Here is a 100,102-nt window from a genome sequence, read left to right as displayed (position 1 = left end):
CGCGCGCAATCGCCGCACGCACCTGGTTCGGCGCGGTCCCGCCCACGTGATCGCGCGCCGCCACCGAGCCTTCCAGGGTCAGCACCGCGAACACGTCCTGCTCGATCAGCGCCGAGAACTCGCGCAGCTTCTCCAGCGGCATGTCGGACAGGTCGCACTTCAAGTCGTCGCAGGCGCGCACAGCATGCGCCACGGCTTCGTGCGCATCGCGGAAGGGCAGGCCTTTCTTGACCAGGTAGTCGGCCAGGTCGGTCGCGGTGGCGTAGCCCTGCAGCGCCGCGGCGCGCATGTTCTCGGGCTTGACCGTGATGCCGCCCGCCATGTCGGCGAAGATGCGAAGGGTGTCGGTCACGGTGTCGATGGTGTCGAACAGCGGTTCCTTGTCTTCCTGGTTGTCCTTGTTGTAGGCCAGCGGCTGGCCTTTCATCAGGGTCAGCAGGCCGTTCAGGTGGCCATACACGCGGCCGGTCTTGCCGCGCGCCAGTTCCGGCACGTCCGGGTTTTTCTTTTGCGGCATGATCGAGGAGCCGGTGCAGAAGCGGTCGGCGATGTCGATGAAGCCGATGCGCGGGCTCATCCACATAACCAGTTCTTCCGAAAAGCGCGAGACATGCATCATGATCAGCGAGGCCGCGGCGGTGAACTCGATCGCGAAGTCGCGGTCTGACACGGCGTCGAGCGAGTTATGGCAGACGTCCTCGAAGCCCAGCGTCCTGGCCACGCGCAGGCGGTCGATCGGGAAGGTGGTGCCGGCCAGGGCGGCGGCGCCCAGCGGCAGGCGGTTCACGCGGCGGCGCGCGTCCTGCAGGCGCTCGGCGTCGCGGCCGAACATCTCGACATAGGCCAGCATGTGGTGGCCGAAGGTGATCGGCTGCGCCACTTGCAGGTGGGTGAAGCCCGGCATGATGGTGTCGGCATGGCGCTCGGCCAGCTCGAGCAGCGCGCGGCGCAGGCTGGCGAGCAGGCCCAGGATGTCGTCGATGGCGGCGCGCACGTACAGGCGGATGTCGGTCGCCACCTGGTCGTTGCGCGAGCGTCCGGTATGCAAACGCTTGCCGGCGTCGCCCACCAGTTCGGTCAGGCGCTTTTCGATGTTCAGGTGTACGTCTTCCAGGTCCAGCAGCCACTCGAAGCTGCCCGCCTCGATCTCGGAACGGATCTGGGCCATGCCGCGTTCGATCTCTGCGCGGTCCTGCGCGCTGATGATGCCTTGAAAGGCCAGCATCTCGGCATGGGCCAGCGAGCCCTCGATGTCGAAGGGGGCGAGGCGCTTGTCGAAGAACACCGAGGCGGTGTAGCGCTTGACGAGATCGGACACCGGTTCGCTGAAGCGGGCCGACCAGGCTTCGGCTTTTTTGGAGAATTGTGCGGTCATGGTGGAATTCCTGTTAGGTATCCAAGGATTATAAACCGGCCGGCCCGAAGCCTCCCGGCGCCCCCCGGACGGTGACAAGCGACCCGAAATGGGTGATGATGACGCCACAAGTTTCATCAAAATAAATAACAGGGGGACATATGCATCGATTGGGCCGGGCAGGGATGGCGGGGGTGTTGGCAGGGGTGTTGGCGGCAGCGCTGGCGCCGGGGGCGGGGATGGCGCAAACGGCGCCGGTTGCGCCCGTCGCACCAGTCGCCCCGGCAGCGGCGGCGCCCGCTGCGACCGCCCCGGCTGCCATGCCGGCCGCGCGCCCGGCCGACGTCGCCTCGATCGATGCCATCGTCAAGTCCCTGTACGAGGTGATTTCCGGCGCCGCCGGCGCGCCGCGCGACTGGGACCGCATGCGTTCCCTGTTCGCGCCCGAAGGCCGCATGATGGCCGTCGGCCAGCGCCCGGACGGCAGCATCGGCATGCGCGCGATGAGGCCCGACGACTACATCGCACGCAATACCAAGAACTTCGCGACCATGGGTTTCTACGAGACCGAACTGGCGCGCACCACCGACAGCTTCGGCCAGGTCGCCCACGTGTTCAGCACCTACGAGGCGCGCCACGCGCCGGGCGATGCGAAGCCTTTCATGCGCGGGATCAACAGCATCCAGCTGGTCAACGACGGCAAGCGCTGGTATGTGCTGAGCCTGGTCTGGCGTGCCGAAGACCCGAAACTTCCCTTGCCGGAACGCTACTTGCAAAGCCGCTGACGGGCCCGGCTGCCGGGACGTCTCAATCGGACTTATGCAAGTAGCAAACGGCGCTAGAATGACTTTTTTGCCTAAGCCATGGGTTCCATGATTACCAACGATTCCAGCTTCCAGGTCAGCACCGACCAGAGCAAGCTCGACATCCCGATGATCTACCGCTTCCTGAGCGAGCAGAGCACCTGGGCGGTCGGGATTTCGCGTCCGGTGGTCGAGCGCTCGATCGAAAACTCGCTGTGCTTCGGCGGCTACCTGGATGGCCGCCAGATCGCCTTCGCACGCGTGATCACCGACTACGCCACGTTCGCCAACCTGGTGGACGTGTTCGTCGTGCCCGAATACCGCGGGCATGGCTACGGCAAGCAGCTGATCGGGGTGGTGCTGCGCCATCCCAGCCTGCAAAAGCTGCGCCGCTTCATGCTCGCCACGACCGATGCGCATAGCCTGTACGAGCGCTTCGGCTTCACGCCGCCGCAACGTCCGGAGACCCTGATGGAGCGATACTTTCCCAACATCTATTTGTCCTGAGCAGACTCAACACGGCGACAGGGAACTGGAATCAGGCTTACGCTGGTGCTAACCAGAGGGAAGCCGTATGGTTCAGTTCGTTGTCCGTGCCTTGCTCGCCCTGGCATTGTTGGCGAGTAACTGGTGCTTTGCCGCAGAACGCCCCGCTGCCGAACGACCGGCTGCTGAAGTGCAACCCAAAGGTTCGCTCGTCATCATCGGCGGGGCGCTGCGTGCGGACAATGCGGCGGTCTGGGAGCGCATCGTCCAGCTGGCGGGCGGCAAGGGCGCGCGCATCGCCGTGTTCGCCTCGGCCTCGGCCAATCCCGAACGGGCCGGCAAATTCCTGGTGGACCGCTTCAGCCATTACGGCGCCAAGGCCTTCTTCGTGCCGGTCGCGGTGCGCCTGAGCGGCACCGACTACGCGGCGGCGGCCGAAGACCCGGCGCTGGCCGGCGCCGTGCGCGCCGCCGGCGGCGCCTACTTCGCGGGTGGCGACCAGGGCCGCATCACACGCGCGCTGCGCCGTCCGGACGGCAGCAACACCCGCATCCTCGACGCCCTGTGGGACATGTACCGGCGCGGGGGCGTGATCGCCGGCTCCAGCGCCGGCGCCGCCATCATGAGCAGCACCATGTTCGGCTATCCCAAGCCGGTACTGGCCACGCTCAAGCTCGGCCTGGCCGACGACACCGAGATCGCACCGGGTCTGGGCTTCATCGGCGAGGACGTCTTCGTCGACCAGCACCTGCTGGTGCGCGGACGCTTCGCGCGCATGCTGCCGGCCATGCTCAAGAAGGGCTACAAGATCGGGCTCGGGATCGACGAGAACACCGCCATGGTGGTGGCCCCCACGCGCGAAGTGGAAGTGGTCGGCTACCGCGGGGCGCTGCTGGTCGACCTGAGCCAGGCCCAGTTCAAGGACGGGCTGTTCAACGTCAGCAATGCGCGCCTGAGCTACCTGGACAACGGCGACCGCTTCAACCTGGTCACGGGCGCCTTCACCCCAAGCAGGGACAAGGCCGACGGCCGCGTCGATCCCGGCCATCCCTATTACCGCGAACCGCTGTTCTCGGCCGACATCCTGGGCAACAGCACCGTGGTCGACCTGATGGCCAAGCTGATCGACAGCGACCAGCCCGAAGCCATCGGCCTGTCGCTCGACAGCCCCAATGGCGTGCAGCCGGACCTGGGCTTCGAGTTCAGGCTCTCGCGCACGGCGGACAGCGTGGGCTACCTGTCCGCGCTCAGCGAAGCCTATTCCGTCTACAACGTGCGGCTCGATATCCGGCCGATCGTGGTGCAGCGGCCGCTGTACCAGTACAAATAACCCCGCCCACTGTACGGCAGCGTCACGGTCGTCACATGCACCTTGGCCGCACCCGCTCCGCCAGCACGCGCGCCTGCGCGTCGATCAGCGGCCCGTTCGGATCGTGTCCGGCGCGCGGCACCTCGACATAGGCCTTGTCCGGCGCCGAGATCGCCGCGAAGTAGCGGCGCGTGACCTTCGGTTCCGTCAGCAGATCCTCCGCCCCCTGCACCAGGTAGACCGGCAGTTCGAAGCGCGTGCCGAGCCGGTACAGGTCGACCTTCGACATCATGCCGTCGCCCTTCCAGCCGACGAACTTCAGGAAGGAATAATCCTCGCCCGCGTCGTAGTCGGCCTGGGCCTGCGGCGTGGCATAGGCGGGCAGCACCTTCCACCATGCCGCCACCGTCGGTTCCGTTGCCTGCAGCTCGTACTTGCGGATGGCGCGGCGCAGGATGCCGAAGTTGCGCGGATTGGTCCAGGGCGGCGGCCCGAGCGCTTCCAGCTGCGCCACCGTCGCCTTGTCGTCCGCCTTGCGGGCGCGTTCCAGCAGCGTGCCCCAGTTGCTCCTGTTCTCGCGTTCGCCCACCACCTGGGCCACGCCGACCCAGGCGCAGAACTGTCCGGGATCCTGCCTGGCCATGTAGGCGCCGACGATCGAGCCCCAGGAACTGCCCATCAGGATCAGCTTGTCCTTGCCGAAGCGCTGGCGCAGGTGGCGCGCGAGTTCCAGTCCGTCGTCGCGGATCTGCTCCACCGTCAGCGGCGTGTCTTCGGACGGACGGTTGCGGCCGTAGGTCATGCCGGCGCCGCGCTGGTCCCAGTGCACGACCGTATAGTCCTTGCGCCAGGAGGCGTAGGGACCGCCGCCGAACACCGTGTAGGTATTCGCCGGGCCGCCATGGACGACCATCAGCACCGGGTTGGCGCAGTTGTCGCCCTGGATCGTGACCCATTGCTCGATGCCGCCGATCTTCATGAAGCCGCTCTCGTCGACGCTCTGGCCGGATGGGCAGGCCGGGGCGGCGAAGGAGAGGGAGGGAAGCAGGGACAGCAGCGCGAAACGAAGGCGGGGACGGGACACGGACAATCCTCTGCGAATGATGACCCCGCCGATTCTGGTGGCGAAACCGGAGGGCGTCAATCGCGGATGCCTGTTGCCTGATAGTTCTGTCAGGAACGACGTTTTTGGCTGCGCGTATCGGTTAGCTAGTGCACGGTGCAGGCAAGGCATGGCCGTTATGGTGAGGCCATGACGAAGGGTTTTTCACCAAGGAAGCTGTATGCCATGCAGCGCATGTCGGTCGCACTCAAGCGGGCTTCGGCCGCCAGGCCGTTCGGCCCGGACACCGACCGCGCGTTGCGCTGGGCCGCCGCCTGGGGTATGTCGGCCGGTATCCGCACGCCGTACACCCGCCTGCGCCTGCGGCGCGGCACACTGATCGGCGTCAGCGCCTAGCCGGCATCTTCTCGAATTTCCGCCACAGGCCAGCCCCGGCGCGGGTGTGATGTGGCAAGATGGCAGCTCCATGAATTGCCGCGGCCGGCCTGCGCCGGCGCCACCTGGAGTGTCCATGTCCAAACGTGATCTCAAGGCCGAACTGAAGCACATGTACCGGCCCTCGGCCAAGGAAATTGTCGAGATCGAGGTGCCGCCCATGCGTTTCCTGATGATCGACGGCCAGGGCGATCCGAACACCTCGCCGTGGTATGTCGAGGCGGTCGAGGCCCTGTTCTCGGTGTCCTACAAGACCAAATTCAGCGTCAAGCGCGGCCCGCTGGCCATCGATTACGGGGTGATGCCGCTCGAGGGCCTGTGGTGGGCGGACGACTTGTCCGTCTTCAGCGGCGAGGACAGGACGCAGTGGAAGTGGACCATGATGATCATGCAGCCCGATTTCGTCGACGAGGCGCTGATCCACGCGGCGATCGAGGAGGTAAGGCGCGCCAAGGGGCTGCCGGCGATCGAGGCGCTCAGGCTGGAAAGCTTTGGCGAAGGACGGTGCGCCCAGACCCTGCACGTCGGACCGTTCAGCGAGGAGGGGCCGACCATCGGGCGCGTGCACGATTTCATCGCGGCGCGCGGCGCGCTGGCCGGCAAGCACCACGAGATCTACCTGAGCGACATCCGCCGGGGCGATCCGTCCCGGTGGAAGACCATCATCCGCCAGCCGATGTGCTGAGCCCGGCAGGCGCCGGTTCGCAGGCTTACAATGGCGCGATCACATTACCGAGGAAACGCGATGCGCCACCTTCCGTTCCGGCTGTTCGCCGCCATGCTGCTGCTCGTCGCGGCGACCGCCCACGCCGCCCAGCCGGCCACCATCCGGGTCGACTACATCCACAGCGGCAATGCGCAGTCGGATCATTACGCCCTCGAGCGTGTCGTGGTCGAGCCCCTGCCGTGGCCGGGCAAACTGGCGCGCAATCTGGACGACACGAACCGCGGCCAGAACCGGGTCGAGGTGGTCGACGCCAAGACCGGCGCCTTGCTGTACTCGCGCGGCTTCTCCACCATCTTCGGCGAGTGGCGCACGACCGAGGAAGCGGGCAAGATCAGCCGCAGCTTCCAGGAATCGGTGCGTTTCCCCAAGCCGGCGCAGCCGGTGCGCGTGCGCATCCTCAAGCGCGACGAGCGCAACCAGTTCGTGGCGGTGTGGAGCGTGGAAGTCGATACCGACGCCCAGGACGTGGTCAAGCGGCAGCCCGCCGCGCCGGCCCGGCCGATCCCGATCCAGGTCAGCGGCCCGTCGCCCGACAAGGTCGACCTGCTGATCCTGGGCGACGGCTACACCCGGGCCGAGATGAAGAAGTTCGAGTCCGACGCGCGCCGCCTGGCCAAGCATTTGTTCTCGGTCTCGCCTTTCCGCGAGCGGGCGAAGGATTTCAATGTGTGGGCGCTGGCCGTGCCGACCGAGAAGTCCGGCGTCACGCGCCCGTCCACCGGCGTGCACCATCCGTCCGCGCTGGGCACCCGCTACGACATCTTCGGCAGCGAGCGCTACGTGCTCACCCTGGACAACCGCGCACTGCGCGAGATCGCCCAGCACGCGTCCTATGAGTTCATCGAGATCCTGGTGAACAACGAGACCTACGGCGGCGGCGGCATCTTCGGCCAGTTCAGCACCGCGGCGGCCGGCAATGCCTGGGCCAACTACCTGTTCGTGCACGAATTCGGCCACCACTTCGCCGGCCTCGCGGACGAGTACTACACCTCCCCGGTGGCCTACCAGAGCGCCACCGGACGCCCCGAACCCTGGGAGCCGAACGTGACCGCGCTGGGCGATCCGGCGAACCTGAAATGGCGGCGCCACATGAAGCCCGGCACGCCCCTGCCCACGCCCTGGCCCAAGGCGCAGTACGAGGAGGACTCGCGCGCCTACCAGAAGAAGCGTGCGGCGCTGCGTGCGGCCAATCGCCCCGAGTCCGAAATGGATGCGCTGTTCCGCGACGACCTGGCGCGCACCAACGCCTTGTTCGACAAGCAGCCGCACCGCCACGCCGTCGGCGCGTTCGAAGGGGCGAACTACGAGGCCAGCGGCTACTACCGGCCAGCCATGCAGTGCCTCATGTTCGACCGCAGCGAGCGCTTCTGCCCGGTGTGCCGGGACGGCATCAGCGAGATCATCGACCTGTACGCGGGCGCTTCCGGCCGGTAATTTTTGCTTACAACTTGGCCGGGTCTAAGTTGGTTGCCTAACAGACCGGTTGTGGATGAGTGCCTATTCTGGAGGTGTTGTCTAACAAAAATTATTTCGCAAAGAACATTTTGCGGGACCCCACCGGAAAGGAAATACCATGAACAAACTGATCGCTACCCTCATCGCCGGCCTGTTCGCTACCGGTGCTTATGCCCAGACCACCGTGAACGCCACCGCGAGCGCCGACGTCGTGAAGGCGGAAGCCAAGGCCGAGAAGGAAGTCGCCAAGGCGGAAGCCAAGGAAATGAAGAAGGCCGCCAAGGTCGACGAGAAGGTGAACAAGGCCGTGGCCGACGCCACCGAGAAGAAGGCCAAGGCGCATTCGAAGCTGATGGAACAGCATTCGGAAGCCGCCGAGAAAGTGGCCAAGGCCGATCCGGAAGACCGCGCCAAGGCGGTGGCCAAGGCCGAGGAGAAGGTGGCCGATGCCAACCTGAAGGCCGAGAAGAAGATGATCAAGGCGGACGAGAAGCTGCTCAAGGCCCAGGTGGATGCGGCGGCGGACAAGGCGACGGCTGCGGCCAAGACCGAGCAGGTGCGTGCGGAAGCGGCTGCGGATGTGCATAAGGCTGCGGCGAAGCACTAAACATCGCGTGTAATGGAAAACGCCGGTTGATGCCGGCGTTTTTTTTTGCGCTAACGGTACGCGAGAAAACTTGGGCGGAACAATGCCACTGGCATTGTTCCGGCCAAGTTCGCACCGCAGCGAACACAATAAAAAAACGCCGGCTAAGCCGGCGTTCCCATTCAAGCAGCAGCCTTGCCCGCCTCGGTCTCCCGCATCCCCAAATCCAGCGCCTTGAGCCTCGCCGACAGCGGCTTGCCCTTGCGCGCCCGCTTGCCGAAGTGCGGCTCCAGGCCAGATGCGAACAGCTCCACCACGCGCTCCTTCGAGCCGGCCCAGGTGCCCATCACGTTCAGGCCCTTCTGGCTGATCGGCTGCACCGCCAGCAGGGTTTCCTTCGGATCGAGCTCGATCAGGATCACGCCGCGGCCGCCATTGGTCAGCACCTTCATTTCGTCGATGCCGAACACCAGCACGCGGCCCTTCTCGGACAGGCAGGCGATCGCGCCCGCGCTGTCGCTCACCACGCGCGGCGGCAGCGGCACGGCGCCGTCGTCGAGGGTGATGAAGGACTTGCCGCCTTTCAGGCGGCTGACCATGTCGCCCGCCTTGGCGATGAAGCCGAAGCCGTTCGACGTGGCCAGCAGCAGGCGCGTGTCCGGATTGCCGGCGAAGTAGTGCAGGATGCGTACACCACCAGACAAATCGACCAGGGTCGTGATCGGTACGCCGTCGCCGCGCGCCCCCGGCAGGGCGGCTACCGGCACCGAGTACAGCTTGCCGTTGTCGCCGATGCCCAGCAGGTGGTCCACCGTGCGGCACTCGAAGGCCTTGTACAGCGAGTCGCCGGCCTTGAAGGTGAACTGCGCCGGGTCGTGGCCGATGCCGGTGCGCGCGCGCACCCAGCCTTTTTCCGACACGATCACGGTCACCGGTTCGTCGATGACCTTCTGCTCGGCCACGGCCTTCTGCGCTTCCTCGATCAGGGTGCGGCGCTCGTCGCCGAACTGCTTGGCGTCCTGCTCGATTTCCTTGATGATCACGCGCTTCATCGTGGACGGGTTGTCCAGGATGTCCTGCAGCTTTTCCTTCTCCGAGCGCAGCTCGGCCAGCTCCTGCTGGATCTTGATCGCTTCCAGGCGCGCCAGCTGGCGCAGGCGGATCTCGAGGATGTCCTCGGCCTGGCGGTCGCTCAGACGGAATTCCTCGATCAGCGCGGCCTTCGGCTCGTCCGAGTTGCGGATGATCGCGATCACCTTGTCGATGTTCAGCAGGATGGTCTCGCGGCCTTCCAGGATGTGGATGCGGTCGTTGACCTTGCCCAGCCTGAATTCGGTGCGGCGGCGCACGGTGACGAAGCGGTAGTCGATCCACTCCTGCAGGATGGCCGACAGGCCCTTCTGGCGCGGACGGCCGTCGCCGCCGATCATCACCAGGTTCATCGGGCTGGAGTTCTCGAGCGAGGTGTGCGCGAGCAGCATCAGCATGAACTCGGCCTGGTCCTGGTTCTTCGACTTCGGCTCGAACACCAGGCGCACCGGCGCCTCGCGGCCCGATTCGTCACGCACGGTATCGAGCGCGCCCAGGATGGTCTGCTTGAGGGCCAGCTGCTCGGGCAGCAGGGCCTTCTTGCCCAGCTTGACCTTCGGGTTGGTGAGTTCCTCGATCTCTTCCAGCACGCGCTGGGCGGACGCGCCCGGCGGCAGTTCGTACACGACGGCCTGCCACTGGCCGCGCGCCAGCTCCTCGATCTTCCAGCGCGCACGCACCTTCATCGAGCCGCGGCCGGTGGAATACATGTCGGCGATCTGCGAGGCCGGGGTGATGATCTGGCCGCCGCCCGGGAAGTCCGGACCGCGCACAAGGGTCATCAGTTCGGCGTGGGTGATCTTCGGATTGCGGATCATCGCCACCGCCGCCTGGGCCACTTCGCGCAGGTTGTGCGAGGGGATCTCGGTGGCCAGGCCGACCGCGATGCCGGATGCGCCGTTGAGCAGCACCATCGGCAGGCGCGCCGGCAGGGTACGCGGTTCGTTGGTCGAGCCGTCGTAGTTGGGCTGGAAGTCCACGGTGCCCATGTCGATCTCGTCCAGCAGCAGGCGCGAGATCGGGGTCAGGCGGGCTTCGGTGTAACGCATCGCCGCGGCGCCGTCGCCGTCGCGCGAGCCGAAGTTGCCCTGGCCGTCGATCAGCGGATAGCGCAGCGAGAAGTCCTGGGCCATGCGCACCAGCGCGTCGTAGACCGACTGGTCGCCGTGCGGGTGGAGCTTACCGAGCACGTCGCCGACCACGGCCGCCGACTTGCGCGGCTTGGCGGTCGGGCCCAGGCCCAGTTCGTTCATCGCGTACAGGATGCGGCGCTGCACCGGCTTCTGGCCGTCGGACACGTCCGGCAGCGCGCGGCCTTTCACGACCGAGACCGCGTAATCCAGGTAGGCGCGTTCGGCAAAGGTGGACAGGGTGAGCGTCTCGAGGTCCGAAGGCTCGTGTTGTTGTTCGAAGAGGCTTGCTTGTTGCGTCATGGTGTTTGTTCGTTTCTGGCGGGGCTAGTGGGTGCGGTGCGAGAACTTGGGTTCCCGCCTTCGCGGGAATGACGTGTGCTTATCGTGTTAGCTCCAGATACGTCATCCCCGCGCAGGCGGGGACCCAAGTTCGCCTGAATGACCACTACCTGATCAAATATCCGCCTCGGTTTCGTTCCCGTGTTCCTCGATCCACGCCCTGCGCGCGGCCGCTTCACCCTTGCCCATCAGCATATTGAAGCGCGATGCCGATTCCGCCAGGTTGTACTCGCCGAAGGACACCGGCAGCAAACGCCGGGTATCCGGGTTCATGGTCGTTTCCCACAGCTGCTCGGCGTTCATCTCGCCCAGGCCCTTGAAGCGGGAAATGCTCCAGGTCCCTTCGCGCAGGCCTTCCTTCTTGAGCTTGTCCTCGATCGCCAGCAGTTCGCCGTCGTCCAGCGCGTACAGCTTCTGGATCGGCTTCTTGCCGCGCGCCGGCACGTCCACGCGGTACAGCGGCGGACGGGCCACGCAAATATTCCCGTTCCTGAACAGGGCGGGGAAATGCTTGAAGAACAGGGTCAACAGCAGGACCTGGATGTGCGAGCCGTCGACGTCCGCATCCGACAGGATGCAGATCTTGCCGTAGCGCAGGCTGGACAGGTCGGGATTGTCGTCCGCGCCGTGCGGATCGACGCCGATCGCCACCGCGATGTCGTGGATCTCGTTGTTCGCGAACAAGCGGTCGCGGTCGGTTTCCCAGGAGTTCAGCACCTTGCCGCGCAGCGGCAGGATGGCCTGGAATTCCTTGTCGCGGCCCATCTTGGCCGAACCGCCCGCCGAGTCGCCCTCGACCAGGAACAGTTCGTTGCGGGTGATGTCGCTCGACTCGCAATCGGTCAGCTTGCCCGGCAACACGGCCACGCCCGAGGATTTCTTCTTCTCGACCTTCTGCAGCGAACGCAGGCGCGACTGGGCCTGCTTGATGACGAGTTCGGCCAGCTTCTTGCCGTATTCGACGTGCTGGTTCAGCCACAGGTCGAGCGGCGGCCGGGTAAAGGTCGACACCAGCTTGACCGCATCGCGCGAGTTCAGGCGCTCCTTGGTCTGGCCCTGGAACTGCGGGTCGAGCACCTTGGCCGACAGCACGAAGGAAACCCGTGCGAACACGTCTTCCGGCAGCAGCTTGACGCCTTTCGGCAGCAGCGAGTGCATCTCGACGAAGCTCTTGACCGCGCCGAACAGGCCGTCGCGCAGGCCGGATTCGTGGGTGCCGCCGCTGACCGTCGGGATCAGGTTGACGTAGGATTCGCGCACCACGCCGCCTTCCTCGGTCCAGGCCACCACCCAGGCCGCGCCTTCGCCCTCGGCGAAGCCTTCGTCGCCGGCGGCAGCGTACTGGGCGCCTTCGAACAGCGGGATCACGGTCTGGCCGCCGCCCGAGGTCTGGTTCAAGGCTTCGAGCAGGTAGCCGCGCAGGCCTTCGTCGTAGCGCCAGGTCTGGACGTCGCCGGTCTTCTCGATCGTCAGGGTGACGGTCACGCCCGGCAGCAGCACGGCCTTCGAGCGCAGCAGCCGCTGCAGATCGGACATCGGGATGTTCGGGGAGTCGAAGTACTTGCCGTCCGGCCAGGCGGTGACGCGGGTGCCGTTCTTCTTGCCGCCGCGCTCAGCGGGGCTGGAAGTCAGCGGCTCGACCACGTCGCCGGCCTCGAAGGCCAGCTGGTGGACGCCGTTGCCTTGCTCGTCCTTGCGCCAGACGGTAATTTCCAGGCGCTTGGACAGCGCGTTGGTCACCGACACGCCGACGCCGTGCAGGCCGCCCGAGAAGGCATAGGCGCCGCCCGAACCCTTGTCGAACTTGCCGCCGGCATGCAGGCGCGTAAACACGATCTCGACCGTGGACACGCCTTCTTCCGGGTGCAGACCCACGGGAATGCCGCGGCCGTCGTCCTCGACCGTGATCGAGCCGTCGGCGTTGAGCGTCACCCCGATGTTCTTGCAGTGGCCGCCCAATGCCTCGTCCGAGGCGTTGTCGATCACTTCCTGGATGATGTGGAGCGGATTCTCGGTCCGGGTATACATGCCCGGACGTTGTTTCACAGGTTCGAGTCCTTTCAGGACGCGGATGGATGATTCGCTATAGTCGGATGCGGGTTTCTTAGAGGCCATGCTGTTGTTCATTTATCGAATGCTTGCGCATTCTATCTTGTCGGGCAGAAAAAAAATCGAACTTTTCATGCCGTCCGGATTCGTGCTTGTGACTTTGCACACTTGTGCTAGATTAAACAGAATTGGCAGATGCAAATGGAAGGGTCGTTCCGATGCACGTGTCCAGGTATCCATTCACCGTCCGTCTGGTCGGATTCGCGCCGGCTGAAAGCGCGCAGCTGGAGACCCTGCTCGCGCAAACGCCGGAGCTGGGGCCATCCTATTTTTGCCTGCACGACGACAGTTTGCAAGAACCCGATCTGTATATCGCCGACGGCGGCAACCCCGCCGCCCTGGCCCGCCTGTCCTGCCTGCCGCCCGGCGCACTGCAACCCATCCTCCTGATCGGCGGCGACGGCGCCAGCAGCCGGCGCACCTTGCCGCGTCCCATCGACCGCGCCCGCCTGTGCGATACGCTGGCCGAACTGCTCGATGCACGGGTACAGGCACAGGCTGCACTGGCCGCGCGCGGCGAATGCAGCCTGCCGGAGCGCCGCCGTAGACCCAGGCTGGAACCGGACAGCGACGCCCCGGAAACCTACCAGCGCATGCGCCAGGGGCCGCCCGACGGCGCCGTCCTGATCATCGACAAGGGCGGGGCCTTCCGCGACCACGTCGCCTACGTGGTCGGCGCCAAGCTCAGCGCCGTCGCCAGCCAGAACGGCCTGACCGGGGCCGGCCTGTGCGGCTGCGGCCGACCAGTCGAATGGACCGACAGCAGCCGCGCCGCCGTGCGGCTGTGCGACGAAACGCCGGTCTCGCTGGTCATGATCAACACCTGCGCGCCCGGTATCGAGCCCTATAGCCTGAGCAGCGCCATCAAGTCCCAGCAGGGCGCCGGACGTACCGCCGTGCTCTTCCTGGTGGGGCAGTCCTTCAAGTACGACAGCCTGCGCGCCCGTGATGCGGGCGTGCGCGGCCTGCTCGACAAACCGGTGGCGGACCGCCATCTCGTTGCTACCTTCCAGAAGCTCCTGGCACTGCCGGCGCCAAAACCACTGTAATTGCATACAGTATTAACCGAAATGCGAAATCCCGCAAGCTGCGATTTCGCGACGTAGCTTGCCAGGAGCGATGAAATTTTCACAACAATAAATCGTGCGCGGCCGTTGCGACGTTATATTGATGGCTATGGCGGAACACATGCACAAGCAGGACGACGACGAAGGCGGTCCACCGATCCAGAAGGATCCGGACACGCCGGTGCGCATTCCCGACCGGCGCGCCACCGAAGCGCCCGGGCGTGGCGGCCGGGCCCGCTACCAGCGCGACGGCGACACGCCGCTGGCGCTGGCGGGGCGGGTGCTGAGCTCGCGCTTCCGCGCCTTGCGCGAGCGCTTCAACCGCGACTTCATGCAGCGCACCCTGCACATCGGCGTCTCGGCCCGCATCTTCCATCCGGAACCCGGGGCGCGCGGCCTGCTCAGCAAGAACCTGCAATACCTCGAGGAATCGATTGCCCAGTGGGTGATGTCGCGCGACGTGCTCGTGTTCATGATCCCAACGGTCAATACCAACGGCTTGCTACACCCGAGCAATATCACCCTGCGCCATTACGCGCGCCACCTGGACGGGCTGGTGCTGCAGGGCGGCGCCGACGTGGCGCCGCAGACTTATTCCGAGACGCCGACGCGGCCCGAGTGGTCGGGCGACCGCGCGCGCGACGTCTACGAGCTCGAGCTGCTGCACGAATTCGTCGACGCCGGCAAGCCGGTGCTGGGCGTATGCCGCGGCTGCCAGCTGATCAACGTGGCCTTCGGCGGCACCCTTTACCAGGACGTGGCGACCAATGTGCCGGAGGCGCTGGCCCACGTGCACGACCTCTACGACGCCCACCGCCACGACATCGTCTTTCCCCAGGGGTCTTCGCTGTCGCGCATGTTCCCGAACGTGAAGAAGGCGGTGGTGAACTCGATCCACCACCAGGCCGTCAAGGAACTGGGGCGCGACATCCTGGTCGAAGCCTATTCCGAACCGGACGGCATCGTCGAAGCGATCCGCTACCGCCGCGCCGACTTCGTCATGGGTCTGCAATGGCACCCTGAATTCCACCGCGCCGGCGGCATCGAGCTGCTGGACTGCACGCCCGTGCTGGACGAATTCCTGCGCGCCGCCCGTGAAACCCGGCTGTAAATCTTCCTCCACTGCTCGAAAACGCTTGCGTTCAGTCTTTATTTGAATGAGAATCATTCTCATCAAATTGGTCGGCAATGTTTTCCCACAGAGAGGCTTGCATGAATCTTTCCTTTGCAGACGACGCCTTGTCCCCGGCGCGGACGGGGCGCAGCCAGGACGCGCTGCTGGTCGCATCCCTGTTGCACCTGATGTCGCATTACACGGCGCGCGAGGCGGGCGAGCCGCCCTGTGTCAAGCTGGCCTCGGTGATCGAGCGCCATCTGTGCGCGCTGGCGCGCCTGCCGGAAATCGATCCGGTGCTGCGCGCCACCTGCGAGCAGCTGACCGAGAAATGGGCCGCCGTGGTCGACGCCAGGCTGCCGCCGCCGGCCAAGACGCCGCTGCTGGCGCGCTTCATGAAAGGGGCGTGGCCGGGCAAGGCCGCTGTGGTTGCCGGTTAGCAGCTATCAAGGTTTCACCGTTAGCAGAAGGACCGTCGGCCCGGCGGAGGCGCACTGGCGTCTGGGATAATTTCACGTACCTGAACATCGTCCTTCCCGCGTCGGCGGGAACCCAATTTTGCGTGAGTAATCGCGACAGGCCGTAGTAGCCTGCAACGAACTTGTGTTCCGCCTGCGCGGGAAGTCGCAGGCGCCAGTGGCGCGTACGACGAGCTAAGGGCATAAGCTTGATTCTTGGGCCGCGTGCCTAGCCGAGCCAGGCGCGCAGCGCGGCTTCGCCTTCGGGACTGAAGGCCATGACCCGCGTCTGCGGCAGGCGCCGGGCCCAGCCCAGCTGCTCGCAGCGGTCCAGGATGGCGCCGCCGAGCAGGCCGGCCAGGTGGTGGCGCCGTTCGCTCCAGTCGAGGCAGGTGCGGCAGACAGGCCGTTTTCCCTTTGCCAGGGCGGCGGGCTCGATGCCGAGGGCGTTCGCCAGTTCCTGGCCTGTGTCGGTCAGCACGATGCCGTCCGCTCCGATACCGAAGGCGCCGCGCGCGGCCAGGCGCTCGTAGACCAGCACGCCCAGTTCGCCCGCCAAGTGGTCGTAGCAGACGCGCGCCTTGCGCAGGGCCGGTTCGCGCGGGCCGGGCTGGAGCGGCAGCGAGCCGACGCCGAAGGCCACGCCCATCAGCGACTCCAGCATCTGCGCCACCTCGGCATCGGCGATGCGGAAATAGCGGTGGCGGCCCTGGGCCTCGACCGCCAGCAAGCCGGCATCGACCAGCTTGGCCAGGTGGGTGCTGATGGTCTGGCGCGTGACGCCGGCCGCGTCGGCCAGTTCGGTCGCGGTGAGCGCCTTGCCCGACATGAGCAGGTTCAGGACCTGCGCGCGGGCGTGGTCGCCGATCAAGGCGGCGATGGCGGTGATGTTTGGTCCGTCCCTCATGCTTCGATCTTAGCCGAAGCATCGCGTGGGGGCAAAGGACTAGAGTGGTGCTTTCACCACGAGGAGCCGCCATGCGCATCACCTGCTTCATCCGCTACCAGATCGATCCCTTCAAGAAGGAGCAATTCCGCCGCTATGCCGAGAACTGGGGGCGCATCATTCCCCGCTGCGGCGGCGACCTGCTCGGCTACTTCCTGCCGCATGAGGGCACTAACGACGAGGCCTGGGGACTGATCGCCTTCGACAGCCTGGCCGCCTACGAGGCCTACCGCGCACGCTTGAAGACGGACGAGGAAGCGCGCGCCAACTTCGCGCTGGCGCAGGAGCAGCGCTTCATCCTGCGCGAACAGCGCACCTTCACCGAGGGCGTCGAAGGAACTTTGCGACCGGGAGGCTGGCATGATCGCGGTGATTTTTGAAGTCGAACCGGAGCCGGCGCAGCGCCAGGCCTATCTCGACATCGCGGCGCGCCTGCGGGAAGCGCTGGAACGTATCGACGGCTTCGTGTCGATCGAGCGCTTCGAGTCGCTGACGCGCCCCGGACGGATCCTGTCGCTGTCGTTCTGGCGCGACGAGGAGGCGGTCAAGCGCTGGCGGACGCTCGAGGCGCACCGTGCGGCGCAGGCGGCGGGCAGGGGTGGGATGTTCCGGGATTACCGGCTGCGCGTGGCGGCCGTCATGCGTGACTACGGCCTGCACGAAAGGGATGAGGCGCCGCAGGATTCACAGGCAGCGCATCGGTAGGGTTGGCGGCTCCGCCGCAGACGCGGCGATTACTGGCGGCGCCGATGTCGCCGGATGATCTTGCTTCCAACTACCACCGCGTCGGCGGCATAGCCGCCAACCCTACGCGGATTGCGAGCATCAAACGGTGCCGTTAGCGGAACCGCCGCTCGCCCCTGAACCGCCCGATCGCCGCATTCACCATCGCCTCCACGCTGCCATCGCGCTCGTAGTAGCGCCGCAGCCACATCGCGTCGCTGCCCTCCCTGGCCGCCGCCGCCAGGTGCGCCAGCGCATCCATGCTCCCCAGCGCCTCCGCATGCGGCACCATCTTCTCCAGTGTCGCCAGGATGTCCTCGCGCAGCGAGACGTTGTCGTAGGTCTTGGGCAGCGTGACGGTCCCGTCCAGTCCGAAGCGGCAGGCCTGGAAGCGGTTGTAGTTATAGACCAGGTAATCGTCCTCCACCGGCGCTTCTTCTTTGCGCTCCAGCAGGTGGCGGCACAGCGCCTGCAGGTAGCCGGCCAGGGCGGCGGCGCGCTCCACCGTCAGCGGCGTGTCGCACACGCGCAGCTCGATGGTGCCGTACTCGGGCTTGGGCCGCAGGTCCCAGTAGAAATCCTTCATGCTTTTAATGATCTTCGTGCGTTCCATCTTGGCGAAGAAGACCTCGTTGAACTCCTGCCAGGACAGCATGAAGGGTGCGCGCCCGCTCATGGGGAAGGCGAACACCGAGTTCAGGCGCGCCGAATCGAAGCCGCTGTCGTGGCCCTGCACGAAGGGCGAGGAGCTCGAGAGCGCGATGAAGTGGGGGATGTAGCGTCCCAGCGCATGCAGCAGGAACAGGGCGTCGTCGCCGTTGGCGCAGCCGATGTGGACGTGCTGGCCGAACACCGTGAACTGCTTGGCCAGGTAGCCGTACAGTTGCGACAGGTATTCGTAGCGCGGCTTGGCCGAGATCTTCTGCTCCGACCAGTGCTGGAAGGGATGGGTGCCGCCGCCGGCGATGCCGATGTTGAGCGTGTCGCTGGCCGCCACCAGGGTGTCGCGGATGTCGATCAGCTCGGCCAGCAGCGGCGCGTAGGCGGTCTGCACGCTCGAGTTAATCTCGATCATGCTCTCGGTGATCTCGGGCGTGACATTGCCCGGGAAGGGCTTGCGGTTCAGCAGGTGCAGCAGGTCGGGGCTGGCCGCCGTCAGGTCGAAGTCGGACAGGCTGACCAGCTGCAGCTCGAGTTCGACGCCGAAGGTCAGCGGCTGGGACGAGGCGAAGGCTTCAAGCGGCATGGCTGGGCTCCGGTGCTTCGCGCGCCCAGACCAGGGCGCGCTGGATGATGATCGGGCCGAAGACCTCGAGCAGCATGGTCACCGCCGCCATCGCGCGCAACTCTTCCACGACGGTGACGCCCGCATGGCGCGCGTGCTCGAGCAGCAGGATCACGAACACCGATAGCGGCGCCAGGCCCAGGCCGGTGAGCGCGCCCTTGCGCCAGGAGATGCCCGACAGGTGGGCGAAGGCGGTCACGCCCGCGGTCTTGGTCAGCATGCGCACCAGCACCACGACCGCCGCCAGGGTGCTGCCCTCGAGCACCGTGCGCCAGTTCAGGGTGGACGCGGCATACACGAACAGCAGCACCGTAAGCAGCTCGCCCAGCGGCCCGAAGTTGCGCTGCGCCTGGCTGAAGGCGATGCGGCGGTGGCGCGCGGCCAGGCCGAAGGCCAGCGAAGCCACCACCGGCGACAGCGCGGCCACGTCGCAGATCGCCACCAGCAGCACCACGGCCAGGGCGAAGGCGACGGTGGCGTCGTGGCGCGGGTTGCGGATGGCGCGCAGCAGGGCCGGCACCGCGATGCCCAATAGCGCGCCCAGCAGGATCGAGCCGGCCAGCATCACCGTGCTTTGCCACAGCGCTTCCGGCACCGCTTCGTAGGTGCGGAAGATCCAGTAGCCGACGATGGCGTTGAAGGCGAATACCGCCAGCACGCAGTTCTGGGCCGACAGGTGCAGCACGCGCTCGGTCATCTGGCCCGAACTGCGCTGCTCGTTGACGATGCGGACCACGGTGGCCGGCGAGGTCCCCATCGACAGCGCGGCCATCATCAGGGCCGTGATCTCGGCGCTGCCGAAGGCGATCGCGATCAGGTAGACGGCGACGAAAGTGAGCCCGGCCTCGGCCAGGCCGGCCACGCCGAGCCAGGGATTGATGCGCAGCCAGCGCAGGTTGATGCGGTAGCCGAGTTCGAACAGGATCAGGCCGAAGGCCAGGTCGGCCAGCAGCGAGATGGCGCCGCCGTCGGGCGCGGGCAGTACGCCGACCTGCGGCGCGGCCAGCGCGAAGCCGGCCAGGCCATAGAAACTGATGCGCGGCAGGCCGGTCCAGCGCTGGCCGAATTCGCCGGCCAGCCAGGCAAGCGCCATGGCGAGCGGCCACGCAAGGCTTGTCAACACGGACAGCAGGTCAGGCATGCGGTCTCCCGTAGGGTTGGCGGCTTCGCCGCCGACGCGGCGGCCGGCGCACCGGTGGTTGGTGGCAGCAAGATCATCCCGTACGCAATCGGCGCCGACACCAGTCGACGCGTCGGCGGGGAACCCGCCGACCCTACGGTTTTGCCAATTTTACAAGGAGAGCCGCGCGCACGATTGCGCGTAGGATTGGTCTTATTTGCTGAGCTATTTGCTCAGTAAGCGCATCGCCCGTTCCAGCCCTTCGAGGGTAATCGGGAACATGCGGTTGTTCATGATCTGGCGGATCACCGCGATCGATTGCCGGTACTGCCACAGGTTCTCCGGCTCGGGGTTGAGCCAGGCGAACTTGGGGAACGCGCTGGTGAAGCGCGCCAGCCAGGCGGCGCCGGCTTCGTCGTTGTTGTACTCGACCGAGCCGCCCGGCGCCAGCACCTCGTAGGGGCTCATGGTGGCGTCGCCGACGAAGATCACGCGGGTATCGGCGGGATACTTGCGCAGCACGTCCCAGGTCGGGAAGCGCTCGCTGTGGCGGCGCCGGTTGTTCTTCCACAGGTAGTCGTAGACGCAGTTGTGGAAGTAATAGAACTCCATGTTCTTGAATTCGCTCTTCGAGGCCGAGAACAAGTCCTCGACCCGCTCGATGTGGTCGTCCATCGAGCCGCCGACGTCGAGCAGCATCACCACCTTGATGCGGTTCTTGCGCTCGGGCTGCATGCGGATGTCGAGGTAGCCGGCGTTGCTGGCGGTGGCGCGGATGGTGTCGTCCAGCGCCAGCTCGTCGGCCGCCCCGCTGCGCGCGAAGCGGCGCAGGCGGCGCAGGGCCACCTTGATGTTGCGCGTGCCGAGTTCGCGCTCGTCGTCGTAGTCGCGGTAGCTGCGCTGCTCCCAGACCTTGACGGCGGAGCGGTTGCGCCCCTGGCCGCCGATGCGGATGCCCTCGGGATTGGTGCCGCCGTGGCCGAAGGGCGAGGTGCCGCCGGTGCCGATCCACTTGTTGCCGCCCTCGTGGCGCTCCTTCTGCTCCTTCAGCAGTTCTTCCAGGCGCTGCTGCAGCTTGTCGTAGCCGAGCTTTTCCAGTTGCGCCTTCTGCTCGGGCGTCAGCTCGCGCTCGAAGCGCTTGATCAGCCAGTCGAGCGGAATCTCGGCCTTCTCGTCGAACACCGCGTTCACGCCCTTGAAATAGGCGCCGAAAGCACGGTCGAACTTGTCGAAGTGGGCCTCGTCCTTCACCAGGGTCAGGCGCGCCAGGTAATAGAACTCGTCGAGCGAGGGAGCGATGACCTGTTCCTGCATGGCCTCGAGGAGGGTCAGGAACTCCTTGATCGTGACCGGCACCTTGGCGTCGCGCAGGACGTAGAAGAAATCGATCAGCATGAACCTACCCTGCGTGGCTGGCCAGGCGCGCGTGCAGCTTCGACTTGATAGCGGGCCATTCGGCGCGCAGCACGCTGTACATGACGGTGTCGCGCACCGTGCCGTCGCGCCGCATGTGGTGGTGGCGCAGCACGCCGTCCTTGTGCGCGCCCAGGCGCTCGATGGCGGCCTGCGAGGCGAAGTTCTCGCAATCGGTGCGCCAACCCACCACGCCGCAGCCGAGGGTATCGAAGGCGTGCGACATCAGCAGCAGCTTGCAGCTGGTGTTCACGTGGGTGCGCTGCGCCCGCTTGGCATACCAGGTGTAGCCGATCTCGACCCGGCCGATGTCGGCCATGATGTCGTGGTAGCTGGTGGTGCCGATCACGGCGCCGGAGGCGGCGTCGATGACGGCGAAGGCCAGGCGGTTGCGCGTGTCCTGCGCCGTGGCGATGTATTGCTCGGTGTCGTGGGGTTCCGGCACGCTGGTGACGCGCAGGGTCCACAGTTCGCCGTCGCTGGCGGCGGCGCGCAGCGCCTCAGCGTGGTACATGGCCAGCGGCTCCAGGCGCACGCCGTTGAATTCCAGCGTGACCGGTGCAACGCGTATCATCGGTTGGTCCTCGCCATGTACACCAGGCGCTCGAACAGGTGCACGTCCTGTTCGTTCTTCAGCAGGGCGCCGGCCAGGGGCGGCACCACGGTCTTGGCGTCCTGGCTGCGCAAGGCCTCGGCCGGGATGTCCTCGGCCAGCAGCAGCTTGAGCCAGTCGAGGAATTCCGAGGTCGAGGGCTTCTTCTTGATGCCGGCCACGTCGCGCAGCTGGTAGAAGGACTGCAGGGCCGCGGCCAGCAGGTCCTGCTTCAGGGTCGGGAAGTGGACCTTGACGATGTCGGCCATCGTCTCGCGGTCGGGGAATTTGATGTAATGGAAGAAGCAGCGGCGCAGGAAAGCGTCCGGCAGCTCCTTTTCGTTGTTCGAGGTGATGATCACCAGCGGGCGGTGCTTGGCCACCACCATCTCGCGCGTCTCGTAGACGTAGAACTCCATGCGGTCCAGTTCGCGCAGCAGGTCGTTCGGGAACTCGATGTCGGCCTTGTCGATCTCGTCGATCAGGAGCACCACCGGTTCCGGCGCGGTGAAGGCCTGCCACAGCACACCCTTGACGATGTAGTTGTGAATGTCGCGCACGCGCTCGTCGCCCAGCTGCGAGTCGCGCAGGCGCGACACCGCGTCGTACTCGTACAGGCCTTGCTGCGCCTTGGTGGTCGACTTCACGTGCCACTGCATGAGCGGCATGTCGAGCGCGGCCGCCACTTCTTCGGCCAGCATGGTCTTGCCGGTACCGGGTTCGCCCTTGATCAGGAGCGGGCGCCCGAGCGTGAGGGCGGCGTTGACCGCCAGTTTCAGGTCGGCGGTGGCGACATAGTTGTCGCTGCCTTCGAAGCGTTGGGAAGCTTGCATCGCGGATGGCAAATAAGAATGAAATGAAGCCGAGTATATGCCAGAACGGGGGCGGTGACGGTACACATGCTTTGTAGACTGGTGCCAACTCTTCAGATAGAATCGACAGGTTGGTGGACCATTTGCTAACTTTTTGTGCGTCTGCGGTATTCGAATTACAACTAACGAGCCACACCATGAAAAACACTGTAGCAGTATTGGTACTGGCCGCGTGCGCCAGCACCGCCGCGGCAGCGGACGTCGTCGGAGACCCGAAGTCCGCACGCAGCAAGATCGAGATGTGCATTGGCTGCCACGGCATCGCCGGCGGCTACAAGACCGCCTTCCCCGAGGTCTACCATGTTCCCAAGATCGGCGGCCAATCCGCCAAGTACATCGAGTCCGCCCTGAAGGCCTACCGCAAGGGCGACCGCAAGCATCCTTCGATGGTCGGCATCGCCTCGTCCATGAGCGACCAGGACATCGCCGACGTGGCGGCCTATTACGCCCAGCAGACCCCGGACACCGCCAAGCGATAAGGACAGCCATGAAAAAACTGATTTTCGCGCTGGTCGCCGGCGCATTCTGTGTGAGTGCCTCCGCGGCCGACGTGGCCAAGGGCGAGGCCCTGGCCAAGAAGTACAACTGCGCCGCCTGCCATGGCGCCGACTACAACAAGCCGATCGACCCGACCTATCCGAAACTGGCCGGCCAGCACGCGGACTACCTGACCCAAGCCCTGCGCGCCTACAAGCGCGGCGCCGGCGCCAACGGCCGCGTGAACCCGATCATGGCGGGCCAGGTGCAGCCGCTGTCGAACCAGGACATGGCCGATATCGGCGCCTACCTGGCCAGCCTGCCGACGCAGCTGGTGACCAGCAAATAAGCCGCCGCCGGCCGCACCGCGAACCCCTCCACTGGAGGGGTTTTTCATTTATACGGTCCATTCACCAGGCATGAAGCCATGAAGCGCTTGCGTCCCCTCCTGATCATCGTCCTGACGCTGCTTGCCGCCGGCGCCGCCGCGGTCTTCCTCGCACCGGTGCCGGTGACCGAGGCCATCTTCAGCCTCGACCGGGCACGCTCCGGGTTGGAGCGCAAGGAGCTCGTCCTGCCCGACGGGCAGCGCATGGTCTACCTGGAGGGCGGGCAGGGCGAAGCTTTGCTGCTGCTGCACGGCTTCCGCGGCAACAAGGACCATTTCACGCGCGTCGGGCGCTTCCTCACGGATCGCTACCGCGTCATCGTGCCGGACCTGCTCGGTTTCGGCGAGACGGCGCATCCGCTCGACGCCGACTACACGCCGGCTGCGCAGGCGCGCAGGCTGCACGCCTTCATGCAAGCGCTCGGCGCCGGCGGCGCGCACCTGGGCGGCAGCTCGATGGGCGGACAGATCGCGCTGCACTACGCCGCGCTGTATCCCGCTGAAACGCGCAGCCTCTGGCTGCTGGCGCCGAACGGCGTGCCGGGGGCCAGGCCGAGCGAACTGGCCAGGGCCGTGGCGGCCGGCGGCTCCAATGTGCTGATGGCCAGGGATGAGGACGAGTTCGACCAGTTGTTCCAGCTGGTGATGGCGGATCCGCCCTTCATGCCGCGCTTCGTCCGGGATGTGCTGGCGCAGGAATCGCTGCGGCGCCAGCAGGTGCACGAGCGGATCTACCTGGACGTGCATCGCGACCGGTCGCTGGGCGAAGCGGTGCGCGACGTCAAGGCGCCGGCGCTGGTCGTATGGGGAGAGCGCGACCGCGTGCTGGATGTATCCGGCGCGGCGGCGCTGGGGCGCTTGCTGCCGCGGGCGCAGGTGATCGTCCTGCCCGGGGTGGGACACCTGCCGACCCTGGAGCGCGAGGAGCGGGTGGCGCGCGATTACCTGGCCTTCCTGGGCGGGCTGGCGCCGCGCTAGGAGCTGGTAAGATACGGGCCTTTTGCTGCGGGGGCTGCGGAGCTGCATGCAAACTTGGGTCCCCGCCTGCGCGGGGATGACGGTCTTGAAGCTAACTACGAGCGCAAACGCTAACTACCAGGGTTTGATCCGTCACTCCCGCCACTGGCGGCAATGACTCCCCGCGCAGGCGGGGACCCAAGTTCGCCAGCACACCACCAGCCTCCGCACGCCCCCGAACCCTGGAGTCCCCGTGTCCCCCACCCAACTCAAAACCAACCTGCTCAGCGGCCTGACCGTCGCCCTGGCCCTGGTCCCCGAAGCCATCGCCTTCGCCCTGGTCGCCCACGTCTCGCCGCTGACCGGCCTGTACGCGGCGGTGCTGGTCGCCCTGATCACCTCCGCCTTTGGCGGCCGCCCCGGCATGATCTCGGCCGCCGCCGGTTCGCTGGCGGTGGTGATGGTGGCGCTGGTGGTCCAGCATGGTGCGCAGTACTTGTTCGCGGCGGTGGTCCTGATGGGCGTGCTGCAACTGCTGTTCGCGGCGGCCCGGCTGGGCAAGTTCATCCGCATGGTGCCGCATCCGGTGATGCTCGGCTTCGTCAACGGCCTGGCGCTGGTGATCTTCATCGCCCAGTTCGGGCACTTCAAGACGCCCGGCCCCGATGGCGCGCCGCGATGGATGGAAGGCGCCGCCCTGGCCACGATGCTGGGCGTGGCCGCCGCGACCATGGCCGTCATCTATATCACGCCGCGCCTCACCAGGGCCGTGCCCTCCACCCTGGTCGGCATCCTCGCCGCCACCGCCGGTTGCGCGCTGCTGGGCGTCGAGACCAAGACCGTGGGCGACCTGGGCTCGATCGCCGGCGGCCTGCCGTCCTTCGCGCTGCCCGCGGTTCCTTTCACCTGGCAGACCCTGGGCATCGTCTTTCCGTATGCGCTGGTGATGGCCGGTGTCGGCCTGATCGAGTCGCTGCTGACCCTGACCCTGGTCGACGAGATCACCGACACCCGCGGCCAGCCCAACCGCGAAAGCCTGGCCCTGGGCGCGGCGAACGTCGTCACCGGCCTGTTCGGCGGCATGGGCGGCTGCGCCCTGATCGGCCAGAGCATGATCAACGTGAACAGCGGCGCCACCGGGCGCCTGTCGGGCATCGCGGCCTCGCTGTTCCTGCTGTCCTTCATCCTGGTCGGCTCCAGCTGGATCGAGCAGATCCCGCTGGCGGCCCTGATCGGCGTGATGTTCGTGGTGTGCGAGAAGACCTTCGAATGGGGCACCTTCCGCTTGTTCGGCAAGGTGCCGCGCGCGGATGCCCTGGTGATCGTGCTGGTGGCCGGCATCACCCTGGCCTACGACCTGGCGGTGGCGGTGCTGGCCGGCGTGGTCGTCTCGGCCCTGGTGTTCGCCTGGCAGCATGCGAAGCAGGTGAGGGCGGGCGCCGTCGTCGACGCGCAGGGCTGGAAAATCTACGAGCTGGAAGGCACGCTGTTCTTTGCGTCGGTGACCAACTTCCAGCAGCTGTTCACGCCGAAGGACGACCCGCGGGACGTGGTGATCGAATTCCGCCGCGCGCGCGTGGCCGACCATTCGGCGATCCAGGCCATCGACGCGCTGGCCGAGCGCTACCGCCAGCTGGGCAAGCGCCTGCACCTGCGCCACCTGAGCCCGGACTGCCGGGAACTGCTGGACAAGGCCCGCGACATGGTGGAAGTGAATGTGCTGGAAGACCCGCGCTACCACGTGGCCGACGATAAACTTTCTTAAGCGAAGGCGCGTCGGCGCACGCACTCGACGTAGCTGTCGGTGTCGGGCGGAAGGCCGTTGCGCTGCGAGGTCCAGATCATCTCGCCCAGGCATTCCATGATCTCGTGGTGCGCCTCGTGCTCGCCGCGCTTGGCCACCAGGGCATCGTGCGCGGCCTTGATGCCGCGCGGCTGGTCGATCGAGACCTGCTCGACGATCGACAGGTGCATCGACAGGTGCAGGAAGGGATTCGGCTTACCGCCCTCGACCGAGTAGTCGCGCGCGATCGCTTCCTCCACGTCCTCCAGTTCGGCGTGGTATTCGGGATGCTGGGCGATCCAGTCGGCCGCGATGGCGTCCATCGGGGTCAGGATCTCGCCCTTGCGGTGCTTGTGGAGGGCGTCGCAAAAGAAACGGCGCACGTCGTGCGAAGACGGGGTGAACATGGCTGGGAGAGTGCGAAAAAGGGGGAGCCGGCATTGTAGCGCGCCTCACCCGTTCGCGTTCGCCGTCCCGCACGCCTGGCGCTGCTGTGCCCGCGCCTCCTGTTCTCCCTCTAGCTTGCCGTCGATGGCGTGGCGCCCGGCGATGTGGTCCCAGGACCGGCAGACCCGGGCGCGCGCCTGCTTGCCGTCCGCGCGCGCCTGCGCCGGCAGCTTTTCCTCGCTCAGCTTGCCAAAAAGGAAAGCGGCGATGGGCCGGGGCCAGTCGTCCTCGCCGCCTGCGAAGGCGGCCAGCAACTCCTGTTGTCGCAGTTCGGCCTGCCCGCTGCGGCTGTCGGCCACGTCCAGCCACAGGCACGTTCGACCCCGGGCGCGTCGCGCTTCAGGCCGCCGCGCGTGGCCCCGGTACGGGTGAGTACGGTTTCCCAGGCGCCGGTGTCGACCAGCAAACTGGCGGGCTTGCCTTCGATCCTGCCCTCGGTGGTAATTTCCAGCCCCGGGCCGCTGTAGCGTACCGGCAAGCTTGCGAGATTCAGGTACCGGCAGCGTTTGGGCTCGGGTTCGGCGGCGGAGGCCGGCCAGGCGGTGGAAAGGATGGTGGAAGACAGCAGGGCGCGGAGAGGAAGGCATTCACCGGCGCATTGTACCGCCGAAGATTGCCATTATTGCAATGATTTGCGCATGATCGGTCCTGCGCAGGCGCGCACAGGGAAGGGAAGGTGCAGGAGAAGCCTTGCGCTCCTCCTGCCGGATGCCGGACTAGGTCGGCCGCCTACTTGTTCGGCGCCAGCACCAGCGTTTCCGCGGCGCCCGGCGTCGCCAGCGCCGGCGCGCCAGTGGTGGTGGCCGCCTGGGCCGGCTTGCTGCCCGACTGCGAGCGCGGCTGGCGCAGGTAGCGCGCCGTGTGACGGCGCTCGCCCTGCGGGCCGTGTCCACCCTTCGGCCAGGTGATGAAGCGCGACAGTTCCTGCAGCGCACGCTGGTAGACGTCGCGCTTGAACTCGATCACCACGTCCAGCGGCACCCAGTAGTCATGCCAGCGCCAGGCGTCGAACTCGGGATGGTCGGTCAGGCGCAGGTTGACGTCGTTATCGCGCGCCACCATGCGCAGCAGGAACCAGATCTGCTTCTGGCCGCGGTAATGCCCGCGGATCTCGCGCTTGATGAAGTGGTCGGGCACTTCGTAGCGCAGCCAGTCGCGGGTGCGGCCAATGATCTTGACATGTTCCTGCCGTAAGCCGATTTCTTCCTCCAGCTCGCGGTACATCGCCTGTTCCGGCGTCTCACCGTATTTGATACCCCCTTGCGGAAACTGCCACGAGTGCTCGCGCACCCGCTTGCCCCACCACACCTCATTGTTGGCGTTAAGCAGGATGATGCCGACGTTGGGGCGAAACCCTTCACGATCGAGCATAAGTGCACCTCGAAACTTTCTGCCGGCCGTACGTCCCTTATGTTTTTACCTACAAATACGGCGTCCTTGGAGAGTCCGCACCGCTTGCGCGGCAGGCGCTGCCTGTCTTGGACCCATTTGTAGAAAGTTTGGACGCATCAGCCGGCTAATCCTTTAAAATTAAGGTCGATTATAACTCTCTCTTTTTAAAAAGAATTCACCGATATGCGCGCCTCACGATTTTTTATTTCAACTCTTAAAGAAGCGCCTTCCGATGCCGAGATCGTCAGCCACCAGCTGATGATGCGCGCCGGGATGATCAAGCGCCTGGGCTCCGGTATTTACACCTATATGCCGATGGGCCTGCGCATCATCCGCAAGGTCGAAAACATCATCCGCGAAGAAATGAACCGTGCGGGCGCGATCGAACTCCTGATGCCGGTCGTGCAGCCGGCCGAACTGTGGCAGGAAACCGGCCGCTGGGACAAGATGGGCCCGGAACTGATGCGCGTCAAAGACCGTCACGGCCGCGACTACGCCATCCAGCCGACCTCGGAAGAAGTCGTCACCGACGTCGTGCGCAGCGAGCTCAAGTCCTACCGCCAGCTGCCGATCAACTTCTACCACATCCAGACCAAGTTCCGCGACGAGCGCCGCCCGCGCTTCGGCCTGATGCGCGGCCGCGAGTTCACGATGAAGGACGCCTACTCCTTCGACCGCGATGTCGAAGGCATGCAGGTGTCCTACCAGACCATGTTCGACGCCTACACGCGCATCTTCAATCGCTTCGGCCTGAAGTTCCGCGCGGTGGCGGCCGACAACGGCGCCATCGGCGGCACCGGTTCGCATGAATTCCACGTCATCGCCAGCACCGGCGAAGACGCGCTGGTGTACTGCCCGAGCTCGGATTTCGCGGCCAATATCGAGGCCGCCGAAGCGCTGGCCCTGGGCGAACGCGGCGCGGCCACCCAGGAACTGACCAAGACCTCGACCCCGGGCAAGACCAAGTGCGAAGCCGTCGCCGAGCTGCTGAGCATCCCGCTCCAGCACCACGTCAAGAGCATCGCCCTGACCGTCGAGAACGAAGGCCGGAAGCAGTACTGGCTGCTGCTGCTGCGCGCCGACCATGAACTCAACGAGATCAAGGTCAGCAAGGTCGACGGCCTGAAGGACTTCCGCTTCTCGACCGAAGCCGAGATCCTGGAAGCCTACGGCACCGTGCCGGGCTACCTGGGTCCGATCAACACCAAGGCCCCGGTCAAGGTCGTGGCCGACCGCACCGTCGCCAACATGGCCGACTTCGTCTGCGGCGCCAACGAAGCGGATTACCACTACACCGGCGCCAACTGGGGCCGCGACGTGCCGGAGCCGGTCGTGGCCGACCTGCGCAACGTGGTGGAAGGCGATGCGTCGCCGGACGGCAAGGGCGTGCTGGCGATCGAGCGCGGCATCGAGGTGGGCCACGTGTTCCAGCTCGGCACCGCCTATTCGCAAGCCATGGGCGCGACCTACCTGGACGAAGGCGGCAAGCCGGTCCCGCTGCAGATGGGCTGCTACGGCATCGGCGTGACACGTATCCTGGGCGCGGCGATCGAGCAGAACTTCGACGACAAGGGCATCGTCTGGCCGGACGCTATCGCGCCCTTCGAGCTGGTGCTGTGCCCGATGGGCCTGGACCGCAGCGAGATGGTCAAGGAGCAGACCGAGAAGCTGTACGCCGACCTGCAGGCGGCCGGCGTGGACGTGATCGTCGACGACCGCGGCCTGCGTCCGGGCGCGATGTTCGCCGACTGGGAACTGATCGGCGTGCCGCACCGCGTGGTGATCGGCGAGCGCGGCCTCAAGGAAGGCAACCTGGAATACCAGGGCCGCCGCGACGCGGAGGCGACCAGCGTGCCGGTGGACGGCATGGTCGGCTTCATCAAGGACAAGCTGGGCAAGTGAAGCGGTTCCTGCCTGCCTCCTGGATCGGAGGGCTGCTGCTCGCGGCCGGACTCGGGTTGTCGCTCGGGTTCGGCGGGGCGGCGCACGCCGGCAACCAGAAGGAAGAGGCAATGGCCGACTCGGTGCGCCTGGCGCTGGCCAACGCCATCGCCGACGCGCGCCCGCCCAAGCCGGTGCTGCGCAGCGAGGCCGCGCGCCAGCGCTACCAGCAATGGTTCGACGAGATGTCGCGGCGCCTGGCCAAGCGCATCCCCGATCCTTTCTCGCGTACCGAATTCCTCGAGAGCGTGTGGTACGAATCGACCCGCGCCGGGCTCGATCCGGCCATGGTGCTGGGCTTGATCCAGGTCGAATCGGCCTACCGCAAGTACGCCATCTCGATTGCCGGCGCGCGCGGCTACATGCAGGTGATGCCGTTCTGGACCAAGGTGATCGGCGACGGCGACCGGCGCAAGCTGTTCCACATGCAGACCAACCTGCGCTACGGGTGCTCGATCCTGCGCATGTACATCGACATGGAGAAGGGCGACTTGTACCTGGCGCTGGGCCGGTATAACGGCAGCCGGGGCAAGCCGCAGTATCCGAATGCGGTGTTCGCGGCCTGGAAGAAGTGGGAGTTCAAGCCGACAGCGTAAGCGGACCGGAAAGTCATTCCCAGTGTTAGCCCGTCGTTCCGGCGAAGGCCGGAAGTCGTAGGCGCCAGTGGCGCGTATGACGGTTTATAGGCTAACAATTCAAACGGGGCTGCGGTCCGCTCTCTATACAAACCCACAACATATCATCCCGCCATCTCCCCCGCGCACAGTGTAGACTCACCGCTTTCCCCCGTGAGGTGCCTATGCGACCGACCACTCTCGCCACCGCGGCCCTGCTGGCCGTGCTCGCCGGCTGCGCAGCCACGCCGCCCGCAACGACTCCGCTCCAGTCCTCCAGCGCCCCCGCCGAACGCGCGAAGAACGTGATCTTCTTCCTCGGCGACGGCATGGGCATCAACACCCTCACCGCCGCCCGCATCTACGCCGTCGGCGAAGACGGCGAACTGGCCATCGACCAGCTGCCCGAATCGGCTTTCGTCAAGACCTTCTCCAACAACGCCCAGGTCACCGACAGCGCCGCTTCCATGGCGGCCTACATGACCGGCGTGAAGCAGAACAACGGCGTGATCTCGATGTCGGCCGACACCGTCTCGATCGCCCCCGGCCCTGACGCCAACGGCAACAACCTGGTCAGCCGCTGCAGCACCGGCCGCAAGGTCGACACCCTGCTGGAACTGGCCAGGCGGCGCGGCATGGCGCTCGGCGTGGTCACCACCACCAGCGTCACCGACGCCACGCCGGCCGCCACCTATGCCCACGCCTGCCACCGCAAGCTCGAGACCGACATCGCGGCCGCGCTGGTGCCGGGCGGCGCCGGCTACAACGAGGCGCTCGGCGCGCGCGGCCTCGATGTGATATTCGGCGGCGGCGCACAATTCTTCCTGCCATTCTCCGCCGGCGGCAAGCGCGCCGACAAGCGCGACCTGCTGGGCGAACTGAGCGCCCAGGGTTGGCGCGTCGCGCGCGACACCGCGCAGTTCAACGCCCTGGCGCCGGGCCAGCCGGCCATCGGCTTGTTCGCGCAGAACCACCTGGCCTACAACGAGCTCCGTAATCCGATGGTCCAGCCGGACCTGCCGCAGATGACGCGCAAGGCCATCGACCTGCTGGCCCCGAACCCGAACGGCTTCTTCCTGATGGTCGAGAGCGGCCTGATCGACCATGGCCTGCACGCCACCCTGGCCAAGCGCGCGCTGCAGGAAACCGTGGTCTACAACGATGCGCTGCAGGCCGCCATCGACCGCATGCAGGCCATCGACCCGGGCCTGAAGAACACCCTGATCGTGGCCACCGCCGACCATGACCATACCCTGCTGCTGAACGGCTACACGGTCCGCACCGGAAAGACCACGCCCACCAATCCGGGCGTGCTGGGCCTGGTGCGCGGCCTGGACGGCAAGCCCAAGCTGGACAAGGACGGCATGCCCTACACCGTCATCGGCTTCGGCACCGGCGAGAACCGCGTCGCCGGCAGCCGCGCCAGGCAGGGGCCGCTCACCGACGAGATCGTGACGCGCGACGACTACCACCAGGAAGCCGTGATCCGCACCCGCACGGGGGCCGAGACCCACGGCGGCACCGATGTTTTCCTGGGCGCCGCGGGCGCCGGGTCCGAACTGTTCCGCGGGACCATCGACAACACCCGCGTCTTCAGCCTGATCAAGACCGCCGCCGGTCTGTAAGCCAAGGAGCCACCATGAACCTACGACGCCTTCCCTTGCTGCTGGCCGCCAGCCTCCTTGCCTCGCAGGCCGCGGCCGCACCGCAGGCGAAGAACATCATCTTCTTCCTGGGCGACGGCATGGGCCCAACCACGATCACCGCCGCCCGCATCTACAAGGGCGGCGAGGACAGCCTGCTCAACTTCGAACGGCTGGAGCGCACCGCGCGCATCAAGACCTATTCCAACGACTTCCAGACCACCGACAGCGCGCCCTCGATGGGCGCCTACATGACCGGCATCAAGATCAACAACGACGTGATCTCGATGAAGGATGCGCGCGCCATCGATCCGACCAAGGACGGCGTGGACCGCTGCGGCGCCGGCAACGGCGCGGCGGCGCCGACCATCCTCGAGTTAGCCAAGGCGCGCGGCAAGGCGGTCGGCGCGGTCACCACGACCGAGCTGACCCACGCCACGCCCGCCTCGACCTTCTCGCACGCCTGCCACCGCGACGCCGTGTACACGATCGCCCAGCAGATCGTGCCGGGCGGCGCCGGCTACAACGCGGCCCTGGGCGACGGCGTCGACGTGCTGATGGGAGGAGGGCGCGCCCACTTCACCCCGCGCGGCGCCGGCAACCCCGACGGCCGGCCGGACGGACGCGACCTGATGAAGGAGTTCGCGGCCCAGGGCTACTTCGTGGCCGGCACGCGCGCGGACATGATGTCGGCGCGCGTGGGCCGCAAGTTCGTCGGCATCTACAGCGCCAGCGACCACCTCGATTATTCGCTCAAGCGCCGTCCCGGGCAGCCGACCCTGGCCGAGATGACGACCAAGGCGATCGAGCTGCTCTCAAAGGATCCGGACGGCTTCTTCCTGATGGTCGAAGGCGGCAAGATCGACCACGCGCTGCACGACACGCGGCCCAAGGACGCGCTGGCCGAGACGGTGGCCTTCGACGAAGCGATCCAGACCGCGCTGGACCGCATGCGCGCCATCGATCCGGGGCTGGAGAACACCCTGATCGTGGTGACGGCGGACCATGACCACACGATGGTCTTGAATGGTTATCCGAAGCGCGGCAACCCGGTGCTGGACGTGGTGCGCGACTACGCCAGCGGCGAGCCGAAGAAGGACGCGGACGGGAAGACCTTTACCACCTTGGTGTTCGGGAACGGGCCGAACCGGCCGGATGTGCGGGCCGATGTGGACAGCAAGACGGCCTTGAGCGACGACTACCTGCGCGAGACCGGCGTGCGCACGGAGTACGAATCGCATGGGGGCGGGGATGTGAAGCTTTATGCGGCGGGTGCGGGGTCGGCGCCGTTCAAGGGGACCATGGAGAATACGAAGGTGTTTCACTTGATGAAGGCGGCGGCGGGGTTGTAGTTCGTGGCCCGCACGCAAACTTGGGTCCCCGCCTGCGCGGGGAGTCATTGTCGCCAGTGGCGGGAATGACGTGCTAAAGAGCGTGTCCGAAGTTGCTGCGCTCGTCTTCCCGCTCACTCAATCAACGTCATCCCCGCGAAGGCGGGGACCCAAGTTTCGGTGAACAGCCACCCCAAAACAAAAAGCCCCGGCATCAACCGGGGCCTTCTTGCTCGTACAGTGCTGGACAGCCAGCCAGCGCTTATTTCAGGTGATCCGAAATCAGCTTGGTCATCTCGAACATCGAGACCTGGGCCTTGCCACCGAAGACAGCCTTCAGCTTGTCGTCGGCGTTGATCATGCGGCGGTTCGATGCGTCCTGCAGGTCCTTGGACTTGATGTAGTCCCAGACTTTCTTGGTCACTTCGGTACGTGGCAGCGGCTTGTCGCCCACGACGGCGGCCAGGGTGGACGACGGAGTCATCTCTTTCATGAAAGCGGCATTCGGCTTGCGGGCCGCGGCCGGCTTGGCTGCTGCTGGAGCTGCTGCCTTCTTGGCTGCGGGCTTGGCCGCTGCAGCCGGCTTGGCAGCGGCTTTCTTGGCTGGTGCTGCAGTGGATTTTTTGGCTGTTGCCATCTTCGAGCCTCCTAAAACGGACACATTGGAAAGTTGCGCAATTTAACGCACGGCTTATATTGGTGGCGTTTTACTGTTCATGCAAGTCTTTTTCGACATTTTTTCACTCTGGGAAGGGGCAAAACGCGCGCCATCGCACCCACCAACGCATAAGAAGCGCAAAGCGCTGACAAAAGACGTAAAAAAACCGTGTACAGCCAGTGCCGTACACGGTTCGTTCGACGCGGCCGGCGCTTAGCGCATGCCGGGCATCATGCCCTTCATCCCGCGCATCATCTTCATGAGACCGCCACCTTTGAGCTTCTTCATCATGGTCTGCATCTGATCGTACTGGGTCAGCATGCGGTTCACTTCCTGCACCTGCACGCCCGCGCCGGCGGCGATGCGGCGCTTGCGGTTGGCCTTGATCAGCTCAGGCTTGGCGCGTTCCGCCGGCGTCATCGAGTCGATGATGCCGACCATGCGCCGCACCTGCTTTTCGGCCTGGTCCATGTTGGCGCCCGCGGCGGCTTGCTGGAACTGGGCCGGCAGCTTGTCGAGCAGGCCGGACATGCCGCCCATTTTCTTCATCTGGGTCAGCTGCGCCTTGAAATCGTTCATGTCGAAGCGGCCGCCGACCTTGATCTTGTTCGCCAGTTCGGCCGCGGCTTCGGCGTCCACGCCCTTGCGCGCTTCCTCGACCAGCGCCAGGATGTCGCCCATGCCCAGCACGCGGTTGGCCATGCGCGCCGGATCGAAGGCTTCCAGACCGTCCAGTTTTTCGGACACGCCGGCGAACTTGATCGGCTTGCCGGTCACGTGGCGCACCGACAGCGCCGCGCCGCCGCGCGAGTCGCCATCGAGCTTGGTCAGCACGATGCCGGTCAGGGGCAGGGCGTCGTTGAAGGCCTTGGCGGTATTGATCGCATCCTGGCCCAGCATGGCGTCGACCACGAACAGGGTCTCGACCGGCTTGACGGCCGTGTGCACGGCGGCGATCTCCTGCATCATCGCTTCGTCGATGCCCAGGCGGCCGGCGGTGTCGATGATCAGGACGTCGTGGTAGTGCTTCTTGGCCCAGTCCAGCGCGTTGCGCGCGATGTCGACCGGCTTGTCGCTGGCGGTGGTCGGGAAGAAGTCGGCGCCGACCTGCCTGGTCACCGATTCGAGCTGGGCGATCGCGGCCGGACGGTAGACGTCGGCGGAGACGGTCAGCACCTTCTTCTTTTTCTGTTCCTTCAGGTACTTGGCCAGCTTGCCGACGGTCGTGGTTTTACCCACGCCCTGCAGGCCGGCCATCAGGATGATCGCGGGCGGCTGCTGGGCGAAGGAGAGCTGGGACGCTTCCGGGCCGAGGTCGGCGCCCATCAGGGCGGCCAGCTCGCGCTGCACCACGCCGACCAGCGCCTGGCCGGGGCTGAGCGAGCCGATGACTTCCTCGCCCAGCGCTTTTTCCTTCACTTTGGCGATGAATTCGCGCACCGCCGGCAGCGCCACGTCCGCCTCGAGCAGGGCCATGCGCACTTCGCGCAGCATCTCGGCGGTGTTCGCTTCGGTCAGGCGGGCCTCGCCGCGCATCGTCTTGACGACCTTGGCAAGGCGTTGGGTCAGATTATCTAGCATGGTTACCTAATAATATATAGGGCGGTTGACACAAACCGCCATTTTACCTTGCGTCAGCCCCTGCCGTTCGCGCCAAGGAAGGGGGGCGGCGCATTTTTCCGGCAATTCCCCGTTTTGTTGTTGCAAGACAAGTTTCCAGGCGTCATCATCATGCACCCTGATCATCCATTGAGCACTTGGAGCAGATCGGAGAACCGCATGGCAAACGTGTTGCGCAAGACCTTCGTGGCATTAGTCCTTCTGGCAGCAGGCAGCGTCCAGGCCCGGGACGTGGTCCGGCTGGGGAACCTCAAGCTGGCCCATTTCGGCGCCATCTCGTATATCAAGGAAATCGCCCCGCGCTGCGGCATCGAGGTCGAGGAGCGGGTCTTCCCGAAAGGCCTGGACGTGATGCAGGCCATCATCGCCGGCGAACTCGACGTCGGCAGCACCGCGTCGGAAGCAGCGATCCAGGGCCGGGCCGGCGGCGCGCCGGTGCTGGTGGTGGCCGGCTTCGCCAAGGGCGGGGCGCGCCTGGTGGCGCGGCCCGGGCTGAACATCAAGAGCGTGGCCCAGCTCAAGGGCAAGCGGGTGGGCGTGACGCGCGGCGCGATCCAGGAGGTGCTCCTGATGGCCGAACTGGCGCGCCATGGCCTGAAGGCCGACAGCGCGCCGGGCAAGGACGTGCAGCTGGTCTACCTGTCCTATCCCGACTTGAACGGGGCGCTGCTCGGCAAGCAGATCGACGCCATGATGCAGTCCGAGCCGCAGTCCTCGCAGGCCATCAACAGGGGCTTCGGTGTGGAGGTGCTCAAGCCTTATGGCACCCCGATCGGCGAACCGGTGCGCACCCTGGTGATGACCGAGAAGTTCTACCGCGAGCGCCGTCCGCTGGCCGAGAGATTCATGCGCTGCTTCGTCCAGGCCACCAGCACCTTCATCAAGCATCCGGACCAGGCCGAGAAGTACGTGCGCGAAACCATCTTCAAGAACCAGATCACGGCCGAGGACTTCCGCGACGCGATCGCCAACTCGCCCTACTCGCTCGACATCACGCCAGAGCACATCCAGGTCACGACCGAGATCATGATGAAGACCGGGGTGGGGCGCATGGCGCGCCCGCCGCTGGCGGCCGACTGGGTCAGGCTCGACCTGCTGGCGGCGGCCCGGAGGAACCAGCATGCGCATTGAGCGCCGCCGCCAAGCCAGGACCAGCGTGCGCAGCTGGAAAGATATGTGTGTCGGCCTGGTGGCGCCGTTGCTGGCCATCGCGCTCTGGCATGCGGTGGCCCAGGCCGGCCTGGTCAACCCGCAGGTGCTGCCGGCGCCGCTCGACGTGGCGCGCAAGTGGATCGCCTACCTGCTGCCGCTCGCGGCCTATGACGGACATGGCGGGCAGGCCGGCTGGATCGCCTGGGCGCTGTCGGGCGAACTGGTGGTGGATACCGCCAACAGCCTGTACCGGGTGGTGGTGGGCTTTGCCATCGGCGCCGGCCTGGCGTTGCCGCTCGGGCTGGCGATGGGCGCCAGCCGCGCCGTGTATGCGTGGATGAATCCCCTGGTCCAGCTGCTGCGCCCGATTCCGCCCATCGCCTACATCCCGCTGGCCATCCTGTGGTTCGGGCTGGGCAATCCGCCGGCCGTGTTCCTGATCGCGATCGGCGCCTTCTTCCCGGTCTTGATGAACACCATCGCCGGGGTGCGCCAGGTGGACGGCATCTACCTGCGCGCCGCGCGCAACCTGGGCGCGGGCGCCACCACCCTGTTCGTGCGCGTGATCCTGCCGGCGGCCGTGCCCACCATCCTGTCCGGCGTACGGATCGGCATCGGCACCGCCTTCATCGTCGTCATCGTGGCCGAGATGATCGCCGTGAACAGCGGCCTGGGCTTCCGCATCCTGGAAGCGCGCGAGTACTTCTGGTCCGACAAGATCATCGCCGGCATGATCAGCATCGGCCTGCTCGGCCTGGCGATCGACGCCGCCATCGATCGATTGAACAAGCATATGCTGCGCTGGCACCGCGGCCTGGAGCACTGACATGGCACCGCACATTCGTATCGAGGGCGTGAACAAGGTCTTCGCCGGCGAGGGCCGCGAGATCGCCGCGCTGCAGGACATCCACCTGGAGATCCCGCGCGGACAGTTCACCTGCCTGCTGGGGCCTTCCGGCTGCGGCAAGTCGACCCTGCTGAACGCGGTCGCCGGCTTCGCCCCGCCCAGCAGCGGCGCGATCACGGTCGACGGGCTGCCGGTGAGCGCGCCAGGGCCGCAGCGCGGCATGGTGTTCCAGGAATACGCGCTGTTTTCCTGGATGACGGTGGCGCAGAACGTCGGCTTCGGGCTGGAGATCAAGGGCGTGCCCAGGGCCGAGGCGGCGGCGACGGTCGAGCGGCTGCTGGGCATGCTGTCGCTGCTCGATTTCCGCCAGCGCTATCCCAAGGACCTGTCGGGCGGCATGCGCCAGCGGGTGGCGATCGCGCGCGTGCTGGCCCTGGATTCTCCGATCATGCTGATGGACGAGCCCTTCGGCGCGCTCGACGCGCTCACCCGGCGCAACCTGCAGGACGAGCTGCTGCGCATCTGGGCCGAGCTGAAGAAGACGATCCTGTTCGTCACCCACAGCATCGAGGAGGCGATCTACCTGGCCGACCGCATCGTCGTGATGACCTACCGGCCGGGCACCGTGAAACGCGACCTGCCGGTCGAGCTGCCGCGGGTGCGCGACCCGGCCGCGCCGGCCTTCAATGCGCTCAAGCGCGAGCTGGGGATGCTGGTGATGGAGGAGCAGCAGCGGCATCATCATGACGAGCTGCGCATGGCGGCGGTGGATTAACCAATCGGCCTGCACATCATGATCGTAGGGTTGGCGGCTCTGCCGCCGACGCGGGGATAGGTGGAGCAAGATCCGCCCTTGCGCTTGTTTCACCGTTACCAATCACCGCGTCGGCGTCTGTGATGCAGGCCACCGGCCTGCATCACCCCGCCGACCCTGGCGATTTGCCGATGGTGTAGACTTCCAGTATGCAGAACACCCTCTTTTTCGCCGCGGCCCTGCTGTACGCGGTCTGTGCACTGTTGCCGTCGCGCCAGGGCGCTGCCATTTCGGCGGTCACCGCGCTGGCCTGGCTGATCCACGGCGCGGCGCTCGGCCTCGACGTGATGCTGCCGGGCGGCCTGCGCGTCGGTTTCGCCGTGATGCTCTCGTCGGCGCTGTGGATTTCCGTCCTTGCCTACTGGGTGGAAAACCGCAATTTCGCCCTCGACGGCCTGCGCCGCCTGGTCATGCCCTTCGCCTTCGGCGCCTGCCTGTTGCCGGTGCTGTTCCCGGGCAGCCTGATGCCGCTGGCCGGCCGGCCGGCCGCCTTCGGCTGGCACATCGCGGTTGCCGTGCTGGCCTACAGCACGCTCACCATCGCCGCCTTCCACGCCGTGCTGATGGCGCTGCAGGAAGCCCGCCTGCACACCCGTCCCGCCAGCCCCGGCTCCGGCTGGCTCGGCGCGGCGCTCGACCAGCTGCCGGCCCTGCTGACCATGGAAAAACTGCTGTTCCGCGTGATCTGGATCGGCTTCGTGCTGCTCAGCCTCACCGTGCTGTCGGGCTTCGTGTTCTCGGAACAGGTCTTCGGCCGTCCGCTGCTGCTCGACCACAAGAGCGTGTTCGCGCTGCTGTCCTGGGCGCTGTTCGCGGCGCTGCTGGCCGGCCGCAAATGGCAGGGCTGGCGCGGCAAGACCGCGCTGCGCTTCACGCTGGCAGGCTTCGCCACCCTGGCGCTGGCCTATGTCGGCAGCCGCTTCGTGCTGGAAGTCGTCCTGCACCGGGGGGTGGCATGACCCGCATCCTGTTCTGGATCGCCCTCATCGCCCTGGTGGTCTTCGCCATCCGCAGCAAGCTGCGCGCCGCCGTGCGCCGCGGCCAGATGGAGGCGCAGCGGCAGCAGCGCCCGACCCCCACCCATGCCGGCGAGATCGAGGCCATGGCCCAGTGCGCCCACTGCGGCATGTACTTCCCGGCCTCGGAAGCGGTGCGCGCCGACGGTCACGACTACTGCTCGCCAGGCCACGTGCGCCTGCCGCCCCGGTAAGCCCCGATGGCGGCCTGGAAGGTGCCGGCGCATGCGCTGTCCGCGGAGGCGCGCGTCACCCTGTGGCGCTCGCTCCAGACCTTCACGGTGACGCGCATCGTCATTGCGCTGGTGCTGCTGCTGTATCTCGGCTTCGACCTCCAGAGCGGCAGCGTCAGTACCGATCCGGCCGCAGCCGAAACCTGCTTCGCCTACGCCACTGCCGCCATCCTGTTCGCGGTAATGGCCGCGCGCTGGCGCCGCCGCTTCATCATCCAGCTGGGCGTGCAGATCGCCACCGACCTGGCGGTCATCTCGCTGCTCTACCTGGCCGCGGGCGGCATGCCCAGCGGCCTCGGCATCCTCTACCTGTTCCCGCTGGCCGGCGCCGCCATCCTGGCGCCGCTGCTGATGGCGCTGTTCTCGGCCTCGGTCGCCGCCATCTTCCTGCTGCTGGAAAGCGCCTGGCAGCTCTTCGTCAGCGACCGCGAGCCGCCGCTGATGCAGGCCGGGATGTACGGCGCGGCCTTCTTTGCCTGCGTGCTGATCCTGAACCGGCTGGCGGCGCGCCTGCTGGGGCAGGAGGAACTGGCGGCCCAGCGCGGCACCGACCTGCGCGTCCAGCAGGCCATCAACCAGATCGTGATCGCCGACGTCGGCGACGGCATCCTGGTGCTCGACGACGGCGGCGGCGTCTACACCGGCAACCCGGCGGCGCGCCGCATGCTGGGCCTGGAATCCGAGGCCGAGGGCTTCCGCCTGGCCGACGCGTCCGCCTTCGAACCGGTCGCGCAAGCCTTCGCCGCCTGGCGCGCGGCGCCCGGCGAGGAAGCGGCCTTCGTCACCATCAAGCCCTGGCACGAGGGCGGTTCCGGCCGGGGCGTGCGCGGCGGGCGCGACCAGCCGGCGCACCTGAAGCTGCGCTTCGCCCGCGTCGACACCAGCGCCCAGGCGGGCGGGCGCAGCGTGATCTTCATGCAGGACGTGAGCGCCATCGAAAACCAGGCGCAGCAACTGAAGCTGGCCTCGATGGGGCGCCTGACCGCCAGCATCGCCCATGAGGTGCGCAATCCGCTGTCGGCCATCGGCCACGCCACCGCGCTGCTGGCCGAAGACCTGCACGGCCCGGCCGAGGTGCGCCTGCTGAAGATCGTGAGCGACAACGTGGCGCGCGTGAACCGCATGGTCGAGGACATCCTGCAGCTGTCGCGCAAGGCCCAGCCGCACAGCGAGCCGGTGCCGCTGGCCGCTTTCCTGGCCGAGCTGAAGGCCGAATTCTGCGAAATCCACGGCCTGGACGGTGATATAGTCTGGCTGGGCGACGCCGGCGACGCCACGGTGCGTTTCGACCCGCTGCACCTGCACGAAGTGCTGCTCAACCTGTTGAACAACGCGGTGCGCTACGCCAGCCGCAAGCCGGGCAGCATCCGGATCTTCCCGTCCCTGGATGCGGCCGGGCGCCCAGAGCTGCACGTGCAGGACGACGGCCCCGGCATCACGCCCGACGTGCGGGCGCACCTGTTCGAGCCCTTCTACACCACCTCGAGCAAGGGCACCGGCCTGGGACTCTACCTGGCGCGAGAACTGTGCCTGAACAACGATGCGAAACTCGATTATGAATACCGGTTCGACCAGTCGGCGATGGGCCCGCGCAAGGCCAGCGGCCGCTTCGTCATCAGTTTCATCCAGCCGCGTTCCGGCTGAGGCGCACGGGCAGGGGAGGACGGCATGAGCGCACCACGCATCCTGGTCGTCGACGACGAGGCCGACCTGCGCGAGCTGCTCGAGATTACCTTGCTCAAGATGGGCCTGGACGTCGACAGCGCCGCCACCCTGCGCCAGGCGCGCAACCTGTTCGAAGAACACGACTACGCCCTGGTGCTGACCGACATGCGCCTGCCCGACGGCCTCGGGATCGAGCTGGTGCGCGAGATCAGCGCCTCCGGCAAAGGCACGCCGGTGGCCGTCATCACCGCCTTCGGCAGCGCCGAAAACGCGGTGGTGGCGCTCAAGGCCGGGGCCTTCGACTACATCGCCAAGCCGGTGGCCCTGGATGCGCTGCGCCTGATGGTGCGCTCGGCGCTGAAGGTGTCGGAGGGAGGAACAGGGCAGCAGGACATCGGCGCCGGGACTTCGCGCCTGATCGGCGACTCGCCCGCCATGCAGTCGCTGCGGGCCCAGATCGGGCGCCTGGCGCGCTCCAATGCGCCGGTCTCGATCACCGGCGAATCGGGCGCCGGCAAGGAACTGGCCGCGCGCGAGATCCACGCGCAAAGCTCGCGCGCCGCCAAGCCCTTCGTGGCGGTGAACTGCGGCGCCATTCCCGAGGCCCTGATGGAAGCGGAGTTCTTCGGCTACCGCAAGGGCGCCTTCACCGGCGCGGCGGACGAGCGCGAAGGCTTCTTCCAGGCGGCCGACGGCGGCACCCTGATGCTGGACGAGGTGGCCGACCTGCCGCTGGCGATGCAGGTCAAGCTGCTGCGCGCGATCCAGGAGCGGCGCGTGCGCAAGATCGGCGCCACGACCGAGGAGCCGGTCGACGTGCGCATCGTCAGCGCCACCCACCAGGACCTGGCACGCTGCGTCGAGACCGGCAAGTTCAGGCAGGATTTGTTCTACCGCCTGAACGTGATCGAGCTGGCGCTGCCGCCGCTGCGCGAGCGGCTGGAGGACTTGCCGGTGCTGACGGACGCCATCCTCGCCAGGCTGGCCGGGCCGGGCAAGGCCTCGCTCGGGCCGGGCGTGCTGGACGCGCTGCGCGCCTATTCCTTCCCCGGCAACGTGCGCGAGCTGGAGAATGTGCTGGAGCGGGCGCTGGCTTTCGCCAACGGCGGAGTGATCGAAGTGGGGGACTTGTCGCTGAAGGCGGCGCGGCCGGGCGAGCCCACGGTGCGCGAACCGGTGGCGCCCCCCGTCGCGCCGGCCGTGCCGCTGACACCGGAACCTGCGCCCCCCATGCCGGCCGCGGCGCCGGTGCCGGTGCCGGTGAACCTGGGACCGGCGGAGCTGCCGTCGAATCTGCCGGCCTACCTGGAGCAGGTCGAGCGCGACATCATCCAGCGCGCCCTGCAGCAGACCCAATTCAACCGCACGCAGGCGGCCAGCCTGCTGGGGATCAGCGTGCGGCAGTTGCGCTACCAGATGCAGAAGCTGGAGATCAGCGCGCCGGACGATTAGGCGTAGGGTTGGCGGCTTTGCCGCCGACGCGGCGATACACGCCCGGTGCTGATGCGCGCGCGAACCGGCATCCGCCACCCATCACCGCGTCGGCGGCGGAGCCGCCAACCCTACTATATAGATAGCACCGGCTGAGGGGGGGGCGGGAGACCCGTCCACCCTACATCCAGGGCCGCGGATCCATCTTTAGGCTCATGGCCAAGGAATTAACATGATGCAAACTGCACTTCCACCGTGCAATAATGCCCAGTTCTGATTACCTAATGAGCAGCCGGAAAATCCGATGTTAGTGCTTGCTCACCGTGCATTCCGCATCGTTCGGCAGGCTGCAAAAGTCAAGACTCCGCACAACGATTCAGCTCAAATATTGAGAATTTATTTACTTGCCCTTATCGCAAACGAGGTACTACAATTAGTCTCATCTCAAGGCCGGACACTAGATCTAGTGGTAGTAGACAGCAAGAAACTAGACCTACACCGGTAGTCGGCAAGCTCGGCTTCCGACACGAATCACAAGCGAATCATAGGACTTACCCTTACCCTGCATATCTGGTTTGCCAGCTTAGGCTTCCGGCTGGCGGGGTATCGTTTTGCTTTTAATTTTGTCAACGACCGCACGACGGTCCAGCGATAACAATTTGGCGGCACCGGCCGTCATCCTGGAGGCTCAATGCAAACAGCACAAGACATCTCGATCAATCCGCACGTCACCCCAGGAACGACGTCGACTGGCGCCACGCCCGCCGACATCGTCGCGCGCGGTGATTACCGTGTCATCCGCCGCAATGGCGCCGTGGTCGCGTTCGAGCCGAACAAGATCTCGGTGGCGATGACCAAGGCCTTCCTCGCCGTCGCCGGCGGGCAGGGCGCCGTCTCGGCCCGCATCCGCGAGCTGGTGGAACAGCTGACCAATAACGTCGTGGCCGCGCTGGTGCGCCGCCAGCCGAATGGCGGCACCTTCCACATCGAGGACGTGCAGGACCAGGTCGAGCTGTCGCTGATGCGTTCGGGCGAACACGATGTCGCGCGCGAATACGTGCTGTACCGCGCCAAGCGCATGGAAGAGCGCCGCGCCGCCAAGGAAGCCGCCGGCGGTTCCGCCGTCGTGGCCCCGCAGATCCACGTGGTCGACGGCGGCGAGCGCCGTCCGCTGGACCTGAACGCGGTCTCGAGCCTGATCAACGCCGCCTGCGCCGGCCTGGAAAAGCATGTCGACGCCGAGGCCATCGTCGCCGAGACCATGAAGAACCTGTACGACGGCGTGCCGGTCGAAGAGCTGCACAAGTCCGCCATCCTGGCCGCTAGAGCCCTGATGGAAAAGGACCCGGCCTACAGCCAGGTGACCGCCCGCATCCTGCTGCACACCATCCGCAAGGAAGTCTTCGGCAAGGAAGTCGCGCAAGCCGCCGCCGCCGCCGAGTACATTACCTACTTCCCGAAATACATCGCCAAGGGCATCGAGAACGAGCTGCTGGACGAAGAGCTGGGCAAGTACGACCTCGAGCGCCTGGCCAAGGCCCTGGTCGCCGACCGTGACCTGCAGTTCGGCTACATCGGCCTGCAGACCCTGTACGACCGCTACTTCCTGCACGTGCGCGACGTCCGCATCGAAATGCCGCAGGCCTTCTACATGCGCGTCGCGATGGGCCTGGCCCTGCGCGAAGCCGACCGCGAAGCGCGCGCCATCGAGTTCTACAACCTGCTGTCGTCCTTCGACTTCATGAGCTCGACCCCGACCCTGTTCAACTCGGGCACCCGCCGCTCGCAGCTGTCGTCCTGCTACCTGACCACCGTCGGCGACGACCTGGAAGGCATCTACGACGCCATCAAAGAGAATGCGCTGCTGTCGAAGTTCGCCGGCGGCCTGGGCAACGACTGGACCCCGGTCCGCGCGCTGGGTTCGCGCATCAAGGGCACCAACGGCCGCTCGCAGGGCGTGGTGCCGTTCCTGAAGGTGGTCAACGACACCGCCGTGGCGGTCAACCAGGGCGGCAAGCGCAAGGGCGCGGTCTGCGCCTACCTGGAAACCTGGCACCTGGACATCGAGGAATTCCTCGACCTGCGCAAGAACACCGGCGACGACCGCCGCCGCACCCACGACATGAACACCGCGAACTGGATTCCGGACCTGTTCATGAAGCGCGTGATGGAAAAGGGCAACTGGACCCTGTTCTCGCCGTCGGAAACCCCGGACCTGCACGACCTGACCGGCAAGGCCTTCGAAGCCGCCTACGTGGCGTACGAAGCCAAGGCCGAGCGCGGCGAGATGTCCGTGTTCAAGAAGATCGAAGCGCTCGACCTGTGGCGCAAGATGCTGTCGATGCTGTTCGAGACAGGCCACCCGTGGATCACCTTCAAGGATCCGTGCAACATCCGTTCGCCGCAGCAGCACGTGGGCGTGGTGCACTCGTCGAACCTGTGCACCGAGATCACCCTGAACACCAGCGCCGACGAGATCGCCGTCTGCAACCTGGGCTCGGTGAACCTGCCGCAGCACATGAAGGGCGATGGCCTGGACCACGTCAAGCTGCAAAAGACCATCCGCACCGCGATGCGCATGCTGGACAACGTCATCGACATCAACTACTACGCCGTCGACAAGGCCCGTAACTCGAACATGCGCCACCGTCCGGTGGGCATGGGCATCATGGGCCACCAGGACTGCCTGCACATGATGCGCGTGCCGTTCGCGTCGGATAAAGCCGTCGAATTCGCCGACAAGTCGATGGAAGCCGTCTGCTACTACGCCTACCTGGCATCGACCGAGCTGGCGGAAGAGCGCGGCCGCTACGAGACCTACACCGGCTCGCTGTGGGACCGCGGCATCCTGCCGCAGGACTCGATCAAGCTGCTGATGGAAGAGCGCGGCGGCTACCTGGAGCAGGACACCAGCGAATCGATGGACTGGAGCCTGGTGCGCAACCGCATCAAGCAGTTCGGCATGCGTAACTCGAACTGCGTGGCGATCGCCCCGACCGCGACCATCTCGAACATCATCGGCGTGTCGGCCTGCATCGAGCCGACCTTCCAGAACCTGTACGTGAAGTCGAACCTGTCGGGCGAATTCACCGAGATCAACGCCTACCTGGTGCGCGACCTGAAGGCGCGCGACCTGTGGGACGAAGTCATGATCGCCGACCTGAAGTACTTCGACGGTTCGCTGAGCAAGATCGACCGCGTGCCGCAAGACCTGCGCGACATCTACGCCACCGCGTTCGAAGTCGAGCCGAAGTGGCTGGTGGAAGCCGCCTCGCGCCGCCAGAAGTGGATCGACCAGGCCCAGTCGCTGAACATCTACATGGCCGGCGCCTCGGGCAAGAAACTGGACGAGACCTACAAGCTGGCATGGCTGCGCGGCCTGAAGACCACCTACTACCTGCGCACCATCGCCGCGACCCACATGGAGAAGTCGACCACCCGTACCGGCGCCCTGAACGCCGTGCCGGTCTCGGGCGGCCTCCAGGCTGGCCATGCGGCCCCGGCAGCCGCGGACGTGGTGGAAGGCGCCGCCTGCTACCTGCGTCCGGGCGACGCCGGCTTCGACGAGTGCGAAGCCTGCCAGTAAGCGTTTGAACGATGCGAGCGGGCCTTGGCTGGACGCTCGCATCCTTGGTACCACCAAGCTCAACACCGTCATTCCCGCGAAGGCGGGAACCCAAGTCCGCAGCACACCGCCAGCGCTTGCGTTCCCCTCGGAACTGACGATCACCATGAATAGTTAAGGCCCCGCCATCAAAGGAGGCCACGAAAGAAGGAACCGAAACATGCTCTCTTGGGACGACGAACCGACCAGCGCCCCGCGCGCCCCGCAACCCGCCGCCGCTCTCGACGCCGCAGCGCCCGCCGCCGAAGTCGCGAAACGCGTCAACGCCGACGACAAGCGCATCATCAACGGCCAGACCGACGTGAACCAACTGGTCCCGTTCAAGTACAAGTGGGCATGGGACAAGTACCTGGCCGGCTGCGCCAACCACTGGATGCCGCAGGAAGTGAACATGCAGCGCGACATCGAGCTGTGGAAGAACCCGAACGGCCTGAGCGAAGACGAGCGCCGCCTGGTCAAGCGCAACCTGGGCTTCTTCGTGACCGCCGACTCGCTGGCCGCGAACAACATCGTGCTGGGCACCTACCGCCACATCACCGCCCCGGAATGCCGCCAGTACCTGCTGCGCCAGGCCTTCGAAGAGGCGATCCACACCCACGCCTACCAGTACATCGTCGAGTCGCTGGGCCTGGACGAGCGCGAGATCTTCAACGCCTACAACGAGATCGAGTCGATCCACGACAAGGACCAGTTCCTGATCCCGTTCATCGAGACCCTGACCGATCCTGAATTCAAGACCGGTACGACCGAAAGCGACCAGAAGCTGCTGAAGTCGATCATCGTCTTCGCCTGCCTGATGGAAGGCCTGTTCTTCTACGTCGGCTTCACCCAGATCCTGGCGCTGGGCCGCCAGAACAAGATGACCGGCGCCGCCGAGCAGTACCAGTACATCCTGCGCGACGAGTCGATGCACGTGAACTTCGGCATCGACCTGATCAACACGATCAAGATGGAAAACCCGATGCTGTGGACCCCGGCCTTCCGCGACGAGATCAAGGAACTGTTCCTGAAGGCGGTCGAGCTGGAATACCGCTACGCCGAAGACACCATGCCGCGCGGCGTGCTGGGCCTGAACGCCCCGATGTTCAAGGGCTACCTGCGCTTCATCGCCAACCGCCGCGCCGTGCAGATCGGCCTGGACCCGCTGTTCCCGAACGAAGAAAACCCGTTCCCGTGGATGAGCGAGATGATCGACTTGAAGAAGGAACGCAACTTCTTCGAGACCCGCGTGACCGAGTACCAGACCGGCGGTACGCTCAGCTGGGACTGATAGCAAGCCCTCCCTTGAAAACGCCCGCCTGGCCGACGCCAGCCGGGCGTTTTTTCATTCCAGGCGGCGCCCTGAACAAAATGCCGATCCGGCGTACCATGCTTGGACCAGCTCTTCAGGAGGATCCCGATATGCACCACGCGCCGAACCAGCGGATCGTGCTCGCTTCCCGTCCACAAGGTCTCCCGCGGCTCGAGAATTTCCGCCTCGTGGAAGAACCCGTTCCCGTCCCTGGTACCGGCGAACTGCTGCTCGAGACCCTCTACCTCTCGCTCGACCCCTATATGCGCGGGCGGATGGACGATGCGAAGTCCTATGCCAGGCCGGTCGGCATCGGGGAGGTGATGGAGGGCGGCACGGTGGCGCGGGTGGCCGCCTCGCGCCATGGTGGCTTCGCCGTGGGCGATATCGTCCTGTCGCATTCGGGCTGGCAGCGCTATGCGCTGTCGAACGGCGAGAACCTGCGCAAGCTCGACCCGTCCCTGGTCCCGCCCAGGACGGCGCTGGGTGTGCTGGGCATGCCGGGCTTTACCGCCTGGGCAGGATTGCGGGAGATCGGCCGGCCCCAGCCCGGAGAAACCGTGGTCGTGGCGGCGGCCAGCGGCGCGGTCGGCTCGGTGGTGGGGCAGATCGCCCGCATCCGGGGTGCGCGCGCCGTGGGGATCGCCGGCGGGCCGGACAAGTGCGCCTTCGTGCACGACGAACTGGGCTTCGATGCCGTCGTCGACCATCGCGCGCCCGACTTCGCCGCGAGGCTGGCGGATGCCTGCCCGCAAGGCATCGACGTGTATTTCGAGAACGTCGGCGGCAAGGTCTGGGACGCCGTGTTCCCGCTCCTGAACGACTTCGCCCGCGTTCCCGTGTGCGGCCTGATCTCGCAGTACAACGCGCTGCCGCAAGCCGAACCGGGACCCGACCGGCTCGGGCTGATGATGCGCGACGTGCTGAAGAAAAGCCTCTCGATCCGCGGCTTCATCCAGCGCGAATTCGCCGACCTGCGCCCCGAGTTCCTGCGCGAGGCGGAAAACTGGATCGCCAGTGGCAGGCTGCGCTATCGGGAGGACATCGTCGACGGCCTGGAGCAGGCGCCGGCGGCCTTCATCGACCTGCTGCAAGGGCGAAATTTCGGCAAGCTGGTCATCCGGGTGGCGGACTAGCGGGATAGCGCCAGCCCTCTCCAGCCGCCGGCCTGATCCCTCGGCGCTTTACTGCGGCAGCGCGCGGCGCAGTGCGCTGCGCTCGCGGGCGAAGATCGCGACCGCGAAGACCAGTTCGATGGCGGCACCGGCAAAGGCGCTGTTCGCCATCGGCGCCCCTTTCCCGGCAAGCAGGAAGCCGGCGGCTGCCAGCGCCGCGCCGCAGGCCCAGTAGATCCGCATCCCGTACACCGTCGCGAAGCTGAGGTAGCGGCCGCCGATGGTCAGCAGCATCGCCGGGAAGAACAGCTCGCTGCGCCACTGCGACAGGCTGTAGGCCAGCGCAAAGCCCAACAGCATCCAGACCGTGCTCTCCAGCGCCAGCGATCCCAGCGGGTTGCCCTTGGCATGGTTGCCCGGCCTTCCCAGCAGCCTGGCGAGCAGCATGCCGAGCGGATGGATGAGCATTCCGCCCACGAACAGGGCCAGCACCGCGTTCTGCGCAGTGCCGGTCATGGCGACGAGTCCGGCGCCCATCCATACGAGGGAAGACACGAGCATGCCGGGAGCACCGCCGGCATAGGCATGACGCATGTCGCGCTGGGCATCGGCGAAAGTCGTTGTCTGTTCCATGCAGGCTCCCGGGATGTAAGTACGTCCTACGATAACAGGATTCTGTACAGCACTGTTGCATTTTTGACCATCTCAAACTTGTCGTGAAGTTTTACTACAAATATAGGCTTATAACGGTAGATTGAGCCAGTATTTCATGTTACTTTGCTACAAAACATTGATAGAGCAACCTGGAGGAGCCATGCTCAAAACCGCCTTTCTCATCTCAGCCTTGACGACCGCCTTGTGGGCCCAGGCAGCGCCGTATGACATCCAGCATGTGGAGCCGCTGAACTGGTGGACCGGCATGAAGCGCACCGAGCTCCAGCTGATGGTGCACGGCGAACGGATCGCCGAGCTGCAGCCGGCGCTGTCCTATCCCGGCGTGCGCATCGTCGGCACCGAGCGCACCGACAATCCGAACTTCCTGTTCGTGAACCTCAAGATCGCGCGCTCGGCCAAGCCCGGCGAATTCACGCTGCGCTTCATGCGCGGCAAGGAGGCTGTCGTCAGCCACCCCTACCGGCTGGAACAACGCCGGCCCGGTTCGGCGCAGCGGCGCGGTTTCGATGCCACCGACGCGATCTACCTGCTCATGCCGGACCGTTTCGCCAACGGCGATCCGTCGAACGACGCCGCCGGCATGCTGGAAGGCGCCGACCGCAAGCAGCCCAACGTGCGCCACGGCGGCGACCTGGCCGGCATGCAGGCCCAGCTCGACTACATCGGCAAGCTCGGCTTCACCATGATCTGGCCCACGCCGCTGTTGGAGAACAACCAGCCGAGCTATTCCTACCACGGCTATTCGCTCACCGATTACTACAAGATCGATCCGCGCTTCGGCAGCAACGAGGACTTCCGCAACTACGTGAAGGCCGCCAACGAACGCGGCATCGGCCTGATCCACGACGTGGTGCTCAACCACATCGGCACCGGCCACTGGTGGATGCGCGACATGCCGGCCAAGGACTGGATCAACCACGGCAGCACCTTCAAGCCGACCAACAACCAGCACACGGTGGCCCAGGACATCCACGTGGCGCCGGAAGAGAAGGCGCGCTTCTTCGACGGCTGGTTCGTCGAGACCATGCCGGACCTGAACCAGCGCAACAAGCTGGTGGCGCGCTACCTGATCCAGAACACCCTGTGGTGGATCGAATACGCGAACCTGGCCGGCATCCGCGAGGACACCTATTCCTACTCCGATCCGGCCTTCCTGAACGAATGGAACCGCGCCGTGTTCGACGAGTACCCGAACCTGAACATCGTCGGCGAAGAGATGGACGCGCGCCCGCACATGGTGGCCTATTGGCAGAAGGGCGTGGTCAACCGCGACGGTTTCCGTTCCGAGCTGCCCACCGTGATGGACTTCCCGCTGAGCGACACCGCGCCGCTGGCCCTCACCGCACCGGAATCAAGCGGCCAGGGCCTGATCCGCATCTACGAGATCCTGGCGGCCGACTACCTGTACGCCGACCCGATGAAGCTGATGGTCTTCCCGGACAACCACGACCGCCCGCGCATCCTGGCGCAGGTCGACAACAACATCGACCTGGCCAGGACCAACCTGATCCTGATGGCGACCACGCGCGGCATTCCGCAGATGTTCTACGGCACCGAGGTCCTGATCGGCAGTCCGAAGCAGCGCGAGGATGGCGTGCTGCGCGCCGACATGCCGGGCGGCTGGGCGGGCGACAAGGTCAGCGCCTTCACCGGCGCCGGGCTGTCGGCCAGCCAGCGCGACATGCAGCAGCTGGTGCGCACCCTGTTCAACTGGCGCAAGACCAGTTCGGCGGTCACGCACGGCAAGCTGACCCACTACCTGCCCGCCGACGGGCACTACGTCTACTTCCGCCACGACGGCAAGCAGACGGTGATGGTGGTGCTGAACAAGAACGCGGGGCCGACCCAGCTCGACCTGAAGCGTTTCGCGGGCATGATCGGCAAGGCGCGCCAGGCGCGCAACGTCCTGACCGGCGCCAGCGTGGACCTGGGGGCGCCGCTTTCCCTGCCGCCGATGACTTCGGCGGTGGTCGCATGGTAGCGGCCGGCGGGCGCCGGGTGCTGGTGGCGGGCGGCGTCGGCATCGACACGATCGTGCGCGTGCCGTCGCTGCCGCTGGCCATGGCCGATTCGATCCACGTGCCGCCCGTGATGGATTATGTGGCGCATACGGGGAATGGCGTGGCCCTGGGCCTGCTTGCCCTCGGCCACCGCCCCCTGCTGATCGACTTCATCGGCGCCGATCCCCAGGCGGAGCTGATCCTGGCCCGCTACCGCGAGCGCGGCCTGGACTTCGACTACCTGGTCCACGACAGCGGCACCCGGCGCAGCGTCAACCTGGTGGGGCCGGATGGACGGCGGCTGTCGCTCTACGACGGCCGCCATCCGGATGCCTTGCGCATGCCGCGCGAGTTCTACCTGCCGCGCATGCGCCAGGCGGAACACGTTCACCTCAGCATCGTGCCCTGGGCGCGCGAGCTCTATGACGACGCACAGGCCCTCGGCTTGCCGGTATCGACCGACCTGCACGACTGGGACGGCCGCAATCCCTATTACCACGACTTCGCCTACCGTTCCGATCTGGTCTTCCTCAGCAGCGCGGCGCTGGGGGAGGGGGTGTTCGACGTGATGCGCGCCATTCTCCGCGAAGGCAAGGCGCAGGCCGTGGTGGCCACCGCGGGGGCGCAGGGCAGCTATGTGCTGGAACGCGGAGCGAAAGAGGTGCGGCACACCGCGGCCGCCCGGCTCGACGACTGGTCGGCCGTGGACAGCAACGGCGCCGGTGATGCCTTCTCGTCCGCATTCCTGCATGCCTGGAGCGCCGGCCAGCCTGTCGACGCCTGCATGCGTGCGGGCGCCGTCAGCGGCGCCTTCGCATGCGCCTTCCACGGAACGGCCGAGCGCAGCCTGACGCAGGCCGAGCTGGCACGGTATCTGGCAAGCGGCTGACGGACTCCGCGCACTTGCCCTATCATGGCGGATTGCTATTTATTCAAACCAGGAGACGTCCCTTGCAAGCCAAGTATTCGCCGCCGCATGCCCTGCTGCTCGTCGGATTGATAGCGGTATCATCCGCCCATGCCGCCCCGCAATCCCTCAGCGGCCGCACCGTTTTCGATAACAACTGCGCCAGCTGCCACAGCGTCGACGCCAACCTGTCCTCGCGCGCCGGCCCCGGCCTGTTCGGCCTGGTCGGGCGCAAGGCGGCGGCTGTCCCCGGCTATCACTATTCGGCGGCCTTGAGCAAGGCCGGCGCCGCCGGCAAGACCTGGACCCGTGCGGAGCTGGATGTCTTCCTGCTCGACCCGGGCAAGGCCGTGCCGGGCACCACGATGCCGGTCGGCGTCCCGGACAAGGCGGCGCGCACGGCGCTGATCGATTACCTGGCCAGCCTGCAGGGGCCGGCCACCGCGGCCGTTCCCGCGCAGGCCGGCGCGCCGCTCGAGCGTGGCGGCGCCTGGGACGAGCACCAGCCCGGCAAGATCCACCACATCAAGCTGAACGACCTGCCCAAGCCCTTCGCCACCGCCAGCGCCGGCAACGGCCCGCGTGTCGAGGCGCGCCCGAACGGCTCGATGCCGGTGGTCCCCAGCGGCTTCACGGTCGGCGTGTTCGCCAGTGACGAAGACAAGCCGCGCCTGCCGCTGCGCGCGCCGAACGGCGACCTGTTCCTGGCCGCCACCGCCAAGGGCGAGATCAAGGTGCTGCGCTCGAAGACCGGCGCCAAGGCCGATACGGCCGCGGTCTTCGCCAGCGGCCTGGAGCGTCCCTACGGCATGGCCTTCTACCCATCCGGCGCCAATCCGCACTACCTGTACGTCGCCAATGTCAATTCGATCGTGCGCATTCCCTACCGCAGCGGCGACCTGAAGGCGCGCGGCCCGGCGGAAGCCGTGGTGCCGCACCTGAGCGACACCAGCGGCGGCCACACCACCCGCACCCTGGCCTTCTCGAAGGACGGCAAGACCATGCTGCTGTCGATCGGTTCGGCCACCAACGTCGCCACCGAGATCGGCGCCACCCCGCCTGAACCATTGCCGCAATGGGAAGCCAGGCACGGCGTGGGCGGCGCCTGGGGCGTGGAAACCGACCGCGCCACCGTCATGGCCTTCGATCCGGACGGGCGCAACCGCCGCACCTATGCCACCGGCCTGCGCAACTGTGTCGGCATGCTGGTGTATCCGTCCACGGGCGAGCTGATGTGCAACGTCAACGAGCGCGACGCGCTGGGCGACAACCTGCCGCCGGACTACGTGACCCGCGTGAAGCAGGGCGGTTTCTACGGCTGGCCGTGGTACTACATCGGCGACCATGAAGACCCGCGCCTGGCCGGCCAGCGTCCGGACCTGAAAGGCAAGACCATCGCGCCGGACGTGCTGCTGCAGGCCCACTCGGCGCCGCTGGGCATGGCCGTCTACCACGCGCCGAAAGGAGCGAAGCACGCCTTCCCGAAGGAGTACGAGGGGGACGTGTTCGTGGCGCTGCACGGCTCATGGAACCGCGGCGTGCGCACCGGCTACAAGGTGGTGCGGGTGTTCATGAAGAATGGCGTGCCGACCGGGCAGTACCAGGACTTCATGACCGGCATGGTGCTGAGCGACCGCGACGTGTGGGGACGGCCGTCGGGCGTCGAAGTGGGCGCGGATGGCGCGCTGCTGGTGGTCGATGATGCCGGCGGGGTGGTGTGGCGCGTGGCGCCGAAGCGCTGATCACGTAGGGTGGGCGGCTTCGCCGCCCACGCGTTCAAGCAGCGTCCGCCGGTCCGTGCGCGAGAGCGGAGCCGATAACGATCACCGCGTGGGCGGGAGACCCGCCCACCCAACAGCAAGCGGTCGACTGCGCATCAGGTCGGCGTTGCTTCGAATAAAGCGACATCTCCCGCGCGCGCCATGCTCGCGCCATCTCAAGAGCGGCGACGCTATGATCGGTCGAAAGGAGATGGCATGACCGACCGCTTTGCACTGCACTACCTGCCCGAGGCGTTTTCCGTCGCCGGGCAAAAGCTGATGGGCCGCCAGGCCGCCGGCGTCGGCCTGCTGCGCGCGGTCGCCCAGGCCGAGGGGCTGGCCGAACTCGGCTGCTTCGCCGCCGACCGCCGTTACTTCGAGGCCTTCGAGGCGGCGCTGCGCGCGGACGGCTACCGCGGCCTGGCGCGCTGGATCGCGCCTTCCGCGCCGGAAGGGCTGGCGCACTTCGGCTGCCTCTACCACCCCGGTCCCGGGATCGAGCGCCTGGCCTGGCGCCGCCTGCAGGCGGGCGAGCGCCAGTACAGCCTGTGCGGCGTGGCCCACACCACCGCCAGCCACGAGATGATGAGCATGGTGGCCCAGCTGCTGGTGGCGCCGGTGCGCGCCTGGGACGCCATCGTGTGCACCTCGCGCGTGGTGCGCGACAGCGTGCGCGTGCTGATCGAGGAGCAAGCCGCCTACCTGCAGGCGCGGCTGGGCGCGACCCGTTTCGAGCTGCCGCAGCTGCCCCTGATTCCGCTCGGCGTGCACTGCGCCGAGCAGGAGGCCGACGAGGCGCTGCGCGCCGAGGCCCGTGCGCGGCTCGGGGTGGGGCTCGATGACGTCGCCGTGCTGTTCCTGGGACGTTTGTCGCTGCACGCCAAATCCCATCCGCAGCAGATGTTCGCGGCGCTCGAGCGCGCCGACAAGGGCGGGCGGCGCGTGCACCTGATCCTGTGCGGCTGGTTCGCCAGCGAGGCGATTGGCGCCGCCTTCCGCGAAGCGGCGGCGCTGCTGTGCCCTTCGATCCGCCTGGTCGAGCTGGACGGGCGGGTGGCGGAGCACAAGCGCGACGCCTGGGCCGCCGCCGACATCTTCACGTCGCTCTCGGACAACCTGCAGGAAACCTTCGGCCTGACGCCGGCCGAGGCCATGGCGGCCGGCCTGCCCTGCGTGGTGTCGGACTGGGACGGCTACCGCGACACGGTGCGCGATGGCGTCGACGGCTACCGCATCCCGACCATCATGCCCGGTCCGGGCGCCGGGCTGGACCTGGCGATGCGCTACGACGACGGGGTGGACAGCTTCGACATGTATTGCGGCCACACCAGCCAGGCGGTGGCGGTGGACGGCGCCGGCCTGGCCCAGGCCTACGGCAAGCTGATCCGCGACGGCGAGCTGCGGCGCCGGATGGGCGAGAGCGGACGCGCGCGTGCCCGGCAGGAATTCGACTGGAGCGCAATCCTGGTGCGCTACCGCACCTTGTTCGACGAGCTGGCCGAGCGCCGCCGCGCCGATCCCATGCTGGCGCCGGCGTTGCCGGTCCACGCGCCGGACCGGCCGGATCCCTTCCGCCTGTTCGCCAGCTACCCGACCAAGCTGCTCACCGCGGCCTCGCTGGTGGAGCTGAAGCCGGACGCCTCGCTGGCGCTGGTGCGCGCCTACCGCGAGCTGGCGATCAACCGCTTCGCCGCCTCCTCGCTGCCGACCCTGGAAGAGTTCGGGCTGATCTTCGGCGCCATCGGCCCGCGGCCGATGCAGATCGAGGAGCTGATCGATACGCTCGGCCGCTGGGACCGTCCCACCTTGCTGCGCGGCCTGGCCTGGCTGTGCAAGATGGACATGCTGCGGATTACGGAAGGGTAGGGTTGGCGGCTCAGCCGCCGACGCGGCGCCGGCATCCGCTGCAAACTCAGGCAACCCGCGCCACATCCTTGCGCCCACCCGCCGCATCGACGCTATACGCCCCCGCGCCAAACGCCACCACCTGCAGCAGGCCGCCCGCCATCGCGAGGTTCTTCATCAGGTGGATCAGCTGGTTCTGGTCCCCCACGGCGTGATGGAACGCGAAGGCCGTCACCACCGAGAACACCGCCAGCAGCCCCGCCACCAGACGCGTCCTGACCCCGAAGGCCAGCAGCGCGCCGCCGCCCACTTCGATGGCCACCGCCAGCACCAGGCCGAGGGTGGCGAAGGGCAGCCCGGCCGACTCGATGTAGCCGATGGTCCCGGCCGGCGCGAACGCCTTGCCGACGCCGCTGACGAGGAAAATGGCGGCCATCAGGATGCGGCCGATGGTCGGGATGAGGGACTGGCTGGCGCCGTGGTTCAGGGTCGTGTTCATGCTGCTTCCTTTCGTGTGTGATGGGTGCGTGTTCGCTGAATCTTCGCTGTCTTGCGCACCCCTTGTGGAGTGCATGGATCCCATCTTAGGCAGAAGGAATGGATCGAGGAAGCCTATATAATTCGATGACTTATATCGAAAGCGGCGATAGATGCTCGACGGGATGTCCATGGACCAGCTACGCACCTTCATCGCCGCGGCCGACGAAGGCAGCTTCTCCGCGGCGGGCCGCAAGCTGCGCCGCGCGCAGTCGGTGGTCAGCCACACACTCGCCAATCTCGAACTGCAGGTCGGCTTCGCGCTGTTCGACCGCTCGGGCCGTTATCCGCAACTGACCGACGCCGGCCGCGCGCTGCTGGAAGACGCGCGCCGCGCGGCCGACGGCATGGATGCGTTCAAGGCCAGGGCGCGCACCCTCGCGCAGGGACTCGAGGCCGAACTCGCGGTCGCGGTCGACGTGATGTTCCCGATCGCGACCCTCACCGCCGCCGTGAAGGACTTCCATCAGCGCTTTCCGTCCACGCCGCTGCGTTTGTATGTCGAGGCCCTGGGTGCGGTGGTGCAGCCGCTGCTCGACGGCCGCTGCCGGATCGCGGTGATCGGCTCGCTGCCCGAAGTGCCGCAGGAATGCGCCTCCGAATACCTGCTCGGCGTGCCCGCGGTCGTGGTCGCGGCGCCGAACCATCCGCTGGCCGCGATCGGGGGACAGGTGCTGCGCACCGAAGCCGCGAAGCACGTGCAGCTCGTGCTCACCGACCGGTCGACGCTGACCGAGGGGCGCAACTACGGCGTGCTGTCGCCGCAGGTGTGGCGCCTCGCGGACCTCGGCGCCAAGCACGCTTTCCTGCGCGCGGGACTGGGGTGGGGCAGCATGCCGCTGCATATGGTCGAGGACGATATCGCCAGCGGCGCACTGGTGCGCCTTGAACCGGAGGCCCATCCGCTGTTGGGCGCGGGCTTCTCGATGCATGCGATCTACCTGAAGGACCAACCGCCGGGACCGGCGGGCCGCTGGTTCGTCGACCGCTTGAAATGCCAGGCAGTGTAGAACCGATTTTTTTTGCGCGATGTGGCCGCGCATCGATGCAAATCGCGCGCCATTTTGGCGCTTGCTCGGTTGCGGACTCACAAAGTTTGCGTGTTCTTTACGTGATTGAATTTGTCAAAACGAGAACATGTGTTATTGTCGCGGGCATCCGGACAAACAATCGATCAATAATAGGACGCTGATCCACTCGGTATGCACTTAAGCGAAGCGAAAAGAACAAGCCGCACTGCCTGACCCAAGTTCAGGCAAGGCGGCTTTTTCTTTTCGCGCCCGCAAGGGTAGCGGTGTGAAACGCAATTGGACGGTGACCTGTCGACGTTGGCTGAAGCGCTGCAGCAGTGAGGAGTTGCAGCAGTTCAGCCGGTGCCGGATTCATTGGCCTACATCGTGTTGGGTGTGGGCCGATGAATAATTCGCCGGGACATGTACATGTAAATGGCCGGGCGGGTTTCCAACCTTGAGCGTTATATTTCATCGCAGATGAAGGAGAAGAAAAATGGCAACCGCTAAGAAACCAGCAGCAAAGGCAGCAGCAAAGAGCGCGCCTTCGTCCACGACGAAGACCGGCGCGAAGACCGCAGCAGAGACCAAGAAGGCAGCCGCCAAACCGGCAGCCAAGGCCGCCGCCACCAAGGCCGCCGCGAAGCCGGCAGCGAAGAAATCCGCTGCAACCAAGACCGCCGCCAAGTCGACCGCCACCAAGTCGGCCGCTAAATCGGCAACCAAATCGGCAGCTAAGCCGGCAGCAAAGAAAGCCGCTGCAAAACCGGTAGCGAAGAAAGCGACCGCGACCAAAGCCGCCGCTAAACCGGCAGCAAAGAAAGCGACCGCAAGCAAAGCAGCCGCAAAACCTGCAGCAAAGAAAGCCGCAGCAAAACCGGCAGCCAAGAAAACCGCGACCAAAGCAGCAGCAAAACCGGTAGCGAAGAAAGCGGCCGCCAAGCCGGCAGCAAAGAAAGCAGCCGCTAAACCGGCAGCAAAGAAGGCAGCCGCCAAACCGGCAGCGAAGAAAGCCGCTGCTAAGCCGGCAGCGAAAAAAGCCGCTGCTAAACCGGCAGCGAAGAAAGCCGCCGCTAAGCCGGCAGCGAAGAAAGCTGCTGCTAAACCGGCAGCAAAGAAAGCGACCGCTACCAAAGCCGCCGCCAAGCCTGCAGCTAAAAAAGCGACCGCGACCAAAGCTGCGGCTAAACCAGCCGCCAAGAAAGCAACCGCTACCAAAGCTGCTGCTAAACCAGCCGCCAAGAAGGCAACCGCTACCAAAGCTGCTGCTAAACCAGCCGCCAAGAAAGCAACCGCTACCAAAGCTGCTGCTAAACCGGCAGCAAAGAAAGCGACCGCCACCAAAGCTGCTGCTAAACCGGCTGCAAAGAAAGCGACCGCTACCAAGGCAGCTGCTAAACCGGCCGCCAAGAAAGCTGCCGCTCCGGCCAAGACCGCTGCAACCAAGACTGCTGCGACCAAGACCGCAGCCGCCAAGCCTGCAGCCACCAAGACCGCTGCCAAGCCTGCAGCCAAGCCGGCCGCCAAGAAAGCCGAAGCCAAGCCGGAAGTGAAGGCGGAAGCCAAGCCGGAAACCAAGGTCGAGAACAAGACCGACGGCAAGGCGGAAGCCAAACCGGAAGCCAAGGCCGACACCAAGGCCGACGGCAAGGCGGAAGCCAAGCCGGCAGCAAGCACCCCGGCCGCGAAGACCGTGCTGGCTCCGGCCGCATGGCCGTTCCCGACCAGCAGCCGTCCGTAAGGCTGGCCGGGGTGGCGCGCCGGACCGGGTGAAGCTTGGGCTAGCCCGTTCCGCGCGTCATAGCCAGTCCTGCCTGGTTCAGGCAAAATACCGCTGTGTGATCGTTCGCACAGCGGTTTTTTTTTGAGGAGTGTTCGTGCTGTCTATTCTTCAGTTTCTCGTCGATACCGCCGCCAGTCTGCTCGGCGGACTGCTGCTGCTGCGTTTCTGGATGCAGGCGATCCGCGTGCGCCCACCGGCGCAGATCGGGCAGTTCACCTTCACCCTGACCGACTGGCTGGTGCTGCCGCTGCGGCGCCTGGTGCCGGGCATGGGCGGCTACGACTGGGCGAGCCTGATCGGGGCCTTCCTGGTGGTGCTGATCGCCAGCTCGGTCCTGCTGCTGGCCGGGGCAACGGGCGAGATGGTCCTGCTGGGGGCGCTCTACCGCTTCCTGAACTGGATCCTGTACGGCTTCATGGCGCTCCTGATCATCGATGCGATCTTCAGCTGGGTGAATCCGCATGCGCCGCTGGCGCCCTTCATCCACGCGCTGAACACGCCCATCCTGCGGCCGATCCGCAAGGTGGTGCCGCCGATCGGCGGAATCGACCTGTCGGTGCTGGTGGCTCTGGTGCTCATCCAGATCATTCAGTTCGTTTTGCGGCAGGTGTTCATGTAGGCTGCGCGGGAGCGCAAAGAAACTTGGGTTCCCGCCTTCGCGGGAATGACGGTTTTTAAGCAGGGGGCCACCGCAATCTCAAGTGGCCAACATCCTTAGCACGTCATTCCCGCGAAGGCGGGAACCCAAGTTTTTATGAACAGCGAGAACGCACGCCGCAAGCGCAGCGCGCGCCCCTACCGATCAGCGGAAGGCGTACCCGAACGCCGCTTCAAACCGCTGGTCGAACTCTTCCTTCGTAAAGCTGTGGTTCTGCGCCCCCTGGCGCGCGATCTTGATCGACCCCAGCAGGCTGGCGATGCGGCCGCTGGTCGGCCAATCGAGGCCGTTGACGATCCCGTACAGCAGGCCGGCGCGGTAGGCGTCGCCGCAGCCGGTCGGGTCCAGCACCTCGGCCGCCGGCACCGCCGGGATGCGGTGGTGCTCGCCGCCCGCGTAGATGTCCGAGCCTTCGCCGCCGCGCGTGACGACCAGCGCTTCCAGACGGCCCGCGATATCCGCCTGGGTCAGGCCGGTGCGGTCCATCACCATCTCGAATTCGTAGTCGTTGCAGGCCAGGTAGCTGGCCTGGCCGATGAAGCGGATCAGCTCTTCACCCGAGAACATCGGCAGCTGCTGGCCCGGGTCGAACATGAAGGGCAGGCCCAGTTCGGCGCAGTCGGCGGCGTGCTTGATCATGCCGTCGCGGCCGTCCGGCGAGATGATCGCCACCCGCAATGCGCCTTGCTCGGCCACGCTGTTCTCGTGCGAGAACTGCATCGCGCCCGGGTGGAAGGCGTTGATCTGGTTGTTGTCCTGGTCGGCGGTGACGAAGCACTGGGCCGTATAGGCGTCGGGGATGGTGCGGATGCCGCGCGTGGCGATCCCTTGCTTGCCCAGGCGCTCGAGGTAGTCGCCGCCGTCCTGGCCGATGGTGCCCATGATCAGCGGCTCGCCGCCCAGCAGCTTGAGGTTGTAGGCGATGTTGACCGAGCAGCCGCCGTATTCGGTGCGCAGGGTCGGCACCAGGAAGGACACGTTGACGCGGTGCAGCTGGTCGGCCAGCAGGGTGTCGGCGAAACGGCCATGGTACTGCATGATCTTGTCGAACGCGATCGATCCGCAGATCAGGGCGGTGTGGGTCATGATGTGAAAACCTTCAGGGGTAGAAAACGGCGATGTGGTAGCCGGAGGGCTCCAGGCCCTCCAGCCGGAAGTGGAGCCGGACCGGCTGCTCGGCGCGCGCGGCGATGCCCGCCGCTTGCTGCACATTGGCGGGGAGATAGTCGCGCGGGCCGAACACGCGCCGCACCAGCGGCTTGTCGTCGGCGTCGTTCAGGGTCAGTTCGATGCTGGGCCAGGCCTGCACCAGGGCGCCCTCGTTGCGCAGCAGGGTGGTGTAGCTGTAGGCGTTGCCGCCCAGGGTGGTCAGTTCGCCGGTCTCGATGACGAGCTTGTCGATCTGGGCCGGCAGGCCGACGGTGCAGCCCAGCAGGCCGCAGGCCGACACCAGGGCCGGGCGCATGCCCGGATAGCGCGCCGCCAGCGTGTCGCGGAAAGCGTGGACCGCCTGCGCGGCCAAGGCCAGCAGCAGGAGGGCGCTCCCGAGCGCCAGGGCGATGCGCACGGCCTTGCCGGACTGTTCGCGCTGGCGGCCGCGGCGTACGAATTCCGGTTCGTCGGATTCCGGCATGCGCAGCTTGGGCGGCTCGATCCTGGTCGGCGTGAGCTTGGAACGGCGCGCGCGAGACTCCGCGGCGCGGGCGCGCGGGCTCTTGGGCGGGGGCGGCGGCGGCAGGATGCCGGCCTGGCCGCCCGAGGATTCGCGCAGCAGCATGGGCGGCGCATCCGGCTTTGGTACCCGGCGCGGCGGCTTGGACGCCTCCATCGGCGCCTCCAGGGCATCCAGCGGCGCTTCCTCGTGCGCGTCGGGCGGCGGTGCGGCGACCAGTTCCTCGTCGACCGGCAGGTCGAGCACGGCCGTGTCGCCGGCATCGGCGGCGGCAGCCGTTTGCGTGCCAGGCTCCGGTGCGGCGGCCGGCATGGCGAGCGGTTCGGGTTCGGGCTCGGGCGCAGCCGGTTCGGGTTGTTCGCCCAGCATCTCGCCCAGCGGCGTCTCGCGTTCCGGCAGCGGCTGCGCTGGCGGCGCGGGCGCCAGCTCCGCCTGCGGCTCGGCGTCCTCGCTCACCCGCGGGATGATGCCGAAGGGAGAGAAGGTGCGGTCGAACTCGAGGGTGTAGATGGGAACGCCGTCACCGTCCTGCACCTCCTCGGGAGCGGCGGGCGCGGGCTGCTCGTCCGCTTCGGCAGAAGGCGCAGGCACAGGCACAGGCACGGCGGAAGGCGCGTCGTCGGCAGCGGAGGGAGGCGGAGGAGCGGGTGCGGCGGAAGGGAGGGGAGGATTGGCCGACAGGTCGACCAATCCCTTGTTACCGTCGAAGACTTGCTGGCAGGCGCCGCAGCGCACGATGCCCCCGCGCAGCTTGAGCTGGTCCGCGGCGACACGGAACATCGTGCCGCAGTGGGGGCATTGGGTGGCCAGCGCCATGCCGGAATGGTCCCTTCAGCCGGCGGTGGAACGCGCCGGCGGTGCGGTGTCCTGGCCGAGCGTCCCGTGAAGGGCGACCCAGCCGTCCTGCTCGGCCCAGACGCCCAGCTTGATGAAAGGCGCGTAGGCGGCGGCCACTTCCTCGGCCTGGCGCGCCAGCACGCCCGACAGGACCAGCGACCCGCCCGGCGCCACGCGGCCGGACAGCATCGGCGCCATCAGCTTCAATGGGCTCGACAGGATGTTGGCCACCACGATGTCGAACTGTCCCTTGGCGTGGCGCGCGTTGGGCGCCACGGCGAAGTCGTCCGGCACGTAGAAATCGATGGCGCAGTGGTTGCGCTCGGCGTTGGCGCGCGCCGATTCGATCGCCTGCGGGTCGATGTCGACCCCGGCCACGTCATCCGCGCCCAGCTTCTTGGCGACCATCGCCAGGATGCCCGAGCCGCAGCCGTAGTCCAGCACCGACTTGCCCGGCGCCGGGTGGGCTTCCAGCCATTCCATGCACAGGCGGGTGGTCGGGTGGCTGCCGGTGCCGAAGGCCAGGCCCGGGTCGAGCTCGAGAATGAGCCCGTTCGGGTCCGGCGCCTCGTGCCAGCTCGGCACGACCCAGATGTTGGTGCCGATGTGGATGGGTTCGAACTGCGATTGGGTCAGGCGCACCCAGTCTGCGTCTTCCACCGCGCGGGTGGTGAACGAGGGCACGCTAGGGAGGCGGATGGCGTTGGCGGCTTCCTGGACGATCGCGAACTGGTCCGCGTCGGTATCGGTTAGCGCCACCACGCGGCTGCGGTCCCAGGCGGCTTCCTTGGGCTCCATGCCCGGCTCGCCGAACAGGGGTTTCTCGGCCTCGGTGCCTTCGTCGGCGTCTTCGACCGAGACCGACAGCGCGCCCGCTTCCATCAGGGCGTCGGACAGTGCCTCGGCGTGGTCGCGGGCGATCTCGATGACGACTTCAGTCCAGCTCATGCTTGGGCCTTGGTTTCCGATTTGGCGCCGATCGCGGTTTCCTTCGGCAGGTCCGGCTTGGAAGCCAGCTTGTGCTCCAGGTAGTGGATGTTGGTGCCGCCTTCGATGAAGCGCGCGTCCACCATCAGCTCGCGGTGCAGCGGGATATTGGTCAGGATACCTTCGACCACCATTTCGGAGAGCGCGATTTGCATGCGGCGGATCGCCTGCTCCCGGGTGGCACCGTAGGAAATTACCTTGCCGATCATCGAGTCGTAATGAGGCGGCACATAGTATCCCGCATACGAGTGCGAATCGACGCGGATGCCAGGGCCGCCCGGCGGGTGCCAGCCGGTGATGCGGCCGGGCGACGGGGTGAACTTGAACGGGTCTTCCGCGTTGATGCGGCACTCGATCGCGTGGCCCGACAGCATGATGTCGCGCTGGCGGAAGCGCAGCTTCTCGCCGCAGGCGATGCGGATCTGCTCCTGGACGATGTCGACGCCGGTGATCATCTCGGTGACCGGGTGCTCGACCTGGACACGGGTGTTCATCTCGATGAAGTAGAACTCGCCGTTCTCGTACAGGAATTCGAAGGTGCCCGCGCCGCGGTAGCCGATCTTGCGGCAGGCTTCGGCGCAGCGGTCGCCGATCTTCTCGATGAGCTTGCGCGGGATGCCCGGCGCCGGCGCTTCTTCGATCACCTTCTGGTGGCGGCGCTGCATCGAGCAGTCGCGTTCGCCCAGCCAGACGGCGTTCTTGTGTTCGTCGGCGAGGATCTGGATCTCCACGTGGCGCGGATTCTCCAGGAACTTCTCCATGTAGACTTCCGGATTGCCGAAGGCGGTGCCGGCTTCGGTCTTGGTCATCTGGACCGCGTTCAGCAGGGCCGCTTCGGTATGCACCACGCGCATGCCGCGACCGCCGCCGCCGCCGGCGGCCTTGATGATGACCGGATAGCCGATCTTGCGCGCGGTCTGGACGATTTCCTTCGGATCGTCCGGCAGGGCGCCGTCCGAGCCCGGCACGCAAGGCACGCCGGCCTTGATCATGGCCTGCTTCGCCGACACCTTGTCGCCCATCAGGCGGATCGATTCCGGACGCGGGCCGATGAAGACGAAGCCCGATTTTTCCACGCGCTCGGCGAAGTCGGCGTTCTCCGACAGGAAGCCGTAGCCCGGATGGATCGCTTCGGCGTCGGTGACTTCGGCCGCGCTGATGATGGCCGGCATGTTGAGGTAGCTGAGCGTCGACTGGGCCGGACCGATGCAGACGGATTCGTCCGCCAGCTTCACGTACTTGGCGTCCTTGTCCGCCTCGGAGTGAACGACAACCGTCTTGATGCCCAGCTCGCGGCAGGCGCGCTGGATACGCAGCGCGATTTCACCACGGTTGGCGATGAGGATTTTTTCAAACATGGTAGGTTCGGTGTTTCAGTGAAAACCGGCGCAGCGAAGGATACTCAGTGCGCCGGACACGACATGGATGAGCTGGCGGCCGGGAATGCCGCCGGGCCAGGGGCTGCTTAGCCGATCACGAACAGCGGCTGGCCGAATTCGACCGGTTGGCCGTTTTCCACGAGGATCTTGGTGACGACGCCAGCGACATCGGCGTCGATTTCATTCAGGAGCTTCATCGCTTCGATGATGCACAGGGTGTCGCCTTCCTTGATGCTCTGGCCGACTTCGACGAAGGCCGAAGCGCCCGGGGCGGACGAGCGGTAGAAGGTGCCGACCATCGGCGACTTGACCACGTGGCCGGTCGGCTCGGCGGCGACGGCCGGCGCCGGTGCGGCTGCCGGTGCGGGAGCCGCGGCGTGCTGTGCCGGTGCGGCGTAATGCTGCACGCCCTGCTGGGGCATGACCACCATTTGATTCTGCGGGATTGCGGACGACTTGACGATGCGAACCTTGCTTTCGCCTTCGGTCACTTCCAGCTCGGCGATGTCCGATTCGGCAACCAGGTCGATCAAAGTCTTGAGTTTTCGTAGATCCATGTGAAACCCCTTGGAATTATTCGTTTTAAGAGAGCAGTCCGGCGCGAAGGTGGTGGCCGCGCGGCCGCTGATACATGAAGTTGACGTAGATTAACGCTATTTAAGTGCGAAGTCGATGGCAAACCGATATCCGTCCGGCCCCAGTCCGCAGATCACGCCGCGCGCGATCGCCGACAGATAGGAGTGGTGCCGGAAGGCTTCGCGTTGATGGATATTCGAGATATGCACCTCCACGAAGGGAATGGCCACCGCAGCAAGCGCATCGCGCAGGGCTACGCTGGTATGGGTCAGGCCGCCAGGGTTGATGACGATGGCGTCCACGCCTTCCCCGCGGGCGGCATGGATGCGGTCGATCAGGGCTCCTTCATGGTTGCTCTGGAAGCTGGCGAGCGTCGCGCCGGCTGCCTGGGCCTGTGCTGCCGCCGCCTGTTCGATGTCGGCGAGGGTCGTCGCGCCGTACACCGCCGGCTCCCGGGTCCCCAATAAATTGAGGTTGGGGCCGTTCAGCAGCAGTAGCTTTTTTGCCATGGTTGAGAGTCTGGTTGCCCGAAAGTCAGGCATTGTGCCGCCAAGCTCAGCTATTGGCAAGCGGTAAAATTCTCCGGCGATGCATGCAAGTTCGCCGAAGATGGAATCGTACGACCGTTCGGTAATGCCTGGGTTTTCGACTGCAGGGGTGGCCGGGGCGCGCAGCCGGCTTCGCCGCCAACCCTGCGGAGCACCACCTTTTATATAGAGCGCATTATCCGTTCAGTTTGGCTAAATCGGCGCGCAATTCGTCGAACTTGAGCTTGCCCAGGTAAGTCTTGCGCACCTGCCCGTCGGCGCCGATCAATACTGTATACGGCAGGCCGCCGGCGGTATTGCCGAATCCGCGCGAAAGCTCGGTGCCGCCCATGCCCCCCACATAAAGGGGATAGGATATCTTCAGTTTCGCGGCGAACTCAGACATGTTCGATGGCGAATCGATGCCGATGCCGATCACGTTGAAGCGCTTGCCGCCATCCTCGCCGGCCAGGGCCGACAGTTCAGGCATTTCCTGTACGCAGGGGGCGCACCAGGTGGCCCAGAAGTTCACCAGCAGCGGCTTGCCCTGCCACTTGGCCAGCGCCTGCGGCTTGCCCTCGAGGTCGTTGAGCGACTGGGCGAACAGCTGCGCCACCGCCGTGTGCGGCTTGCCGCCGGTGGGGGCATAGGCCGTGGTGTGGGGAGGAGGGTCTTTCTTGTTGATGGCGACGAGCGCGCCCATCACGCCGAACATGGCGGCAACGGCCGCATAGGCGGCCACGTGTTTCTTGTTCATTCGTCCTGTTCCAGGGTCGCATCATGGCGCAAGAGGGCGCGCAGCCCGGCGGCGTCGACCCGCTGCAGGCGGCCGTCGGCTCTGGGCTTGAGGGCGCCGCGCAGGTCCTGGAACTCGTAGAGCTCGGCGTGGACGTCATCCTTTCCCCACATGAAGCTCACGGTTTCGACCGGCGCATGGCGGCCCCCCTTGAAATGCGGGGTTTCCGAGATCTCAATATTAACATTGCGGTTGAGCAGGTAGATTTCCACTTCCTTGGCGCTGTCCGCGAACAGCTGCAGGTGGATGGCGTCATGCTCGCCCGCCGTGCCGTTGAGCACCGCGCCGGTGAGATAGGGACGAAACTCGGACAGGGCGTCCATCACCTGCAGGGCCGTGGCGCGCAGGCCGGCCAAGCGCTCGCCGTGCTCGGGGCCGCCGAACAGGGCCAGGTACTTGCGCACCTCGTCCTCGATCTGTCCGTCGTCCGGCATCATGTTGGGCTTGGGGTCGTCGACGCCGAGCACCTGGCGCGCGGCCTTGCGCCTTGCCGTCGCGTAATCGGCGCCGTCCTGGGCAATCATGCGCGCAGCCGTGAGAGCGATCTCGGCGCGCAACTGGAGGAGATCGTTGTTCTGGGTCGGCATCATCATGATCGAAATCATACTCTGAACGGAAAAAAGGAGCGGCTCGGGTAGAATCGCGTATTCGCCATTCGGACCTACTTGCCATGCACATTCATATTCTTGGTATTTGCGGAACTTTCATGGGCGGCCTGGCGGTGCTGGCCAAGGAAGCCGGCCACCGCGTGACGGGCTGCGACGCCAACGTCTATCCCCCGATGAGCACCCAGCTCGAAGCCCAGGGTATTGAATTGATCCAGGGCTACGGTCCGGAACAGGTCTCGCTCAATCCGGACCTGTATGTGATCGGTAACGTCATGACCCGCGGCAACCCGCTGATCGAAGAAATCCTGAACCGCGGCCTGAAATACGTCTCCGGTCCGCAGTGGATCGGCGAGCACATCCTGCGCGACAAATGGGTGATGGCCGTGGCCGGCACCCACGGCAAGACCACGACCACCTCGATGCTGGCCTGGATCCTGGAAGACGCCGGCTATGCGCCCGGTTTCCTGATCGGCGGCGTGCCGATGAACTTCGGCATCTCGGCGCGTTTGCACGGCGACAAGCCGAGCGACTTCTTCGTGATCGAAGCCGACGAATACGACACCGCCTTCTTCGACAAGCGCAGCAAGTTCGTGCACTACCACGCCAAGACCGCGGTGCTGAACAACCTCGAATACGACCACGCCGACATCTTCCCGGACATCGGCGCCATCGAGACCCAGTTCCACCACCTGGTGCGCACCGTGCCGGGCGTGGGCCGCCTGATCGTCAACGGCGACGAAGCCTCGCTCGGCCGCGTCATCAAGCGCGGCTGCTGGAGCGAAAAAGAGACCTTCGGCGCGGCCGAGGGCGTGGACTGGAGCCTGGTCGAGCATCCGGGCGGCTCCAGTTTCGACGTGCTGTTTAACGGCGGCGGCGGACCGGGCGAGATGCAGGGCACCGTGCACTGGGACCTGACCGGCCACCACAACCGTTCCAACGCCATGGCGGCGATCGCCGCCGCGCGCCACGTCGGCGTGCCGGCCGCCCAGGCCATCGACTCGCTGTCGCGCTTCCAGAGCGTCAAGCGGCGCATGGAAGTGCGCGGCGTGGTCAACCAGGTCACCGTCTACGACGACTTCGCCCACCACCCGACCGCGATCGCCACCACCGTGGGCGGCCTGCGCCAAAAGATTGGCAGCACCGGCCGCATCCTGGCCGTGCTCGAGCCGCGCTCGAATACCATGAAGCTGGGCGCGATGAAGGATGCGCTGCCGGGCAGCCTGAAGGACGCCGACCTGGTGTTCGGCTTCGGCAGCCAGCAGGCCCTGGGCTGGTCGCTGGCCGATGCGCTGAAACCCCTGGGCGCCATCGCCCACAGCTTCGACCAGATCGATTACCTGGTGCAGGCCGTGGTGCAGGCGGCCCAGCCGGGCGACCATATCCTCGTGATGAGCAACGGCGGCTTCGGCGGCGTGCACCAGAAACTGCTGGACGCCCTGGCTCCATGACCGCGAACGCGTACGTCTTGTATTTGCATGGATTCCGTTCGTCCCCGCGTTCGTTCAAGGCGCGCGTGGTGCAGAAAAGGCTGGAGGAACTGGGCCGCGAGCGCGAGCTGATCTGCCCGCAGCTGCCGGCCTCGCCGAAGGCGGCGATGGAGCTGGCCCTGCTGCTGGCCGAGCGCCACGCGCCGCACGCGCTGTCCATCGTCGGCTCTTCGCTGGGCGGCTTCTACGCCACCTGGCTGGCCGAGCGCCTGGACGTGCCGGCGGTCGTGATCAACCCCTCGGTGAACCCGCTCAAGAACCTGGAGAAGCACGTCGGCGTGACCACCGCCTGGCATTCGGATGAACCCTTCGAGTTCAAGCAGGAGTACATCGCCGAGCTGGCTGCGCTGCGCGTGCCGCGGATCACCAAGCCGGAGCGCTACTTCCTGCTGGCGGCGACCGGCGACGAAGTGCTCGACTACCGCGACATGGTCGCCCACTATGCGGGCGCGCGCCAGCATGTGATCGAGGGCAGCGACCATGCGATGTCGGAATTCCCGCAATATGTGGACGAGGTGCTGGCGTTCTGCACACAAGGCGTGACGCAGTGAGGGGCGCGCATTGAGAAGTAGTAGTTCGCTGCGCCTGGCGGCCTGGCAGCCGCATCCCCTTGCCGTACGCGCGCCGGCGCGCATGCGCGACTGGCTGACGACGCCCGGCTCGCTGACCGCGCGCCTGGTCGCCCACAGCGAGCGCTTCCGGGTGCACAAGCTGCACCAGAACAGCGCGCTGTGCCTGGCGGACGAAGCGCGGGCGATCGGCCTGCCGCGTCCCGAGCGGGTGTGGGAGCGCGAAGTGCTGCTGGAGTGCGACGGCCGCCCGGTGGTGTTCGGCCACACGGTGGTGCCGCGCCGCTGCACCGCCAGCGACTGGCCGCTGTTTTCGGCGCTGGGCGAGCGTTCGCTGGGAACGACCCTGTTCTACGACCCCAAGGTCGAGCGGGGGCAACTGGAATTCGCCCGCCTGCGTGCGGGCCATCCGCTGGTCGAACGCGTACGCGCGGCGGCCGGCTTGAGCGATGAAGCTGTTTACTATGCGCGGCGCTGTGTCTATCGCCGCCGTCAAGGACTGCTGCTGGTCACCGAGGTATTCTTGCCGGCGGTATTGGATCTGGTGGCGTCCGCACCATTAAAGAACACGAAATAAACATGAATCTATTCTTCGAAGAGTCGGGCGATTTCAAGGCCGGCAGCGTATTGTCGACGGCGGGCGAGGCCCACCAGGTCGAGCTCCCGAGCGGCAAGCGCACCAAGGTCAAGGCCAAGGACGTGCTGTTGCAGTTCGACAAGCCGGAGCCCCAGGCCCTGATGGACGCCGCCAAGGGCATCGCCGCCGAGGTCGATCTCGACTTCCTGTGGGAAGTCGCGGGCCAGGAGGAATTCGGCTTCGCCGAGCTGGGCCTCGAGTACTTCGGCCACGCGCCGCTGCCGCTTGAGGCCGCCGGCCTGATCCTGGCCCTGCACAATGCCCCGATCTACTTCTACAAGAAGGGCCGCGGGCGCTACAAGGCCGCGCCGGAAGCCTCGCTGAAGGCGGCGCTGGCCGGTATCGAGAAGAAGAAGCAGCAGGCCATCATCCAGGCCGGCTATGTCGAGGAACTTAAGGCCGGCAAGCTGCCGCAGTCCATGCAGGCCCTGGTGCAGCAGCTGCTGTTCAAGCCGGACAAGAACACCATCGAATACAAGGCCCTGGAAGCGGCCGCCGACGAGCTGCAGACCACGGCCCAGCGCCTCATGCTGCGCAATGGCGGCCTGGCTTCGCCCAAGGAACTGCACATGGCGCGCTTCCTGTTCGAATACTTCCCGCGCGGCGCCGGCTTCCCGCAGGTGGAAGTGCCGAAGGCCCCGGGCGAGTTGCCGCTGGCCGACGTCGCCGCCTTCTCGATCGACGACGTGACCACCACCGAGATCGACGACGCCTTCTCGGTGGTGAAACTGGACGACGGCACCGTGCGCGTGGGCATCCACATCGCCGCGCCGGGCCTGGGCATCCGCCCCGACGACGCCATCGACAAGATCGCGCGCGCGCGCATGTCGACCGTCTACATGCCGGGCGATAAGATCACCATGCTGCCGGACGAAGTGGTCGATGCCTTCACCCTGGCCGAAGGAAACGACTGTCCGGCGCTGTCGCTGTACGCGGTGCTGAATCCGCAGGACTGGAGCGTGGTCTCGACCGTGACCCGCGCCGAGCGCGTGCCGGTCAAGAGCAACCTGCGCCACAACGACCTGGACGCCGTGGTCAACGAAGAGACCCTGGCGAGCGGCGAAGGCGACTATCCGCACAAGGAAGAACTGGGTTTCCTGTGGCAGTGGGCCTTGCAGCTGGAAGCGGGCCGCATGAAGAAGCGCGAAGCCTTCGGCCTCAAGCCGGAACAGGCCAACCGCGTCGACTTCAATTTCTATGTCGACGACGACGTGGTCAGCATCGTGCGCCGCAAGCGCGGCGCGCCGCTGGACAAGATCGTGGCCGAGCTGATGATCTTCGCCAACAGCACCTGGGGCAAGCTGCTGCACGACTCGGGCGTGCCGGGCATCTACCGCTCGCAGACCCCGGGCGCCGGCGGCTGGGCGGCCAAGATGCAGGTGCGCATGGTGACCCACGCGGCGCCGCACCAGGGCCTGGGCGTGGACCAGTACGCGTGGAGCACCTCGCCGCTGCGCCGCTACACCGACCTGGTGAACCAGTGGCAGATCCTGGCCTGCGCCGAGCACGGCGTGACCGCGCCGCTGGTGGCGCCCTTCAAGCACCGCGACGCGACCCTGTTCGCGATCGTATCAAGCTTCGATGCGGCTTACTCGGCCTACAACGACTTCCAGCAAAACATGGAGCGCTACTGGTGCCTGCGCTGGCTGGGGCAGGAGCAGGCCAAGCACGTGGACGCAGTGGTGCTGAAGGACGAGATCGTGCGCCTGACCGAGATTCCGCTGGTGGTGCGCCTGGCCGGCATGCCGCAGGTGGCCCGTGGCGCGCAGGTGCGCCTCGACATCGTGCGCTGGGACGAGGTCGACCTGACCCTGGAGGCGCGCCTGCTCGAGGTGGCGGCCGCGCCGGCGGGGGATGCGGAGCTGGCGCTGGAGGAAGAGGAAGATACGGGCGAGGCGGCGGTGGCCGAAGCCGTCGAGGCGGAAGGGGCGGTGGCGGCGGTGAGCCCGGATCCGACCACTACTGCTTAATAGAGGTTCCCGCTGCGCGGGAACGAGAGAGCTTAACTTGGGCGACATAATGCCAGTGGCATTGTGTCGGCCTCCGCGGGGACGACGTGCATAAGCTTGCCACTAGCGCTTGATACGTCGTCCCCGCGAAGGCGGGGATCCAAGTTCCCCACCGAAGCCACCTCATTATCAATTAGCAAACAGCTGCAAAAACCCAACTGTCGCACCCCCGCCCAAGCTCCCCGTTCCCGCACTAGCGCGGTAGAATGATCGGATTCCCTGATTCAACAGCCCCCCGCAGCGCGTGAAGTCTCTCCAACAAAACCGTCCCCTGATGATCGCCCTGGCCGTCTCCGTCGCGGCCCACGCGGGCCTGCTGGCCGTGCGCTTCGCCGCGCCGGACGCGTTCCGCCAGCAGCCGGCCGATCCGGGCCTGGAGGTGGTGCTGGTCAACGCCAAGCACGCCAACGCTCCCAGCAAGGCCGACGCCCTGGCCCAGGCCAACCTGGACGGCGGCGGCAATGCGGAAGCCGGGCGCGCCAAGTCGCCGCTGCCGGACTTGCGCAAGGTGGAGGACGGCGACAGCATCAAGGCCCTGCAGCGCCGCATCGCCGAACTGGAGCAGCAACAGCAGGACGTGCTGACTCGCATGCGCCGCTCGCCATTCAGCGCGCCGCCGGTGACGGAAAAGGACAAGCCGGACCCCAACCGCACCGGGGCGGACAACCTTGAAACCAGCCGCGCCATCTCGCGCGCCGCGGCCGAGATCTTCGAGCGCATCGAGGAAGAAAACCGCCGCCCCAAGCGCACCCAGATCACCCCCAGCACGCGCCAGGTCGGCTACGCCCTCTATTACAAGTCCATGCAGAAGCGCGTCGAGGAAGTCGGCACCCTCAGCTTCCCCCAGCAAAACGGGCGCAAGCTGTATGGCGAACTGGTGGTCTACATCCCGATCTTCCAGGACGGGACCATCTACATGAAGGATGGCGGCCCGCGCGTCGAGCGCAGCTCCGGCAATGCGGCGCTGGACAAGGCCGCGCTCGACATCGTGCGCCGCGCCGCGCCCTTCGGCGCCTTCCCGGCCAACATGCGCTCGCGCGGCAGGGACGACCTGTGGGAAGTGGTCACCCGCTTCCGTTTCACCCGGGAAGACAAGATGCAGGCGGAACTGCGCGGAGACGGACCGTGACGGATAAATATTGCGTGATCGGCAATCCGATCGCCCACAGCAAATCGCCCCAGATCCACGCCGCCTATGCGGCCGCGACGGGCCAGGACATCAGCTACGAACGCTGCCTGGCGCCGCTCGACGGTTTCGAGGCCACCGTGCGCCGCCTGATGGAAGAGGGCTACCGCGGCGCCAACGTCACCGTGCCTTTCAAGCTCGACGCCTTCCGCCTGGCCACCCGGCTCGAGGCGCGCGCGCGCGCGGCGGGCGCGGTCAACACCCTGGTCTTCACGCCGGAGGGCGAGATCGTCGGCGACAACACCGACGGCGCCGGCCTGGTGGCCGACATCGTGCGCAATGCCGGCCTGCCTTTGCGTGGCAAGCGCATCCTGATGCTGGGCGCGGGCGGCGCGGCGCGCGGCGCCATGCTGCCGCTGCTGCTGGAAGGTCCGCGCGAACTGGTGATCGCCAACCGCACCCTGGCCACGGCCGAGGCGCTGGCGCGCGACTTCCCGCAGTACGCGGACCGCATCGCGGTGCGCGGCTTCGCGGAGGTCGAGGGCGCCTTCGACGTGGTCGTCAACGCGACCTCGGCCAGCCTGTCGGCCGACTTGCCGCCGGTCCCGGCCTCGGCGTTCTGCCGGGAGACCCTGGCGTTGGATATGATGTACGGAAATAAACCGACCGTGTACATGGCATTCGCCGCCAGCCATGGCGCCAGGGTGCGCGACGGCCTGGGCATGCTGGTGGAGCAGGCCGCCGAGGCCTTCGCCCTCTGGCGCGGCGTGCGGCCGGACACGGCGGATGTCCTGAAATCGATGCGTCAATAAGAAGAACGATGAGCAAAACGCGTAAGTCAAGTGGGTCTCGCCGAGCCTCGCGCTGGGTCAAGTGGATCTTCCTCGGCCCGATCCTGCTGGTGCTGGCGATCCAGCTGTATTTCTTCGGCATGGTGTGCTGGTACGCGATGTTCAATCCGTCCTCGACCAGCTTCATGCGCCAGCAGCTGTCCGAGCTGCGGGAAAAGAACCCGAACGCCAAGCTCAAGCACCAGTGGGTGCCCTACGAGCGCATCTCGAACAACCTCAAGCGCGCGGTGGTGGCCTCGGAAGACGCCAATTTCAGCGACCACGGCGGCGTGGACTGGGAAGCGATCGAACGCGCCTACGAGCGCAACAACCGGCGCAGCAAGGTGGTCGGCGGCGGCTCGACCATCACCCAGCAGCTGGCCAAGAACTTGTTCCTGTCCGGCTCGCGCAGCTACCTGCGCAAGGCCCAGGAAATGGTGATCACCTTCATGCTCGAGACGGTGATGAGCAAGAAGCGCATCCTCGAGGTCTACCTCAACGTGGTCGAGTACGGCCGCGGCGTGTTCGGCGCCGAGGCGGCGGCGCGCCATTACTTCAAGACCTCGGCCGCCAACCTGAGTTCGGCCCAGGCGGCGCGCCTGGCCGTGATGCTGCCGAATCCGCGCTACTACGACAAACACCGCACGACCAACTACCTGGTGCGCCGGACCAACGCCATCCAGCGACAAATGCGCTTTGCCGATCTTCCATAAGGAAAGCAGGGCGATTTTCCCCGGAAATTGTCGTTACGGGGTGGCCGCGTTCGGGGCCTCTCGGTTACACTTGCGCTAGTTTTCGTATCCGGCCGAGAAAAAGCGCATGATCAACGTATTTGTCCTACAAAATGGCCGACTGAACCAGGTAACGATCGCCTCGCACGAGGATCTCGAGAACGTCGCTCCCGTCTGGGTCGACCTGACGGATCCGACCGAGGAAGAGCGCACCTGGGTCAAGGCCGCCTATGGCGTCACTTTGCCGGACGAGGACGAAGTGCAGGACATCGAGGCATCGGCGCGCTACTACGAAGCCGAGAACGGCGACCTGCACCTGCGCACCGATTTCCTGCTGGAAGAAGAGGACGGCCCTTCGCGGGTCGTGACGGTCGCGTTCATCCTGTCCGGTAAAAAGCTGTTCTCCATGCATAGCGACGACCTGCCGGTGTTCCGGCTGGTGCGCATGCGCGCGCGTTCGCGTCCGGGCTCGATCGAAGACTACATGGACGTGCTGCTCGACCTGTACGCGACCGATGCCGAATACTCGGCGGACGCGCTCGAAGGCATCTACGAGAGCCTGGAAGAAGTGTCGATGCGGGTGCTGCAGAAGGAATTCACCGACCAGGACGCGGCCGCCGCGCTGAACGCGATCGCGCACGAGGAAGACTTGAACGGCCGTATCCGCCGCAACATGATGGACACCCGCCGCGCGGTCAGCTTCCTGATGCGCGGCCGGCTGCTGAACGCGGACCAGTTCGAGGAGGCGCGCCAGATCCTGCGCGACATCGAATCCCTGGACGGCCACACCTCTTTCCTGTTCGACAAGGTCAACTTCCTGATGGACGCCACCGTCGGCTTCATCAACATTAACCAGAACAAGATCATCAAGATCTTCTCGGTGGCCTCGGTGTGCTTCCTGCCGCCGACCCTGATCGCCAGCATGTACGGCATGAACTTCACCCTGATGCCGGAGCTGAACTGGCGCTTCGGCTATCCCTTCGCCATGGCCTTGATGGCCACCACGGCGATCGCGCCGCTGCTGTACTTCTACCGGCGCGGCTGGCTGAAATAGGCGTCGCAGGGTTGGCGGCTCTGCCGCCGACGCGTTCACCCTGCGTCGGCTATCACCGCGTCGGCGGCGAAGCCGCCAACCCTAAGGATATTCAGGCGATCTTCTTGAACACGCGCCGCGCCGCTTCCACAGTCTCGGCGATCACCGCGTCGTCGTGCCGCGCCGAGACGAAGCCCGCCTCGAACATGGCCGGGGCGAAGTACACGCCTTCGTCCAGCATGCCGTGGAAGAAGCGGTTGAAGCGCTCCTTGTCGCCCGCCATCATCTGGGCGTAGGTCGAGGGCACGCCGGCCGAGAAGTACATGCCGAACATGCCGCCCACGGAGTCGGCGCAGAAGGTCACGCCGGCCTCCTTGGCCGCCGCGCTCAAGCCGTCGACCAGCTTGGCGGTCTGGGCGCTGAGCTGGTCGTAGAAGCCCGGCTCCTGCACCAGCTTCAGGGTGGTCATGCCGGCCGCCACCGCCACCGGGTTGCCCGACAGGGTGCCGGCCTGGTATACGGGGCCGATCGGCGCCATCTTCTGCATCAGGTCCGCGCGGCCGCCGAAGGCCGCCACCGGCATGCCGCCGCCGATCACCTTGCCCAGCGCGGTCAGGTCGGGCGTGATGCCATACAGTTCCTGGGCGCCGCCCAGGCCCACGCGGAAGCCGCACATCACTTCGTCGAAGATCAGGACCGCGCCGTGTTCAGTGCACAGCTCGCGCATGCGCTGCAGGAATTCCTGCGTGGCGCGGATCAGGTTCATGTTGCCGGCCACCGGCTCCACGATCACGCAGGCGATGGTGTCGCCCATCGAGGCGAAGGCGTCTTCCAGCTGCGGGACGTTGTTGTAGTCCAGGACCAGGGTGTGCTTGACGAAGTCTTCCGGCACGCCGCTTGATGTCGGGTTGCCGAAGGTGAGCAGGCCGCTGCCGGCCTTCACCAGCAGCGAATCGGCGTGGCCGTGGTAGCAGCCTTCGAACTTGACGATCTTGTCGCGGCCGGTGGCGCCGCGCGCCAGGCGCAGGGCGCTCATGGTCGCCTCGGTGCCGGACGAGACCAGGCGCACCTGCTCCAGCGACGGCACCAGGCGGCACAGTTCCTCGGCGATCTCGATCTCGCCCTCGGTCGGGGCGCCGAAGGACAGGCCCCTGGCGGCCGCGTCCTGCACCGCCTTCACCACCTGCGGGTGGGCGTGGCCGACGATGGCCGGACCCCAGGAACCGATGTAGTCGATGTAGCGCTTGCCGTCCGCGTCCCAGAAATACGGGCCGTCGGCGCGGGTGATGAAGCGCGGCGTGCCGCCCACCGAGCGGAAGGCGCGCACCGGCGAATTGACGCCGCCGGGGGTGGATTGCTGGGCGCGGGCAAACAGGAGATCGTTCTTGGAACTGGCTTGTTCTGTGGTCATGGTGGCAAGGGGTGAAGGCCGGGCGGACGCCTAGGGCCGGTAGAATTTGCTGGGGATGAATTTACCCATGCCGAAGCGCTGCGCGTGCTCGAGCGCTCCGGTGGTGTATTCCTGGGCGACTTCCAGGGCCGTGGGCGCGTCGAAGCCGCGCGCCATCAGCGCGGTGAAGGCCGCCGAATAGGTGTTGCCGGCGCCGATGAAGGGGCCGGGCAGGTGCTGCCAGCTCACGCGCGCGACTTCGCCGTCGCGGTCGAACAGGGTGTTGTGGCAGGCGCCGCCTTCGTCGCGGGTGCCGGTCACCAGCACGTACTGCAGGCCGGACGATGTCAGTTCGGCCACGTCCTGTTCCAGCGTGCCGTCGCCGCCTTCGCGCCAGGTCTCGGCCATGCGGCCCAGTTCCGACTGCGACAGGATCAGGCAGGTGGCCTGCGGGGACAGGATCGAGATCAGGGCCGACATCATCTCCTCGTCGCCCATGCCGGCGTCCGGCAGCGAGGTGAGGAAAGGGTCGAGGATCAGGGGCGCGTCGGGATAGTCCGAGACGATTTCGGCGATCGCGGCCAGGTGCAGGGCGCTGGGAACGGCGCCGACCTTGAAGGCGGCCACCGGCATGTCCTCGAGCAGGGTGCGGGCCTGGTCGGCCATCCAGTCGCTGTCGACTTCGTGAAGGTTTTCCACGCGCGCGCTGTCCGAAACCAGCAGGCCGGCGACAGCCGTCAATGCGTGGCATCCCAGCGCGGCGAAGGCGGCCACGTCCGCTTGCACGCCCAGTGCACCGACTGGATCGCAGAGGCCGAACGTCAGGATGAGGGGTAACGGTTGGTTTTGCACGACGGGTAGATTAAGATACCTGATTCCGCATTTTACTAGATAGAAGGAACAAAACTGTGAGTACTGAATCGACGGCGGCTTTCCAGACCTGGATGTGCCTGATCTGCGGCTGGGTCTATGACGAAGAAGCCGGCGCCCCCGATGACGGTATCGCCCCCGGCACCCGCTGGGCCGACGTGCCGATGAACTGGACCTGCCCGGAGTGCGGCGCGCGCAAGGACGACTTCGAGATGACGGCGATCTGATGCGCCCGGCGCTGCGCCGGAGAGTGAAACAGCTCAGTTGACGCAGCGCAACACTTCGCGCACAAGGGGAGGGCCCTGTGCTATCGTGGCGCTTCATGCTGAAGTGAAACGAAAATGACGACTTCCCCGCAACCGACGGGCCTGACCATCATGGTGATCGACGACAGCAGCACGATCCGCCGCTCCGCCGAGATCTTCCTGACCCAGGCCGGCTACCAGGTGGTGCTGGCCGAGGACGGCTTCGACGCGCTGGCCAAGATCAACGACCACCACCCCGCGCTGGTGTTCTGCGATATCCTGATGCCGCGCCTGGATGGCTACCAGACCTGCGCCCTGATCAAGAAGAGCGCGCGTTTTTCCGCCACGCCGGTGCTGATGCTGTCGTCCAAGGACGGCCTGTTCGACCGCGCGCGCGGAGCCATGGTGGGCGCCAGCGCCTACCTGACCAAACCGTTTTCCAAAGACAGCCTGCTGGCCGCCGTGCGCGACCACACGGCCGGCAAGCCCTGACAGATTCCCCGGAGCCCAATGTGGCCATACACAAGATTCTCATCGTCGACGATTCCCCGACCGAACGCTTCTACCTGACCGACATCCTGGTCAAGCACGGGTACGCCGTCAGCACCGCCGTCAACGGCGAAGAGGCGCTGGAGCGCATCCGCGCCGAGCGCCCGGAACTGATCCTGATGGACGTCGTCATGCCGGGGGCGAACGGCTTCCAGGTCACGCGCGCGATCGCCCGCGATCCCGAGCTGGCCAAGGTCCCGGTCATCATCTGCAGCAGCAAGAGCCAGGAGACCGACCGCATCTGGGGCATGCGCCAGGGCGCCAGGGACTACCTGGTCAAGCCGGTCAACCCCCAGCAGCTGCTGGCCAGCATCGCCGCCATCGGCGCCGAGCCGGCCGCCATGCCGGTGCGCGTGAGCGCATGATGCAGCCGGGCGCCGGCGAGGAAGAATCCGGGCAGGGAGCCGATTCCCAGGCCGAGCTTGCGCGCCGCATCCGCCTGCGCGCCTACCAGGAAGAACTGCTGGAGCGCATGCAGGCCGCGAAAAGCGGCAGTGGCGAACGGGTGCACCAGCTGGGCCTGGGCATCGGCGGCGCGCGCTGGCTGCTCGACCTGACCGAAGCCGGCGAAATCGTGGCGCTCGGCGCGCTTACCCCCGTTCCCCTGACCCGGCCCTGGTACCTCGGCCTGGTCAACGTGCGCGGCGCGCTGCTGGGCGTGATCGACCTGGCGCGCTATCTCGACCCGGAAGCCCCGGCCGCCCCCGCGAATACGGGACGCCTGGTCACCTTCTCGCCGGCGCTGGGCTTCAACTGCGCGCTGCGGGTCGACCAGGTGTACGGCTTGCGCCAGGCCGGCGCGATGGAACGCGAGGGCGACACCCTGCGCGACGCCGAAGGCAGCACATGGAAGCCGCTGTCGCTGGCGGCGCTGGTGCGGGAAGAGCGCTTCCTGCACGTCGGCATGTAAACAGACCAAACAGACACCAGGCGCACGCGCCGACAACGAACAGCAGCACCGGGAGCCGGAATGGGATTCGCCTCGAAACTTGCCACCAACTTCATCAGCAGGGAGAGCGCGGACGACGACACCGTGCTGTCCTCGCCAGACACCCAGTTCGGTCCCGGCGTCGTTGCCGCGGCTGCAGCGGCGGCGCCGGCGGCGGGCGGTTCCGCCGAAGCGGCGGCGCGCCGACTGGGCAACATCCGCCACCGCAAGGGCGCACCCACGCCCGAGGACACCGGCGCCCTCGACGACCTGCGCCTGCCGCTGATCGGCCACCTGTCGCTGCCGCGCCAGCTGCGCCTGCTGCTGGGCGCCTTCGCGGCCGGCATCCTGCTGACCGTGCTGTCGATGTGGCAGAACGCCGCCCACAACGCCGACGCGGCGGGCCAGAGTCAGACCGCGAGCGACGCCCTGATGAACGCCCACCGCCTGGGCAAGGCGGCGCCCAAGGCGCTGCGCGGCGACAGCGCCGCCGTGGCCCAGCTGGAAATCAGCCGCGCCGACCTGGGCCGCAACCTGCAGCTGCTGGCGCGCGGCGGCAATTCGCCCGCCGGCGACATCCCGGCCGCCACCGGCGAGGCCGCAAGCCTGGTCGCCAAGGCGCGCGCCAAATGGAGCGCCTCCGACAAGGCCGCCGCCGTGCTGGCCAAGAACAAGCGTCACCTGACGGGCTATGGCGCCAGCCTGGCCCAGCTCGAAAGCTTCAGCCCGGAACTGCTGGCGATCGCCGACACCCTGCTCGACCAGCGCACCGAGCGCGGCGGCAGCGCGCGCGAAGTCGCGGCCCTGGGCCGCATGATGAACCTGACGCAAAGCCTGGCCGCCGGCGCGCACGCCTTCGTGACGCCGGGCGCGCCGCGCAGCGGCGCGGCCGAATCGATCGCGCGCGACGCCACCGCGCTGGGCGCCCTCGTGGACGGCCTGCTGGACGGCAGCGCCGCGCTGGGCCTGGCCCCGCTGGCCGACGCCGGCTTGCGCGAACGCCTGGCCAAGGCGCGCGAGGGTTTCCGCGCCTTCCAGTCGACCGTCGCTTCCCTGCAGAGCAATATCGATCACTTCCACGCCGCGCGCAGCGCCGAGCAGACCATCGCGCGCGACAACGAACAACTGAGCGCCATGCTGGGCCGCCTGCAGGCCGACTACCGCCTGGCCCAGGGCGCCGGCAGCCCCTGGCTGTGGGTCCTGGTCGGGGCCTCGATCTTTACCCTGGCGATGGGCGGCAGCATCTCGCGCGTGATGCTGCAGGACTCGCGCAACCGCACCCGCGGCCTGGACGCGCGCCGCCGCGAAGCCGAGGCCATGCGCCAGCTGGCCCAGGCCAAGGAAGAAGAAGCCAAGGCCACCAACGACGCCAACCAGGCCGCGATCCTGCGCCTGATGAACGAACTGCAGGAAGTGGCGGACGGCGACCTGACCGTGCACGCCACCGTCTCCGAGGACATCACCGGCGCCATCGCCGACTCGGTCAACTACACGGTGGAAGAGCTGCGCGGCCTGGTGGTGCGCGTGATTACCACCGCCGAGCAGGTCACGCGCGCCTCGAGCGGCGCCCAGGCCGTGTCGACCCGCCTGCTGGGCGCGGCCGAGCAGCAGTCGAAGGAAATCCAGGATGCTTCCAGCACCGTGCTGCGCATGGCCGGCGAGATCACCGACGTGTCGCGCTCGGCGCTCGAATCGGCCGACGTCGCGCGCCAGTCGGTGGCGGCGGCGGAGCAGGGCGCGACGGCGGTGCAGAACGCGATCCTCGGCATGCACGAGATCCGCGAGCAGATCCAGGAAACCTCGAAGCGCATCAAGCGCCTGGGCGAATCCTCGCAGGAGATCGGCGAGATCACCGACCTGATCTCGGACATCACCGAGCAGACCAATGTGCTGGCGCTGAACGCCGCGATCCAGGCCGCCTCGGCCGGCGAGGCCGGACGCGGTTTCTCGGTGGTGGCGGAAGAAGTGCAGCGCCTGGCGGAACGCTCGGCGGAAGCGGCCAAGGGCATCGGCGCCCTGGTGCGCACGATCCAGGCCGACACCCACGACGCGGTGGCGGCAATGGAAAAGTCGACCCAGGGCGTGGTCGAGGGCGCGCGCCTGTCGGATGCGGCCGGCGCCGCGCTGGCCGATATCTCGCGCGTCTCGAACCGCCTGGCGGAGCTGATCCAGGGCATGTCCTACGCCACCGGCCTGCAGGCCACCTCGGCCAACAGCGTGGCGCACAACATGCGCCACATCCTGGAAGTGACCGAAAACACCCAGCAGGGCACGCGCCAGACCGCCCAGTCGATCCGCGAGCTGGCCGGCCTGGCCCAGGAGCTGAAGGACTCGGTGTCGCGCTTCCGCGTCGCGTCCTGATAAACTGTTGGCATGACGACCACATCGACCCGTGCAGGAGGATTCGATACCGGCCCGCTGTCCTGGGTGATCGGCGAGATCCGCGACGCCCTGGCCCGCTCCGGCAACGCGGTGCGCGACGCCGCCGGCCGCAGCCCGGAAGCCCAGCCGACCCTGCTGCTGCATGCCAAGACCCACCTGCACCAGGCGCACGGCGCGCTGCAGATGGTGGACGTCGAGGGCGTGGGCGCCTTCACCGGCGCGGCCGAGCAGCTGCTCGACCGCCTCAAGGACGGCCTGCTGCCCTGCACCGAGGACAACGCGAAGCTGCTGCAGGACGCCTACGGCGCCCTGGGCGAATACCTGGACGAGCTCCTGGCCGGGGCGCCCCAGCAGCCGGCGCGCCTGTTCCCGTATTTCCGCGACCTCCAGGAACGCCTGGGCGTGCAGCGCATCCACCCGTCCGACCTCCTGATGCTCGATTTGTCGGTCTTGCCGGATCTTCCTTTCGAGGGGGAGCGCGGCCCCGTCGACGTCGCGGCCTGCCGCGCGCGCTTCGAGAAGTCGCTCCTGCCTTACCTGAAAAGCAGCGACCCCGAGCAGATCCGGCTGCATGCCGCCGGCATGGCCGAGGCCATCGCGCCGGTCGCGGCCGGGCAGACGGAGCCGCGCTCACGCCTGTTCTGGCAGGCCATGCATGCCTTCGCCGCCGTGGTGGCCGAAGGCCAGGTCGAGAGCGACCTGTATGCCAAGCAGCTGTTCGGCCAGATCAACCTGCAGGCGCGCCGCCTGTCGCAGGGGCAGGGCGGCACGCCCGACGCCATGCTGCGCGACGCCCTGTTCTTCGTGGCCGCGGCGCCGGCCCCTGGCCCTGAAGCGCAGCGCCTGCGCCAGGCCCTGGGGCTCGAGGGCGCGGTGCCGCCCGACTACGCCGCGCGCCGCTACGGCAAGATCGACCCGGCCGCGCTGAAGGAAGCGCGCGAAGCCCTGGCCCGCACCAAGTCGGACTGGGACCGCATCGCCCACGAGGCGGACGCGGTGGTCGAGGACGACTTCAACGACGCCCTGGCGCGGCTGGCCGGCGCCAGCGAAAAGCTGGGCGCGCCCGCGCTGGCCCAGCTGCTGCGCGAGCTGGGACGCGCCGCGACCGACTCGATGTCATCGGGCCGCAGCGACCAGTTCGGCCTGGAGATGGCGGCCGCCATGCTGTTCGTCGAGAACGGCCTGGACCAGCTGCGCCAGCTGCCCCAGGACTTCGCCGAGAACGCCGAAGCGGTGGGCGCGCGCCTGCTGGCCCTGGCCGCGGGCGAAACCCCGCCCGACGCCACGCACTGGCAGGGCGAACTGGCGCGCCAGATCCAGCAGGGCCAGACCGTGGCCGTGCTGGCGAACGAGATCAAGACCGGCCTGCGCCAGATCGAAAAGCTGCTCGACGAGTACTACGACGACCCGGCCAAACGCCAGGTGCTGGAGCAGAGCACGCCGGTGCTGCACCAGCTGCAGGGCGCCTTCGCCATCCTCGACCTCGAGCAGGCTGTGCGCGCCACGCAGCACGTCGCCGGCGAGGTGCGCATGCTGGCCGACTACGAAGGCGACGTCACCAGCCAGCACGCGGCCCTGCACAACATCGCCCAGAACATCGGCGCCCTGGGTTTCTTCGCCGACCTGCTGGCCCAGGACAGCGAGGCGGCAAAAGGACGCTTCACCTTCGACGAGGACAAGCGCCTGCTGCGCGAGCTGCCCTACGAATTCGTCGAGCCGGCGCCCGAGGCGCCGCCGGCCAGCGCCGCCATGGAGACCAGCATCGAGGCCGAGCTGCTCGGGATCTTCATCGGCGAAGCGCAGGAAGTGCTGGGCTTCGTGGCCGAGCACCTGCCGCGCGCCGCGGACGATCCGGGCAACCAGGAAACACTGACCCTGCTGCGCCGCTCCTTCCACACGCTCAAGGGCAGCAGCCGCATGGTGGAGCTGGAAGACTTCGCCGCCACCAGCGCCGCCGTCGAGCGCGTGATGAACGTGTGGCTGGCCGACAGCCGTCCGGCCAGCGCCGGCCTGCTGGCGCTGCTGGCCCACGCCCATGCCGAGCTGGAGGCCTGGGTGGCCGAGCTGGCCGCAGGGCGCACACCGGCGCGTGACGGCGCGGCCCTGATCGAGGCGGCCGCGCGGGTGCAGGAAGGCGGCCCCTTCGAGGCGCCGGAGACCGTGCAAGCGGAGCCGCCGCCACTGCTGGACGAAGAGATTCCCGTGCTCGACCAGCAGCTCGAACTGCCGGCCGCGCAAGAAGCGCGCGACCGCATCAAGCGCATCGGCGACCTGGAGGTGCCGGAAGCGCTGTACCACATCTACCTGCCCGAGGCCGAGCAGCTGCTGCAGGTCCTGGCAGACGAATTCGCGGCCTGGCGCGAAGAACCGCGCCGCACGGTGTCGAACGACGGCCTGAAGGCGGTGCACACCCTGGCCGGCACCTCGGGCACGGTGGGCTACCAGGCGCTGCGCGACGTGGCGCAGGCGCTGGAGCTCACCCTGGACAAGCTGGCGGCGCCCGGCGCCGTGGTCGAGAACGCCGAGCTGGCCGTGCTGGACACGACCCTGGCGCGCATGCGCACCATGCTGCAGGTATTCGGCCTGGGCGAGCTGGCGCCGGAACAGCCCGACCTGATCGGCCAGCTGGCGGCGCTGCGCGAGCGCGTGGCCAGCCAGCAGGCGGCCTCCGTGTACGGCGAAGCCGACCCCGCGCTGGCGCAGCAGCTCGACATCCTGTTCGCGGCCGCCTACGACAGCCTGGTGGCCGCGCCGCCGGCCTTCGAGGCCCCGGTGGCGGCGCCCGCGGCCAGTTCCGCGCCGGATACCAGCGAGGTCGATGGCGTGTTCGATCTCTTCCTCGACGATCCGTTCGCGGCCCCCGCCCTGGACCAGGCTGCGCCCGCCGCGCCGTCGCTGGCTCCGGTGCCGGATATCGAGGAGTTCGTGCCCGAGCTGGACGAGACCGCATTCGTGGCGGTCACGCCGGATGAAGCGGTGCTGCTTGAAACTGAGCCCGAGCCCGAGCCCGAGCCCGAAGCGCCTGCCGAAACACAGGCCGAGATGCAGGCCGAGATGCAGGCAGGGCCCCAGGAAGACGTGGAGCCCGTGCTGGCCGCCGTCCCTGTCTTCGCGGACGAGCTGGACCCGGACCTGCTGCCGGTGTTCCTGGAAGAGGCGACCGACCTGCTGCCGCAGATCGGCAACGGCCTGCGCCAGTGGCAGCAGCATCCCCAGGACATGGCCATCGCCCAGGGCCTGCAGCGCGCCCTGCACACGGTCAAGGGCAGCGCGCGCATGGCGGGCGCGATGCGCCTGGGCCAGCACACCCACGAACTCGAGACCCAGATCGAGAACCTGGCGCACGCCGGGAGCGCCGGCCCGGCCGCCTTCGACGAGCTGCTGGCCAGCTACGACCAGGCGCTGCTGCTGTTCGAGCAGCTCCAGCAGCCGCAAGCCACCGCCCAGCCGCAGGAAGCCCTTGGTGCGCCGGCCGCGGCCGAGCAGCCGGGCGCACGCCAGCCGCTGGTGCGGGTGCGCGCCGACATCCTCGACCGTGTGGTGAACCAGGCCGGCGAGGTGTCGATCACGCGCTCCAAGCTCGAGACCCAGGTCGAGACCATCAAGGGCTCGCTGAACGACTTCTCGGACAACGTGGCGCGCCTGCGCCGCCAGTTGCGCGAGATCGAGATGCAGGCCGAGTCGCAGATCGCTTCGCGCCTGTCGATCGCGGGCGAGCGCGAATTCGACCCGCTCGAATTCGACCGCTTCACCCGGCTGCAGGAACTGACCCGCATGCTGGCCGAGAGCGTCAACGACGTCGCCTCCTTCCAGGAGACCATCGGCCGCACCGTCGACAGCGCGGCCGAGGAGCTGGCGGCCCAGTCGCGCCTGACGCGCGACCTGCAGCGCGACCTGATGCGGGTGCGCATGGTGCCTTTCGCGAGCCTGTCCGAGCGCCTGTTCCGGGTGGCGCGCCAGACCGCCAAGGAAACCGACAAGCGCGTCAACCTGGACATCCGCGGCGGCTCGGTCGAGGTCGACCGCGGCGTGCTGGAGCAGATGGCCGCGCCCTTCGAGCACCTGCTGCGCAACGCGATCGTGCACGGCATCGAGCCGCGCGCCATGCGCCAGGCCGCGGGCAAGCCCGAGACCGGCGACATGCTGGTGCAGGTCAGCCAGCACGGCAACGAAGTCGTGATGCAGTTCAGCGACGACGGCGCCGGCCTGGACCTCGAGCGTATCCGCGCCAAGGCGATCGCCGTGGGCCTGCTGGGCGAGCTGGACGAAGTCTCGGACCAGGATGCGGCCGAACTGATTTTCGAACCGGGCTTTTCGACCGCCGATACCCTGACCGAGCTGGCCGGGCGCGGCGTCGGCATGGACGTGGTGCGTTCCGAAGCCCAGCTCCTGGGCGGCCGCGTCGCGGTCGACACCACGCCGGGGCAGGGCACGCGCTTCACCATCCACCTGCCCCTGACCCTGGCGGTGGCCCAGGTGGTGCTGGTGTCGAACGGCGGCCGCAGCTATGCGATCCCGGCGACCCTGGTGGAACAGATGCTGCAGGTGCGCGACGCGGACCTGGACGCGGCCCTGCAGGAGGGCAAGCTGGCGCTCGGCGCCGACACCCTGGCGCTGCACGAATTGCCCGACCTGCTGGGTGACGAGGGCGAACGCCTGCCGGTGCAGCGTTCGAATCCCGTCATGGTGCTCAACAGCGGCAGCCGCCGTATCGCGCTGCGCATCGGCGAGGTGGTGGGCAACCGCGAAGTGGTGGTCAAGAACATCGGCCCGCAGCTGGCGCGCGTGCCGGGCATCGCCGGGGCCACGGTGCTGGGCTCGGGCGAGATCGTCCTGATCCTGGACCCGGTGGCGCTGGCCCAGCAGCCGCGCAAGGCCCGGGGCGCGCAGCCGGAGGCCGCGCCGCAGGCGCCGCTGCCGCTGGTGATGGTGGTCGACGATTCGATCACCGTGCGCAAGGTCACCCAGCGCCTGCTGGAGCGCGAAGGCTACCGGGTGCTGCTGGCCAAGGACGGCGTCGAGGCGCTGGAACTGGTCGGGCAGGGCGTGCCGGACCTGATGCTGGTCGATATCGAGATGCCGCGCATGGACGGCTTCGACCTGACGCGCCAGATCCGCGGCAGCGCGGCGACGCAGGGGGTACCGATCATCATGATCACGTCGCGGACGGCGGACAAGCACCGCAATTATGCGCTGGGGCTGGGGGTGAATGCCTACTTCGGGAAGCCGTACCAGGAAGAGGTGTTGCTGGCGGCGATAGGGAGTTTGCTGGGGCGTGAGTCGGTCCAAGCCAAGGGCTGATCAACGGAACTTGGGTCCCCGCCTGCGCGGGGATGACGTTCCGAGGGTGCAGGCCGAGAAACATGATCTTGGTTCGCTGCGTGTCAACGTCATTCCCGCCACTGGCGGCAATGACTCCCCGCGAAGGCGGGGACCCAGGTTCCCACGCACACCACTAACTCTCCTTCTTCACCACACCAAACCTCTCAAGCGTCCGCTTCCTCGCCTGGTCATGATCGACAACTGGCAAAGGATAGCTCTCCCCCAGCACCACCCCCTTCTCCGCCAGCCTTTCAGGCGCCAGCAGCCACGGCGCGTGAATCTCCTTCGCATCCAGCTTGAGCAGCCGCGGCACCCAGCGCCGGATGAATTCTCCCTTGGCATCGAACTTCTGCGATTGCGTCACCGGATTGAAGATCCTGAACCACGGCTGCGCGTCGCACCCGGTCGAGGCCGCCCATTGCCAGCCGCCGTTGTTCGAGGCCAGGTCGTAATCGTTCAGCTTGAGCGCGAAATAGCGTTCCCCGCGCCGCCAGTCGATGCCGAGGTCCTTGACCAGGAAGCTGGCCGTCACCATGCGCAGGCGGTTGTGCATGAAGCCCGTGCGGTTCAGCTGGGCCATCGCCGCATCCACCAGCGGATAGCCGGTGCGCCCCTCGCACCAGGCCGCGAACAGTTCCTCCGCCTCCGGCCCGTCCTCCCAGCGCACCGCATCGAAGGCCGGCTTGAAGGCGCGCGTCGCCACCCGCGGATGGCGGTCCAGGATCATGGCGTAGAAGTCGCGCCAGATCAGTTCCGACAGCCAGGTGGCGGCCCCGGCGCCGCCCGCGCCGGCATCGATCAGCTGGCGCGCCGTGCGCACCAGGTGGCGGATCGAGGTGGTGCCGAAGCGCAAGTGGGCGGACAGGCGCGAGGTGGCGTCCTCGGCCGGGAAGTCGCGCGCGCGGCCATAACCGGCGATGTCTTCCAGGAAGGCTTCGAACAGCTGTTCCGCGCCTTCCATGCCGGCCGGTAAGGGTGGCGCGCCGTCCTCGAAACCGATGGCGGCGAGCGGGGGCAGGGCGGACGGGCCGTCCGGCGCCGCGAATGCGTGGGCCACGTTGTCGACCGGGTAGGCCGCCAGGGTTTCGGGCATGGCGGCCAGGCGCTTGAGCCAGGCGTTCTTGTAGGGCGTAAAGACCGAAAATGGCTGCCCGGCAAGGGTCAGCACCTCGTCCTTCTCGAACACCACCTGATCCTTGTGGCTAAGCAAGCTTTTTCCCTGCCGCGCCAGCTGCTCTGCCACCAGTGCGTCGCGTTCCACGGCACTAGGCTCATAATCGGTGCTGACATGGACGGTTTTCACGTCCAGTTCGCTAGCCAGTGCGGGAATCGCCTCGATCGCACGCCCATGGCGCACGATGAGGTAGCCGCCCAGGCGCCGCAGTTCGGCGTCCAGGCTGGCCAGGCTGGTGTGGATGAAGCGCAGGCGGGCATCGTCGCGCGGCAGCCCGTCCAGGATGTCGGTATCGTAGATGAAGGCGCAGTAGACATGGGCCGCCCGGGCCCGTGCCCCGGCCAGTGCCTCATACAGGGCGGCGTGGTCGAAGGCGCGGAGATCGCGGCGGAACCAGACCAGGGAATTGCTTATTTTCATCATCATATGTTCGGTCAAGACGGGGGCGGATCGGCCGCTGCGGAATGCCTGACAGCATCCGGGTGGAGACGCTTCAAGAGCCGTCGGGCCAATTCAGTGTAAACTAACGAAAAGCTTAACGTTGTAGTCTGGATACTGAGCGATCGTTCAACCAGAGTGAGCCCTGTGAGAGTACGCGTATGAAAAAAAGCAAAGTTGGCAAAACTCTACCGATGCCCGGCATGCCGCCGAGCCAGGACGATACGCAGGCTCGCCCCGGTCCCGCACCGTCGGGGCTGAACCTGGCCAATCATTTTCTGATTGCCATGCCATCGATCCAGGACCCCATCTTCGGCGGCACCGTCGTCTACGTCTGCGAGCACAATGAAAAAGGTGTGCTCGGCGTGGTCATCAACAAGCCGACCGACATGACCATGGACGTGCTGTTCGACCGCATCGACCTGAAGCTGGCCGAAGGCCTGCGCTCGAGCGTGACGGAAGAGCCGATCATGTTCGGCGGTCCGGTCCAGGACGACCGCGGCTTCGTGCTGCACTCACCGGGCGGACGCTACTCGTCCTCGCTCAACGTCACCGACGAAGTCGCCTTCACCACTTCGATCGACGTGCTCGAGGCCGTCGCCAGCGGCGCCGGACCGAAGCGCATGCTGGTGTCCATCGGCTACGCCGGCTGGAGCCCCGGGCAGCTCGAGGAAGAACTCTCCCGCAACGGCTGGCTGACCGTGGGCGCCGACGCGCGCGTGCTGTTCGAACTGCCGATCGAGGAACGCTATACCGCCGCCATCAAACTCCTGGGGATCGACCCGCTGATGCTAGCAACCGAAGCCGGCCATGCTTAAGGAGAACCTCGGCAAACCTACTGCGCGTTGCACTGGCGGTCTGCGATGCTCACTGTACTCACGTACAGCGAGCATTATCCCCTTGGGGGTCTCGACCACCATTGCTGCCGCTCGCGACGGTTTTCCGAGGTTCTTGGCATAAATGGTTGACATCGTTTTCGGGTTCGACTTCGGCGTCAAGCGGATCGGTATTGCAATGGGGAACACACTGACGGGGCAGGCCCAGCCCTTGACCGTCATCAAGGCGATCGACAACGCGACCCGCTTCCAGGTCATTGGCGACCTGATCGAACAATGGCGCCCGGCGCGCCTCGTCGTGGGCGAGCCGCGCCATCCGGATGGCGCCGAGCACGACATGACCCTGCGCAGCCGGCGCTTCGCCAACCAGCTTCATGGCCGCTTCAGCCTGCCCGTCGACCTGGTCGACGAGCGCTATTCTTCCGCCGTCATCCAGGCCAAGCGCGGCGAAGTCATCGACGCCAAGGCGGCCGCCATCATTTTGCAACAATACTTTGACGATCATGCCAACATCTAACCACGACTTCGACGCGGAGGCGCTCTACCGCGAGCTGCTGTCCCAGGTCCGGGCCGGCCTGGACGGCGTATCCGACGCCGCCATCGTCGGCATCCATTCCGGCGGCGCCTGGCTGGCGGAACGCCTCGCGCGCGACCTCGACCTGGGCGCCCGCCTGGGCTCGATCGACGTCTCGTTCTACCGCGACGACTACGCCAAGAAGGGCCTGCACCCGGACGTGAAGCCGACCCACATCCGCTTCCCGGTCGACGGCGCCACCATCGTGCTGGTCGACGACGTGCTGCAGACCGGCCGCACCACGCGCGCCGCGATCAACGTCCTGTTCGACTACGGCCGTCCGGCCTGCATCAAGCTTGCGGCCCTGGCCGACCGCGGCGGCCGCGAACTGCCGGTCGCCGCCGACTTCGTCGGCACCCGCGCCACGCTCGCGGCCAACCAGTCCCTGTGCCTGCAGCGTGATGCGTCCGGCCAGCTCTCGCTCACCATCGAAGAAGAACATGCTTAATCCGCAATTGAACAAACACGGCGAGCTGCAGCACCTGCTCACCATCGAGGGACTGAAGAAGTCGCACATCGACCACATCCTGGACACGGCGTCGAGCTTCGTCGGCATTTCCGACCGCGAAGTGAAGAAGGTTCCGCTCATGCGCGGCAAGAGCGTGTTCAACCTGTTCTTCGAAAATTCGACCCGCACCCGCACCACCTTCGAGATCGCCTCCAAGCGCCTCTCGGCCGACGTCATCAACCTGAACATCCAGGCCTCGTCGACCACCAAGGGCGAGTCGCTGCTCGACACCATCGACAACCTGTCGGCCATGCACGCCGACATGTTCGTGGTGCGCCACGCGCAGTCGGGCGCGCCCTACCTGATCGCCAAGCACCTGAACGAAAGCGGCCAGTCGCACGTGCACGTGGTGAACGCCGGCGACGGCCGCCACGCGCACCCGACCCAGGGCCTGCTCGACATGTACACGATCCGCCACTACAAGAAGGACTTCACCAACCTGCGCGTGGCCATCGTGGGCGACATCCTGCACAGCCGCGTGGCGCGCTCGGACATCCACGCGCTGACCACGCTGGGCGTGCCGGAAGTGCGCGCCATCGGCCCGCACACCCTGCTGCCGGGCGGCCTGGAGCAGATGGGCGTGCGCCTGTTCACCAACATGGACGAAGGCCTGAAGGACGTCGACGTCATCATCATGCTGCGCCTGCAGAACGAGCGCATGAGCGGCGCGCTGCTGCCTTCGGCGCAGGAATACTTCAAGAGCTACGGCCTGACCCCGGAACGCCTGGCGCTGGCCAAGCCGGACGCGATCGTGATGCACCCTGGCCCGATGAACCGCGGCGTGGAAATCGATTCGGCGGTGGCCGACGGCAGCCAGGCGGTGATCCTCCCGCAGGTGACCTTCGGTATCGCGGTACGCATGGCAGTGATGAGCATTTTGGCAGGAACCCACGGATGAAACTTCATATCAAGAACGGGCGCCTGGTCGACCCGGCGAACGGCATCGACGAAACCAGGGATCTCTTCATTGCGGACGGCAAGATCGCCGGCGTGGGCACGGCCCCCGCTGGCTTCACGGCCGACAACACCATCGCCGCTGACGGCCTGGTGGTCGCGCCCGGCCTGGTCGACTTGTCGGCCCGCCTGCGCGAACCGGGCTACGAATACAAGGCGACCCTGGAATCGGAAATGCAGGCGGCGATGCAGGGCGGCGTGACCACCCTGGTGTGCCCGCCCGACACCGACCCGGTGCTCGACGAACCCGGCCTGGTGGAGATGCTCAAGCACCGCGCGCGCATCCTGAACCAGGCCCATGTACACCCGCTGGGCGCGCTCACCGTCGGCCTCAAGGGCCAGGCCCTGACCGAGATGGCCGAGCTGACCGAAGCCGGCTGCATCGGCTTCGCCCAGGCCGAGCAACCGGTTCTCGACACCACCGTGCTGCTGCGCGCCATGCAGTACGCCAAGACCTTCGGCTACACCGTCTGGCTGCGTCCGCAGGACCCGCACATCGGCCGCGGCGGCGTGGCCCACAGCGGCCCGCTGGCCTCGCGCCTGGGCCTGTCCGGCGTGCCGGTGATGTCCGAGACCATCGCCCTGCACACCATCTTCGAACTGATGCGCGCCACCGGCGCCCGCGTGCACCTGTGCCGCATCTCGTCCGCCGCCGGCCTGGAGCTGATCAAGGCCGCCAAGAAGGAAGGCCTGCCGGTGACCTGCGACGTCGGCGTGCACCACCTGCACATGACCGACGCCGACATCGGCTTCTTCGACTCCAACGCCCGCTTCACCCCGCCGCTGCGCGCCCAGCGCGACCGCGACGCGATTCATGCGGGCCTGCTGGACGGCACCGTGGACGCGGTCTGTTCCGACCACACCCCGGTCGACGACGACGAGAAGCTGCTGCCTTTCGGCGAGGCCTCGCCCGGCGCCACCGGCCTGGAACTGCTGCTGGCCCTGGTGCTCAAGTGGGCCGGGGACCAGCGCGGCAGCGACGGCCTGGCGCGCGCCATCGGCAAGGTCACCCACGAAGCGGCGCGCATCGCCGGCCTGCCGGCCGGCACGCTGTCGGTGGGCGCCTCGGCCGATGTGGTGCTGTTCGACCCGGACCTGCGCTGGAAGGTCGAGCGCTCCGCGCTGGCAAGCCAGGGCAAGCACACGCCTTTCCTCGGTTATGAACTGGCTGGCCAGGTCAAGACCACCATCGTGCGCGGACAGGTCGCTTTCCAGCGCTGATCCGTCCATGGCCGCGCGGACCTTGCGTCCGCGCGGCCGTTCCGATCCTTACCCGTCTTGAAGATCCGCCTCGCCTGGCGCCTTGCGCGCGTCGTCGTCCATCTGCTCGAGGGCCTGGCCACGTCCGCGCTCGTGTTCCCGCTCGCCTCGCAGCGCCTGCGCGAGCGCCTGACCCGTTCGTGGTCGCGCCGCCTGCTCGGGCAGTGCCGCATCGAGGTCGAGCAGGCGCCCGGCGCGCCGGTGCTGGAGCATGCGCTGATCGTGGCCAACCACGTGTCCTGGCTCGACATCTTCGTGATCAATGCGCTGCACCCCTGCCGCTTCGTGGCCAAAGCCGAAATCCGCGCCTGGCCGGTGCTGGGCTGGCTGGCCGCCGCGGCCGGCACCGTCTTCATCGCGCGCGGCAACCGGCGCGAACTGCGCCACATCTTCAAGGGCCTGGTCGAGGTGCTGCAACAAGGGCAGCGGGTGGCTTTCTTCCCGGAAGGGACCACGTCCCGGCAGGGCGAGGTGCTGCCATTCCATGCCAACCTGTTCGAGGCGGCGATCGATGCGAAGGTGGCGGTGCAGCCCTACGCGCTGGCGTATGTGGACGCGGCGGGGGGCTATCATCCATCGATCGACTACGTCGGCGACGTCACTTTCGTCGACAGCCTGTTCGCGGTGCTGCAAGGGCCGCCGGTGCGCGCGCGCCTGACCTGCCTGTCCCCCCTGGATGGGGCGGGCGCGCACCGGCGAGAACTGGCGCAAGCCGCACAGGATGCGATCACCCTAGGGTTGGCGGCGTAGGATTGGCGGCGTAGCCGCCAACCCTGCCTTGGCGCCGCGTCTACGTCACTTCTTGCCGCGATGCTCCCGATACTCGGGACAATCCACCTGCAGCAGCGAGCGGTCGTCCAGGCACACCGCCGTCAGCTTTCCGCCCCACACGCAGCCGCTGTCCAGCCCCACCAGGTTGGGCCGCAGCACCAGCCCCAGCGCCGACCAGTGCCCGAACACCACCGTCACGTCCTGCGTGCGCCGCTGCGGCAGGTCGAACCACGGGACCAGCCCGGACCCTTCCGGCCCGTTCTCGCTTTCCTTGTGCTGGAAATCCATGCTGCCGTCCGGCTGGCACAGGCGCATGCGCGTCAGCGCATTGACGATGCAGCGCAGCCGGTCGATGCCCGCCAGGCTGTCGTCCCAGCGGTTCGGCTCGTTGCCGTACATCTGGCGCAGGAAGTCGATCCAGCCGTCGCCGCGCAGCACGGCCTCGACCTCGCCCGCCAGCGCCATGGTCTGGGCCGCGTCCCACTGCGGCGCCACGCCGGCGTGCACCAGCAGGTGGGCGTCGACGAACAGCGCCAGCGGCCGGCGCCGCAGCCAGTCGATCAAGCCGTCGCGGTCGGGGGCGGCCAGGATCGCGTCCAGGGTGTCGGAGCGGCTGGTGCGCTGGGCGCCCACCGCCACCGCGATCAGGTGCAGGTCGTGGTTGCCGAGCAGGGCCTCGACCCGGCCATCGCTCGCCTCGGACAAGGCCTTCATGCGGCGCAGCGCGGTGAGCGAATCCGGGCCGCGGTTGATCAGGTCGCCCACGAACAGGATGCGCGCGTCGCCCTTCGCATGCTCGCGAATGCACTCCAGCAGGAGCTGGGCTTCGTGCGCGCAACCCTGCAGGTCGCCGATGGCATAGGTCTTCATGTTCTTGTTCTAGGCTATGGTTGGGGGCGAGTTCACGTAGAATTGCCGGTGAACTCATTGCTTTGGCGGATACTAAATGATTTTGGTCACTGGCGGTGCGGGTTTTATCGGGGCAAATTTCGTCCTCGACTGGCTGGCCCGGTGCGACGAGCCGGTCCTGAACCTGGACAAGCTTACCTATGCGGGCAACCTGGAAAACCTGGCCAGCCTGCAGGGCGACGCGCGCCACGTCTTCGTGCGCGGCGACATCGGCGACGGCGAACTGGTGGCCGGCCTGCTGCGCCGCTATCAGCCGCGCGCCATTCTGCACTTCGCCGCCGAGAGCCACGTCGACCGCTCGATCCATGCGCCGGGCGATTTCGTGCAGACCAACGTCCAGGGCACGTTTACTCTGCTGGAGGCCGCGCGGGCCTATGCCGCCACGATGGACGAGGCCGGGCGCGCGGCTTTCCGTTTCCTGCACGTGTCGACCGACGAGGTCTACGGCACCCTGGGGCCGCAGGATCCGCCCTTCAGCGAAACCACGGCCTACGCGCCCAACAGTCCCTACGCGGCCTCGAAGGCGGCCTCGGACCACCTGGTGCGCGCCTACCACCACACCTACGGCCTGCCGACCCTGACCACCAACTGCTCGAACAACTACGGCCCCTACCAGTTCCCGGAAAAGCTGATTCCGCTGATGATCGCCAACGCGCTCGCGGGCAAGCCGCTGCCCGTGTACGGCGACGGCCAGCAGGTGCGCGACTGGCTGTACGTGGGCGACCACTGCGCCGCGATCCGGCGCGTGCTCGAAGCGGGACGCCCGGGCGAGGTGTACAACGTGGGCGGAGCGAGCGAAATGACCAACCTCAAGGTGGTCGGCACACTGTGCGATATCCTCGACCGGCTCAGGCCCGCCGCCGGCAGCCGGCGCGAACAGATCGCCTTCGTGGCCGATCGCCCCGGCCACGACCGGCGCTATGCCATCGACGCGCGCAAGATCGAGCGCGAGCTGGGCTGGCGCCCGGCCCACGATTTTGCCGCCGGCCTGGAAGACACGGTGCGCTGGTACCTGGCGCACCAGGACTGGGTCGCCCATGTCCAGAGCGGCGCTTACCTGGAGTGGGTGGAACGCAATTACGGCAAGCGGGGAGAGACGCCATGAACACCAGCACCGACGCGCGTCCGAGCGCCGTGAAGCGCCGCGGCATCATCCTGGCGGGCGGCACGGGCACCCGGCTGTATCCGATCACGGTGGCCGTGTCCAAGCAGCTGCTGCCGGTCTACGACAAGCCGATGATCTATTACCCGCTGACGACCCTGATGCTGGCGGGCATCTGCGACATCCTGGTCATCTGCACCCCCCAGGACCTGCCGCGCTTCCAGGAACTGCTGGGCGACGGCAGCCAGTGGGGCCTGAACCTGCAGTATGCCGAACAGCCGGCGCCGGAAGGGCTGGCCCAGGCCTACCTGATCGGGCGCGGCTTCGTGAACGGCGGGCCGTCGGCCCTGATCCTGGGCGACAACCTCTACTACGGCCACGGCCTGGAGCAGCGCCTGGCCGCCGCCACCGCCCAGGAGCAGGGCGCCACGGTGTTCGCCTACCACGTGCTCGATCCGCAGCGTTACGGCGTGGTCGAATTCGACGCCCACTACCAGGCCTTGTCGATCGAGGAAAAGCCGGCCCAGCCGAAATCGAACTATGCGGTCACCGGCTTGTATTTCTACGATGGCCAGGCGAGCGAGATCGCGGCCTCGATCCGGCCCTCCGCCAGGGGCGAGCTGGAGATCACCGACGTCAACCGCGCCTACCTCGATGCCGGGAAGCTGCAGGTGGAGGTGATGGGACGCGGCTTCGCCTGGCTCGATACGGGCACCTGCGATTCGCTGCTCGACGCCTCGCAATTCATCGCGACCATCGAGCACCGCCAGGGCCTCAAGATCGGCGTGCCCGAGGAGGTCGCCTACCGGCGCGGCTACATCGACGCCGAGGCCCTGGAGCGGCTGGCCGAGCCGCTCAAGAAAAGCGGCTACGGGCAGTACCTGCTGCGCGTGCTGGGCGACAAGGTTCTGAAATGAAATGTATCCCGACTGCGCTCGACGGCGTCCTGCTGCTCGAGCCGCAGGTCTTCACCGACGAGCGCGGCTTCTTCTTCGAGAGTTACAACGCACGCCGTTTCCGCGAGGCCGCCGGCTTCGAACCCGTGTTCGTGCAGGACAACCATTCGCGCTCGCACCGCCAGGTCGTCCGCGGCCTGCACTACCAGGTCGAGGTGCCGCAGGGCAAACTCGTGCGCGTGGTGGCCGGGGCCGTGTTCGACGTGGTGGTCGACCTGCGCGCCGGCTCGCCGAGCTTCGGGCGCTGGACCGGCACCGAGCTCTCCGCGCAGAACCGGCGCCAGCTGTGGGTGCCGCCGGGCTGCGCCCACGGCTTCCTCACCCTGAGCGAGGAGGCCGAGTGCCTGTACAAGACCACCGAATACTGGTCGCCGGCGCATGAGCGCACCCTGCTGTGGAACGACGGGGACCTTGGCATCGCCTGGCCCCTGGAGGGCGAGCCTATCCTGTCCGCCAAGGACCGCGTGGGCACGCCCTTCGCGCAGGCCGAGGTGTTCCGGTGAAGATCCTGCTCACCGGGGCGGACGGGCAGGTCGGCTATGAGCTGCTGCGCTGCCTGCAGGGCCTGGGCGACATCGTCGCCTGCGACCGCAAGCGCCTGGACCTGGCCGACCTCGACCAGGTGCGCGATGCGATCCGCAGCGTCCAGCCCGAGCTGATCGTGAATGCGGCCGCGTACACGGCCGTGGACCGCGCGGAAAGCGAATCCGAGCTGGCGCTGCGGGTGAATGCCCAGGCGCCCGGCGTGATGGCCCTGCAGGCGCGCGAGATCGGCGCGGCCCTGGTCCACTTTTCCACCGATTACGTATTCAGCGGCGACAAGGACGCGCCCTACACGGAAGGCGACCGCACCGGGCCGCTGAACGTCTACGGCGAGACCAAGCTGCTGGGCGAGCAAGCCATCGTGTCTTCCGGCGCGCCCTACCTGATCCTGCGCACGGGCTGGGTGTACGGCCTGCGCGGCAATAACTTCCTGCGTACGATGCTGCGCCTTGCCGGCGAGCGCGGCGAAGTGCGGGTCGTCGACGACCAGGTCGGGGCGCCGACCTGGAGCCGCACCGTGGCCCAGACCACGGCCCATATCCTGGTCCAGGCCCAGCTGGGCGGCGCCAAATGGTGGCGCGACAACCGCGGCACCTATCACCTGAGCGCCCAGGGCGAAACCAGCTGGGCCGGTTTTGCCCAGGCGATCATGGAAGAGGGGGCACTGGACTGCCGTGTCGTCCCGATCGCTTCCAGCGACTATCCGGCGCCGGCTGCGCGCCCCCGCAATTCGCGCCTGAACTGCGCCAAACTCACCCACCGTTTTTGCCGCCTTCCGGATTGGCGCGACGACCTTGCCTTGTGCATGCGTTAGCGCTCCCCGCGTTTTCAATCGCACTTCTTTTGACTTATTTCCACCCGGCCGAGCACGCTTAGGCGTGTGCGCAGGAATAACTCGGCCATTCCGGTAAAATAGGTTAGTATTTCCTCTTTGATAAGAGTGCCGTGGCAGTTCAATCCCCGTCAACGGAAGCGGGTTATTCCACGTAAGTGCACCGGAAAAATAGGTAAAAATGTTCTCTTTTTTCGTCAGCTTCCTGTCCTGCGCAGTGCTGACCCTGCTGGTGATTAAACTCGCCAAAAAACACGGCATGGCGCTCGATAGCGATATCGATGGTGTCCAGAAATTCCATACCCATGTCGTCGCCCGCATCGGCGGAGTGCCCATCTGTCTCGCGGTGATTGTCGCTTCCGCGATTTCCGTGATCCGTGAACCCGCGATGGCGCCGTGGCTGGCCGCATTGATCGCCTGCGGCGTGGTCGCGTTTTCCGGCGGCATCGTGGAAGACTATACGGGAAAGGTCGCGCCATCGCGCCGGCTGCTGCTCACGATGCTGGCCGCGCTGCTCGCTTATTGGCTGCTGCATGCGCGCATCGATCGCATCGATTTGCCTTGGGGACCGATGCCCTTGCAGGCGGTCTGGATTGTCTTGCCCCTGACGGTGCTGGCGGTGGCGGGAATTGCGAATGCCGTGAATATTATTGACGGCTTTAATGGGCTGGCGAGCATGGTCAGCATTTGCATGCTGATGTCGCTGGCTTATGTGGCATTTCAAGTGGAGGATATGTTCGTGCTGGTGGCGGCCCTCATCGTCGCCGGCGCCACGGCGGGCTTCCTGATCTGGAATTATCCCGTGGGGCTCATCTTCCTGGGTGACGGCGGGGCCTATTTCATCGGCTTCCTGCTGGGAGAACTGACCTTGCTGCTGGTGATCCGTAATCCCGATGTATCCACCTGGTACGCGGCCTTGCTATTAATATATCCAGCTTTTGAAACGATATTCTCAGCCTATCGCCGCATGTTCGTGCGCGGTAAGTCGCCTGCCATGCCGGATGGAATTCACCTGCACAGCCTGATATTCCGGCGGGTCGTGCGCTGGACGGTAGGACGGCGCGAAGCACGGGCCCTGATGAAACGCAATGCGCGTACCTCGCCTTATTTATGGCTGTTTTCGCTGATGGCCGTGATTCCTGCCACCGTGTTCTGGAAAAACACGGTGATGCTAATGTTCTTCTGCTTGTTGTTTATAATCAGTTACCTCTGGTTGTATGCACGTATTGTTCGATTTAAGTCTCCGCGCTGGCTTTTTTTTCACAAGAGGGACTAGCATAAACGTATTGATGTTAGTATATTGCGACATTTGGTGAGTTTTCGCCGCGGTTATTTTCAATCTTAACGTACGAGGGAACGATGATGGATCTGTCGAATATGTCTGTTGGCGATTTGCGCAACCTGCAGGAACAAATCAAGCAGGAGATGAAGAAGCGCGAAGTACAGGAAGTGCAAAAGGCGCGCGAGCAGATCCTGGCCATCGCGCAAAGCGTCGGCGTTCCACTGAAAGACCTGCTGGCCACCAGCGGCCGCAGCAGCAGCAAAGGCAATACCGTCGCCGTGCGTTATCGTCACCCGGACAACGCATCGCAGCAATGGACCGGCCGCGGCCGCCAGCCGAAATGGGTCAAGGAATGGGTGGAAGGCGGCCAGTCGATCGAC

92 protein-coding genes (1 of these 92 running past the window's edge) are annotated in these 100,102 nt (G+C 66.6%); 63 read left to right on the top strand and 29 right to left on the bottom strand.

From position 1 onward, the window contains the following. Positions 1-1,375 (bottom strand): argininosuccinate lyase (gene argH / locus V7778_RS06605; protein WP_335552983.1); only part of this gene is annotated, 1,375 nt, incomplete at its 3' end. Between the two features lie 176 nt (positions 1,376-1,551). Here argH and V7778_RS06600 point away from each other — a divergent pair. The 3 genes from V7778_RS06600 to V7778_RS06590 all read left to right on the top strand — a co-directional run bounded on the left by V7778_RS06600 (position 1,552) and on the right by V7778_RS06590 (position 3,973). Continuing rightward, positions 1,552-2,139 (top strand): hypothetical protein, encoded by a 588-nt coding sequence (locus V7778_RS06600; protein WP_335552981.1) that lies wholly within the window; start codon positions 1,552-1,554, stop codon positions 2,137-2,139. 87 nt (positions 2,140-2,226) lie between these two features. Then, the gene (locus tag V7778_RS06595; RefSeq protein WP_335553003.1) at positions 2,227-2,664 is read left to right on the top strand and encodes a GNAT family N-acetyltransferase; all 438 of its coding nucleotides are present in this window, start codon (positions 2,227-2,229) and stop codon (positions 2,662-2,664) included. Positions 2,665-2,731: 67 nt separating this feature from the next. Continuing rightward, complete coding sequence (locus V7778_RS06590) at positions 2,732-3,973, top strand: cyanophycinase (protein ID WP_442920703.1); 1,242 nt, start codon at positions 2,732-2,734, stop codon at positions 3,971-3,973. 31 nt (positions 3,974-4,004) lie between these two features. Here V7778_RS06590 and V7778_RS06585 read toward each other — a convergent pair whose 3' ends face one another. Next, a complete protein-coding gene (locus V7778_RS06585) occupies positions 4,005-5,036 on the bottom strand; it encodes an alpha/beta fold hydrolase (protein WP_335552976.1) in 1,032 nt (343 codons plus the stop codon). A gap of 168 nt (positions 5,037-5,204) precedes the next feature. Here V7778_RS06585 and V7778_RS06580 point away from each other — a divergent pair, with 168 nt between their 5' ends. The 4 genes from V7778_RS06580 (at position 5,205) to V7778_RS06565 (ending at position 8,239) form a co-directional block, all read left to right on the top strand. After that, the gene (locus tag V7778_RS06580; RefSeq protein WP_335552974.1) at positions 5,205-5,411 is read left to right on the top strand and encodes a hypothetical protein; all 207 of its coding nucleotides are present in this window, start codon (positions 5,205-5,207) and stop codon (positions 5,409-5,411) included. 115 nt (positions 5,412-5,526) lie between these two features. Further along, positions 5,527-6,135 carry a GyrI-like domain-containing protein gene (locus V7778_RS06575; RefSeq protein WP_335552972.1) on the top strand — a complete coding sequence of 203 codons (609 nt, stop codon included), beginning with the start codon at positions 5,527-5,529 and terminating at the stop codon, positions 6,133-6,135. Positions 6,136-6,195: 60 nt separating this feature from the next. Continuing rightward, a complete protein-coding gene (locus V7778_RS06570) occupies positions 6,196-7,611 on the top strand; it encodes an IgA Peptidase M64 (protein ID WP_335552970.1) in 1,416 nt (471 codons plus the stop codon). Positions 7,612-7,750: 139 nt separating this feature from the next. Next, the gene (locus V7778_RS06565; protein ID WP_335552968.1) at positions 7,751-8,239 is read left to right on the top strand and encodes a hypothetical protein; all 489 of its coding nucleotides are present in this window, start codon (positions 7,751-7,753) and stop codon (positions 8,237-8,239) included. 161 nt (positions 8,240-8,400) lie between these two features. Here V7778_RS06565 and parC read toward each other — a convergent pair whose 3' ends face one another. Both parC and V7778_RS06555 read right to left on the bottom strand, forming a co-directional pair. After that, entirely contained in the window at positions 8,401-10,740 is a 2,340-nt protein-coding gene (gene parC, locus V7778_RS06560) for a DNA topoisomerase IV subunit A (protein ID WP_335552966.1), read from the bottom strand. Between the two features lie 153 nt (positions 10,741-10,893). Then, positions 10,894-12,894, bottom strand: a complete 2,001-nt coding sequence (locus V7778_RS06555) for a DNA topoisomerase IV subunit B (RefSeq protein ID WP_335552965.1) — start codon at positions 12,892-12,894, stop codon at positions 10,894-10,896. A gap of 152 nt (positions 12,895-13,046) precedes the next feature. Here V7778_RS06555 and V7778_RS06550 point away from each other — a divergent pair, with 152 nt between their 5' ends. The 3 genes from V7778_RS06550 to V7778_RS06540 all read left to right on the top strand — a co-directional run bounded on the left by V7778_RS06550 (position 13,047) and on the right by V7778_RS06540 (position 15,509). Continuing rightward, entirely contained in the window at positions 13,047-13,937 is an 891-nt protein-coding gene (locus tag V7778_RS06550) for a response regulator (protein ID WP_335552963.1), read from the top strand. Positions 13,938-14,076: 139 nt separating this feature from the next. Further along, positions 14,077-15,066 carry a gamma-glutamyl-gamma-aminobutyrate hydrolase family protein gene (locus V7778_RS06545; protein WP_335552960.1) on the top strand — a complete coding sequence of 330 codons (990 nt, stop codon included), beginning with the start codon at positions 14,077-14,079 and terminating at the stop codon, positions 15,064-15,066. A gap of 101 nt (positions 15,067-15,167) precedes the next feature. Then, a complete protein-coding gene (locus V7778_RS06540; protein WP_335552959.1) occupies positions 15,168-15,509 on the top strand; it encodes a hypothetical protein in 342 nt (113 codons plus the stop codon). A 247-nt stretch (positions 15,510-15,756) separates the two neighbouring features. On the opposite strand, the gene V7778_RS06535 is transcribed toward V7778_RS06540, so the two are convergent. Then, positions 15,757-16,434, bottom strand: a complete 678-nt coding sequence (locus tag V7778_RS06535; RefSeq protein WP_335552957.1) for an ArsR/SmtB family transcription factor — start codon at positions 16,432-16,434, stop codon at positions 15,757-15,759. A 71-nt stretch (positions 16,435-16,505) separates the two neighbouring features. Here V7778_RS06535 and V7778_RS06530 point away from each other — a divergent pair, with 71 nt between their 5' ends. After that, positions 16,506-16,853, top strand: coding sequence for an NIPSNAP family protein (locus V7778_RS06530; RefSeq protein ID WP_335552955.1), 348 nt, complete (start codon positions 16,506-16,508; stop codon positions 16,851-16,853). Next, a complete protein-coding gene (locus V7778_RS06525) occupies positions 16,834-17,178 on the top strand; it encodes an antibiotic biosynthesis monooxygenase family protein (RefSeq protein ID WP_335552952.1) in 345 nt (114 codons plus the stop codon). Before V7778_RS06530 ends, V7778_RS06525 begins: the two co-directional genes overlap by 20 nt. 133 nt (positions 17,179-17,311) lie before the next feature. Here the strand turns inward: V7778_RS06525 and V7778_RS06520 are convergent, their stop codons facing one another. From V7778_RS06520 to V7778_RS06500, 5 genes are all read right to left on the bottom strand, one after another. Further along, positions 17,312-18,442 carry a YbdK family carboxylate-amine ligase gene (locus V7778_RS06520; RefSeq protein WP_335552950.1) on the bottom strand — a complete coding sequence of 377 codons (1,131 nt, stop codon included), beginning with the start codon at positions 18,440-18,442 and terminating at the stop codon, positions 17,312-17,314. After that, positions 18,432-19,622: a cation:proton antiporter gene (locus tag V7778_RS06515; protein ID WP_335552948.1), complete on the bottom strand. Its 1,191-nt coding sequence runs from the start codon at positions 19,620-19,622 to the stop codon at positions 18,432-18,434. Before V7778_RS06515 ends, V7778_RS06520 begins: the two co-directional genes overlap by 11 nt. A 204-nt stretch (positions 19,623-19,826) precedes the next feature. Beyond that, positions 19,827-20,996, bottom strand: a complete 1,170-nt coding sequence (locus V7778_RS06510; RefSeq protein ID WP_335552946.1) for a vWA domain-containing protein — start codon at positions 20,994-20,996, stop codon at positions 19,827-19,829. Between the two features lie 4 nt (positions 20,997-21,000). Continuing rightward, on the bottom strand, positions 21,001-21,588 hold the full coding sequence (locus tag V7778_RS06505; RefSeq protein ID WP_335552944.1) for a GNAT family N-acetyltransferase: 588 nt from the start codon (positions 21,586-21,588) through the stop codon (positions 21,001-21,003). Continuing rightward, entirely contained in the window at positions 21,585-22,439 is an 855-nt protein-coding gene (locus V7778_RS06500) for an AAA family ATPase (RefSeq protein WP_335552942.1), read from the bottom strand. The genes V7778_RS06505 and V7778_RS06500 overlap by 4 nt, the downstream gene beginning before the upstream one ends. Before the next feature lie 176 nt (positions 22,440-22,615). Here V7778_RS06500 and V7778_RS06495 point away from each other — a divergent pair, with 176 nt between their 5' ends. The 4 genes from V7778_RS06495 (at position 22,616) to V7778_RS06480 (ending at position 26,065) form a co-directional block, all read left to right on the top strand. Continuing rightward, on the top strand, positions 22,616-22,957 hold the full coding sequence (locus V7778_RS06495; protein ID WP_335552940.1) for a c-type cytochrome: 342 nt from the start codon (positions 22,616-22,618) through the stop codon (positions 22,955-22,957). Positions 22,958-22,965: 8 nt separating this feature from the next. Then, the gene (locus V7778_RS06490) at positions 22,966-23,304 is read left to right on the top strand and encodes a c-type cytochrome (RefSeq protein ID WP_335552938.1); all 339 of its coding nucleotides are present in this window, start codon (positions 22,966-22,968) and stop codon (positions 23,302-23,304) included. A gap of 78 nt (positions 23,305-23,382) precedes the next feature. Continuing rightward, entirely contained in the window at positions 23,383-24,321 is a 939-nt protein-coding gene (locus V7778_RS06485; protein WP_335552936.1) for an alpha/beta fold hydrolase, read from the top strand. A 232-nt stretch (positions 24,322-24,553) separates the two neighbouring features. Then, positions 24,554-26,065, top strand: a complete 1,512-nt coding sequence (locus V7778_RS06480; protein ID WP_335552934.1) for a SulP family inorganic anion transporter — start codon at positions 24,554-24,556, stop codon at positions 26,063-26,065. Here V7778_RS06480 and V7778_RS06475 read toward each other — a convergent pair. The 3 genes from V7778_RS06475 to V7778_RS06465 form a co-directional block, all read right to left on the bottom strand. After that, complete coding sequence (locus tag V7778_RS06475) at positions 26,062-26,490, bottom strand: DUF1841 family protein (protein WP_335552933.1); 429 nt, start codon at positions 26,488-26,490, stop codon at positions 26,062-26,064. The two genes, V7778_RS06480 and V7778_RS06475, sit on opposite strands and share 4 nt — an antisense overlap. Positions 26,491-26,535: 45 nt before the next feature. After that, positions 26,536-26,829, bottom strand: coding sequence for a hypothetical protein (locus V7778_RS06470; protein ID WP_335552931.1), 294 nt, complete (start codon positions 26,827-26,829; stop codon positions 26,536-26,538). Between the two features lie 430 nt (positions 26,830-27,259). Further along, on the bottom strand, positions 27,260-27,901 hold the full coding sequence (locus V7778_RS06465) for an RNA pyrophosphohydrolase (RefSeq protein ID WP_335552930.1): 642 nt from the start codon (positions 27,899-27,901) through the stop codon (positions 27,260-27,262). 204 nt (positions 27,902-28,105) lie between these two features. Between V7778_RS06465 and V7778_RS06460 the strand changes: the two genes are divergently transcribed. From V7778_RS06460 to V7778_RS06445, 4 genes are all read left to right on the top strand, one after another. Then, a complete protein-coding gene (locus V7778_RS06460) occupies positions 28,106-29,824 on the top strand; it encodes a proline--tRNA ligase (RefSeq protein WP_335552928.1) in 1,719 nt (572 codons plus the stop codon). Then, a complete protein-coding gene (locus tag V7778_RS06455; protein WP_442920702.1) occupies positions 29,821-30,459 on the top strand; it encodes a lytic transglycosylase domain-containing protein in 639 nt (212 codons plus the stop codon). The genes V7778_RS06460 and V7778_RS06455 overlap by 4 nt, the downstream gene beginning before the upstream one ends. A gap of 203 nt (positions 30,460-30,662) precedes the next feature. Next, positions 30,663-32,102, top strand: a complete 1,440-nt coding sequence (locus V7778_RS06450; protein WP_335552927.1) for an alkaline phosphatase — start codon at positions 30,663-30,665, stop codon at positions 32,100-32,102. A 14-nt stretch (positions 32,103-32,116) separates the two neighbouring features. Continuing rightward, complete coding sequence (locus V7778_RS06445; protein ID WP_335552924.1) at positions 32,117-33,472, top strand: alkaline phosphatase; 1,356 nt, start codon at positions 32,117-32,119, stop codon at positions 33,470-33,472. A gap of 241 nt (positions 33,473-33,713) precedes the next feature. Here the strand turns inward: V7778_RS06445 and V7778_RS06440 are convergent, their stop codons facing one another. Both V7778_RS06440 and ffh read right to left on the bottom strand, forming a co-directional pair. Continuing rightward, positions 33,714-34,088: an SWIB/MDM2 domain-containing protein gene (locus V7778_RS06440; RefSeq protein WP_211521195.1), complete on the bottom strand. Its 375-nt coding sequence runs from the start codon at positions 34,086-34,088 to the stop codon at positions 33,714-33,716. 234 nt (positions 34,089-34,322) lie between these two features. Then, entirely contained in the window at positions 34,323-35,690 is a 1,368-nt protein-coding gene (gene ffh, locus V7778_RS06435; RefSeq protein ID WP_335552922.1) for a signal recognition particle protein, read from the bottom strand. Positions 35,691-35,888: 198 nt separating this feature from the next. On the opposite strand from ffh, the gene V7778_RS06430 reads away from it, so the two are divergent. From V7778_RS06430 to V7778_RS06385, 10 genes are all read left to right on the top strand, one after another. After that, the gene (locus V7778_RS06430) at positions 35,889-36,860 is read left to right on the top strand and encodes an ABC transporter substrate-binding protein (protein WP_335552920.1); all 972 of its coding nucleotides are present in this window, start codon (positions 35,889-35,891) and stop codon (positions 36,858-36,860) included. A gap of 43 nt (positions 36,861-36,903) precedes the next feature. Continuing rightward, positions 36,904-37,707, top strand: coding sequence for an ABC transporter permease (locus tag V7778_RS06425; RefSeq protein WP_335552999.1), 804 nt, complete (start codon positions 36,904-36,906; stop codon positions 37,705-37,707). Between the two features lies 1 nt (position 37,708). Next, the gene (locus V7778_RS06420) at positions 37,709-38,503 is read left to right on the top strand and encodes an ABC transporter ATP-binding protein (protein WP_335552917.1); all 795 of its coding nucleotides are present in this window, start codon (positions 37,709-37,711) and stop codon (positions 38,501-38,503) included. A 188-nt stretch (positions 38,504-38,691) separates the two neighbouring features. Continuing rightward, on the top strand, positions 38,692-39,501 hold the full coding sequence (locus V7778_RS06415; protein WP_335552915.1) for a cytochrome C assembly family protein: 810 nt from the start codon (positions 38,692-38,694) through the stop codon (positions 39,499-39,501). After that, entirely contained in the window at positions 39,498-39,752 is a 255-nt protein-coding gene (locus V7778_RS06410; RefSeq protein WP_335552913.1) for a PP0621 family protein, read from the top strand. The genes V7778_RS06415 and V7778_RS06410 overlap by 4 nt, the downstream gene beginning before the upstream one ends. Before the next feature lie 6 nt (positions 39,753-39,758). Beyond that, a complete protein-coding gene (locus tag V7778_RS06405; protein WP_335552911.1) occupies positions 39,759-41,435 on the top strand; it encodes a sensor histidine kinase in 1,677 nt (558 codons plus the stop codon). A gap of 24 nt (positions 41,436-41,459) precedes the next feature. Beyond that, on the top strand, positions 41,460-42,908 hold the full coding sequence (locus V7778_RS06400) for a sigma-54-dependent transcriptional regulator (protein WP_335552909.1): 1,449 nt from the start codon (positions 41,460-41,462) through the stop codon (positions 42,906-42,908). Between the two features lie 670 nt (positions 42,909-43,578). After that, the gene (locus V7778_RS06395; protein WP_335552908.1) at positions 43,579-46,473 is read left to right on the top strand and encodes a ribonucleoside-diphosphate reductase subunit alpha; all 2,895 of its coding nucleotides are present in this window, start codon (positions 43,579-43,581) and stop codon (positions 46,471-46,473) included. A gap of 199 nt (positions 46,474-46,672) precedes the next feature. Continuing rightward, positions 46,673-47,782 carry a ribonucleotide-diphosphate reductase subunit beta gene (locus tag V7778_RS06390; protein WP_335552906.1) on the top strand — a complete coding sequence of 370 codons (1,110 nt, stop codon included), beginning with the start codon at positions 46,673-46,675 and terminating at the stop codon, positions 47,780-47,782. 131 nt (positions 47,783-47,913) lie between these two features. Further along, positions 47,914-48,939, top strand: coding sequence for an NADP-dependent oxidoreductase (locus V7778_RS06385; RefSeq protein ID WP_335552903.1), 1,026 nt, complete (start codon positions 47,914-47,916; stop codon positions 48,937-48,939). A gap of 48 nt (positions 48,940-48,987) precedes the next feature. On the opposite strand, the gene V7778_RS06380 is transcribed toward V7778_RS06385, so the two are convergent. Continuing rightward, entirely contained in the window at positions 48,988-49,551 is a 564-nt protein-coding gene (locus tag V7778_RS06380) for a DUF7010 family protein (protein WP_335552901.1), read from the bottom strand. A gap of 181 nt (positions 49,552-49,732) precedes the next feature. On the opposite strand from V7778_RS06380, the gene V7778_RS06375 reads away from it, so the two are divergent. The 4 genes from V7778_RS06375 (at position 49,733) to V7778_RS06360 (ending at position 56,126) form a co-directional block, all read left to right on the top strand. Further along, positions 49,733-51,574 carry a glycoside hydrolase family 13 protein gene (locus V7778_RS06375; protein WP_335552899.1) on the top strand — a complete coding sequence of 614 codons (1,842 nt, stop codon included), beginning with the start codon at positions 49,733-49,735 and terminating at the stop codon, positions 51,572-51,574. Further along, complete coding sequence (locus V7778_RS06370) at positions 51,568-52,482, top strand: carbohydrate kinase family protein (protein ID WP_335552897.1); 915 nt, start codon at positions 51,568-51,570, stop codon at positions 52,480-52,482. The genes V7778_RS06375 and V7778_RS06370 overlap by 7 nt, the downstream gene beginning before the upstream one ends. Before the next feature lie 62 nt (positions 52,483-52,544). Further along, positions 52,545-54,242, top strand: coding sequence for a PQQ-dependent sugar dehydrogenase (locus V7778_RS06365; protein ID WP_335552895.1), 1,698 nt, complete (start codon positions 52,545-52,547; stop codon positions 54,240-54,242). Between the two features lie 234 nt (positions 54,243-54,476). Continuing rightward, positions 54,477-56,126 carry a glycosyltransferase family 4 protein gene (locus V7778_RS06360; RefSeq protein ID WP_335552893.1) on the top strand — a complete coding sequence of 550 codons (1,650 nt, stop codon included), beginning with the start codon at positions 54,477-54,479 and terminating at the stop codon, positions 56,124-56,126. A 46-nt stretch (positions 56,127-56,172) separates the two neighbouring features. Here the strand turns inward: V7778_RS06360 and V7778_RS06355 are convergent, their stop codons facing one another. Continuing rightward, entirely contained in the window at positions 56,173-56,604 is a 432-nt protein-coding gene (locus V7778_RS06355) for a DoxX family protein (protein ID WP_335552891.1), read from the bottom strand. A 151-nt stretch (positions 56,605-56,755) separates the two neighbouring features. On the opposite strand from V7778_RS06355, the gene V7778_RS06350 reads away from it, so the two are divergent. The 3 genes from V7778_RS06350 to V7778_RS06340 all read left to right on the top strand — a co-directional run bounded on the left by V7778_RS06350 (position 56,756) and on the right by V7778_RS06340 (position 60,054). After that, positions 56,756-57,652 carry a LysR family transcriptional regulator gene (locus V7778_RS06350; RefSeq protein WP_335552889.1) on the top strand — a complete coding sequence of 299 codons (897 nt, stop codon included), beginning with the start codon at positions 56,756-56,758 and terminating at the stop codon, positions 57,650-57,652. Between the two features lie 496 nt (positions 57,653-58,148). Continuing rightward, positions 58,149-59,393: a transcriptional regulator gene (locus V7778_RS25140; protein ID WP_442920701.1), complete on the top strand. Its 1,245-nt coding sequence runs from the start codon at positions 58,149-58,151 to the stop codon at positions 59,391-59,393. A 136-nt stretch (positions 59,394-59,529) separates the two neighbouring features. Further along, positions 59,530-60,054, top strand: coding sequence for a YggT family protein (locus tag V7778_RS06340; protein ID WP_335552886.1), 525 nt, complete (start codon positions 59,530-59,532; stop codon positions 60,052-60,054). Positions 60,055-60,237: 183 nt separating this feature from the next. On the opposite strand, the gene V7778_RS06335 is transcribed toward V7778_RS06340, so the two are convergent. The 8 genes from V7778_RS06335 to V7778_RS06300 form a co-directional block, all read right to left on the bottom strand. Further along, a complete protein-coding gene (locus V7778_RS06335) occupies positions 60,238-61,179 on the bottom strand; it encodes a carbohydrate kinase family protein (RefSeq protein WP_335552884.1) in 942 nt (313 codons plus the stop codon). A gap of 13 nt (positions 61,180-61,192) precedes the next feature. Further along, positions 61,193-62,581, bottom strand: coding sequence for a DUF3426 domain-containing protein (locus tag V7778_RS06330; protein ID WP_335552883.1), 1,389 nt, complete (start codon positions 62,579-62,581; stop codon positions 61,193-61,195). A 15-nt stretch (positions 62,582-62,596) separates the two neighbouring features. Then, positions 62,597-63,550, bottom strand: a complete 954-nt coding sequence (gene prmA, locus V7778_RS06325; RefSeq protein WP_335552881.1) for a 50S ribosomal protein L11 methyltransferase — start codon at positions 63,548-63,550, stop codon at positions 62,597-62,599. Beyond that, entirely contained in the window at positions 63,547-64,947 is a 1,401-nt protein-coding gene (gene accC / locus V7778_RS06320; RefSeq protein WP_335552879.1) for an acetyl-CoA carboxylase biotin carboxylase subunit, read from the bottom strand. The genes prmA and accC overlap by 4 nt, the downstream gene beginning before the upstream one ends. Before the next feature lie 107 nt (positions 64,948-65,054). Next, the gene (gene accB, locus V7778_RS06315) at positions 65,055-65,525 is read right to left on the bottom strand and encodes an acetyl-CoA carboxylase biotin carboxyl carrier protein (protein WP_335552878.1); all 471 of its coding nucleotides are present in this window, start codon (positions 65,523-65,525) and stop codon (positions 65,055-65,057) included. A gap of 96 nt (positions 65,526-65,621) precedes the next feature. Next, the gene (gene aroQ / locus V7778_RS06310) at positions 65,622-66,053 is read right to left on the bottom strand and encodes a type II 3-dehydroquinate dehydratase (RefSeq protein WP_335552876.1); all 432 of its coding nucleotides are present in this window, start codon (positions 66,051-66,053) and stop codon (positions 65,622-65,624) included. 214 nt (positions 66,054-66,267) lie between these two features. Further along, a complete protein-coding gene (locus tag V7778_RS06305) occupies positions 66,268-66,828 on the bottom strand; it encodes a TlpA family protein disulfide reductase (RefSeq protein WP_335552874.1) in 561 nt (186 codons plus the stop codon). After that, positions 66,825-67,457 (bottom strand): hypothetical protein, encoded by a 633-nt coding sequence (locus V7778_RS06300; RefSeq protein WP_335552997.1) that lies wholly within the window; start codon positions 67,455-67,457, stop codon positions 66,825-66,827. Before V7778_RS06300 ends, V7778_RS06305 begins: the two co-directional genes overlap by 4 nt. 116 nt (positions 67,458-67,573) lie before the next feature. On the opposite strand from V7778_RS06300, the gene mpl reads away from it, so the two are divergent. From mpl to corA, 8 genes are all read left to right on the top strand, one after another. Beyond that, a complete protein-coding gene (mpl, locus tag V7778_RS06295; protein ID WP_442920700.1) occupies positions 67,574-68,923 on the top strand; it encodes a UDP-N-acetylmuramate:L-alanyl-gamma-D-glutamyl-meso-diaminopimelate ligase in 1,350 nt (449 codons plus the stop codon). Next, positions 68,920-69,513 (top strand): YqiA/YcfP family alpha/beta fold hydrolase, encoded by a 594-nt coding sequence (locus V7778_RS06290; protein WP_335552869.1) that lies wholly within the window; start codon positions 68,920-68,922, stop codon positions 69,511-69,513. The genes mpl and V7778_RS06290 overlap by 4 nt, the downstream gene beginning before the upstream one ends. A 10-nt stretch (positions 69,514-69,523) precedes the next feature. Further along, complete coding sequence (locus tag V7778_RS06285) at positions 69,524-70,108, top strand: chorismate--pyruvate lyase family protein (RefSeq protein ID WP_335552867.1); 585 nt, start codon at positions 69,524-69,526, stop codon at positions 70,106-70,108. Positions 70,109-70,110: 2 nt separating this feature from the next. After that, the gene (locus V7778_RS06280; RefSeq protein WP_335552865.1) at positions 70,111-72,138 is read left to right on the top strand and encodes a ribonuclease catalytic domain-containing protein; all 2,028 of its coding nucleotides are present in this window, start codon (positions 70,111-70,113) and stop codon (positions 72,136-72,138) included. A 313-nt stretch (positions 72,139-72,451) separates the two neighbouring features. Then, positions 72,452-73,306: a TonB family protein gene (locus V7778_RS06275; RefSeq protein WP_335552994.1), complete on the top strand. Its 855-nt coding sequence runs from the start codon at positions 72,452-72,454 to the stop codon at positions 73,304-73,306. After that, on the top strand, positions 73,303-74,115 hold the full coding sequence (gene aroE / locus V7778_RS06270; RefSeq protein ID WP_335552862.1) for a shikimate dehydrogenase: 813 nt from the start codon (positions 73,303-73,305) through the stop codon (positions 74,113-74,115). The genes V7778_RS06275 and aroE overlap by 4 nt, the downstream gene beginning before the upstream one ends. Positions 74,116-74,123: 8 nt before the next feature. Further along, the gene (gene mtgA / locus V7778_RS06265; protein ID WP_335552860.1) at positions 74,124-74,846 is read left to right on the top strand and encodes a monofunctional biosynthetic peptidoglycan transglycosylase; all 723 of its coding nucleotides are present in this window, start codon (positions 74,124-74,126) and stop codon (positions 74,844-74,846) included. A gap of 106 nt (positions 74,847-74,952) precedes the next feature. Continuing rightward, a complete protein-coding gene (corA, locus tag V7778_RS06260; protein ID WP_211522498.1) occupies positions 74,953-75,918 on the top strand; it encodes a magnesium/cobalt transporter CorA in 966 nt (321 codons plus the stop codon). A 91-nt stretch (positions 75,919-76,009) separates the two neighbouring features. Here corA and hemL read toward each other — a convergent pair whose 3' ends face one another. Further along, positions 76,010-77,308, bottom strand: coding sequence for a glutamate-1-semialdehyde 2,1-aminomutase (gene hemL / locus V7778_RS06255; protein ID WP_335552856.1), 1,299 nt, complete (start codon positions 77,306-77,308; stop codon positions 76,010-76,012). A 30-nt stretch (positions 77,309-77,338) separates the two neighbouring features. Continuing rightward, positions 77,339-78,139, bottom strand: coding sequence for a bifunctional hydroxymethylpyrimidine kinase/phosphomethylpyrimidine kinase (thiD, locus tag V7778_RS06250; protein ID WP_335552854.1), 801 nt, complete (start codon positions 78,137-78,139; stop codon positions 77,339-77,341). A 92-nt stretch (positions 78,140-78,231) separates the two neighbouring features. Between thiD and V7778_RS06245 the strand changes: the two genes are divergently transcribed. The 6 genes from V7778_RS06245 to V7778_RS06220 all read left to right on the top strand — a co-directional run bounded on the left by V7778_RS06245 (position 78,232) and on the right by V7778_RS06220 (position 87,562). Beyond that, complete coding sequence (locus V7778_RS06245) at positions 78,232-78,384, top strand: rubredoxin (RefSeq protein ID WP_136221333.1); 153 nt, start codon at positions 78,232-78,234, stop codon at positions 78,382-78,384. A gap of 114 nt (positions 78,385-78,498) precedes the next feature. After that, positions 78,499-78,894: a response regulator gene (locus V7778_RS06240; protein ID WP_335552852.1), complete on the top strand. Its 396-nt coding sequence runs from the start codon at positions 78,499-78,501 to the stop codon at positions 78,892-78,894. 20 nt (positions 78,895-78,914) lie between these two features. After that, the gene (locus tag V7778_RS06235; protein ID WP_335552850.1) at positions 78,915-79,316 is read left to right on the top strand and encodes a response regulator transcription factor; all 402 of its coding nucleotides are present in this window, start codon (positions 78,915-78,917) and stop codon (positions 79,314-79,316) included. Beyond that, on the top strand, positions 79,313-79,861 hold the full coding sequence (locus V7778_RS06230; protein WP_335552848.1) for a chemotaxis protein CheW: 549 nt from the start codon (positions 79,313-79,315) through the stop codon (positions 79,859-79,861). The genes V7778_RS06235 and V7778_RS06230 overlap by 4 nt, the downstream gene beginning before the upstream one ends. Positions 79,862-79,921: 60 nt before the next feature. Further along, complete coding sequence (locus V7778_RS06225; RefSeq protein WP_335552846.1) at positions 79,922-82,240, top strand: methyl-accepting chemotaxis protein; 2,319 nt, start codon at positions 79,922-79,924, stop codon at positions 82,238-82,240. A gap of 12 nt (positions 82,241-82,252) precedes the next feature. Beyond that, the gene (locus V7778_RS06220; protein WP_335552844.1) at positions 82,253-87,562 is read left to right on the top strand and encodes a hybrid sensor histidine kinase/response regulator; all 5,310 of its coding nucleotides are present in this window, start codon (positions 82,253-82,255) and stop codon (positions 87,560-87,562) included. Between the two features lie 154 nt (positions 87,563-87,716). Here V7778_RS06220 and V7778_RS06215 read toward each other — a convergent pair whose 3' ends face one another. Further along, positions 87,717-89,177 (bottom strand): cryptochrome/photolyase family protein, encoded by a 1,461-nt coding sequence (locus tag V7778_RS06215; protein WP_335552990.1) that lies wholly within the window; start codon positions 89,175-89,177, stop codon positions 87,717-87,719. A gap of 305 nt (positions 89,178-89,482) precedes the next feature. On the opposite strand from V7778_RS06215, the gene V7778_RS06210 reads away from it, so the two are divergent. The 6 genes from V7778_RS06210 (at position 89,483) to V7778_RS06185 (ending at position 94,077) form a co-directional block, all read left to right on the top strand. After that, positions 89,483-90,013 carry a YqgE/AlgH family protein gene (locus V7778_RS06210; RefSeq protein WP_442920699.1) on the top strand — a complete coding sequence of 177 codons (531 nt, stop codon included), beginning with the start codon at positions 89,483-89,485 and terminating at the stop codon, positions 90,011-90,013. Between the two features lie 142 nt (positions 90,014-90,155). Further along, entirely contained in the window at positions 90,156-90,548 is a 393-nt protein-coding gene (gene ruvX, locus V7778_RS06205) for a Holliday junction resolvase RuvX (RefSeq protein ID WP_335552840.1), read from the top strand. Next, complete coding sequence (pyrR, locus tag V7778_RS06200; RefSeq protein ID WP_335552839.1) at positions 90,535-91,053, top strand: bifunctional pyr operon transcriptional regulator/uracil phosphoribosyltransferase PyrR; 519 nt, start codon at positions 90,535-90,537, stop codon at positions 91,051-91,053. Before ruvX ends, pyrR begins: the two co-directional genes overlap by 14 nt. Then, positions 91,046-92,011: an aspartate carbamoyltransferase catalytic subunit gene (locus V7778_RS06195; protein ID WP_211521767.1), complete on the top strand. Its 966-nt coding sequence runs from the start codon at positions 91,046-91,048 to the stop codon at positions 92,009-92,011. Before pyrR ends, V7778_RS06195 begins: the two co-directional genes overlap by 8 nt. After that, positions 92,008-93,288 carry a dihydroorotase gene (locus V7778_RS06190; protein WP_335552836.1) on the top strand — a complete coding sequence of 427 codons (1,281 nt, stop codon included), beginning with the start codon at positions 92,008-92,010 and terminating at the stop codon, positions 93,286-93,288. The genes V7778_RS06195 and V7778_RS06190 overlap by 4 nt, the downstream gene beginning before the upstream one ends. 57 nt (positions 93,289-93,345) lie before the next feature. Beyond that, a complete protein-coding gene (locus V7778_RS06185; RefSeq protein ID WP_335552834.1) occupies positions 93,346-94,077 on the top strand; it encodes a lysophospholipid acyltransferase family protein in 732 nt (243 codons plus the stop codon). Between the two features lie 45 nt (positions 94,078-94,122). Here the strand turns inward: V7778_RS06185 and V7778_RS06180 are convergent, their stop codons facing one another. Next, complete coding sequence (locus V7778_RS06180; protein ID WP_335552831.1) at positions 94,123-94,968, bottom strand: symmetrical bis(5'-nucleosyl)-tetraphosphatase; 846 nt, start codon at positions 94,966-94,968, stop codon at positions 94,123-94,125. Between the two features lie 76 nt (positions 94,969-95,044). On the opposite strand from V7778_RS06180, the gene rfbB reads away from it, so the two are divergent. From rfbB to V7778_RS06150, 6 genes are all read left to right on the top strand, one after another. Next, a complete protein-coding gene (gene rfbB, locus V7778_RS06175; RefSeq protein ID WP_335552829.1) occupies positions 95,045-96,112 on the top strand; it encodes a dTDP-glucose 4,6-dehydratase in 1,068 nt (355 codons plus the stop codon). Continuing rightward, positions 96,109-97,026, top strand: coding sequence for a glucose-1-phosphate thymidylyltransferase RfbA (gene rfbA / locus V7778_RS06170; protein ID WP_335552827.1), 918 nt, complete (start codon positions 96,109-96,111; stop codon positions 97,024-97,026). The genes rfbB and rfbA overlap by 4 nt, the downstream gene beginning before the upstream one ends. Continuing rightward, on the top strand, positions 97,023-97,568 hold the full coding sequence (gene rfbC / locus V7778_RS06165) for a dTDP-4-dehydrorhamnose 3,5-epimerase (protein WP_335552826.1): 546 nt from the start codon (positions 97,023-97,025) through the stop codon (positions 97,566-97,568). Before rfbA ends, rfbC begins: the two co-directional genes overlap by 4 nt. Beyond that, positions 97,565-98,422 (top strand): dTDP-4-dehydrorhamnose reductase, encoded by an 858-nt coding sequence (rfbD, locus tag V7778_RS06160; RefSeq protein ID WP_335552824.1) that lies wholly within the window; start codon positions 97,565-97,567, stop codon positions 98,420-98,422. Before rfbC ends, rfbD begins: the two co-directional genes overlap by 4 nt. A 199-nt stretch (positions 98,423-98,621) precedes the next feature. Then, a complete protein-coding gene (locus tag V7778_RS06155) occupies positions 98,622-99,716 on the top strand; it encodes an MraY family glycosyltransferase (RefSeq protein ID WP_335552822.1) in 1,095 nt (364 codons plus the stop codon). Between the two features lie 86 nt (positions 99,717-99,802). Next, positions 99,803-100,102, top strand: partial view of an H-NS histone family protein gene (locus tag V7778_RS06150; protein ID WP_211521789.1) — the 5' portion only. The gene runs 15 nt beyond the window's last position; the window shows 300 of its 315 coding nt (coding positions 1-300); its start codon is at positions 99,803-99,805; its stop codon lies beyond the right edge, outside the window.

The sequence above is a fragment of the Massilia sp. DD77 genome, from assembly GCF_036961685.1.
GTDB lineage: Bacteria > Pseudomonadota > Gammaproteobacteria > Burkholderiales > Burkholderiaceae_D > Telluria.
The sequence above is the reverse complement of the archived record's forward strand: the minus strand, read 5'-3'. Positions and strand labels throughout refer to the sequence as shown.

Bases quoted from the DNA above. Each gene is read 5' to 3' on its own strand.
- V7778_RS06595 (WP_335553003.1), top strand. From the start codon at position 2,227: ATGATTACCAACGATTCCAGCTTCCAGGTCAGCACCGACCAGAGCAAG.
- V7778_RS06590 (WP_442920703.1), top strand. From the start codon at position 2,732: ATGGTTCAGTTCGTTGTCCGTGCCTTGCTCGCCCTGGCATTGTTGGCG.
- V7778_RS06580 (WP_335552974.1), top strand. From the start codon at position 5,205: ATGACGAAGGGTTTTTCACCAAGGAAGCTGTATGCCATGCAGCGCATG.
- V7778_RS06575 (WP_335552972.1), top strand. From the start codon at position 5,527: ATGTCCAAACGTGATCTCAAGGCCGAACTGAAGCACATGTACCGGCCC.
- V7778_RS06570 (WP_335552970.1), top strand. From the start codon at position 6,196: ATGCGCCACCTTCCGTTCCGGCTGTTCGCCGCCATGCTGCTGCTCGTC.
- V7778_RS06565 (WP_335552968.1), top strand. From the start codon at position 7,751: ATGAACAAACTGATCGCTACCCTCATCGCCGGCCTGTTCGCTACCGGT.
- parC (WP_335552966.1), bottom strand. From the start codon at position 10,740: ATGACGCAACAAGCAAGCCTCTTCGAACAACAACACGAGCCTTCGGAC.
- V7778_RS06555 (WP_335552965.1), bottom strand. From the start codon at position 12,894: ATGGCCTCTAAGAAACCCGCATCCGACTATAGCGAATCATCCATCCGC.
- V7778_RS06550 (WP_335552963.1), top strand. From the start codon at position 13,047: ATGCACGTGTCCAGGTATCCATTCACCGTCCGTCTGGTCGGATTCGCG.
- V7778_RS06545 (WP_335552960.1), top strand. From the start codon at position 14,077: ATGCACAAGCAGGACGACGACGAAGGCGGTCCACCGATCCAGAAGGAT.
- V7778_RS06540 (WP_335552959.1), top strand. From the start codon at position 15,168: ATGAATCTTTCCTTTGCAGACGACGCCTTGTCCCCGGCGCGGACGGGG.
- V7778_RS06535 (WP_335552957.1), bottom strand. From the start codon at position 16,434: ATGAGGGACGGACCAAACATCACCGCCATCGCCGCCTTGATCGGCGAC.
- V7778_RS06530 (WP_335552955.1), top strand. From the start codon at position 16,506: ATGCGCATCACCTGCTTCATCCGCTACCAGATCGATCCCTTCAAGAAG.
- V7778_RS06525 (WP_335552952.1), top strand. From the start codon at position 16,834: ATGATCGCGGTGATTTTTGAAGTCGAACCGGAGCCGGCGCAGCGCCAG.
- V7778_RS06520 (WP_335552950.1), bottom strand. From the start codon at position 18,442: ATGCCGCTTGAAGCCTTCGCCTCGTCCCAGCCGCTGACCTTCGGCGTC.
- V7778_RS06515 (WP_335552948.1), bottom strand. From the start codon at position 19,622: ATGCCTGACCTGCTGTCCGTGTTGACAAGCCTTGCGTGGCCGCTCGCC.
- V7778_RS06510 (WP_335552946.1), bottom strand. From the start codon at position 20,996: ATGCTGATCGATTTCTTCTACGTCCTGCGCGACGCCAAGGTGCCGGTC.
- V7778_RS06505 (WP_335552944.1), bottom strand. From the start codon at position 21,588: ATGATACGCGTTGCACCGGTCACGCTGGAATTCAACGGCGTGCGCCTG.
- V7778_RS06500 (WP_335552942.1), bottom strand. From the start codon at position 22,439: ATGCAAGCTTCCCAACGCTTCGAAGGCAGCGACAACTATGTCGCCACC.
- V7778_RS06495 (WP_335552940.1), top strand. From the start codon at position 22,616: ATGAAAAACACTGTAGCAGTATTGGTACTGGCCGCGTGCGCCAGCACC.
- V7778_RS06490 (WP_335552938.1), top strand. From the start codon at position 22,966: ATGAAAAAACTGATTTTCGCGCTGGTCGCCGGCGCATTCTGTGTGAGT.
- V7778_RS06485 (WP_335552936.1), top strand. From the start codon at position 23,383: ATGAAGCGCTTGCGTCCCCTCCTGATCATCGTCCTGACGCTGCTTGCC.
- V7778_RS06475 (WP_335552933.1), bottom strand. From the start codon at position 26,490: ATGTTCACCCCGTCTTCGCACGACGTGCGCCGTTTCTTTTGCGACGCC.
- V7778_RS06465 (WP_335552930.1), bottom strand. From the start codon at position 27,901: ATGCTCGATCGTGAAGGGTTTCGCCCCAACGTCGGCATCATCCTGCTT.
- V7778_RS06460 (WP_335552928.1), top strand. From the start codon at position 28,106: ATGCGCGCCTCACGATTTTTTATTTCAACTCTTAAAGAAGCGCCTTCC.
- V7778_RS06450 (WP_335552927.1), top strand. From the start codon at position 30,663: ATGCGACCGACCACTCTCGCCACCGCGGCCCTGCTGGCCGTGCTCGCC.
- V7778_RS06445 (WP_335552924.1), top strand. From the start codon at position 32,117: ATGAACCTACGACGCCTTCCCTTGCTGCTGGCCGCCAGCCTCCTTGCC.
- V7778_RS06440 (WP_211521195.1), bottom strand. From the start codon at position 34,088: ATGGCAACAGCCAAAAAATCCACTGCAGCACCAGCCAAGAAAGCCGCT.
- ffh (WP_335552922.1), bottom strand. From the start codon at position 35,690: ATGCTAGATAATCTGACCCAACGCCTTGCCAAGGTCGTCAAGACGATG.
- V7778_RS06430 (WP_335552920.1), top strand. From the start codon at position 35,889: ATGGCAAACGTGTTGCGCAAGACCTTCGTGGCATTAGTCCTTCTGGCA.
- V7778_RS06425 (WP_335552999.1), top strand. From the start codon at position 36,904: ATGTGTGTCGGCCTGGTGGCGCCGTTGCTGGCCATCGCGCTCTGGCAT.
- V7778_RS06420 (WP_335552917.1), top strand. From the start codon at position 37,709: ATGGCACCGCACATTCGTATCGAGGGCGTGAACAAGGTCTTCGCCGGC.
- V7778_RS06415 (WP_335552915.1), top strand. From the start codon at position 38,692: ATGCAGAACACCCTCTTTTTCGCCGCGGCCCTGCTGTACGCGGTCTGT.
- V7778_RS06410 (WP_335552913.1), top strand. From the start codon at position 39,498: ATGACCCGCATCCTGTTCTGGATCGCCCTCATCGCCCTGGTGGTCTTC.
- V7778_RS06405 (WP_335552911.1), top strand. From the start codon at position 39,759: ATGGCGGCCTGGAAGGTGCCGGCGCATGCGCTGTCCGCGGAGGCGCGC.
- V7778_RS06400 (WP_335552909.1), top strand. From the start codon at position 41,460: ATGAGCGCACCACGCATCCTGGTCGTCGACGACGAGGCCGACCTGCGC.
- V7778_RS06395 (WP_335552908.1), top strand. From the start codon at position 43,579: ATGCAAACAGCACAAGACATCTCGATCAATCCGCACGTCACCCCAGGA.
- V7778_RS06390 (WP_335552906.1), top strand. From the start codon at position 46,673: ATGCTCTCTTGGGACGACGAACCGACCAGCGCCCCGCGCGCCCCGCAA.
- V7778_RS06385 (WP_335552903.1), top strand. From the start codon at position 47,914: ATGCACCACGCGCCGAACCAGCGGATCGTGCTCGCTTCCCGTCCACAA.
- V7778_RS06380 (WP_335552901.1), bottom strand. From the start codon at position 49,551: ATGGAACAGACAACGACTTTCGCCGATGCCCAGCGCGACATGCGTCAT.
- V7778_RS06375 (WP_335552899.1), top strand. From the start codon at position 49,733: ATGCTCAAAACCGCCTTTCTCATCTCAGCCTTGACGACCGCCTTGTGG.
- V7778_RS06370 (WP_335552897.1), top strand. From the start codon at position 51,568: ATGGTAGCGGCCGGCGGGCGCCGGGTGCTGGTGGCGGGCGGCGTCGGC.
- V7778_RS06360 (WP_335552893.1), top strand. From the start codon at position 54,477: ATGACCGACCGCTTTGCACTGCACTACCTGCCCGAGGCGTTTTCCGTC.
- V7778_RS06355 (WP_335552891.1), bottom strand. From the start codon at position 56,604: ATGAACACGACCCTGAACCACGGCGCCAGCCAGTCCCTCATCCCGACC.
- V7778_RS06350 (WP_335552889.1), top strand. From the start codon at position 56,756: ATGCTCGACGGGATGTCCATGGACCAGCTACGCACCTTCATCGCCGCG.
- V7778_RS25140 (WP_442920701.1), top strand. From the start codon at position 58,149: ATGGCAACCGCTAAGAAACCAGCAGCAAAGGCAGCAGCAAAGAGCGCG.
- V7778_RS06335 (WP_335552884.1), bottom strand. From the start codon at position 61,179: ATGACCCACACCGCCCTGATCTGCGGATCGATCGCGTTCGACAAGATC.
- V7778_RS06330 (WP_335552883.1), bottom strand. From the start codon at position 62,581: ATGGCGCTGGCCACCCAATGCCCCCACTGCGGCACGATGTTCCGTGTC.
- prmA (WP_335552881.1), bottom strand. From the start codon at position 63,550: ATGAGCTGGACTGAAGTCGTCATCGAGATCGCCCGCGACCACGCCGAG.
- accC (WP_335552879.1), bottom strand. From the start codon at position 64,947: ATGTTTGAAAAAATCCTCATCGCCAACCGTGGTGAAATCGCGCTGCGT.
- accB (WP_335552878.1), bottom strand. From the start codon at position 65,525: ATGGATCTACGAAAACTCAAGACTTTGATCGACCTGGTTGCCGAATCG.
- aroQ (WP_335552876.1), bottom strand. From the start codon at position 66,053: ATGGCAAAAAAGCTACTGCTGCTGAACGGCCCCAACCTCAATTTATTG.
- V7778_RS06305 (WP_335552874.1), bottom strand. From the start codon at position 66,828: ATGAACAAGAAACACGTGGCCGCCTATGCGGCCGTTGCCGCCATGTTC.
- V7778_RS06300 (WP_335552997.1), bottom strand. From the start codon at position 67,457: ATGATGCCGACCCAGAACAACGATCTCCTCCAGTTGCGCGCCGAGATC.
- mpl (WP_442920700.1), top strand. From the start codon at position 67,574: ATGGGCGGCCTGGCGGTGCTGGCCAAGGAAGCCGGCCACCGCGTGACG.
- V7778_RS06290 (WP_335552869.1), top strand. From the start codon at position 68,920: ATGACCGCGAACGCGTACGTCTTGTATTTGCATGGATTCCGTTCGTCC.
- V7778_RS06280 (WP_335552865.1), top strand. From the start codon at position 70,111: ATGAATCTATTCTTCGAAGAGTCGGGCGATTTCAAGGCCGGCAGCGTA.
- V7778_RS06275 (WP_335552994.1), top strand. From the start codon at position 72,452: ATGATCGCCCTGGCCGTCTCCGTCGCGGCCCACGCGGGCCTGCTGGCC.
- mtgA (WP_335552860.1), top strand. From the start codon at position 74,124: ATGAGCAAAACGCGTAAGTCAAGTGGGTCTCGCCGAGCCTCGCGCTGG.
- corA (WP_211522498.1), top strand. From the start codon at position 74,953: ATGATCAACGTATTTGTCCTACAAAATGGCCGACTGAACCAGGTAACG.
- hemL (WP_335552856.1), bottom strand. From the start codon at position 77,308: ATGACCACAGAACAAGCCAGTTCCAAGAACGATCTCCTGTTTGCCCGC.
- V7778_RS06245 (WP_136221333.1), top strand. From the start codon at position 78,232: ATGTGCCTGATCTGCGGCTGGGTCTATGACGAAGAAGCCGGCGCCCCC.
- V7778_RS06240 (WP_335552852.1), top strand. From the start codon at position 78,499: ATGACGACTTCCCCGCAACCGACGGGCCTGACCATCATGGTGATCGAC.
- V7778_RS06230 (WP_335552848.1), top strand. From the start codon at position 79,313: ATGATGCAGCCGGGCGCCGGCGAGGAAGAATCCGGGCAGGGAGCCGAT.
- V7778_RS06225 (WP_335552846.1), top strand. From the start codon at position 79,922: ATGGGATTCGCCTCGAAACTTGCCACCAACTTCATCAGCAGGGAGAGC.
- V7778_RS06220 (WP_335552844.1), top strand. From the start codon at position 82,253: ATGACGACCACATCGACCCGTGCAGGAGGATTCGATACCGGCCCGCTG.
- V7778_RS06215 (WP_335552990.1), bottom strand. From the start codon at position 89,177: ATGAAAATAAGCAATTCCCTGGTCTGGTTCCGCCGCGATCTCCGCGCC.
- V7778_RS06210 (WP_442920699.1), top strand. From the start codon at position 89,483: ATGCCATCGATCCAGGACCCCATCTTCGGCGGCACCGTCGTCTACGTC.
- ruvX (WP_335552840.1), top strand. From the start codon at position 90,156: ATGGTTGACATCGTTTTCGGGTTCGACTTCGGCGTCAAGCGGATCGGT.
- pyrR (WP_335552839.1), top strand. From the start codon at position 90,535: ATGCCAACATCTAACCACGACTTCGACGCGGAGGCGCTCTACCGCGAG.
- V7778_RS06195 (WP_211521767.1), top strand. From the start codon at position 91,046: ATGCTTAATCCGCAATTGAACAAACACGGCGAGCTGCAGCACCTGCTC.
- V7778_RS06190 (WP_335552836.1), top strand. From the start codon at position 92,008: ATGAAACTTCATATCAAGAACGGGCGCCTGGTCGACCCGGCGAACGGC.
- V7778_RS06180 (WP_335552831.1), bottom strand. From the start codon at position 94,968: ATGAAGACCTATGCCATCGGCGACCTGCAGGGTTGCGCGCACGAAGCC.
- rfbB (WP_335552829.1), top strand. From the start codon at position 95,045: ATGATTTTGGTCACTGGCGGTGCGGGTTTTATCGGGGCAAATTTCGTC.
- rfbA (WP_335552827.1), top strand. From the start codon at position 96,109: ATGAACACCAGCACCGACGCGCGTCCGAGCGCCGTGAAGCGCCGCGGC.
- rfbC (WP_335552826.1), top strand. From the start codon at position 97,023: ATGAAATGTATCCCGACTGCGCTCGACGGCGTCCTGCTGCTCGAGCCG.
- V7778_RS06155 (WP_335552822.1), top strand. From the start codon at position 98,622: ATGTTCTCTTTTTTCGTCAGCTTCCTGTCCTGCGCAGTGCTGACCCTG.